This is a genomic window from Microbacterium sp. LjRoot205, from assembly GCF_056175745.1.
Map to the genome: position 1 here is coordinate 1 of NZ_JBGFFH010000007.1, position 115,025 is coordinate 115,025.

Sequence of the window (115,025 nt, forward strand, 5' to 3'; positions counted from 1 at the left end):
CGGCAGCGCCGACCGCATCCGACTGTTCGACGCCGTCGGCGCGCAGATCGACGACACTCTTCCGTGGGAGGGCCACGCGGCGATCGACGGCGACGCCGCTGCCGCGACTCTCGCACGCTGCCCTGACGGCGAGGGCGCCTTCGTGCTGGCCCACCCGACCATGGGCGGCGCGAACTCGTGCGTGATGCCCGATGTGGTCATCAACGAGATCGAGTCCAACGGCGACGCGACCGACTGGGTCGAGGTCGTGAACTCCGGCAGCACGGCGGTCGACCTCTCCGGCTGGACGCTCATGGACGGCGATCCGGTCGGCCACGCCGCGGAGACGACTCCGCTGCCCGTGGGAACCGTTCTCGAACCGGGCGCGTACTTCGTCTTCGACCAGCCCACGGACTTCGTCTTCGGCCTCGGCAACGGCGACGCGGTCACCGTGCGCGACGCGAACCTCAACGTCGTCGACGAGCACGTGTACGACGCGCACGCGGCAGGCGTCCTCGCCCGCTGCGCAGACGGCAGCGGCGACTTCGTCGACATCGCGGTCTCGACCAAGGGGCAGCGCAACGCGTGCGGCAACGCGGTGCGCATCAACGAGGTCGAGTCCGACGGCGGCTCGCCGGGTGACTGGGTCGAGCTCGTCAACCCGACGGCATCCGACCTCGATGTCTCCGGCATCGTCGTGAAGGACGACGACGACACGCACTCCTACGCGATCCCGGCCGGCACCACCATCAGCGCCGGCGGACACCTCGTCATCGAGGGTACCGACCTCGGCTTCGGTCTGGGCGACGGAGACACCGTGCGCCTGTTCGACGGCGGTCTTCTCGTCGACTCGACCACCTGGGGTGCGGGGCACGCCGCGACCACCTGGGGCCGCTGCCCCGATGCGACCGGCGCATTCGCCGTCACCGCGGAGAGCACCAAGGGCCAGGCCAACACCTGTGCAGGAGAGATCGAGGTCTCTCCCTGGCCCGGCTCTGCCGAGGTCCGGGTGCTCGACACCGCGCCGACCTTCCTCGAGGACAGCTCGGGGCTCGACGTGCAGGAGACCGCCGACGGATCGTTCCTCTGGGCCGTCGACAACGGCGACGGACGCATCTGGAAGCTCGAGGCCCATGCCGACGGCTCGTTCTCGCAGATCCCCGGCTGGGAATCTGGCAAGCGCGTGCGGTTCCAGAAGGATGCCTCGGACCCGGGCGCCGCAGGCCCCGACACCGAGGGCATCACCGTCGACGGCGACGGGGCGGTCTACGTCGCCTCGGAGCGCGACAACAGTGCCAAGGGCGTGAACCAGAACACCCTCCTCAAGGTCGATCCCGACGCCTCTGCCGGCGATCTCGTCGCCGAGCAGGAGTGGGATCTGACCGCGCTGCTTCCTGCCGTGGGAGCGAACCTCGGCATGGAGGCGGTGCAGTGGGTGCCTGACAGCGCGCTCGAGGGCGCGCTCTTCGATGCCCACAGCGGCTCGGCCTACGACCCGGCGGACTACGCCGGCCACGGTGACGGTCTGTTCTTCGTAGCGGTGGAGGACAACGGCCACGTCTACGCGTTCGCGCTCGGCGCTGACGGCCAGGCGACCCTCGTCTCGGAGATCGCACCGGGACTCGCCGGGGTCATGGCGCTCGACTACGACAGCGTGCTCGACGTGCTGTGGGCGGTCTGTGATGACGGCTGCCAGGGGCAGTCGGCGCAGATCACGCTGAACGGCACGGCCCAGCCCGGACTCGCGCACTTCGCCCGCCCCGCCGGCATGCCGGACATCAACAACGAGGGCTTCGCGACGGCTCCGGCCTCGCTGTCGGTCGACGGTCRGCGCCCGGTCTGGTGGTTCGCCGACGGCTTCGCCTCGGAGGCGCTGCGCGTCGGCACCCTCCCCGGGGTCACCGGTGAGAACCCTGGCGAGAACCCCGGCGAGAACCCGGGAGAGGACCCGGGAGCGAACCCCGGCGAGAACCCGGGAGAGGACCCAGGTGAGAACTCCGGTGACGACAACCACGTCACCGACCCGAGCGGGCTCGCCGCAACCGGCGTCGAAGTGCCCGTGGCGATGATCTCGCTGGCGCTGATGCTCGTCGTCGTCGGCGCGCTGGTCGCCCGCCGACGTCGTCGTTCGGCCTGATTCGACGCCTCCGCACGACGGACGGCCTGGTGCACGATGACTCGTGCGCCAGGCCGTCTTCGCGCGCACCGTCGGAGAGGGCGTTCCGCGCCTCGTCGTCCCTGCGGGACTTCCACCCGACGGCAGTGTCGGTGGCGCGGCCTAGACTCATAGAGCCATGACCGAAGCCCCCCTCATCGTTCCCGGATCCGTCGGCCCCCGCTCCACGGGAGCGCAGGGACAGGACGACCTCCTCGCCGGCCTCAACCCGCAGCAGCTCGAGGCGGTGACCTATCGCGGACCCGCGCTGCTGATCGTCGCGGGCGCCGGTTCGGGCAAGACCAGCGTTCTCACCCGCCGTATCGCCTCCCTGCTGAGGGCGCGAGAGGCCTGGCCCAGCCAGATCCTCGCGATCACCTTCACCAACAAGGCGGCCGGTGAAATGCGCGAGCGCGTCGAGGCGATCGTCGGCGACGCCGCTCGGGGCATGTGGATCTCGACCTTCCACTCCGCCTGTGTGCGCATCCTCCGCCGAGAGGCCCAGCAGTTCGGGTTCACCAAGTCGTTCACGATCTACGACTCGGGCGACTCGCGCGCCCTCATCAAGCGTCTGGTCAAGCAGCACGAGGCCGACGCATACGGGCTCACCCCCGGAGCCGTGCAGTCGCGCATCTCGAAGCTCAAGAACGAGCTGTCGGACGCCGACGCCTATGCGCGTCAGGCGAACATGAGCGACCCGGCCGAGCGGATCTTCGTCGAGCTGTTCGCCGATTACCAGCGGCAGCTGCAGAAGGCGAACGCGTTCGACTTCGACGACCTGATCGGGCAGACCGTCCACCTGTTCCGTGCGTTCCCGCAGGTCGCCGACACCTACCGCCGTCGTTTCCGTCACGTGCTCGTCGACGAGTATCAGGACACGAACCACGCCCAGTACGCGCTCATCCACGAGCTGACGCGGCCCGTGACGGGCGAGAGCCCAGACCCGTATGCCTCCAACGGCATGATGATCTTCGAGCCCGAGACCACTCCCGAGCTCGAGGGCGCCTCGCTCACCGTGGTGGGCGACTCCGACCAGTCGATCTACGCCTTCCGCGGTGCCGACATCCGCAACATCAGCGAGTTCGAGCGCGATTTCCCCGGCGCCCGTGTCGTGCTGCTCGAGCAGAACTACCGCTCCACGCAGAACATCCTCTCCGCGGCGAATGCCGTGATCGGCAACAACTTCGACCGCAAGGACAAGAAGCTCTGGAGCGACAAGGGCGACGGTGACATGATCGTCGGCTTCACCGGGTATTCGCAGCACGATGAGGCGCAGTTCGTGGCCGACGAGGTCGAGGTGCTGCACCGGGCCGGAATGCCGTACTCCGAGATGGCGGTCTTCTATCGCACGAACTCGCAGTCGCGCGCCCTGGAAGAGATCTTCATCCGCTCGGCCGTGCCCTACAAGATCATGGGCGGCACGAAGTTCTACGAGCGCGCCGAGATCAAGGACGCGCTCGCTTACCTGGTCGCCGTCGCGAACCCTGCCGACGAGATGGCGGTGCGACGCATCCTCAACAAGCCGCGCCGGGGCATCGGCGACGTCACCGAGACGGCGATCGCCCGCTTCGCCGAAGAGCATGACATCACCTTCCGCCAGGCGCTCTCGGTGCCGGATCAGCTGGGCTTCGGCCCGAAGATCCAGGCCGGCATCGCCCAGCTCGATGCCGTGCTGGCCGAAGCGACCGAGATCATGCTCCCCGCTTCCGGCGAGGTCCCCGCGCCCACCGCCGTCGCCGACGGGCTCAGCGTGCTGTTGTCGAAGAGCGGCTACCTCGACGCGCTGCGTGCGAGCCGCGACCCTCAGGACGAGGCGCGCGTCGAGAACCTCGACGAGTTCGTCGCCGTCGCACGAGACTTCGCCCGCAACAACCCCGACGGGACGATCGTCGACTTCCTCACGGAGGTCGCCCTCGTCTCCGACGCCGACGACCTCGACGACGAGTCGGGCTCGGTGTCCCTGATGACGATGCACACCGCGAAGGGGCTCGAGTACGACGCGGTGTTCGTGACCGGCGTCGAAGAGGACCTCATCCCACACCGCATCTCGGCCGGTGAGCCGGGCGGCCCGCAGGAGGAACGTCGACTCTTCTACGTCGGCATCACCCGCGCTCGCAAGCGTCTGCACCTGTCGCTGGCCATGACCAGGGCTCAGTTCGGAGAGGTCTCGGTCGCGATGCCCAGCCGATTCCTGCAGGAGATCCCCGCCGGGCTCATCGACTGGCGCCAGTCGCCGGGCGACGTCAACTCCCGCGGGGGCATGCAGTCCCGCGCGCTCAACGCACGCAGGGGAGGCGGATTCGGCGGCTCCGGTTCGGGCGACCGCTTCGGGGTGAAGCAGCTGCCAGGACGCGACTCGCTCAAGCCGCTGTCCACGGCGATGGACAAGTTCCCCAACCGGGTGACGGCGAAGATGCGCGACAACGGCGACCTCGAACTCGCCGCCGGTGACCGCATCCGCCACTCGGACTTCGGCGAGGGGCGAGTCGACGCGGTGACGGGCGAGGGGGCGAAGCGCATCGCTCACGTGCGTTTCGATTCCGCCGGCCAGAAGAAGCTGCTGATCAAGGTCGCGCCGATCGAGAAGATCTAGCCCTGTAGCGGGTTAGGCTGGCTGATATGGCCCTGTTCTCTCGCCGCAAGAAGTCCGCTGACGATGTCGTCGCCGACCACACCGAGACCGAGGAGTCTGTCGTCGACGCTCCGGAGGTCGCGGAGACACCGTCCGAAGCCGCCGAGGTCGCGCCCACCATCGGGATCTCCGTGCAGGCGTTCCGCGGTGTCGGCGCGCAGGCCGGACCCGAGGTCGAGCTGCCCGATCCCGACGCGGCTCCCGCGGCATCCGCACCGACTGCGGCGCCTGCTCCCGCGGCGCCCGCTCCTGCGCCCGTGGCCGAGCCCGAGCGCAAGCTCCCGCTGGCACCTGCGCTGCCGCCTGAGCAGACCGAGACCGTCGCGGGCATGAAGGACAACGTCCTGCTGCGCGAATCGCTCAAGGAGGTCGAGCAGGGCGCGACGAACGAGCAGCTTCTCGGAGTTCTCCGCCAGGCGCTGCAGGGCCACATGTACATCCGGGTGAACGGCGATGCTCGGGCACAGATCAGTGATGGCAAGCCCCTCGCGGTCGCCGTCGTACGCGATGGTGAGCGCCAGTTCATGCTGGCGTTCAGCTCGGCTGCCGCCGTGCGAGACTCCGTGCAGCTCGAGAAGGACCCGACGGCGACATCGGCCGTCGCACAGCCGGTCACCTCGGTACTGCAGCAGGTGGTGTCCGGAGATTTCGCCGGCCTCATCGTCGACAACGCCTCGGCACCGCACCGCGTGGTGTTCCCGACCGAGCTGTTGCAGAAGGCTCTCGAGCAGGCGGATGTCGACATGACCGTCAAGTCGCTCATCGCCGCACCGCGCGAGCAGGACTCTGCCTCCAAGGTCGGCGAGGCGCTCGCGACGAAGCGCATGTGGGTGGCCGTCAACGAGGGCAACCCCGGCGGGCAGGTCGGCATCGCCGAAGCGCAGACGCCTGACGGCAAGCGGTTCCTCCAGCTGTTCTCGCACCCGCTCGAGGTGCTCGCGCTCGGACGCGGCGATCGACCGCTGCCCTTCGAGCCGCTGCAGCTGGCGAAGATCCTGTCCAGCCACGTCGATATGGCCGGTGTCATCATCGACCCGGCCGGGCCCAGCATCGTGGTCGAGCGCGAGGCGCTCACCTCCGTGCTGATCCTGGCGATCGATATCGACGACTGACGGGCTTCCGCGCGTCGCACCTGCCCCCTAGGGTCGGAGCATGGCCTCAGAACGCGTGCCCCTGACCGTCATCGATCCTGATGGGGAGCGCGAGGTCGTGCTCTCCAGCCCGAACAGGGTGGTGTGGCCGAAGGACGGCATCACGAAGGCCGAGCTCGCGGAGTACTTCCAGCTCGTGAGTGCTCCGTTCCTCGAGGCGAACGGCAACCGTCCCGTCTCGCTCGAGCGCTTCCGCGACGGGCTCGGCAGCGACGGCTTCTTCTCGAAGAACCCGCCCAAGGGCACGCCCGACTATGTCGACGCTGTCACGGTGACCTACAACAGCGGGCGACGGCATCCGCAGATCGTGCTCAATCGACCGAGCGCCATCGTCTGGGCGGCGCAGATGAACACGATCGTGTTCCACCCGTGGGCGTCGCTCGCCTCCGACCCCGACAACCCGGTCGAGCTGCGGATCGACCTCGATCCGCAGCCGGGAACCGGGTTCGCCGATGCCGTTCCCGCCGCACACGCGCTGAGAGAGGTGCTCAGCGAGGTCGGTCTCGACGCGTTCGTGAAGACCAGCGGCAACCGCGGGCTGCATGTGTTCGCCCCGATCGAGCCGACGCACGAGTTCCTCGACGTGCGGCACGCCGTGATCGCGGCCGGGCGAGAGCTGGAGCGACGGATGCCCGAGCAGGTGACGATGAGCTGGTGGAAGGAGGAACGAGGGGAACGCGTCTTCATCGACTTCAACCAGGCCAACCGAGACCGCACGATGGCCGGTGCCTACAGCCCTCGCGCTCTTCCCGGAGCCACGGTCTCGACGCCGGTGCACTGGGATGAGCTCGACGGCCTCGACCCCGCCGCGTTCACCGTGCGCAGCATCCCGAAACGACTCGATGAGATCGGTGACCCGTGGGCGGGCAAGCAGAGCAGCCCGGGCCGCATCGACACCCTGCTGGAGTGGTGGGAGCGCGACCTGGAGGCGGGGCTGGGCGAGCTGTCGTTCCCGCCCGAGTTCCCGAAGATGCCGGGGGAGCCGCCGCGTGTGCAGCCCAGCAAGAAGGTCGAGGCGAACTGGGATGCGAACGGCGACCCGATCGACGAATGAGGCTCAGCCGATGACCTCGGCCAGGTCGTATCCCTCCACGGTCTCGAGCTGATCGTAGGTGCACGAACGGGCATCTCGATCGGGGCGCCAGCGCTCGAACTGCACGGTGTGCCGGAACCGCGAACCCTCGAGCTGGTCGTAGCGGACTTCGAGCACGAGCTCGGGTCGCAGTCGAACGAACGACACGTCCTTCGAGCCGCTGAAGCGCGAGCGCTCTCCTTCTCCGGTGACGGCATCGCCTGCATCGTCGCGCTCCACCAGCGGGGCGAGCTCCTCGACTAGTTCCCTCCGGCGCACATCGCTCCATGCCGCCACGCCGCCGACCTGGCGCAGCGTGCCGTCGGAATCGTAGAGGCCCACGAGCAGCGACCCGACCCCCGATCCGGATTTGTGCACACGATATCCGAGCGCGACCACGTCGGCCGTACGGGCGTGTTTGACCTTGACCAGGGTGCGCTTGCCCGGCGCGTACGGCTGATCGAGCGGCTTGGCGACCACTCCGTCGAGGCCTGCGCCTTCGAACTCCGCGAGCCAGCGCACGGCCGCATCACGATCGCGGGTGGTGCGGGTGATGTGCAACGGATGCTCGACCCCGGCCATCAGCGTCTCCAGGCGCTCGCGCCGCTCGGCGAACGGGGTGCTCGACAGGTCTTCATCGTCGACGGCCAGCAGGTCGAACGCGATGAACATCGCGGGCGTCTCTGCGGCCAGCCTGGCGACTCGCGAGGCCGCGGGATGGATGCGCTGGCTCAGCGCTTCCCAGTCGAGTCGCTGCGCGCCCTCAGTCCCCGTGGCGACGACGATCTCGCCGTCGAGCAGGCACGGGCCAGGGAGAAGCCGGGGGATCGCTTCGACGAGCTCGGGGAAGTACCTGGTCAGAGGCTTCGCTCCGCGGGAGCCGATCTCGACTGTCTCGCCGTCCCAGGCGATCAGCCCACGGAATCCGTCCCACTTGGGCTCGAACAGCAGTCCGCCGGTGGTCTTCGCGGGGTCCGGGACGGATGCCGCCGCCTTCGCCAGCATCGGAGAGGGGATCTCGTAGCGCATGGGTCCATCCTGGCGTCGCCGACGCTGTCGCAGAAGGGGGACTTCGGGGATGTCAGCCGAAGAGGTCGCCGAGCGAGACGCGGGCGCCCGCATCCTTCAGCGCCGTTCGGGCAGCGTGCCACCCGGCCATGCCGTTGACCCCTGGACCCGGCGGGGTCGATGCCGAAGCGAGATACACGCCGCGCATCGGTGTGCGCCAGGGCGCTGTGCCGAGCACGGGTCTGCGCAGCGCCTGCGGGATGGTGAAGGCGCCGCCCAGGATGTCTCCGCCGATCTCCGACGGGTTGATCGCCTCGCGCGACGACGCGGGCACCGAGTGGTGGGCGAGGATGAGGTCGCGGAAGCCGGGCGCGAACCGTTCGACCTGACGGGTGACGAGCTCGGTGGCGTCGAGGTCGGAGCCCTGCGGCACATGGATGTACGCCCACAGCACCGCCTTGCCCTCGGGCGCCCGACTCGGATCGAAGACCGACGGCTGCACGGACAGCACGTACGGGCGATCGCTGATGCGACCACGGGCGACGGCGTTCTCGCTCTCCCAGATCTCCGCGGCCGATCCTCCGATGTGCACGGTGGGCGACTGCCCGACCTCTGCGTTGGCCCACGGGATGGGCCCGTCGAGAGCGAAGTCGACCTTCGCCGCAGCCGGTCCGTAGCGATAGCTGCGGATCGCTCGCGCGTACGACGCGGGGATGTCCGGATGGGTGAGGGTGAGCCGGGGCGACGTGTTCAGCATCAGCAGATCGCCGCGGGCGGGCTCGCCCCAGTCGAGGGATGCCAGGTCGGTGATGTGGGCGCCTGTCTCGACGGATCCGCCATGGGCCTCGATGTCGGCGACCATGCTGTCGGCGATGTTCTGCGCACCGCCTCGCGGGTACATCCATCCCCCCGCGTGCGCCTGCGCGGCCAGCAGCAGTCCGGCGGCTGCGCCGGCGAGGGAGGGGAGGGGAGTGTTCGCATGCGCCAGGACGCCCGCCATCAGGCCGGCGGCCTCTTCGGTGCGGAAGGTGCGGCGGGCCAGGGGCGTGCCCTGATCGAGCATCCGCAGTGCGAACCGGAGAGCCGTGATCGGCTCGTGAGGAACTCGCAGCATCTGATTGCCGGTGAAGTCGACGACACCCTCGACATGTGTGCTGAGCGGGCGCAGAAGCGACAGCCAGGCGCGCTCGTCGGCACCGAGCGCCGCGGCGGTGCGCTCTATGTCGCGCCAGGCGATGCCGGCTCTGCCGCCGTCGAGCGGGTGCGCGTAGGAGATGTCGGGAAGAATCCATTCGACCCGTTCGGCGAGGCCGAACGCCTGGAAGAACGTCGACGACAGCGCGGCCGGATGAACCGCGGCGCAGACGTCGTGGCGGAAGCCGGAGAGGGTCGACTCGGCCGTGCGGACGCCGCCGCCGATGGTGTGCGCCGCCTCGAGGACGCGCACCTCGTACCCCGCGCGGGCGAGGGTCACGGCCGCCGCCAGGCCGTTCGGTCCGGAGCCGATGATCGTCGCTCGTGCCATTCGGCCAGTCTTCCATGCCCGGGCGTGAGATCCTTGAGGAAATGAATGAAGTTCAGGGCCCGACCCCCACAGGCAACTCCCGTCCGTACCGAACCCTCGCGGAGGCGCTCCGAGCGCACCGCATCGCCGAAGAGAACCACGAGTTCATCGCGGCGATCACGGATGCCGTCGGCATCTCGTCCTACATCGACCGAGGCCGCTACATCGAGGCGATCCGCCGCGGCGAGGGCGCCTCGCTGCACATCGGCAAGACCTACACCAATGGCTTCGCCGAAGACGAGGTCGTCGTCGTCGGCTCCACGCCCCTGCGTCTGCGGCCGAGCGAAGGCCGTGCTCCGTACTTCTTCGTGACGCACCCGAGCGAGTTCCGTCCCATCGCTCCGGTCAAGGCGAAGCGCAGCACGACTCCCCGAGTCGCGGCGGCGCCGAAGGCCGAGCGTGCGACGAAGACGAGCGAGCGCGACTACGGCGTGTGCGACGTCTGCTTCATGGTGAAGACGCCGGCCGGGGGTTGTGGCTGCGACTGACGCCCGCGATCACGGTGCCTCGAAGGGCACGCCGGTGAGCTTCTGCGACACGTCCCAGATCCTCCGGGCCGACTCATCGTCCCGCAGACGCGAATAGAGCTTCTGAGGTGCGGGCGGGCCGCCGAGGTGACCGATCCCCGACGGCCCGTAGAACCCTCCGCCGACGGCATCCGCTGAGGTCGCCGCGTAGACCGCAGGAAGTCCCGCGGACTCGGCCGTGCCGACGATCAGGCCTCGGCGCGAGAGCGCGTCGATGATGCGGCGCCCTGACGTCTGAGTCGCGCGGCCGAGATCCGGCTGCGCGGCCAGCAGGTTCGTCGGTGCGACCCCCGGATGCGAGAGCATGCTGGCGATGCCCCATCCCTCGGCCTCGCTGCGTCGCTGGAGCTCGAGCGCGAACATCCCGAACGCGATCTTGGACTGGCTGTACGCGCGCATCCCGTTGTACGAGCGCTCCCACTGCAGGTCGTCCCAGTTGATGCCTCCGCTGTCGGCCGCGATGCTGATCTGCGACACGACCCTGGCCGCGCCGGCCATGAGCAGGGGGAGCAGCCGTCCGACGAGCGCGAAGTGCCCCAGATGGTTGGCGCCGAACTGCAGCTCGAAGCCGTCCGCCGTGGTTCTGCGGTCAGGGGGCGTCATCACTCCGGCATTGTTGATGAGGATGCTGATCGGCTCTCCCTCATCTCGCAACGTGGCGGCGAGTGCGGCGACCGAGCCGAGCGACGAGAGATCGAGATCCCGCAGCGAGATGCGCGCATTCGGAGCCGTCTCGCGGATCCGTGCGATCGCCACGTCGCCCTTGGCCCGGTTGCGGACGGGCATCACGACCTCCGCGCCTGCGGTGGCGAGACGGGTGGCGATTCCCATCCCGATTCCGTCGCTTGCTCCGGTGATCACTGCGCGCGCGCCGTGCAACGGCGGGATGGTCGGCTCTGCGTTCTTGCGTGGCATGTTCTCTCTTCTTCTTCGTCGGCTCCGATGCTCTCCCGTGTCCGTCGTGCGAACCAGGGATCGTCGATCCGTGGATCGCAAAGGGGCCGGCTGGTAGAACGGAGTCGACGGCGGGAGAAGCGCATGGCGGTGGACCGGCGGGGGCTCGCGGAGTTCCTGAGAACGAGGCGCGAGGCGCTGCAACCCGAGGATGTCGGGCTCGCCCGCGGAGAGCGGCGACGCACCGGCGGCCTGCGACGGGAGGAAGCCGCTTCGCTGTGCCACATGTCGACCGATTACTACGCACGGCTCGAACAGGAACGCGGACCTCAGCCCTCCGACCAGATGGTGGCGGCGATCGCCCAGGGACTGCACCTCTCACTGGCAGAGCGAGACCATCTCTTCGCCCTCGCCGGTCACACGCCGCCGGCGCGAGGGGCCGAGAGCGACCATGTGAGCCCGGGGATGCTGCGGATCTTCGATCGACTGCACGACACTCCCGCCGAGGTGGTCACGGAACTCGGTGAGACTCTGCGTCAGAGCCCGTTGGGCAGCGCCCTGGTGGGGGATCTCGTCGGACTCCGCGGACCTTCGCGCAGCATCGGATATCGATGGTTCACCGACCCCTCCGCGCGGTCGATCTACGACCCGGAGGATCACCCGTTCCTCTCTCGGCTGTGGGTGTCGGGGCTGCGCGAGATCGCCGCTCGTCGGGGCCCGGGATCTCGAGCGGCGCGTTATGTGGACCTTCTGACCGATCGGAGCGAGGAGTTCCGACGAATCTGGAAGAAGCACGAGGTGGGTCTCCGCCCCGGCGCCACCAAGCGCTTCATGCACCCCGAGCTCGGGCGGCTGGAGCTCACCTGCCAGACGCTCGTCGATCCGGAGCAGTCGCACTCCCTGCTCGTCTACACCGCGGCGCCGGGCAGCGAGAGCCACGAGAAGCTGCGGCTCCTCTCGGTGATCGGTGGTCAGAGATTCGTCGGCGATCCTTCACCGACCACCTCAGGCGGGAAGTCCGAAGGCTGACTCCCGACAGGCGAGCACCGCGCCGGGTCAGGCGAAAGCGCTCATCCCGGTGATGTCACGGCCGAGCAGCAGCGCCTGAACGCTCTCGGTGCCCTCGTAGGTGTGGATCGCCTCGATGTCGGCCATGTGCTGCATCACGCCGTTCTCGAGCAGGATGCCGTTGCCGCCGAGCAGATCGCGGGCGATCGCGGCCACGCGCCGTGCTGCGCGCGTGTTGTGGAACTTCGCCAGTGACGCCTGCGTGGGCCGCAGCTCGCCGGCGGTCTCGAGGTCTGCGAGGCGACGGCAGTAGAGCTGCATCGCGGTGAGATCCTCGAGCATGTGGGTGAGGCGTTCCTGCACCATCTGGAACTTGGCCAGCGGCTTGCCGAACTGGATGCGCTGGGTCGAGTACGCGAGCGCGGCCTCGTAGCAGGCGGTCGCGTGACCGAGAGCCGACCAGGCGACGCCCGAACGGGTCGCGTAGAGCACGACCGACGCGTCTTTGAAGCTCTTCGTCCCCGGCAGCACGGAGTCGAGCGACACGCGCACGTCGTCGAGCTCTATGTGCGCCTGGTGGATGGCTCGGAGCGATGCCTTGCCGCGGATCGGCGTCCCGGTGTATCCGGGGGTGTCCTGTTCGACGAGGAAGCAACGGACGGCGCCGTGCTCGGCCGCCGTCTCGTCATCGACGCGGGCCCACACGAACGTGATGCCGCCCGAGGCGCCGTTGCCGATCCACTTCTTCGCACCGCGGATGACCCATTCGTCGCCATCGCGGCGTGCGACGGTCTCGAGCGAGACGGAGTCCGACCCATGGTCGGGCTCGGTGAGTGCGAAGGAGCCGAAGACCGAGCCGTCGGCGAGGGCCGTCAGCCACTTCTGCTGCTGATCGGGTGAGCCGAAGAGCGCGAGAGTGCGCAGCGCGAGCCCGCCCTGCACCGCGAGCACGGTGCCGAGCGACCCGTCGCCGCGGGAGATCTCCATGTTCACGAGCCCGGCGGCGAGCGGGGAGAGGCGGGTGAGCGAAGGATGCTCGATGCCGTCGACGACCAGGTCCATCTCGCCCATGCGGCGAGCGGCGTCGAGCGGATACTCGGCGCGGTCCCAGGCCTCCGCCATCTGCGGTCCGACCTCGTCGATGTACGCCTTGGCGCGATCCCAGGCCCGGCGATCGGCGTCGGGGATGTCGGCGAAGACGGCGTAGTAGTCGCTGTCCTGGCGTCCGGTGATGTCGTACGACGAGACGCGCTCGCCGGGGAGAGGGGAGGCTGCGGTGCTCATGGTGACTCCTTCGTGACACCAAGTATCGTACTCCTCGATACTCGGTTCCACGACTCCCTCGACGGGAGTCAGGCGGGGTCAGTCGAGCTGCGTGCGCAGGCGCCGGGTGACCTCGGCGATGGGCATCGAACGGGGGAACACGGCGACGACGACATCGTCCGGCGCTTCGGTGACCGCCTCCGATGGCACACCGTAACGGCGGCGGACGTCGGCGAGCGCCGTCTGCAACGTCGAGAGCGGCACCTTCTTCTTGCCGCGCAGCAGCTGCCGGAGCACATGGTTGTGCACCGCGGTGACGAGGGCGGAGAATCCGACGGCATCCAGAGGGTCGATGCCGGGAAGCGAGCTGCGCAGGTAGTCGTCGAACAGTCGCTCGTAGCGGAACACCGTGATGATCTCGCGTTCACGGAGCACCGGCACCTGACGCACGATCTGATAGCGCCGACGCGCGAGCTCCGGGTCGTGCGCGAAGTGGGCGAAGACCGATTCGGATGCTGCGCACACTGCGCCCCAGGGGTCGTCATGCCCCTCGGAGAGGAAGGTCCGCAGCTGATCGAGCAGAACCTCGTGGTCGGCGAAGACGACGTCCTCCTTGCCGCCGAACTGGCGGAAGAACGTCGACCGTGAGACCCCTGCGGCCTTCGCGATCTGCTCGACGGAGGTCTGATCGAACCCCTGTGTTGCGAACAGCTCGAGCGCAGCGGCCACGACGCCGGTGCGCAGTTCTGCGGATTCATGCATGGGACGAGCCTAGACCTCGGCTTCACGCGGTGCAGACGCCGGAATACACCGACCGCGGCGACGCGCTCTGTGCACTGTCGATAGCGTCGACTAACATGGGTCGCCGGAGGGTGGGGCGCGCTCGCGTCCCTGACGGAGGGGAAGATCATGGCAGCGCAGATCGGTGCTGACTTCGAGCAGATGCTCGAGAACATCCATACGCTCGTGAAGAGCATCGAAGCGGCCGGAGTGGGGTCGCGCGGAACGCAGATCGAAGGCCTGCGCACCAACACGACTGCGCCCTACATCGATTCCGCGTCCGACTATGCCGCCGGCCTCGAAGCGATGATCGCCGAGCTCAGCGTCAACACCGCCGCCTTCCGGGATGCGCTCAAAGCCGTCGTGGACCAGAAGCAGGAGTCAGAGCAGAACCTCTCCGCGTCTCTCGCTCAGATCGCGCAGGTCGTCGACGACCCGGCACTCACGCCGACCGCTCACCTGACCAGCACCGGTTCCGCTCCGGCGGAATCGGGTCCAGAGGCATCCTCGGGCACGACGGAGGACGACGGCACCGAGTCGGTCGCGTACTGATGAGTGTTCGTCGATGGGGTGCCGTCGCGATGGCACTCGCGATCGCAGCGGCAGCGGCGACAGCACCGAGCGCGGCTGCGGCGCAGGACTTCTCGGCCGACGGACCGCTCTGGTATCTGGACGCGATGAAGATCCAGGCGATCCACGACGCGGGGATCACCGGTGACGGCGTGACCGTCGCCGTTTTCGACGCCGCCCTCGACCCGGAGGTCTCCACACTCGAGGGTGCGGACATCGAGGTGAGGCAAGCCGAGGGCTGTCCCGACCCGCTCTCGGGGAATCGCGACGACTTCGAGGGGCTGAAGCATGGGACGTCGGTGACGTCGCTGATCGTCGGAAACGGCACATCGGACTCGGGTGCGGGTCCGGTCGGGATCGCTCCCGGCGTGCGGATCCTCTATTACGGCATCCTGCAGGACTCGTGCGAGGGAGACACGTTCCCTGCTGCCCTCGACGATGCCGTCGCCCAGGGCGCGGACATCGTCACCATGTCGGGTGGGTTGAATCGACTCGCAGATGAGCTTTCGCAGGATTCCGTCGACAGCGTCGCCGCCGCACTGCGCGAGGGCGTGCTCGTCGTAGCCGGACTGCCGAACCGCGACACCGTCTGGGAGTTCGTGACGACCACCATCAACGGCGTCGTGAACGTCGCGTCCGTCGATGCGTCGGCGCAGGCGGCGACGCAGCTCGACGGTTCCGCAATGGTCAACGAGGACGTGGACATCGTCGCGCCGGGTATCGACGTCGCAGGCCTCGGCTTCGATCAGACGTGGGGGATGTCGGCGTGGTCAGGCAACTCGGCAGCCACTCCGATCGTCGCGAGCCTTCTTGCACTGGCGAAGCAGAAGTGGCCGGATGCCAGCGGGTCGCAGCTGCTGCAGTCGATGATCCGCAACACAGGCTCGACCCCGCATGAGCTGCAGTGGTCGGACACCTTCGGGCACGGGATCATCAATGCGACCCGTCTCGTGCAGGAGGATCCCACGCAGTATCCCGATGAGAACCCTCTCTTCAAGGACGACCAGTCGCCCTCGTTCGAGGAGGTGTTCTCGGCGACCGGCACCGAGCCGACCGGAGAGCCGAGTGCCGAAGACGGCTCGGGTCCCGGTGCGCTTCCGTGGATGCTGGGCGGCGGAGCGGTCATCGTGATCGCCGTCGCGGCGACTGCAATACTGATCGGCCGCAAGAAGAGTGGAGGACGCGCAGATGTATGACCCCAATGTGTGCACACCGACGATGTTCGAGGATGAGCTCCGGGCGCTGTCATCGATGAGCTCGTTCACGGACCCTGAGATGGAGTCCCGCCTGCAGGCGGTGGCGGAGCTGCGGAGAGCGATCCAGGCCGTGCGGGAGATCCCCGGTTGGACCGGCGACTCGGTGGGCGAGGCGCAGGTTCTCCTGGAGCGTATGGAGAAGAACGCGACCRCCATCGAGACGGCGTTGACGGACATGCGCTCGGGCCTCCGCAGGGCCGCGGACAGTGCGGCGGGCGCCGCATCCGCTGCGCTGCGGCGCCTGCCGTCAGCATCTGCGGACGGATTCATCGCCGATGCCCAACGCAATCTCGCCGGGATCACCGACGGATGGGGCGCCTTCGACACCGGCGAGGCTGTGGCGCGTGAAGAGGCGCGGCTCGCCGCAGAGCGGGAGGCCGCGGCGATCGAGGAGCTCAAGGCCATCCGCGGCTCGCTCACCGGAGAGGCGCGACAGAACTTCCAGGACCCCGGCACAGTGACGGTCAACACCTCCTCTGTCCCCCTTCCCGTGATCGACGTGGACGGGATCGACTCCCGTGTTCCCCCGGTCGGCAGCAATGGGCCGTCGGCAGGTGGCGGCTCGCCGCAGGGCGGCACCGGCGGCGGCAGCTGGACGGCGCAGCCTGGCGGAGGGTGGGTGCCCGGAGGCGACGGCGGCTCGGGCGTCGGCAATGGCGGCTCAGGCGGTGGCAACGGCGGCTCAGGCGGTGGCAACGGCGGATCGGTGGGTGACACCGACTTCGGCAACGGTGACTCAGGCGGTGGCAACGGCGGGGGCGGCGTCGGCACCGGCGGCGACGACGGCTGGGGCACCGTCGACCCAGGCGGGTCCGGAAGCGGCGGCGCAGGTGACCCCAGCGTGGACTCGCCGATCGGCGGCACCCTGCCCGGGTACCCCGGCGGCGGCGGTGCCAGTGGCGGCGGCGGTGGCGGAGGTCTGCTCACCGGGGGATCCGGTGGTTCGGGCACGCTCGGCGCAGCGGTCGTGGGTGGTGCGGGAGCCGCGGCCCTCCTGGGCACGCGCTCGGCGTCTCTCGGCGGCACGGGCGGCGCGAGCCTCTTCGGCGGGGGTGGAAGCGGCGCTGGAGCCGGTGCTGGTGCGGCCACTGCCGGACGTGGACTGCTCGGCATGAGTGGCGCGACCGGCCCCGGAGGCATCGGGGCGGCAGGATCCGCATCCGGTTCGGCATCCGGCTCTGCCGGCGGTTCGGCCGCCGGCGCGGGTGGTCGTTCGATGGCTCCCGGCATGATGGGCGGAGCAGGCGACGACGAGAAGCGGCGCGAACGCTCTGGTCTCGGCGGCCCGATCGCCCCCAAGCTCGAAGACGATGAGGAGACAGGGCCCCGCTCGCGTTCGGCCCAGGCCGGCAGTCGCGACACGCTCCGCTGAACCCGATCTCCATACCGGTATGCGCTCCCGGCGGCCTCTTGGCCGCCGGGAGCGTTCAGTTCGAGGTAGTAGGCTGGGCGACTGGTCGATGTCTCGACATCGAGAGAATTACCAGACAGCAGCCCAGTGAAGGAACCACAGTGGATCTGTACGAGTACCAGGCACGAGACGTTTTCGAAAAGTACGGAGTGCCGGTTCTCGCCGGCATCGTCGCCGACACCCCTGAGGAGGTGAAGGCAGCCGCTGAGAAGATCGGCGGAGTCGTCGTCGTCAAGGCCCAGGTGAAGACCGGTGGTCGCGGCAAGGCCGGCGGCGTTAAGGTCGCGAAGACCCCCGAAGAGGCATACGAGGCGGCCAAGGCCATCCTCGGACTCGACATCAAGGGCCACGTCGTCAAGCGCGTCATGGTCGCGCAGGGTGCGCGTATCGCCGAGGAGTTCTACTTCTCCGTGCTGCTCGACCGTGCCAACCGCTCCTACCTGAGCCTCTGCTCGGTCGAGGGCGGCATGGAGATCGAGGAGCTCGCGGTCGAGCGCCCCGAGGCGCTCGCACGCGTCGAGGTCAACCCGCTGACCGGCATCGACAAGGCGAAGGCCGTCGAGATCGCCCGTGCAGCCAACTTCCCCGAAGACCTCATCGAGAAGGTCTCCGATGTCTTCGTCAAGCTCTTCGACGTCTACAAGGGCGAAGACGCGACTCTCGTCGAGGTCAACCCGCTGGTCCGCACCGAAGAGGGCGACATCATCGCTCTCGACGGCAAGGTCACACTCGATGACAACGCCTCCGAGATCCGTCACCCCGAGCACGAAGCGCTCGAAGACAAGGACGCAGCCGACCCGCTCGAGGCCAAGGCCAAGAAGAGCGGTCTGAACTACGTGAAGCTCGACGGCGAGGTCGGAATCATCGGCAACGGTGCAGGACTCGTCATGTCGACGCTCGACGTCGTCGCCTACGCCGGTGAGAACCACAACGGCGTCAAGCCCGCCAACTTCCTCGACATCGGCGGTGGCGCCTCGGCTGAGGTCATGGCCGCAGGCCTCGACGTCATCCTCGGCGACCCGCAGGTCAAGAGCGTGTTCGTGAACGTCTTCGGCGGCATCACGGCGTGCGACGCCGTCGCCAACGGCATCAAGGGCGCTCTCGAGACCCTCGGCAGCGCAGCCTCCAAGCCGCTCGTCGTGCGCCTCGACGGCAACCGCGTCGACGAGGGTCGCGCGATCCTCGCCGAGTACGCGCACCCGCTCGTCACGCTCGCCAGCACCATGGACGAGGGCGCCGACAAGGCCGCCGAACTCGCCAACGCCTGATCGCAGAGAGACACAAGGACTAAAGAAATGTCGATCTACCTCAACAAGGATTCCAAGGTCATCGTCCAGGGCATCACCGGAGGCGAGGGCACCAAGCACACGGCGCTCATGCTGAAGGCCGGCACCCAGGTCGTCGGTGGCGTGAACGCGCGCAAGGCCGGCACCACGGTCTCGCACACCGACAAGGACGGCAACGCCGTCGAGCTCCCCGTCTTCGCCTCCGTGGCCGAGGCCATGAAGGAGACCGGCGCCGACGTGTCGATCGCCTTCGTCCCCGGTGCCTTCACCAAGGACGCGATGATCGAGGCCATCGACGCCGAGATCCCGCTGCTCGTCGTGATCACCGAGGGCGTCCCCGTCGGGGACTCGGCCGAGGCCTGGGCCTACGCGCAGAGCAAGGGCAACACGACCCGCATCATCGGACCGAACTGCCCCGGCATCATCACCCCCGGTGAGGCGCTCGTCGGCATCACGCCCGCGAACATCACCGGCAAGGGCCCGATCGGCCTCGTGTCGAAGTCGGGCACCCTGACCTACCAGATGATGTTCGAGCTGCGCGACCTGGGCTTCTCGACCGCCATCGGCATCGGCGGCGACCCGGTCATCGGCACGACGCACATCGACGCGCTGGCCGCGTTCGAAGCAGACCCCGAGACCAAGGCGATCGTGATGATCGGCGAGATCGGCGGCGACGCTGAAGAGCGTGCGGCCGAGTACATCAAGGCGCACGTCACCAAGCCCGTCGTCGGCTACGTCGCGGGCTTCACGGCCCCCGAGGGCAAGACCATGGGCCACGCAGGCGCCATCGTCTCGGGCTCGGCAGGCACCGCTCAGGCGAAGAAGGAGGCCCTCGAGGCCGCCGGGGTCAAGGTCGGCAAGACGCCGTCCGAGACCGCCGCTCTCATGCGTGAGATCGTCGAGTCGCTCTAAGAGCTATAATCGAGGAGAAGGCCCTGGACTCCACTCCGGGGCCTTCTTCTATGCCCGGGGGCCGTTCGGCCGCGGATGCGCGTGTCGCCCCCCCACGCCCTGCTCTGCACGACGCATCCGGCGCGAGCCCGGCCTCAGCAGCCTGCGATCGCCCGCTGATAAGCGAAGAGGGGCGGATGCCGCAGCATCCGCCCCTCGTTGTTCCTGAGTCGCTCAGGCGACGCCGAACAGTGCCTCGATGGGTCCGCGGGCGAAGAACACGACGAAACCGGCGGCGACCACCCAGAGCAGTGGGCTGATCTTCCTGGCCTTTCCGGAGAACGCCTGCACGAGGACCCAGCTGACGAAGCCGGCGCCGATGCCGTTGGCGATCGAGTAGGTCAGCGGCATCACCGTGACCGTCAGGAACACCGGGAGCAGCACGCTGAACTCGGTCAGATCGATGTACTTGATCTGGGCCATCATCATGGCTCCGACGATCACCAGCGCTGCCGCGGCGATCTCGGTCGGCACGATCGACGTGAGCGGTGTGAGGAACATCGCCAGCAGGAACATGCCACCGGTGATCAGGTTCGCGAAGCCGGTGCGCGCACCCTCTCCGATGCCCGCTCCGGACTCGATGAACACGGTGCTCGACGACGACGACGTGCCACCACCGACGATCGCGCCGACACCTTCGACGACCAGCGCCGACTTGATGCGGGGGAAGTCGCCGTTCTCGTTCGCGAGACCGGCTTCCTTGGCGAGACCGGTCATGGTGCCCATGGCATCGAAGAAGTTCGAGAAGACCAGGGTGAAGACGATCATCACGATCGCGACGAGGCTGACCTTGCTGAAGTCGAAGCCAAAGTCGACCGCGCCGACCAGGCTCAGGTCGGGCAGGCCGAACGGCGAGCCGCTGAGCGTGGGGACCGTGAGGCCCCAGCCTCCGGCGTTGCCGTCTGCCGCGGCGCCGAGGTGCCAGATCGCCTCGACGATCACCGCGAGCACCGTGCCCGAGACGAGGCCGATGAGCAGCCCGCCCTTGACCTTGCGGGCGACCAGGATGCCGGTGAGGATGAGCGTGACGATGAAGAGGACGGTCGGGACGGTCGCGACGGAGCCGCCGACGCCCAGACCGACCGGCGGGGACGCGCTGCCGGTGGCGGTCACGAAGCCCGAGTTGACGAGGCCGATGAAGGCGATGAACAGACCGATTCCGACCGTGATCGCGATCTTGAGCTGGAACGGCACAGCGTCGAAGATCATCTTCCGAAGGCCCGTGGCAGCGAGGAGCACGATCACGAGACCGTTGATCATGACGAGCGCCATGGCCTCGGGCCAGGTGACCTGGCCGACGACCGAGAATGCGACGAAGGCGTTGATGCCGAGGCCGGCAGCGAAGCCGAAGGGCAGGCGGGTGATGAGACCGAACAGGATCGTCATCACGCCGGCGGTCAGCGCGGTCGCGGCGCCGACGGCGCTGAAGTCGAGGGTGTTGCCTGCGACATCGGCCGAGCCGGACAGGATGATCGGGTTGAGGATCACGATGTAGGCCATCGTGACGAAGGTCACCAGACCCCCTCGGATCTCGGTGCCGATCGTGGATCCGCGCTTGCTGATCTCGAAGAAGCGGTCCAGGGCGTTCGTGGGTTCGGCGGTTGAGCGGGTGGGGGACGGGGCAGTTGTCATCGGGAAACCTCCGCAGGAGACGATATCGTGTCGCGCGAGTCGCGCGCGCCCCCAGGCGACGACAGGGTTCTCGTCGTAGTCTCGATTCGATATGCAACGCCTCCTCGTCGCGCTCCTCGCCGCCTTCGATGCCGCTATCGCTGCGGCGGTCGGTCTCGTGGTTCTGCTGGCGCCGCTCACCCTGCTCTGGACGCTCTCGTTCGGGGTGACAGCCGACTGGGGAGCCCTCTGGCCCCTCACCGGCTCACTGTGGCAGTTCGGCCACGGCGTGCCGCTGAGCATCGACGTCTCGACCGAGGTGCTGCGCACCACGGGCATCGCGCCCGACGCTGCCGCTTTCACGCTCTCGGTGACTCCGCTCGCGTTTCTCGTCTTCACTCTGCTGTTCGCGGCTCGCTCCGGCGCCCGTGCCGCCCGCGCGGGTGCGTGGCTGCTCGGCACGCTCTCCGGGTCCCTCGCGTTCGCGGCGATCGCGACCGGAGTCGCGCTGACTTCGCATCTCGCCGCGGTCGAGACGCCCGTCGCAGCGGGCATCCTGCTTCCGACCGCGGTCTATCTCGTGGGCGCCGCGTGCGGGGCCGTGCGCATCGCCTGGGAAGACGGCGACGGCGGCGTCCTCGACCRCATTCACGACGTCGTCGACTCGTGGGGCGATTGGGGACCGGTGCCGAGCGCAGCGGTCCGCGGGGCGGCCTTCGCCGTGGTGGGGGTCACCGCTGTCTCGGCGGTCGCCGTCGCCGTTCTCGTCGCGGCACGGGGCGGGGAGATGGTCGCGTTGTTCCAGGCAGCTCGCGTCGACGCGCTCGGCGCCGGAGTCATCACGCTCGGGCACCTCGCCTATCTGCCGACGATCATCGTCTGGGCGGCCTCCTGGCTCGCCGGCCCCGGATTCGCGGTGGGCGTCGGCACTGCGGTGTCTCCCGCGGGCACCCAGCTCGGGGTGGTCCCGGGGATCCCCGTGCTCGGTCTTCTTCCCGAGAGCACGTCGATCTGGATGCTCATCGTGATCATCCTCCCGATCGGAGCGGGAGCCTTCGCAGGATGGGCCGTCCGCTCGCGACTCGTGTGGGAGGGAACCCCTCTCGGAATGGCTCCTCGTGCGGTGATCGCCGCGGGCATCGGTGTGCTGACCGCCGCGGTCGCCGGGGTCGCCGCCCTGCTCGCAGGAGGATCGATGGGACCGGGGCGGCTCGCCGAAGCCGGACCGGCGGCGCTGCCCTTCGCCCTCGCTCTGGGCGGCGAGGTCCTGCTCGGTGCGGCGATCCTGCTCCTGTCGCCTCGGAACCGGGACGAGCTCGCGGAGGAGCGCACCGACCGGTGGGTCGCCGAGATGACGGCATCCGATTCCGCCTCGAGTGAGCCCGGCGACGGGATGGTTCGCTGGCCCGATGCAGCGTCCGGCTACGACACCGCGCCGCTGGATGGCGCGGGGGGATTCCGGCTGCCCCAGCGCGACCCCGGGGATCCCGTCGGCTGACACGCGGGGTCAGGCCCCGGCGCCGGCCCCGATAGACTGGGCGCGTGCTCACGGTCGCCGTTCTCATCTCGGGCACCGGCTCGAACCTTCGCGCCCTCCTCGAGGCTGCTCGCCACCCCGATTTTCCTGCGCGGGTGGTGGTCGTCGGCGCCGACCGCGAAGCCGATGGCCTCGCCCACGCCGAGGAGTTCGGCATCCCGAGCTTCACGGTTCCCTGGYACGAGCACGAGTCTCGTGAGGCGTGGGGTGAAGAACTCGGCCGACAGCTCGCGGTCTGGAATGCAGACCTCGTCGTGCTCAGCGGCCTGATGCGCCTGCTTCCCGCTGCGCTCGTCGCGGACCTCGCGCCGCGGCTCATCAACACGCATCCCGCCTACCTGCCTGAGTTCCCCGGTGCACACGGAGTGCGCGATGCGCTCGCCGCGGGCGTCTCGGAGACCGGCGCGAGCGTGATCGTGGTCGACGACGGCGTCGACACCGGGCCGATCCTCGCCCAGGAGAGGGTGCCGGTCGTCGCAGGCGACACCGAGCACAGCCTGCACGAGCGCATCAAGCCCGTCGAACGCCGACTGCTCATCGACGTGGTGCGCCGCATCGCGACCGGCGAGCTCTCGCTAACCTCCGCATCCTGACCCGATCCACGCACGCCCCCCTCGCACGAAGGAGCCCCTCATGGCCGGACCCCGCCACGATCATTCGCTGTACCGCGACCGCGACACCGTTGCGGTGCGCCGGGCGCTCGTCTCGGTGAGCGACAAGACCGATCTGCTCGTGCTCGCGGCGGCGCTCGCCGATGCGGGTGTGCAGATCGTCTCGACCGGCTCGACCGCCTCCACCATCCGCGAGGCCGGATTCGAGGTGACCGATGTCGCCGCCGTCACCGGCGTCGCCGAGATGCTCGACGGGCGCGTGAAGACGCTGCATCCCAAGATCCACGGCGGCCTGCTCGCCGACCTCCGCCTCGAGGATCACGAGCGTCAGCTCGCCGACCTCGACATCGCGCCGTTCGAGCTCGTCGTCGTGAACCTCTACCCCTTCGTCGAGACTGTCGCCTCGGGCGCCGAGGGCGACGACGTCGTCGAGCAGATCGACATCGGCGGGCCTGCCATGGTCCGCGCCGCGGCCAAGAACCACGCGAACGTCGCGATCGTCGTCTCGCCGCAGTCGTACCCCGGCATCATCAGCGCCATCGAGAACGGCGGCACCACGCTGACGCAGCGCCGCGAGCTCGCGGCCCGCGCCTTCGCGCACACCGCCGCGTACGACACGGCGGTCGCCTCCTGGTTCGCCGAGGGCACGCTCGGTGAGGGCGAGGACCTGCCCACCCACCTCACGATCCAGGCCGAGCTTCTCAACACCCTGCGCTACGGCGAGAACTCGCACCAGCGCGGCGCGATCTACACGCGCGTCGGCGGCCACGGCATCGCGCAGGCGACGCAGCTGCAGGGCAAGGAGATGTCGTACAACAACTACGTCGATGCCGATGCCGCGCTGCGCGCCGCGTACGACATGGTGAAGCCGGCCGTCGCGATCATCAAGCACGCGAACCCGTGCGGCATCGCGACCACCGCGCCCAACGCCCTCGACCCGATCGCGAGCGCGCACATCCGTGCGCATGAGTGCGACCCCGTGTCGGCGTACGGCGGTGTGATCGCCGCGAACGGCACCGTGACGCTCAAGATGGCCGAGAACCTCAAGGACATCTTCACCGAGGTCATCGTCGCTCCGTCGTTCGAGCCCGCAGCGCTCGAGGTGTTCAAGGCGAAGAAGAACCTGCGTCTGCTGCAGCTTCCGCAGGACTGGCAGCAGGAGCGCATGGACGTGCGCCTGGTCTCGGGAGGGCTTCTGCTGCAGGACGCCGACCGCTTCCCCGACGACATCGTGTCGGTCGCGAAGAACTGGGAGCTCGTCTCGGGCGAGCGCCCCAGCGACGAGGAGATGGAGAACCTGATCTTCGCGTGGAAGGCGTGCCGCGCCGTGAAGTCGAACGCCATCGTCCTCGCGAAGGACAACGCCACGGTCGGCGTCGGCATGGGCCAGGTCAATCGTGTCGACTCGTGCCGGCTCGCCGTCGAGCGTGCCGGTGACCGGGCAGCGGGCTCGGTCGCCGCATCCGATGCGTTCTTCCCCTTCGCCGATGGCGCGCAGGTGCTCATCGACGCGGGCGTCACGGCGATCGTCCAGCCCGGCGGCTCGGTGCGAGACGAAGAGGTCGTCGACGCCGCACGCAAGGCCGGAGTCACGATGTTCTTCACCGGAGAGCGTCACTTCTTCCACTGAGGAGTCCGGCCCCAGGGTCGCAGCACCTCCGAGACCCCTCGCGTCGACGTCGGCGCGAGGGGTCTCGCGCTGTCTGCAGGGGGGTGAGACCGATGTCCACAGTGATGTCCGATTTCCGCCAGTCAGTGTCGGAGGAGCATGACAGAGTGGAGCCATGAGCTTCCCCGTGACCGACTTCGACGAGCGATATCGCGCGATCAGCGCACGTGACACGCGCTTCGACGGTCAGTTCGTGACCGCCGTGAGCTCCACCGGCATCTACTGCCGGCCGAGCTGCCCCGCGCGCACACCCAAGCCGCAGAACGTCACCTTCTACCCGACCAGCGCGGCGGCTCACGAGGCGGGCTTCCGGGCGTGCAAACGATGCCTCCCCGAGGCGGCCCCCGGCTCACCCGCGTGGGATCTGCGCAGCGACGTCGCTGCTCGGGCGATGCGTCTCATCGCCTCGGGCGTGGTCGAGCGCGAGGGGGTCTCCGGGCTCGCCGTGCGTCTCGGATACTCGACCCGGCACCTCACCCGGCTGCTCTCGACCGAGCTCGGTGCGGGTCCTCTCGCCCTCGCGCGGGCGCATCGGGCGCACACGGCGCGGATGCTGCTCGTCGGCACGGACATGCAGATCTCCGACGTCGCGTTCTCCGCGGGCTTCGCGAGCATCCGGCAGTGCAACGACACGATCCGCGAGGTGTTCGGCCTGACGCCGGGCGAGCTCAGGTCCCGTCGGAAGGCGCCGGCGTCGGCTGCTCCCGGCGCGATCGACCTCGTCCTCCCGTATCGCGGTCCTCTCGATGCGGCCGGCGTCTTCCACTGGATGGCGGCCCGTGCGGTGTCGGGGGTCGAAGAGGCCACGGCCACGTCGTTCTCGCGTCATCTGCGCGTGGCGGGCGGGCCCGCATGGTTCGAGGTGAGGCAGGATGCGACGGAGCGACTGCACCTGCGTGCCCGTGTCGCGCAGCTCGGCGACCTCGCTCCGCTGGTGTCGACCGTGCGACGGATCTTCGATCTCGACGCCGACCCTCTTGCCGTCGACGAGGCGCTGAGCGCGCATCCGCAGCTCGCTCCGCTCGTCGCGCGCACTCCCGGCATCCGTGTGCCCGGTTCGGCGGATCCGCATGAGATGCTGATCCGCGCGATGATCGGTCAGCAGATCACGGTCGTCGCCGCTCGCACTGCCCTGACGGCCCTGACCGAGGCGCTGGGGGAGCATACGGAGCAGGGGCTTCTGTTCCCCACGATGTCGGCGATCGCCGAGCGAGGGGCCGAGGTGCTGCGCGGGCCGGGGGCTCGTATCAGGGCGATCGTCGGTGCTGCGGCAGCTCTCGCCGACGGCTCGCTCCCGCTCACGGTCGGAGACGACGGCGTCGAGCAGCGAGCCGCCCTGCTCGCGATGCCGGGCATCGGTCCCTGGACCGCCGACTACGTGCGGATGCGCGTGCTCGGCGACCCCGACGTGCTCCTCCCCGGCGATGTCGCACTGCGCGCAGGGGCCGCCGCGTCCGGGCTCCCGGGCGATCCGCGGCCGCTCGTCGCGTGGGCGGAGCGCACTGCCCCGTGGCGCAGCTATCTCAGCGCACATCTCTGGCGCGCAGCACCGGCCCGCCCTGTGCGACGGACGCGCGCGTCCCAGACCACCACCCTTGTGAAGGAGACCCCATGAACGCCATCATCCAGACCATCGAGACCACGGACGGGCCGTTCACCATCCTCGCCGACGAGCATCAGCGGGTGCTTTCCTCGGGATGGACTGCCGATCAGGCGACGATCGTCGCCCGCCTCTCGGCCCAGGGTCGACCGACTCAGGTGCGCGAGCGCGACACGGATGCGGCAGCCGCGGCGCTCGCGTTCTACGACGGAGACCTCTCGGCGATCGACGCGGTCGCGGTGAAGCAGACGGGCACGACGCTGCAGCTGGCCGGATGGTCGGCGCTGCGTGAGATCGAGCCGGGGGAGCCGCTGACCTACACCTCGTTCGCGGCGCGGCTCGGCAACCCTCGGGCGGTGCGGGCCGCTGCCTCGATCTGCGCGCGCAACGCTCCGGCGCTGTTCGTCCCGTGCCATCGCGTGCTGCGCTCCGACGGCACGCTCGGCGGGTTCGCGTGGGGACTCGACGTCAAGGCGAGTCTGTTGGAGAGGGAAGCCTCGCGGGGATGAGTCGCAGAATCGTCGGCCGGCGCTGAGCGCTATCGCCCGACACCGAGACGGGCATCCCGGCATGCGATGTCGCCAGAGGAAGACGACGTCGAGGAATCGGGAATCTCTCTTGCGCTCAGCTTGTTCACAGGAATAGGCTGGTGGGCTGTCGCACCGACCGGGACGACATCGCCGAGCCTGAGGAGGACACCATGACATCGATCGCCGCTGTGCAGATCGCCGCTCTCGGCTCGACCCCGGTGCGCCCGCTCCGCTAGAGCCACTTTCCGACACGCACGACCTCACCGGATGCCGGACTCCGAGAGTCCGTTGCTGCGTCCGCCCCCTTCAGCAACCGCTTCCCCATACGAAACTCGTCTGAGAGACATGTCTTCCTCGCCTTCATCGCAGAACGCTTCTTCCTCCTCGTCCCTCTCCACGCCGGCAGCCCTGTGGCGCCTGAAGCCCTTCGTGAAGCCCGTCATCTGGCGGCTCGCCGGAGGTGCCGCCAGCGCCCTCGTGGCCGCGATCATCGCGCTGATGATTCCGATCGTGCTGGAGCAGATCATGCGCGGACCGGTGCAGACCGGCGCGCTCGACGCCATCGCCTGGGGTGCGCTCGCGGTCTTCGGTCTCGCCCTCGGTGAGGCGCTGATGGTGTGGCTGCGCCGCCAGTTCGTGCTCAACCCCGCGACGCAGGTCGAGTACAAGATGCGCACCGAGCTCTACTCGCGACTCCAGACGCTGCCGGTGTCGTTCCACGACCGCTGGCAGTCGGGGCAGCTGCTGAGCCGCATGATGCAGGACATCGGCCTGATCCGCCGGTGGCTGGCGTTCGGTCTCGTGCTGCTCGTGGTCAACGTGCTGACGATCATCATCGGCTCGGTGCTGCTGTTCCGCTGGCACTGGCTGCTGGGCGTCATCTTCATCGTCACCGCCATTCCGCTGTGGATCCGCGGCTATCTCTTCGAGAAGCGCTACGGCGCGCTCACGCGCCGCAGCCAGGACCAGGCCGGCGACCTCGCGACCAGCGTCGAGGAGAGCGTGCACGGCATCCGCGTGCTCAAGGCCTTCGGTCGCGGCAAGCACGCCCTCGGTCGCTTCAGTCGTCAGGCCGAGACGCTTCGCGAGACCGAGATGAGCAAGGCCGGCGCGATCGCGTCGATCTGGTTCTGGCTCGACCTCATGCCGCAGATCGCCTTCGGCCTCAGCCTGATGTCGGGCATCTGGCTCATCTCGCAGGGCGAGATCGATCAGGCGCAGCTGTTCGCGTTCTTCGCCATGGCCGTGGTGCTCCGCTGGCCCATCGAGTCGATCGGCTTCCTGTTCTCGTTCATGCTCGATGCGCGCACGGCGACCGACCGCGTGTTCGACATCTACTCCGAGACGAACTCCATCACCGACCCCGAGAACCCGGTGCACATCGCGGAACCCCGCGGCGAGCTGGCTTTCGAGGCGGCGCACTTCCGGTACCAGGACGCAGGAGAGCACGAACGCGACCTGCTCGACGGCATCGATCTCGTGCTGCGGCCGGGCGAGACCATGGCGCTCGTCGGACTGACCGGCAGCGGCAAGACCACGCTGACCACGCTGCCGACGCGTCTCTATGACGTCACCGGCGGGCGGGTCACGCTCGACGGCGTCGACGTGCGGGATCTGCCGCTCGCCGAGCTGCGCCAGCACATCGCGATGGCCTTCGAAGACGCCACGCTGTTCTCGGCGACCGTTCGTGAGAACGTGCTGCTGGGGCGCGCCGACCTCGACGTGCACAGCGAGGAGGGCGAGCGTGTGCTGCGCGAGGCTCTCGAGGTCGCCCAGGCGGCCTTCGTGGACTCGTTGCCCGAGGGCGTCGAGACCGTCATCGGCGAGGAGGGGCTGAGCCTCTCCGGTGGGCAGCGTCAGCGTCTGGCACTCGCCAGGGCCGTCGCCGCGAACCCGAAGGTGCTCGTGCTCGACGACCCGCTGTCCGCGCTCGACGTCGACACCGAGGCTCTCGTCGAAGAGGCGCTGCGGCACGTGCTGGCAGACACCACGGCGATGATCGTGGCGCACCGCCCCTCGACCGTGGCCCTCGCCGACCGCGTGGCGCTGCTCGAGGCCGGCCGCGTCACCGCCGTCGGAACCCACAGCGAACTGCTGAGGACGAGCCGTCACTACCGGCACGTCATCTCGAGCCTCGAGGCCGAGGAAGCGGCGCGTACGGGCGCCATCCCGATCATCCGCGACGAGCAGGCTGAGATCGACGCCACAGTTCAGGCCGGGATCCGCGAGCATGCCGCCGACCAAGACATCATCACCGAGAAGGAGGTGCAGCGATGAGCACCGCGATCACCGGAACCCAGGACGAAGACCGCTCCAGCTACACCAAGGAGGAGAGCCGGGCCATCCGGCGTCGCTCGCTCCGACTGCTGGGCTCGCTCGTGCGTCCCCTCAAGGCGCAGATCGCGCTCGCGGCGATCGTGCTCGTGATCTCGACGGCGCTCCAGGTCGCCGGCCCGATCCTGATCAGCATCGGGCTCGACCGGGCCCTGCCCGCCGTGCTCGAGCGCGCGGACTGGATGCCGACCTTCATGATCGGCGGGGTCTATCTCCTCGCCGGGGCGGTCGCGGCGGCGATGATCGCCTGGTACGTCATCATCGCGGCCAAGCTCACGCAGGCGGTGCTGCTGGACCTCCGCAAGCGGATCTTCCTGCACACTCAGCGCCTCAGCCTGGAGTTCCACGAGTCGTACACGTCCGGTCGCATCATCTCGCGCCAGACGAGCGATCTCGACTCGATCAAGGAGCTTCTCGACGGCGGACTGAACGAGCTCGTCTCCGGCGTGCTGTTCGGCCTGTTCACGTTCATCGCGCTGTGCGTGTGGGACTGGCAGTCCGGGCTCATCCTCGCGATCGGCGGCGTGCCGCTGTTCTTCCTGATGCGCTGGTTCTACTCGCGCTCTCAGCTCGTCTACCGCGAGTCGCGCGTGATCAGCGCGAAGGTGATCGTGCAGTTCGTCGAGACGATGACGGGCATCCGAGCGGTGAAGGCGTTCCGCAAGGAACCCCGCAACGATGTGGCGTTCCAGAAGATCGCGGGCGACTATCGGGACGTCAACCGACGCTCGATGCTGCTGTTCGGCACGTTCGAGCCCGGTCTGATGGGCGTCGCGGCTCTGGTGCTCGGCATCGTCGTGCTCTGGGGTGGCATCCGAGTGTCCGAGGGGGCACTCACCGTCGGCGTGCTGCTGTCGGCTGTGCTGTACGTGCGCAACTTCTTCGCTCCGATGCAGGAGATCGCGATGTTCCTCAACTCCTACCAGTCCGCCACGGCGGCGCTGGAGAAGGTGTCCGGCGTGCTCGAGGAGGTGCCGACCGTTCCGGATCCCGAGAAGCCGGTCGACCTCTGGGAGTCGCGAGGACACATCGAGTTCGATGAGGTGACGTTCGGCTACAACGGTGAGAAGACGATCCTGCCGAACTTCTCGCTCGACATCCCCGCTGGGCAGACCATCGCTCTGGTGGGCACCACCGGAGCGGGGAAGTCCACGCTCGCGAAGCTGATCTCCCGGTTCTACGATCCGTCGATCGGAAAGGTGACGCTCGACGGAGTCGACCTGCGCAACCTGCACCCGAAGGATCTCCGCCGGGCCATCGTCATGGTGACGCAGGAGGCTTATCTCTTCAGCGGAACGGTCGCCGACAACATCGCTCTCGGAAAGCCCGACGCCTCGCTCGACGAGGTCCGCGCGGCTGCCCGCGCGGTCGGGGCGGACGAGTTCATCTCGTCGCTGCCCGACGGGTACCGCACCGACGTCAACAAGCGCGGTGGTCGTGTGTCGGCAGGTCAGCGTCAGCTGATCTCGTTCGCCCGAGCGTTCCTCGCCGACCCCGCGGTGCTGATCCTCGACGAGGCCACCGCGTCGCTCGACATCCCCTCGGAGCGTCTGATTCAGGACGCGCTGCAGACGCTGCTCAAGGACCGCACGGCGATCATCATCGCGCACCGTCTCTCGACGGTCGCGATCGCCGACCGGGTGCTGGTGATGGAGCACGGGAAGATCATCGAGGATGACACGCCCGAGGCACTCATCAGCGGCACGGGCAAGTTCGCGCAGCTGCACGCCGCCTGGCAGGAGACCCTGGTGTGAACGAGCCCGATTCCTGAACACCGAGGCCACGACCGATCATCGGTCGTGGCCTCGGTCGTACGCCGGGGAGACGGCGGAGCGGTGAGGCGTCGGCCTGGGTAGCATCGAAGTATGGATCCGTTGCTTCTCGCCGTCGAGTTGTGGTGGATCGCGCCCGTCGCGGCCGGCGGAGTCGCGGCCGGGGCAGTCGGGTTGCGTCGTCGCAGCACGAAGAGCGGCCGCCGGCTCGAGTACGACGCGGCCCGGCACGATCTCAAGGCCGCGCAGCAGACGGCGGTCGAACGACGGATGGCCGTGAAGTTGGCCAGGGCCGACGTCGCGCGCATCTCGGCCGAGCGCAGCGCGCGCCGAGCGACTCCCGAGCAGGTGGCCGGTGCCAAGCGGATGCTGCGCGCCAAGGAGAACGATGCCAAGGCTGYCGCCGCAGACGTGCGCGCCAAGCAGGTTCGGCTCAACGCCGCGCGCGCGGCGATCCCCGCAGCATCCGCCCCTCGCCCCCTGGAGCGTCTCCAGGCGCAGCATGAGGCGATCGTCGTGCGATGGATGAACTATGAGACCGATGCGGGCCTGCAGATCGCGTACCCGGCGATGACCGACGTCAAGCAGCCCGCGACAGCGGCGTATCTCCGGGCGGCAGCGCATGCGGTCGAGATGCGCCGCGCCGCCACCGGACGGGTCAGCGCTGAGGACTTCGCCGCCTACCGTGACGCCGTCGCCGACCTCGAGCGCGCCTTCGAGGCCGCGGAGCATTCGGCGAGGGTTCAGGCGGGCGAGGCACCCCAGCCGTCGTCGGCCTGGCAGGACGCCGCGCAGGACATGATCAGCCGCTCCGCCGACGCGATCGATCGCGCAGCCGGCGCCGCGGCATCGGCACTCGCGGCCTGGAACGAGCGCAAGCGGCCAGGCAAGCAGTGACCGCCGCCTCCGATGAGGAAAGGCGGCGGTCGGTGGTGCTCATCCGAAGGGTCAGGCCCCGATCGTGCGTGAGGCGATGAGCTCGCGATACCAGCGCCCCGAATCTTTGACGGTGCGTTCGAGCGAGTCGAAGTCCACGCGCACGATGCCGAACCTCTTGGCGTAGCCGTACCCCCACTCGAAGTTGTCGAGCAGCGACCACACGAAGTAGCCCCGCAGGTCGACACCCCGCTCGATCGCGCGGTGAGCGGCGGTGAAGTGACGTCGCAGGTAGTCCGTGCGCTCGGGATCGGGCACTGAGCCGTCGGCAGCGACCTCGTCGTCGAACGCGGCGCCGTTCTCGGTGACCATCAGCGGCTGGGTGGGGAACTGCTCCGACAGGGAGACGAGCAGCTCTTCGAGTCCCTCCGGCGCGATGTTCCACCCCATCGCCGTGTAGGGCCCCGGCTGCTCGACGAACTCGACCAGCTGATCGCTGCCCGGCCACGCGGTGCCTCCGGCCGTGCCCTTGTGTCCGTCGTTCTGCTGCTTCTCCGAGACGCCGTCCCAGAGCCGCACCGTCGCGGTGGAGTAGTAGTTCACTCCGAGCACATCGATCGGCTGGTTGACGGTGGCGAGGTCGCCGTCGTGCACGAACGACCAGTCCGTGACCGAGGCCGTGTCCTCGAGGAGATCCGGGGGATACTCGCCGCGCAGCATCGGATGCGTGAACGCGCGGTTCGCCAGAGCGTCGATCCGGCGCATAGCCTCGTCTGCGCCGTCGCCCACGCCGCGCAGCACATGGAAGTTCAGTGTCACCGAGTAGTCGGGGTCGCCGGTCGACGTGGCGCGGAGCGCCTGGACCGCGCGCCCGTGCGCGAGGTTCAGGTGGTGCACGGAGGCCAGGGCGGAGGCAGGCTCGTGGCGGCCCGGCGCGTGACCACCCTGCCCGTATCCCAGATAGGCCGAGCACCAGGGCTCGTTGAGCGTCGTCCAGGTGTGCACCCGGTCGCCGAGCGCCGCCCCCATGATCGACGCGTATCGCTCGAAGGCGTCGGTCGTCGACCGGGAGGTCCACCCGCCTGCATCCTCCAGATACTGCGGCAGGTCCCAGTGATAGAGGGTCGCCACCGGCTTGATGCCCCGCTCAAGCAGTCCGTCGACAAGACGAGAGTAGAAATCGATCCCCGCCTGGTTCACGGCGCCGTCCGCCGCGGGAACGATCCGCGGCCAGGCGATCGAGAATCGGTACGCCTGCAGTCCGAGATCCGACATCAGATCGAGGTCCTCATCGACGCGGTGGTAGTGGTCGCAGGCCACATCGCCGGTGTCGCCGTTCCACACCTTCCCCGGCGTCTTGCTGAACGTGTCCCAGATCGACGGCGTGCGCCCGTCTTCGGCGGCCGCCCCCTCGATCTGGTAGGAGGCGGTAGCCGATCCGAACGTGAAGCCCTCGGGCAGCACGAGTCCGGATCCGCGGTAGTCATCGGCAGGAGAGAGAGTCACCGGGTCACCTCAGTCAGGTCGGTTTCGTAGATCTTCTCACGGCCGTCCGGGCTCGTGACGGTCACGGACGCCGAGCCCGATCCGCCAGGGAACACCCGCAGTCGCAGGCCGTCGTGATAGTCGTAGTCGGGTCTGTCGGTGCGGGCACCCCAGGGGAGTGCCGTGCCTGGTCGCACGTACAGCGGAAGCGAGTCGAAGGAGTGGGTCTCTCGGCGCCAGCCCCCGCCCGAGACGGTCTCGCCGCTCAGCAGCGAGGTCCACTCGCCCTCCGGCAGATAGAACTCGACCGATCCGTCCCCGGAGAAGACGGGCGCCACGAGCAGGTCGGTGCCGAGCATGTACTGCCGGTCGAGGTAGCCGACGGCCGGGTCATCGGGGAACTCCAGCTGCATCGGCCGCATCACGGGCAGGCCCGTCCTCGATGCGATGATGCCCTGCTGATACAGGTAGGGCATCAGCTGCATCTTGAGGTGCGTGAATCGCCTCGTCACGACGACGGCCTCTTCGTCGAATGCCCACGGCACCCGGTAGGAGCTCGATCCATGGAAGCGCGAGTGCGAGCCGAGCAGACCGAAGGCCGTCCAGCGTTTGAACACACCGGCATCCGGAGTGCCCTCGAATCCGCCGATGTCGTGGCTCCAGAAGGCGAAGCCGCTCAGTGCGAGCGAGAGCCCGCCGCGCAGGGTCTCGGCCATCGATGCGTAGGTCGACGTCGAGTCGCCGCCCCAGTGCACCGGCATGCTCTGCCCGCCGGCGGTCGCCGAACGCGCGAACAGCACGGCGTCGTCTGCGCCTCGCGCTTCGACGAGCACATCGTGCACGGCCCGGTTGTAGAGATCGGTGTACAGGTTGTGCATGCGCTCGGGGTCGGAGCCGTCGGCCCAGACCACCTCGGTGGGGATGCGTTCGCCGAAGTCGGTCTTGAAGCAGTCCACGCCCTGTGCGATGAGCTCGCGGAGCTTCGCCTGGTACCAGGCGGTCGCATCCGGATTGGTGAAGTCGACGAGCCCCATTCCCGCCTGCCAGAGATCCCACTGCCAGACCGACCCGTCGGGGCGCATCACGAGGTAGCCCTGATCAGCCGCCTCACGGAAGAGGGGGGAGCGCTGCGCGATGTACGGGTTGATCCAGACGCAGACGCGCAGGTCCTTGTCGTGCAGTCGCGACAGCATGCCCTCGGGGTCGGGGAACACCCGGGAATCCCAGACGAAGTCGGTCCAGTTGAACTCGCGCATCCAGAAGCAGTCGAAGTGGAACACCGACACCGGCAGCTCACGCGCCGCCATCTCGTCTATGAAGGAGTTGACGGTCTTCTCGTCGTAGTCGGTCGTGAAGCTCGTCGACAGCCAGAGCCCGTACGACCAGGCCGGCACCACGGGTGGTCGTCCGGTGAGAGCGGTGTAGCGTCCCAGGACATCCTTCGGCGTCGGACCAGCGATGACGAAGTACTCGAGCACCTCGCCGGAGACGGAGAACTGCACGCGCTCGACCGACTCCGATCCGATCTCGTACGACACGTGGCCCGGGTCGTTCACGAGCACGCCGTAGCCGCGATTCGAGAGATGGAACGGGATGCTCTTGTAGGCCTGCTCGCTGGAGGTGCCGCCGTCGGCGTTCCAGATGTCGACCGACTGGCCGTTCTTCACCAGCGGACCGAAGCGCTCGCCGAGGCCGTAGATCAACTCGCCGACTCCGAGGTCGAGCTGCTCGTGCACGAAGACGGATCCGTTCGGGGTCGAACCGCCCTGTCGTGCATTGTCGACGATGCCGGCGTCGACCTGCGCGTCCGGGGCGAGTCGCACGTATCCCTGGGCCTTGTGCGCGCTTCCGGTCACGCGTCTCCCGTCGACCTCGAATGCGAGGTCCCAGGGCGCGCCCTTCGTGATCCGTGCGACGAGCGAACCGGCATCGAGAGCGCCACCCCCCTCGGCGAGGGACACGGATGCCGCTCCGGATCCTGCCCCGGGAAGACCGAAGCCGCCGTGCCAGCGGCCTCCTTCGTGGTGCGCGATGCGGACGCGCACCACCCCCTCGGCGGGCGATGAGAGCGTGGTCGTCAGCACCGGCCGGTTCAGGGTGTCGCCGCGCTTGGCGATCACCATGGTGGGTGCTGTGATGACGATGCCGGGTCCGTCGGGGGTGTCGTCGGTCTCGGCGATGTCATAGGCCTCCTGCGCGTACAGCGCGGTGACCCCAGGACGCAGTTGCCAGAACCCGTCGGTGAACTTCATTACTTGACTGCTCCTGCCGTGATGCCGCGTGTGAGGGTGCGCTGGAAGATGAGGAAGAAGATGAGCGTGGGGATGATGCCGAGGAGGGCGGAGGCGCTCGTGGTCGTGACGTCCATGAGCCGGTCGCCCTGCAGCACGCTGATCGCCACGGGGACCGTCTGATTCGCATTCGATGCGAGGAAGGTCAGCGGGATCAGGAACTCGTTCCACGTCCAGATGAAGAAGAAGATGAGCAGCACCGACAGGGTCGGGCGGCTGATCGGGAAGACGATCCGCCAGAGGATCTGCCAGCGATTCGCACCGTCGATGGATGCCGCTTCGAGGATCTCCTTGGGGAACGTGCCGTAGACGGACGACAGCAGGTATGTGCCGAAAGCCGCCTGGATGACCGTGAAGACGATGATCACCGACCACACGTTGTCGTACAGGCCGACGGACTTGAACATGTAGTACAGCGGGTAGAGCAGCGCCTCCTGCGGCAGCAGGTTGGCGAGCAGGAAGAGCAGCACGATCCAGCTGCGCCCGCGGACGCGGCCGATGCCGATCGCGAAGGCGTTGAGCATCGAGATCACGACGGCGAGCACCGAGACGATGCCCGCGATGAAGATCGAGTTCCACACCTTCTCGGGGAAGTTCACCCGCTCCCAGAATTTGATGATCCCGCCGAAGTCCAACGTCTCGGGGAAGGCGAGCGGACCCGATGTGGCGTAGTCGACAGGGGACTTGAACGAGTTGACCAGCACGAGGTAGAACGGCGCGATGATGAGCAGTGCGCCGATCACGACGAGCGCGAGCATGAGCCAGTCGACGGGGCGCTTCCTGGTCATCCCGCCGCGAGGGCGTTTCTGGGAGGGCTTGCCGGTGACGATGGCGGTGGTGGCGTGCATCAGAGACCCGCCCTTTCCTTGCGCTCGAGCGAGTTCTGCACGCGGATGAAGATGATCGACACGATCACCACGACGATGGTCAGCACGGTGGCGATGGTCGCGCCGTAGCCGACGTTCCGCTTGGTGAAGAACTCCTGATAGGCGTAGTAGGCGGGCACCAGGGTGGCACCGGCGGGGCCGCCGCGCGTGATGATGTACACGGGGCCGAAGACTTTGAGGGCGGCGATCGTGCAGGTGAGCGTGACGACGAAGATCTCCGGGCGGATGATGCTCATCGTGATCGCGGTGAATCGCTGGAACCAGTTCGCGCCGTCGAGTTCGGCGGCTTCGTACAGCTCGGGATCGACGCGCTGGAGCGCCGCCATGAAGACGACGACGGGGTAGCCGAGCTGCACCCACACCATGACGACCATCAGCACGATGAGGGCTGACGGCATCTGGCCGAGCCAGTCGTAGGCGGGGATGCCGAACCAACCGAGGATCTGGTTGAGCGCGCCGTCGCCACCCGGCCGGACGATCCAGCCGATCACGATGCCGGCGACGGCGATGGGGAGGATCTGGGGGAGATAGTAGGTCGCGCGCAGGAAGCTGCCGACCTTGCCGCCGAACTTGCGTCCGACCACGTCGAAGAGCAGGGCTGCGACGATCAGGCCGACGATCGTCGGCACCACGACCATGGCGAGGATCATCCACACGGAGTTCGTGAACGAGGTCCAGAAGTCGCTGTCGGTGAGGATCTTCTGCCAGTTCTCGAGACCGATGAACTCGGGGGCGCGCACTCCCTTCCACTTGGTGAAGGTCAGGTAGACGTTCCAGATCAGCGGGACGATGACGACGACGAGCAGAAGCACGAAGCCGGGGAGCAGGTACAACCAGTAGGCCCCGGTCCCGCCGCTGCGCTGCGGGATCGACGGCTCTTCGGGCGGCAGCTTCGTGCGGCCCTCGCGTCGGGTGACGAGTGACATGTTCATCTCCAGGAGGATGCGGGGGCGACGCCGTGCGGTCGTCGCCCCCGCGGGCGGATCAACGGAATTCGGACGTGCCCTCGTCGTACTGCTCGCCGAGGTTCGTGTTGGTGGTCTCCGCATCCTGCGTGCCCGTGATCAGACCCTGGAGCTCCTGCACGATCACGTCGTAGAAGCCGGGAGCGGGCCAGTCCGGGTAGAACGAGAGCCCGTCGGCGTCGAGCACGCCGTTGAAGGTCTCGATGAGCGCCGCGCTCTTCTCGTCGGTGATGTCGGCGGTGTCGGCGGCGACCGGGAGGCCGCCGTTGTTGCCGATGATCGCCTGGATCTCGGGGCGCATCGTGATGTCGATGAACTCGTAGGCGAGCTCCTTGTTCGCAGCGTTCTCGGGGACGACCCAGAGGTTGCCGGACGAGCCGAGCGACAGGTCGGCGCCGGGGAACGCGGTCATCGTCCAGTCGAAGCCGGTCGCCTCCGACACGAAGCGACCGAACCACCAGGATCCCGACACGAAGATCGGCGAGGTGCCGTTGATGAACGAGACGCCGGCGTCCTCGGCCTTGACCGAGGAGACGTCCGAGGCGATGTAGCCCTTGTCGACGTAGTCCTTGAGCGTCTCGGACGCCGCCGTGACCTCCGGGCCCTGCCAGTCGACCTCGCCGTCGTACAGCTGGTAGGAGTCGACGAAGCCGCGATCGCCCTCGAGCAGCGCGAGCTGGTACCAGAGCTGTCCGAGGGGGTACTCGGCGCCGGCCTCGGCGAGCGGGGTGACGCCCTGCGCGACGAACGCGTCGAGGACGTCGACGAACTCCTCGTAGGTGGTGGGGATCTCGAGACCCGCCGCGGCGAAGGCATCCTGGTTGTAGTAGACGCCGACGAACTCGCCGTAGTTCGGGACGCCGAACCAGGTGTCGCCGCCCATGACGCCGTCTTCGGAGTACTTCGCGGTGGTCTGCAGCGAGGGAGCGAGCTTCTCATCCCATCCGTACTCCTCGACGGCGTCGGAGATGTCCGTGATCAGTCCGGTGGAGGCCAGGAATCCCGCCGTCGCATTGCCCTTGTTGAATTCCATGAGGTCGGGTGCCGCGTCGGTGTCGAGCACCTGGCTGGCCGTCTTCTGGATCTGCTCGAAGGACTTCTCCTCGAACTCGACGGTCGCTCCGGTCTCTTCTTCGAAGATCGCGATCGCCTCGGCCCAGGCCTTTCCCATGGCGCTGTCCGCACCCTCGTAATGCCAGAGCTTGAGGGTGTCTCCGTCGCCGCCCTCGTCTGCCGAACCGGCAGTGCAGCCGCTCAGTGCGATGCCTGTCGCGGTGAGCGCGGCGAGAGCCGCCAGCGTCTTCGTCCTGCGTGTGGTGCGTGCCATCGTCGGCACTCCTTTCTCAGTGGCCCTGGGGCCGGACACTTCAGTGGGTCGGGTGTTCAGTTGTGATGAGGCAGTCGTCGAAGCGTTTCGACAACAGCGATGCKGCTGCGTTCTCCGCGGGCGGTCACTCCCGGGCAGGGGCGACCGAGCCGGCGACGTGGTACTCGGGGGGGATGAGATGGATCTGGGCGGGCGTGCCCGGCTCTTCCAGGTGCCGCACGGCGAGATCGACGGCGAGCTCGCACGACTTCTGCGGCACGAGCGGGATCGTGTCGACGGGAACCGCGAGCGAGGACGTGTCGAACGATGCGGCGGCCGAGATCACCGACACGTCCTCGCCGACCGTCAGCCCGTGGGCTGCGATCGTCTCGAGGAGGATCTCGTGCACATCGCCGACGGCGTGCACGATGAACGCACGGACGCCGCGGCTCAATGCCATCTCGGCGGCGGCGCGCACAGCGGACGCGTCGGTCGTCGTGTCTCCGGTCGTCGCCCAGTCGAGGTCGACTCCCCGCTGGGCCGCTCGGTCCTGCACGCCGAGGAGCAGTCGTCGGGGGAAGTTCGACTTGCGGTACGAGACCTCGGTCTGTCCGAGCAGGGTGACGGAGGTGTGCCCGGCATCGGCCAGTCGGTCGACGGCGAGATGCCCTGTGCCTTCGAAGTCGAGGTCGACGCAGGTCAGACCGTCCGCGTCGTCCGGGATGCCGATGAAGACGGTCGGGGAACGCAGGGATCGGGCGATCTCCGCTCTCTCGTCGTCCGGCGCCACGTCGAGCACGAGGATGGCGTCGACGAGGTTGCTCGCGGCGACGCGGTTCATCCCCTCGGATGCCTGCTCGTCGGTCAGCAGCAGGATGTCGTAGCCACGGCGGCGGGCGGCGACTGCTGCAGCGAGCACGAAGGCCATGTGCGTGGGGGCGTGGGTGTCGGCACGGAGAGGCTCGGTGAGTCCGAAGATCTGCGTGCGGCGGCCAGCCAGCATCCGTGCTCCGGCATCGGGCTCGTAGCCGAGCGTCTGGACCGCGTCCTCGATGCGCCGACGCGTCTTCTCCGAGACCGGGCGCTTGCCGCTGAGCGCGTAGGAGACCGTGCTGATCGACACTCCGGCGGCCTGGGCCACCTCGTGAATCGTCGTCATCAGGACTCCATCGTCGCTATCGGTTCATCGTCGAAGCGTTTCGCTTGCGCTTCCGAAAGTGATGATAGGCAGAGTTCGACGCCGCGCGCAACACTTTTGTGGTCATCCGCAACAAATTCGTGCTCGAGGCTGCGGGAGCGGTCCCATCACGTCACCTGACAGGGCGACGGGGCCTCGATGGGGGAGGGGATTCGAGACCCCGCCGCCGGTCTACGAAGTGACGCGGATCTGGGCGATGACCTCTGAGTACTCGGTCTCGCCGACCGGAGTGAACCCGACACGCAGGAAGAACGCCTCCGGGCCGTCTTCTCCGGCCTCGTAGATGACGTTGACGTGGTCGAAGCCGCGGTTGCGGGCCTCCTCGAGCAGGCTCTCGACCGCGAAGCGGCCGACGCCCTTGCCCTGGCCTTCAGCGTCGACGTTGATGCGCCACAGCACCGAACGGAAATGCTCCTCGGGAGCATCGGCGTCGAAGTTGGCGCTGACGAACCCGACGACCTGATCGTCTTCGAGGACGACCCGCTGCCAGGAGGTCTGCGGGTTGATGACCGTCGCCGCGATGCCGTAGGACACCGGAGCGAGGAACTGCTCCTGTCCGGGCTTCAGCGACAGGTTGTTCACGGCGACGATCGTCGCAGCTGAGAGTTCGACCATGCGCAGTTCGGACATAGTCACAGGCTAGCCCCTCGCGGGGGTGCCCGCGCAGAAACCTCGACTTTCGTCAGGGGTGCGCACGCGCAGAATGCCGGAAGTCGATGTCGGCGCCTCCTCGCGGCGAACGTGCGCCGGGAGCGCCTCAGGTATCTTGGTATCGAGACAAATATGCCCTCGCGAACGGAGAACCTCCTGGTGACCGACGACGCCATCATCTACACCTACACGGACGAGGCACCGGCTCTCGCCACAGCCTCCTTCCTGCCGATCATCAAGGCCTTCACGGGGCAGGCGGGCATCGAGGTCGAGACCCGCGACATCTCGCTCGGCGGACGCATCCTCGCCGCATTCCCGCAGAAGCTCGCTCCCGAGCAGCAGGTGGGCGACTCGCTCGCCGAGCTCGGCGGACTCGCGACGCTCCCCGAGGCGAACATCATCAAGCTCCCGAACATCTCGGCCTCGATCCCGCAGCTCAAGGGCGCGATCGCCGAGCTGCAGTCGCAGGGATACGACATCCCTGACTTCCCGGACGAGCCGACCTCCCTCGAGGAGAAGGACGTCCGCGCTCGCTACGACCGCATCAAGGGCTCCGCGGTCAACCCCGTGCTGCGCGAGGGCAACAGCGACCGCCGAGCGCCTCTGGCAGTCAAGAACTACGCCAAGAAGCACCCGCACCGCAACAAGCCGTTCGCGGAGGGCTCGAAGACCCGCGTCGCGACGCTCGGTCACGACGACTTCAAGCACAACGAACGCTCCTGGGTCGCCGCACACGACGACGTCCTGAGCTTCCGCCACACCGCCGCTGACGGCACCGTGACGATTCTGAAGGAGGGGCTGAAGGTCCTTCCGCGCGAGATCATCGACGCCACGTTCCTCTCGGCCGCGCACCTCGACGCCTTCCTCGCCGAGACGATGGAGACGGCGAAGAACGACGACATCCTCTACTCGGTGCACCTCAAGGCCACGATGATGAAGGTCAGCGACCCGATCATCTTCGGGCATGTCGTGAGGGTGTTCTTCAAGGACGTGTTCGCTCAGTACGGTGACAAGCTCGCTGAGGCGGGCCTCAACCCGAACGACGGTCTCGGGTCGATCCTCTCGGGTCTCGGCGGCATCGCCGGCGGCGAGGAGATCGCCGCAGCCTTCGACCGCGCGCTCGCCGAGGGCCCGCGCGTCTCGTACGTGAACTCCGACAAGGGCATCACGAACCTGCACGTGCCCAGCGACGTGATCGTCGACGCCTCCATGCCCGCGCTCGTCCGCAACGGCGGGAAGCTGTGGGGCGAGGATGGCGGCGAGGCCGACACCCTCGCGGTCATCCCGGACTCCTCGTACGCGAGCGTCTACCAGGCCGTCATCGACGATGTGATCGCGAACGGCCCGCTCGACCCCGCCACGATCGGCACCGTGCCGAACGTGGGGCTCATGGCCCAGGCGGCCGAGGAGTACGGCAGCCACGACAAGACCTTCGAGATCGCCGCTCCCGGCACCGTCCAGGTCCTCGACAGCGAGGGCACCGTGCTGATCGAGCACGAGGTCGGCGCCGGCGACATCTGGCGCGCGACGCAGACCAAGCACATTCCGGTCATGGACTGGGTCAAGCTCGCCGTCACGCGCGCTCGCGCCTCGGGAGCGCCCGCGGTGTTCTGGCTGGACGCCAACCGCTCGCACGACGCGCAGATCATCGCCAAGGTGCACCAGGGTCTCGCGACGCTCGACACCAAGGGGCTCACGATCACGATCCTCGCCCCCGAAGAGGCCACCCGCTACACGCTCGCGCGCATGCGTCACGGCCTCGACACCATCTCGGTGACGGGTAACGTGCTGCGTGACTACCTCACCGACCTGTTCCCGATCCTCGAGGTCGGCACCAGCGCCAAGATGCTGTCGATCGTCCCGCTGCTCGCGGGCGGCGGACTGTTCGAGACCGGTGCCGGTGGCTCTGCGCCCAAGCACGTGCAGCAGCTCGTCGAGGAGAACTACCTGCGCTGGGATTCCCTGGGCGAGTTCTTCGCGCTGGCCGCTTCGCTCGAGCACTTCGCAGACCGCACGGGCAACGAGAAGGCCCGCGTCCTCGCGGAGACGCTGGACGCTGCGACGGGAACCTTCCTCGAAGAGGACCGCTCTCCTGGTCGCGCTCTCGGCACGATCGACAACCGCGGAAGCCACTTCTACCTGGGGCTCTACTGGGCGCAGGAGCTCGCGGCGCAGACGAAGGACCCCGAGCTCGCGGCGTCRTTCGCGCCGATCGCCGCCACGCTCGCGGAGAACGAGGAGAAGATCGTCTCCGAGCTCAACGCCGTGCAGGGCAAGCCCGTCGAGATCGGCGGCTACTACCGCCCCGACGACGCACTGGTCGAGGCCGTCATGCGCCCGTCCACGACGCTCAACGGCATCGTCGACGCACTGAGCTGACACGGACAGACGAAGGAGGGGCCGGATGCACGCGCATCCTGCCCCTCCTTCGTCGTTCTTCCACCACACGCAAGGCTGCGGCCTTCAGAGCCGGGCGATACGCAGGGCCGCGGCCTTCAGGGCCGACTGGTCGCCAGCTCTGTCGCGAGCGAGGCTCAGTAGTGGACCGACACCTCGAGGCCGACCGGCGACCACTCGTAGACGTACTTGGCGACGTCGATCGGCATGTTCACGCAGCCRTGGCTGCGCGGGTTGCCGAAGTCGTTGTGCCAGTAGGTGCCGTGGAAGCCCTCGTCGCCGTTGAAGTACGTGACCCAGGGGACGTTCGGCGTCTCGGTGATCGACCCGTCCGGCTCGCGGCTCTTCATCGTCTGCTCGCGCACATGCGCGTAGACCCGGAAGTTGCCGGTGTCGGTGGGCGTCGCGCTCTTGCCCGACGAGATCGCCCACGAACGGACGACGGCGCCGTTCTCGATGAGAGTCGCCGTCTGAGAGCTCAGGTCCACATCGATCTTGCGGACCAGGTTGACCGATTCGAACGGGGTTTCGGTCACCTCGATGGGGAAGACGCCCTCGCCGGCCTCCAGCTTCGCCGCGACGTCGGATGCGAGGCTCGAGGTGTCGCCGATCGTGCGGCCGTTGGCGCCTTCGGCGACGGTGCGGAGGATCTCGCCCCCGGAGTCGACGATGTTCGTCGCGTTGACGGGTTCCCGGTTGACGGCTGCGGGGAGGGCGTCGATCGTCGCTTGGATCGCGGCTTCATCCGCGACGACGCTCAGCTCACCCTCGTCCTCGACGACCGAGATCCAGGTCGAGGCGGTCGCCGGGTCGACGGGGACTGTGCGCTCTTCGCCGATGTAGAAGCCGATCGAACCCAGCATCGTGTTCAGTGAGGTGGCAACGGTCGTGGCGTCCTCGTCGGTGACGGCGGGGGCAGCTTCGGCCGGATCGCCGGAGAACTCGAGGCTCTTCCCGCCGTCCGCGATCGTCGCGACGATCGCGGCGGTGAGGCCGTCGACGTCGACGCCCGTGCCCGGTGCCGAAGGCGTGATCGCATAGCCTCCGCCCGCGGCGTCGAAGACGACGCCGGCATCGACCGGGTCTTCGAAGCTGGACGGCACTGCCTCGCGCAGCGCGGATTCCGCGGTGGCGGGGTCGAGAGTGATGTCCCCGGCGACGGGATCGCCCATCCATGCGGTGACGTTCCAGAGCGGACGCTCCGCGAAGGCCGCGTCGGCGAGCGCGGTCGCATCGATCGCGGCACCGAGGTCGGCTCCTGTCAGGACGATGTCGTCACCGGCTCCGGTGAGAGTGACCTCGGTCTCGGCGACGTGAGCCTGGATGGTCTCTGCGGCGGCTCCGGGAGTGAGCCAGCCGACGGGGATTCCGGCGACAGTCGTGCCCGGGGCGATCAGGATCATCGATGCGGCGCCTGCGCCGAGGGCCAGGGCTCCCACGCCGAGGCCGATCCACAGGCCGAGACGCTTCTTCTTGGGAGCGGGCTCGTTCGGTGCCCAGGCGAGCTCCCGGTCGCCGCTGCTCGGCGGCTGGGAGTCGGTGGGAGCATTGCCGGAGTCGCCGGGCGCGCCGTTCTGCAGCTGGTCACCGGAGGCGGTCGCCTCGGTCAGCTTCTCGGTCTTCGCATCCTGCGCTGAGATCAGATCGGTCACGAACATCACCCCCCGGTTTCTCGCGTGTCTTTAGCAATATGCTACGCGATCGCGTATAACGGGGAGGCAACGGTCCGTGGACCTGTGGAGATCCCTCTCGCGTCAGTCGGTGACGACCGCGAGGCCGTCGATCTCGACGAGCATCTCCTCGCGCGGGAGACCGGTGAAGACGGTGGTGCGCGACGGCAGGACGCCGCTGGTCGTGTGCGCGGTCACGAAGGCGCCGTACGCGTCGTTCATGATCGCGAAGTCCTCGCGCTTGGTCAGGTAGACGCGCAGCATCACGACATCGTCGAACGTCGCGCCCGAGGCCTCGACGATCGCCTTGACGTTCTCGAGGGTGCGCGTGGTCTGAGCTGCGACATCGCCCGGGAAGAGATACTCGTTCGTCTGGGGATCGACGGGACCCTGACCCGAGACCTGCACGATCGGGCCCTTGCGGATGCCCTGCGAGAAGGTGTGGGCGGGGGCGGGGGCGGCGTCGGTCGACACTCGGATCTTCGCGGTCATGAGGCCAGCCTAGTAGCCTTGTTAGATGCCTCTACAAATCCCGGATCCTGTTCTCGGCACCTGGGCGAAGGGTTTCCCTTCGCGATCCGCGGGGCTCCGACTCTCGGAGGTCGCCGGGGCGGGTCTGCACCTCTCCGACCTCGTCACTCCGGTCCTGACGGTGCATGAGGCCGCGCTCGCGCACAACGAGTCGACCGTCTTCGCGTGGGCGGAGCGACAGGGTGTGCTCCTCGCGCCGCATGGCAAGACGACGATGGCACCGGCGCTGTGGCAGCGACTTCTCGACGCGGGGGCGTGGGGTATCTCGGTCGCGACGCCGTGGCAGGCGGAGGTCGCCGTCGAGGCAGGGGTCTCCACCGTGCTCATCGCGAACTCGGTCACCGATGGCACGGCCGCACGCCATCTCGGCGAACTGCTCGCTGCGGATCGCGATCTGCGGATCCTGTGCTGGGCGGACTCCGTCGGCACCGTCGGCATCCTCGCAGACGCGCTCGAGGGCGCTGATCGCCCGCTCGACGTGCTCGTCGAACTCGGCGGCAGGGGTGGCCGCACCGGTGCCCGCAGTGTGGAGGAGGGCGAGCGCATCGCCCAGGCGATCCTCGAGGCACCCGGTCTGCGGCTCGCCGGCGTCACGGGATACGAAGGTCCGTTCGGCCCCGACCGGGAAGACGCCTCGGTCGCGGCGGTCGACGCCTATCTGTCGACGCTGGTCGAGCTGCATCGACGTCTCGCCTACCCGCCCGACGTCCGCCCCGTGCTCAGCGCAGGCGGCAGCGCTTTTCCTGACCGAGCCGCGGCCGTATTCGCCCCGCAGCGCGGGGATGCCGACATCGTGCTGCGTTCGGGGGCATTCCAGATCCACGACGACGGCTTCTACTCGCGCATGTCGCCGTTCGGCCCGCTGACATCGACAGAACCGCTGCGATCGGCGATGCATGCCTGGTCGCGCGTCGTCTCTCAGCCAGAGCACGGACTCGCACTCCTGGATGCGGGGCGTCGCGACGTGCCGTTCGACCTCGATCTGCCCGTGCCGCAGTCGGTCGAAGGACGGATCACCGCTCTCAATGATCAGCACGCGTTCCTCGACCTCGCAGACGGCGCGGGTGTCGCCGTCGGCGACGTCGTGCGCCTCGGGTTGTCGCACCCGTGCACGGCCTTCGACAAGTGGCGAGTGGTGGCGATGATCGACGACCCGGACGCAGCGGATCCGCGTGTGATCGGAGCGGTGGCGACATGCTTCTGAGCGCCGAGAAGCCGGTGCGGGTCTACCGCGGTGCCACGGTGGTCGACGGTACCGGCGCCGAGCGGTACGTCGCCGATGTCGCGGTCGAGGGATCGCGCATCGTGGCGGTGATCCGCGAGGGCGACGAGAGGCGGCTGGAGCTGCCGGCGGATGCGGTCGAGATCGTCGCCACGGGGTTGGTCCTCGCGCCCGGTTTCATCGACATGCACGCGCACAGCGAGCTGGCCGTGCTGCGCGGAGCCGCGCACGACGCCAAGATCCTGCAGGGCGTCACGACGGAGGTGCTCGGCCAGGACGGACTCGGCTACGCGCCGCTCGACGATGCGGCAGCAGCAGTGATCCCCGCTCAGATCGCGGGCTGGAACGGCATGCCGTCCGCTGCCCCCTGGCGCTCGATGGGTGATCTGCTCACCGCGATCGACGAGGTGTCGGTGGCCAACGCCGCCGTCCTGGTGCCTCAGGGCAACCTGCGGATGATGGTGGTGGGTCACGAGAACCGCGCGGCGACCCGCGAGGAGATCGCGGAGATGTCCGGCATCCTCGGCGAGGCACTCGACGCGGGAGCGTTCGGGATGTCGAGCGGGCTGACGTACACCCCCGGCATGTACGCCGACACCGCCGAGCTGGAGGCGCTCTGCCGCGTCGTCGCCGAGCGTGGCGGATACTGGGCGCCGCACACCCGAAGCTATGGCGGGGGAGCCCTCGACGCCTACCGTGAGGCGCTCGACATCGGTCGCCGCACGGGGTGCCCGATCCATCTGACGCACGCGACGATGAACTTCGCGCCGAATCGCGGACGCGCGGCGGAGCTGCTGGCACTCGTCGACGAGGCGCTCGACGACGGCGTCGACGTCACTCTCGACACGTACCCCTACCTTCCCGGCGCCACGACGCTGTCGGCGTTGCTTCCGAGCAGGCTCGCCGAGATAGGTGACCTGCTGGCGACCATCGCCGCCCTCGACGAGGCGGGTCGCGAGGCCGTGCGCGTCGAGCTCGAGGAGATCGGCTGCGACGGATTCCATGGAGAACGCGCCGACTGGTCGGCGATCCAGATCTCCGGCACCTCCTCGCCTGACCTCGCAGACCTCGTCGGGCGCACCGTCGACGAGATCGCCGCATCGTCCGGCAGACGCGCCGTGGACGTCGTGCTGGACACGATCCTCGAAGACGGCGGTGCGACCGGCATCCTGATGCACATCGGAGACGAGGACAACGTCCGCGCGATCATGCGGCACCCGCGCCATTGCGGCGGCAGCGACGGGATCCTGATCGGGGCGCGACCGCACCCGCGGGGCCGGGGAACCTTCCCCCGCTATCTCGGGCACTATGTGCGCGAGCTCGGTGTCCTCTCCCTCGAACAGGCCGTTCGGCATCTGTCCGGCACGCCGGCGATGCGACTGGGCCTCGATCGGGGCGACGCACCACGAGGCCTGATCCGCGAAGGAGCGACGGCCGATCTGGTGCTGTTCGATCCCGAGACCATCTCGGCGGGGGCGACGTTCGATGAACCGCACCGCGCACCGGTGGGGATCGACGAGGTGCTCGTCGGCGGTGTGCCCGTGGTGGTGGCGGGTCGCGCGTCCGGTGCGACGCCGGGTCGTGCTCTGACCATGACTCCCGCGCCCCATCGTGCGCCTGTCCCGAACATCCGCTCGGTGATCGATCCGGCCGCTGCCCCTTTCGACTGGACTGCTCGCACACCGGTCACGGCTCCCGACGCGCTCGCCATCAGCGCGACCCGTCTCGGCGGCCTTCGCGCGGCTCCGGACTCGCCCGCCGTGATCACCCTCCGCATCGACGAGTCGCTCTCCGACGAGCCGTTCGCCCGAGAGCGCGTGGGCGCAGAAGCCTTCCGGGTGACCGTCGCCGCCCACGGGATCCAGGTCTCGGGTGCCAGCCCCGCAGGAGTGTTCCGAGGTGTCACCCTGCTGCGGCAGCTGCGCGAACCGGGCGCTGATCGTGCACGGGTCCCCGCGGGGGTCTGGGAGTCCGCGCCCGCCTACGCCTGGCGGGGAGTGATGCTCGACGTCGCGCGGCACTTCCGCCCCGCCGAGGATCTCGAGCGACTGGTCGATCTGATGGCCGACCACCACCTCACGCACCTGCATCTGCACCTCACCGACGACCAGGGATGGCGCTTCGAGGTGCCGGGGTTCCCGCGTCTGACCGAAGTGGGCGGTCGCCGCGAGGAGACGCAGCGGGGCCACGGTCCTCACGCGACGGTCGAGGCCGGTGTGCACGAGGGGCACTACACGGATGCCGAGCTGCGCCGCCTTGTCGCCTACGCCGCCCAGAGATTCGTGACGGTCGTGCCCGAGGTCGAGCTGCCGGGGCATATCCAGGCGGGTCTCGCCGCCTATCCCGAGCTGGGCAACACCGACGTCGGCGAGCCTGTCGTCGTGCCGTGGTCGCGCTTCGGCGTGAATCCTCGGACGCTCGCCCCGACGGACGAGGCTCTCGCCTTCGGGCGGGCGGCGATCGACGCGCTGTGCGATCTCTTCGATTCTCCGTGGATCGGCATCGGCGGTGACGAGGTTCCGGTGACCGAGTGGACGCAGAGCGCCGCTGCGCGCGAACGGATGCGCGAGCTCGGTCTCGCGACTCCGCACGATGTGCAGCCGTGGTTCACGGATCAGTTCGTGGCGCACGTCCGCAGCCGCGGACGCACCGCCCTCGCCTGGGACGAGGTGCTCGAGGGCGACGTCCCCGAAGGAGTGCAGGTCCTTGCGTGGCGTGGCCCCGTCGCCATGCGGGAGGCGCTGCGGCGCGGCATCCCTGTGATCGCGTGCCCCGACCTCGAGGTGTATCTCGACTACCCGCAGTCGGAGTCGGGGGAGGAGCCGATCAGGGTCGGGCCCCCTCTGCCGATCGAGCGCGCGTACGCGCTGCGCGTCGAGGACGGCGCGTCCGGAGGGCAGGCCAACGTGTGGACCGAGCACCTCCCGACGAGAGACCGTGTCGACTTCGCGATGTTCCCCCGTCTCGCGGCGATCGCCGAGCGGCTGTGGGACGGCGGCGAACCTCCCCCGTACGAGGGGTTCGCCCGCAGGCTTCCGACCCACCTCAGACGCCTCGCGGAGTCAGGGGTGCGGTATCGTCCTCTCGACGGTCCGACACCGACGCAGAGGCGTCCTGGAGTACCGGGGAAGCCCCTCACCCGTGAGGCTCGGCAGGAGATCGTGGCCGGGCTCGTGGAGCGCCTGTCCGGGTCCCACGGCACCGCCGACGGGGTACTCTCGGCATAATGTAACGTTTCCGTAACCCTCCCTGTGCTACATGAGGCAGGGGTTGCGAAATTTTTGTTCGTAAGGTCTACTAACAAACATGTCCGTATCGGATGGATCGCGTCCTTCGACGTCGCCAGATTACGTCGCCGCGAGCGCACACGCCTTCGGCCCCGGGCGCCACCTGCGCTCTCGATCGAAGGTGCTCCCGGAGCACGCTCGCGGCCACAACCGCGCTCTCGTTCTGCAGACTCTCTACCACTCGGGCGCGATGAGTCGTGCGGACCTCTCACGAGAGACCGGCCTGACGCGAGTCACCATCTCAGACCTCGTCGCCGAGTTCATCGCCGACGGCATCGTCGTCGAGATGGGAGTGCGCGAGACGGTCGGACCGGGCAAGCCTCCGATCCTCATCGACATCGACCGCGTCGGTCACCAGATCATCGGACTCGATCTCTCGGGCCCCCATGCGTTCGTGGGCGCTCTGCTCAGTCTCGACGGCGACGTGCTCGAGCGCCGCGAAGTGCCACGGCCCGAGAGCGCAGACGGCGACGCCGCCTACGCCGCCACCCTCGAGCTGGCGCGCGCGCTCGCCGAGACGGCGACACAGCCCATCCTCGGCGTCGGAATCGGCAGCCCGGGTGTCGTGCGCCCAGACGGCGTCGTGCTCAGCTCGCCGAACCTGGGGTGGAGCAACCTGCCTCTCGAGGCGAAGCTCGGCATCGATCTCGACCTGCCGGTGCTCGTGCGCAATGACGCCAACGCCGCCGTGCTCGCCGAATACACGTTCGGCGAGGCGAAGGCCGACTTCATGCTCATCAAGATCGGTCGAGGAGTCGGAGCAGGGGTCATCACCGGCAGCCAGCCGCTTCTCGGCAGCCGCTTCGCCGCAGGCGAGATCGGGCACGTCGTCGTCGGCACAGACGGCGGTCCCCGCTGTGCGTGCGGCAAGGACGGCTGTCTCGAAGCCTGGTTGAGCGAGACGCGACTGCGCCCGGCCATCGCGGCCGCTCCCGAGTCACGTGACGAGATCCTCCGCGACGCCGGAACACGCATGGGCATCGCGATAGCCCCGATCGTGGCGGCCCTGGATCTGTCCGAAGTCGTGCTCTCAGGCCCGGAGGATCTGCTCGACGGCGTGCTGATCGACGCCGCGGTCGAGACCCTGCACGCACGGACGCTCGAGGGCGTCTTCGAGGATGCGCTCATCCGACGCACGCATCAGGAGGACATCGTTCTGCGCGGCGCTGCCGTGATGGTGCTCTCCAGCCAGCTGGGCGTCTCGTGACCTGCATCTGCGGACGTGACCGCAGCCTCGACACGAAGACGAGCAGGAGCGCCATCCGATGACGGGTGCGATCCCCGTCGGCCTGTCCGGTCGACCCGTTCGAGTGGGCCTGGACGTCGGCGGAACCAAGATCGATGCCGTGGCCGTGTCGCCCGACGGAGACATCCTGGCGCGCCTGCGCCGTCCGACCGGATGGGGCGAGGAGGCGGTCGTGGTCAGCATCATCGACGCCGTCGACGCGCTCGCCGTCGACGGAGGGTTCGCCCGTTCCGCCGTCGAATCGGTGGGCGTCGGCATCCCCGGGCTCGTCGACGCGGACACCGGCAGAGTCCTGCATGCCGTGAACCTCGGTGTCGAGTCGCTGGATCTCGCCGGTCTCGCCGGGCGACAGCTGGGGATCCCGGTGCGGGTCGAGAACGACGTGAAGGCGGCCGCGCTCGGTGCTGCGGTGCTGCGCGGCGTCGACGGCTCGATGGCCTATCTCAACCTCGGCACGGGTGTCGCTGCCGGCATCGTCATCGACGGCACGATCTGGCGTGGCGCGCGGGGGACCGCCGGCGAGGTCGGACACCTCTCGGTCGACCCGAACGGACGGCTCTGCGGCTGCGGGCAGCGCGGATGCATCGAGACCTTCTGCGGCGGTGGCGCGCTCGCCCGTGCCTGGGATCGACCGGGGGCGTTGCCGGTGCGCGACATCCTCGACGCGGCCGAGGCGGGCGATGAGCGCGCCGCCGGTCTGCGCGCCGACCTGTTCCACGGCGCAGCGGCGGCGGTCAGGGCCCTCGTGCTCTCCGCAGACGTCGAACGTGTGATCATCGGCGGCGGCCTCACCTCGCTCGGAGAGAGACTCTTCGCGGGCGTCCGCAGAGCCCTCCAGACCGGCGCCGAGGCTTCGCCCTTCATGCGCTCGCTGCACCTGGATGACAGGATCGAGCTGCTCCCTGCCGGCTCTCCCGCCGCGGCCTTCGGGGCAGCGGTCGTCGGCGCAACCACCCCCTCCAAGGAGATCGTTTCCCATGGCTGAAGTCGTCATCGTCGAGAACGCAGAAGCAGCGGGCGCACTGGTCGCCGCCGAGATCGTCGAGTTGATCGACGGGCGTCCGGATGCCGTGCTCGGCCTCGCCACCGGCTCGACGCCTCTTCCCGTCTACAAGGCGCTGCGCGAGAAGCTCGCGGGTCGCGATGTCTCGCAGGTGCGCGGTTTCGCGCTGGACGAGTACGTGGGACTCGACCCGGCTCATCCCGAGAGCTACCGCTCGGTCATCACCCGCGAGGTCGTGGAGCCCCTCGGGCTCGACCCGCGCCGGATCCACGTGCCCAACGGCGCACAGGAGACGATCCAGCACGCGGGCGACGACTACGAGACCGCCATCGAGGCAGCCGGAGGAGTCGACCTGCAGATCCTCGGCATCGGCACCGACGGACACATCGGATTCAACGAGCCGGGGTCGTCGTTCGCTTCGCGGACACGCGTCAAGACACTCACCGTGCAGACGCGCGAAGACAACGCGCGCTTCTTCGACTCGATCGACGACGTGCCGAAGCACTGCATCACGCAGGGTCTGGGAACGATCCTTCGTGCGCGTCACCTCGTGCTGCTCGCCTTCGGCGAGGGCAAGGCTTGGGCGGTCGCGGACGCCGTCGAGGGGCCGCTGTCGGCCATCCTCCCCGGTTCGGCCATCCAACTGCATCCGCACGCCACCGTCGTGGTCGACGAAGCCGCCGCGTCTCGCCTCAAGCTCTCCGACTACTACCGCTACACCTACGCCAACAAGCCGACCTGGCAGGGCATCTGATCCGATCGGCCCTCAGGCCCGTGTCGCGGGCCACGCGAGCGGCAGCAGGTGCTCGACGCTGAGCGGCGCGAGCGGCAGCGTCTCGGCGTCGGCGGGGGTGATCCACCGCAGCTCGGCGAGCTCGGCCTGCACGACCACCTCGGCGGCGGCGATGGACACCGAGAACGCCTCGGCCACGACCCGGTGACCCGGCTCGTTCGCCGCCTCGGAGACGAACGTGCCGAGGGGCTCGAGGTCGGCCTCGTCGAGGCGCAGGCCGAGTTCTTCGTGCAACTCGCGGATCAGCGTCTGCGACGGCGTCTCGCCGGGCTCCGGTTTGCCGCCGGGCTGCATGAAGCGCGTCGTGCCCTGCTTGCGGACCACCAGCACCCGGCCGGTGTCGTCGACGATGACCGCCGCGCTGACGTGGATGTCAGGCATCGGGTGCGAACACCTTGCCGGGGTTGAGGATGCCGAGCGGGTCGAACACCCGGGTGATCTGACGCTGCAGCTCCCACTGGTCGTCTCCGAGCTCGTCGGCCAGCCAGCGGCTCTTCAGGGTTCCGATCCCGTGCTCGCCGGTCAGCGTGCCACCGAGGGCGATCGCGGCCCGGAACAGCTCGTCTGCGGCGGCCCAGACCTCAGCAGGGGGCTCGGCGCCCTCGAAGATGAAGTTCGGGTGCAGGTTTCCGTCTCCCGCGTGCGCCACCGTGGGAATGGTCATCGAGTAGGCCTTCTCGATGCGGGCGATCTCGTCGAACATCGCGGGCATCGCACTGCGCGGCACCGACACGTCCTCGATGAGGGTCGTCCCGAGAGCCGACATCGCAGGGTGCATGGCGCGACGTATCGCCAGCAGGCGCTCGCCTTCGTCGCGGTCGTGCGAGACCTGAGTCACACCGCGGTGAGAAGTCAGGATCTCGGCGATCGTCGTCGCCTCGGCGACGGCGGCCGGGCCATCCGTCTGGATCGTCAGCTGCGCGCTTCCGGCGGCGGGGGAGGGCAGATCCAGCAGGGCGGCGACAGCCGCGAGGCTGGCCGAGTCCATCAGCTCCATGATCGCCGGCTGCACACCGGAGGCGGTGACCGCGGCGGATGCGGATGCCGCTGTGCGCACGTCGGGGAAGATCGCCGTCACCGTGCAGGTGGTTCCCTCGACGAGTCGGCGCAGCTTCAGCGTGGCGCCGACGACCACGCCGAGAGTGCCTTCCGAGCCGATCACGAGCGAGGTGAGGTCGAGCCCGGTCACGCCCTTGACGCTGCGGTGGCCGAGGCGCATCAGGCGGCCGTCCGCGAGCACCAGGTCGACCCCGAGGACGGCGTCCTTCACGACGCCGTACTTCGCGCAGAGCAGCCCGCCTGCTCCAGTGGCGATGTTGCCGCCGACGGTCGAGATCGCCCGGCTGGCGGGGTCGGGTGCCCACCAGAGTCCGTGCTCTGCGAGGACGTCGTTGAGGTCGGAGTTGAGGATGCCGGGTTCGACCACGGCGAGCAGGTCATCGGCGCGGATCTCGCGGATCGCGGTCATACGGCGGGTGGAGAGCACGATCTCTCCCTCGCCGCCGTTCGCCGCACCGGCGAGACCGGTGCCGGCCCCGCGCACCACGACGGGCGTGGCCGTGCGGGTGGCTATGCGCATCACGGTCTGGACGTCTTCGACGGTCTCGGCATGCACGACCGCGAGGGGCTGACCTGGCGCTGCGTGCCCTGACCGGTCGGCGCGGGCTTCTTCGAGGATCGCGGCATCGGTGTCGACGACGTCGCCGAGTGCGGCGACGAGCTGGTCGAGAGCGCTCATCGGATGCGACGCCGCCCGCTCACCACTCCGGCGCCGACTGCGACCACGGCGAATGCGGTGCCGATGATCGGCTGATCCATCAGCCACCACGCGATCGTGACCCCGACGTAGATCAGCAGCTCGACGACGACCCGCAGGAACGGGTGCAGGCGCAGCACAGGACGCGGGGAGAGGAAGAGAGCCCAGACCAGGATCACGACGAGGGGAGCACCGATGCCGATGACGACGTTCCACGGGAACGGCCACAGGGCGAATCCCCACAGCGCGAGCGTGCCCACGGCGACGATCAGGACCACCGATCGGACGATGTCGAGGGCGGTGATGTTCGGGCGGTCGACGCCGGGGACGGAGGCGGGATCCTGGGACATGGATCCAGTCTATTCGCCGCAGATGGCGGGTCAGAGCGCGGGGACGGCCTCGTCTGCGGCGGGGACGGCCTCATCGACTGCGGGTGCAGTCTCGTCGACGGGAGCGGTCTCTTCTTCGACCGCCGGCTCGGCCGGAGGAGCCGTCTCCACCGGAGCGGAGGGCTCGACGGGCGCGGCCGGTTCGGGAGCCGGAGTCTCGGGAGCGAGCTCCGCGTCGGGAGCCTCGACGGGAGCTGCGGGGGCGGCCTCGTCGGGTGCAGCGGGGGCGGCCTCGTCCGTCGGCTCCGGTGCAGGCACGACCGTGTCGTCCGGGGTCGGGACCGCCGGCGCGTCCTCGACGGGATCTTCGGCCGGCGCACCGCAGGCAGGCGCGAGCAGGACGGATTCGAGGGTCACCCCGAGCGCCGAGAGGCTGGTGGTGACCGGCAGGACCGGACCGGCCTCTGTCGCATAGTGGATCTCGACGGTCGCGCCGAGGAGGATCTGCACGAGGCCGGGTCGCAGCTCGATCGTGCCGGTTCCGGCGTCACTCAGCGACGTGCTGTCGGCACCACCGTGACTGCCACCGAGCAGGGCCTCGATGTCGGCGCCCGCTTCACCGGACACGTTCAGGGTCACATAGGTGATGGCTCGAGCGTCCAGACACAGGTCGGCGAGGCTGACCACGATCGGGGTCGTCGGGACCGCCGGTTCGCCAGGGTTCTCTTCTCCGGGGGTTTCGCCGCCGGGGTTTTCTTCTCCGGGGGTTTCGCCGCCGGGGTTCTCTTCTCCGGGGGTTTCGCCGCCGGGGTTCTCTTCTCCGGGGGTTTCGCCGCCGGGGTTCTCTTCTCCGGGAGTCTCTTCACCGGGAGTCTCTTCTCCGGGGACATCCTCTTCCGGAGCCGGCTCCGATGTCTCGACCGGAGCCGACGGCGCGACGATAGCGGGCGCGATGTCCTCGGCTGGCTCAGGGGTGACGGGCGCCTCGACCGGCGGCGTGACCGGTTCGGGTTCGGTCTCCGCATCGTCGACGATCGGCGTCTTCTGGTCGGACATCGATTCGTCGGGTCCGACATCGGCACTGATCGACGAGGAGTCGCTGTCGCCGGCACTGGGCAGCGATGCCGCTGGTGACGCGCCGGTGAGGCTCGGGATGATGGTGGCAGCCGCTACGACACCCGCGACCACGAGAGCGGCTGAGCCAGCGCCCACGAGCGCGCCGACACCGCTGAAGATGCCGCCGCTGGTCGCACCACCGGCTCCGCCGCCTGCTGCACCGCCGCCTGCTGCCCCGCCACCGCCCGTCGTGCCGCTGCCTGCTGCACCGCTCGAGGACGCCGCTGTCGCGCCTCCGGCGACGACGACCGCGCCCTCGGTGATTCCCGAAGGCATGGCCGCGAGCGCGACGATCGGGGTGCCGCCGCCCTGAAGCGTGGCGAGATAACCTGCGGAACCCGTGATGCCGAGGACGAGCGGGAGCAGCACGAGCGCCAGCCGCTTCGACACGTCCTTGGCCTCAGCGGCGACGATCATGCAGCGTGCGCACTCTTCGAGGTGCTGCTCGAGACGGTTGTGGTCTCGATTGCTGAGGTTGCCGCGCGAGTAGGCGCCCAGATGCTCGATGGTCCACTGGCAGTCGGAGCCCGCGGCTGCGCTGCGGAGATGGGCCTGGATCCAGGCTTCGCGAAGCCCTTCGCGCGCGCGGAACGCGAGCTGCGAGACGGCGCCCGCCTTCATGCCGAGCAGGGTCGCCGCCTCCTGCGGCTTCATCTGCTCGATCTCGGTGTACCAGAGCACCTCCTGCCAACGGGAGGGAAGGCTGCGGAATGCCTGCGCGGTCAGGCTGCGATCGAGGGCCTCGTTGGCCGCTTGGTCGGTGCTGTCGGGGTCGGCCACGCTGTCGAGCTCGTCGATGGCCGACTCGCGGCGAGAGCGGCCCCAGGCCGCGGCGGTGTTGCGGATGCTCGTGAACAGATACGCGCGGAACGAGCCGTTGGGCCCGCCGCCCTTGACGATCGCCTGATAGATGCGGGTGTAGGACTCCTGCACGAGATCGTCCGGGTCGATCGACGACGTGATCGACCGGGCGACGGACATGCCGGAGGGGTAGTGCCGCCTCCAGAGTTCGCCGAAGGCCGCTGCGTCACCCGAGCGGGTGCGCAGGACGAGATCGGCGTCGGCGATCGTTTCCTCGTGCGAAGTGCTGTCCTGATCCATGTCATCCATCTGTCGTGGAGCGCGAGTGCGCGTCCACATGAAGAGACGCGTGAACCCCATTTTCATCACGCGCCGTCTCCCATTCTCTCTCCAATCTCCCAGGCTTGCCACCCCTTCCGAGAAACTGGCCGCGAACTGCCCGCCCCGATAAAGCCCTGGTCACGCCCAGATCGATCGATTCTGGAGAACAACCTCAAAAAAAGATCCGGGGAACCGCGTAATGAATCGGCATCGCCTTCGTCTCATCAGGTGAGACAGCCATGGGGCTCCACCGGGGGGCGGAGCTCAGGCGCTGGTGCAAGGGGTAAGTGCACCGGCATGGCGGGTCGGGCACCTCGGGGGAGGAGCGCTCGGCCCGCCAGCTCTCGCGCAGGGGAGGGAAATGTGACAGGGCCGCCGATCTGGGGAACGGCGGCCCTTCACCCACTTCGGCGGCGTGGCGGCAGAGCACCACTGCACTTCGCTTCGCTCGCGGCGTCGGACCGCGCGACACCGGGTCGCTCGACATCACGCTCGCGACATCCGACTACGGGCGATCGCCCACCCACACGCGCACGACCTGCAGCTGCGCATCCATGAGCACGGCGTCACCGAGGTACCCGACCGCGAGGCGGCCGAGTCGGTCACCGTATCCGATGGCGGCCGCCGGAGTCTCCGTGAGTGCGCGCACGGCCTCCGTGAGCGGTGCCCCCGCAGCGACCGCCCGGCGCAGCGCGTCGTCCTGGGTGAGGGTCGATCCGGCGATCGAGCCGGTGTCGTCCGCGCGCGCTATGCCGTCTTCGACCGTCACGCTCACGGCGCCCAGGTCGTAGTGGCCGTCGGCACTGCCCGCGGCAGCCATGGCGTCGGTGACGAGCGCCACGCGGCCGGGTGCCGAGTCGAACACGAGCTTGATCACGTGCGGATCGAGGTGAACGCCGTCGGCGATCACCTCGAGCACCACGCGGCGGTCGCCGGCCGCTGCCAGCACCGGCCCTGGCGCGCGATGGTGGATGCCGGGCATGGCGTTGAATGCGTGTGTCAGCACGGTCGCGCCTGAGTCGAACGCGGCGACCGCTGTCTCGGCATCCGCGCTCGTGTGCCCCACCGCAGCGACAGCGCCGGCATCGACGATCAGCCGGATCGCGTCGAGGCCACCGGGCAGCTCGGGCGCGATCGTCACCTGCCGGATCGTGCCGCGGCCGGCATCGAGCAGTCGAGCGACATCGTCGCGCGCCGGAGCCAGCAGCAACGTCGGCTCATGTGCTCCGTGGTGCGCAGGGTCGAGGAACGGTCCCTCCAGATGCGAGCCGAGGATGTCGGCATCCGTCTCCATCAGGTCGGCGATCTCCGCGACGCGCTGCGCGAGAGCGTCGACCGGCGCCGTGACGAGCGAGATCACCGATCTCGTGGTGCCGTGCGAACGGTGCAGAGCACGAGCCTTGCGGATCGCCTCCGCGCCGTCGTCGAATGAGGCGCCCGCGCCGCCGTGGCAGTGGATGTCGATGAAGCCGGGCGTGAGCACGGCATCCGGTCCGGCGACGACGGTCGCATCGACGACCTCGTCTGCCCTGCTCCACGACTGTCCGGTTCCGACGGCGACGACTCGGCCGTCTTCGATCCGCACCCAGGAGTCTGCGACCTCGGCGCCGTGGTCGATCAGTCGGGCGGAGTGGATGACGAGCGATCCTGTCGCTGCGGAATCGGTGGTCATCGTTCGCTCCAGGGAATCTCGGCTGCGGGGTGGAAATCGACGCCTTCAGCCTTCCACAGCGGGGCCAGCCCGCCGAGCCGTTCGCGGAACGACTCCCAGTCGCGGCCGGACGCGCGCTGTGGCGACCAGGCGACCTCGGCGTGGGCGGCGGCCCGCGGGAACACGAGCCGCTCGACATCGCTGAGGCTGCGGGTCGTCTCGCTCCACAACGGAGCCTCGATGCCGAGGATCGCCGCCTCAAGCACGTCGAGGGCCGCGGTCGGTTCCCATTCGTATGCCGTGCGGACGTCGATGATCGCGGCCCAGGTCAACCCGAGCGGGAAGTCCGCGGAGTACTTCATGTCGAGGTAGGCGACGTCGGCGGTCGACATGATGAGCGCGCCGCCGCGCTCGACGAAGTGCGCGGCCTCCGCGGCATGCGATCCCTCGGGCGTGGTCTTGCCCCAGTACTGGCCGATCGTGCCCTCGGCGATGTCCTTCGCCGCGCCGACCTCGTGCCACGCCAGGGGGATCTTGCCCTCCTCGAAGACGATCGCGGTCGCGCGCTCGACGAAGTGATCGAAATCGGCCTGAGGGGTGCCGAGCGACTCGTCTCCGCCGATGTGGATGAACGGACCGGGTGTCATCTCGGCGAGCTCCCGCACGACGTCGCGCACGAACTCGTACGTGCGCTCCTCGTGGATGCGGACGCTCGAGTGTCCGACGCCCCACCCGAGGTAGGGCTCGCCGGCCACGGGGAGCGGCTGACCGAGGCGCGCCGATTCGGCGATCAGGCTGTCGTTCATGACCGGGTCCTCGACGAGCTCGGGATACGCGACGCCGATGGCGTGCGTGTGGCCGGGAAGGTCGATCTCGGGGATGACGAGCATGTGCCGCTCGGCCGCGTAGGCCACGATCTCGCGATAGTCGTCCTTCGTGTAGAAACCTCCGGGATCGCCGAGCGATGCGGTCGATGACGCGAGTTCGGTGAGCTTGGGCCATGAGTCGATCTGGATGCGCCAGCCCTGGTCGTCGCTGAGGTGCAGGTGCAGATGGTTGAACTTCAGAGCGCTGGTGCTGTCGATGAACTTCCTGACCTCGGCGACGTCGAAGAAGTGCCGTGTCACGTCGAGCATCACGCCGCGCCGCTCGAATCGCGGCGCGTCCGTGATCTCGGCGCGCAGCAGCGCCCACCCCTCGTCGCCGTCTCGGAGCAGCTGCAGCAGAGTCTGCACCCCGTAGAAGAGTCCTGCCTCGTCGCCGCCGACGACCTCGACGGAGTCGGCGACCCTGAGCGTGTAGCCCTCGGGGGCGACGGCGGGGTCGACGCGAAGCACGATCGCCGAGGTCGGGTCTGTCGTGTCCGTGGAGTGGGAGAAGCGGATGCCGCTGCGCCGCTCTGCGGCATCGATCAGCTGCCGCGCGGCCGGCGAGTCGCCGATGACTCGCGTGTTCTCGGAGACGGGCCACCGACCGTCGCCGGCGACGGCGGAGGAGGGGAGGGGAACAAGGGGCATGGAATGGGGAAGGACCATGAACAAAACCTACCCTGCGCCGAGTCGGCAGCACAGGGAAATCCGCTATGCTTTCTCACGTCGCGACTGGCGTCTGGGTGGACTACCACCGGGGAGCGACTGACCACGGAATTCGACCGCGCGCCTGGGCCGATAGGTATACCCCTTCGAATCCGTCGTCAGAGGAGCAAGTCATGACCGATCGTTACTTCAACGCCCCGCTCGCCGAGGTCGACCCCGAGATCGCACAGGTTCTCGACCGCGAGCTGAAGCGTCAGCAGACGTTCCTCGAGATGATCGCATCCGAGAACTTCGTCCCCGTCTCTGTGCTTCAGGCGCAGGGTTCGGTGCTCACCAACAAGTACGCCGAGGGGTACCCCGGACGCCGCTACTACGGCGGCTGCGAAGAGGTCGACGTCGCCGAGTCGCTGGCGATCCAGCGTGCCAAGGACCTCTTCGGCTCGGAGTTCGCCAACGTCCAGCCGCACTCGGGAGCATCGGCCAACGCCGCCGTGCTGCACGCGATCGCCCGCCCCGGCGACACACTGCTCGGCCTCGCTCTCGACCAGGGCGGTCATCTGACGCACGGCATGAAGATCAACTTCTCGGGCCGCCTCTACGACATCGTCGCCTACGGAGTGGACCCCGAGACCTCGACGATCGACATGGACGAGGTGCGTCGCCTCGCGGTCGAGCACAAGCCCAAGGTCATCATCGCCGGCTGGTCGGCCTACCCCCGCACTCTCGACTTCGCCGCCTTCCGTGCGATCGCCGACGAGGTCGGCGCCCTGCTCTGGGTCGACATGGCGCACTTCGCCGGCCTCGTCGCCGCAGGCCTGCACCCGAACCCGGTGCCGCACGCACACGTCGTCTCCTCGACCGTGCACAAGACCATCGGCGGACCCCGTTCGGGCTTCATCCTGACGAACGACCCCGAGATCGCGAAGAAGATCAACACGGCAGTCTTCCCCGGACAGCAGGGCGGCCCGCTCATGCACGTGATCGCCGCCAAGGCGACCGCGTTCAAGCTCGCAGGCACCCCCGAGTTCAAGGAACGCCAGGAGCGCACGCTGCGCGGAGCAGCGATCCTCGCCGAGCGTCTGTCGCAGCAGGATGTGAAGGATGCCGGCATCGGAGTGCGCTCCGGCGGCACCGACGTGCACCTGGTGCTGGTCGACCTTCGTGAGGCGGAGATCGACGGTAAGCAGGCCGAAGACCTGCTGCACGACATCCACATCACGGTGAACCGCAACGCGGTGCCCAACGACCCTCGTCCGCCGATGGTCACCTCGGGCCTGCGCATCGGAACTCCGGCACTCGCGACCCGCGGTTTCGGCGACGCCGAGTTCACCGAGGTCGCCGATGTGATCGCTCTCGCGCTGCTGCCCGGGGCCGACGTCGAGGCGCTCCGTGCTCGTGTCGACGCGCTCGCCGCCGTCTTCCCGCTCTACCCGGACCTGCAGCAGTGACCGCGAAGATCCTCGACGGCAAGGCGGCGTCGGCCGCGATCAAGGCCGAGCTGACCGAGCGGGTCGCCGTGCTGAAGGCGAAGGGCATCGTCCCGGGCATCGCGACAGTGCTCGTCGGCGCCGACCCGGCATCCCAGCTCTACGTCGGCATGAAGCACCGTCAGTCCGAGGCGATCGGAATGAACTCGATCCAGCGCGAGCTGCCGGCCGACGCCACCCAGGCCGACGTCGAAGCGCTGATCGACGAGCTCAATGCCGACCCGGAGTGCCACGGGTACATCGTGCAGCTGCCGCTGCCGAAGCACATCGACACGGATGCGATCCTCGAGCGGATCGACCCCGCGAAGGATGCCGACGGTCTCCACCCGACCAACCTCGGCAGGCTCGTGCTCAACGTCAACAACCCGATCCACACCCCGCTGCCGTGCACGCCGCGCGGTGTGATCGAGCTGCTGCTGCGCAACGACTACGACCTCACGGGCAAGCACGTCGTGGTCGTCGGACGCGGGGTGACCATCGGTCGTTCGATCGGGTTGCTGCTGACGAGGCGTGACCTGAACGCGACGGTCACGCTCACGCACACCGGCACGGTCGACATGCCGCGCTACCTGCGGGAGGCCGATGTCATCGTCGCCGCAGCCGGCGTGAAGCACCTCATCCGCGCCGAGGACGTCAAGCCGGGAGCCGCCGTGCTCGACGTGGGGGTGACGCGCGAGGTCGACCCCGAGACGGGCAAGAACCTGGTCTTCGGAGACGTGCATCCCGATGTCGCGGAGGTCGCGGGCTGGGTCTCGCCCAACCCCGGCGGCGTCGGCCCGATGACGGTCGCGCTTCTCATGACCAACGTCGTGGAGGCGGCCGAGCGGCTCGTCTGAGTCGCTGGGCGGTCTCGGAGCTCCAGAAGATCGGAGCAGCCTCAGGACACCAGAGAGGTCGCAGGGAATCCACGGATCCCTGCGACCTCTCTGCATACCTGCGAGGCGACGCGGATGCCGAGGATCCGATAGGGCGGTCAACCCAGTTCGTCGAGCATCCGACGCTGTTCGGGGGTCAGTCCGTCGGAGAGTTCCGCGCGCGCGTCGGCGGTGGCGGGTGACTCCGCGGAGGGTGCCGTGGAAGCGGGCGCGGCGGTGGAGGCGGGCGCGGACCTCTTTCCGGAACCCGAGACCTTCGCCTGCACGACGTCGTACAGTTCATTCGCCTTCGCGCGGAGCCTGTCGTCGACCTGGTCGTAGATCATCCAGCCGAACAGCAGGAAGAGCGGGGGAAGCGCGTAGCTCCAGAATCCGGAGGCTCGGACGCCGCTCAGCCACACGACGGCCACCCAGATGATGAGCTCGACGAGGTAGACGAGGACGTACTGCACGACCTTCTCTCCGGTCTTCGTGCGGTCGGCGGCGGACTTGGCCGCGGCCTTGCGGAACGCGCCGGTGAGCAGCGGCTTCACGAAGAGCGCCGCAAGGGTGAGGACGACCGCGGCCCAGAGCGCGTTGAATCCTACCGAGACCCCGGCGGACAGCAGGCCGATGAGCAGCAGGACCGCCACGTTGAACACGTAGAACGCGGCGAATCGGACGATTCCGTTCTTCATTTGACCAGAATTCCACACTCTCGGGTGCCGCGGCATCTCCGATGGTGCAGACGGATCAGCGTGCAGGAAAGGCGCGTTCGACCGCATCCACCACCGCGCCGTAGACCGAGTCCCACGGAACCAGCGGGGGAGTCACACCGGCGAGCTCGAGGCTCACAGCGCCGTGCACCTGTGCCCAGACGGTGAGGGCGGCGGTCGCTACGTCCGGCTCATCGACGCGTGCCGCGAGTGCGCGCATCAGCGGAGCCATCGCCGTGCTCATGGTCGCCTCGTCGGGTCGGCAGTCCTCGGTCGCCACGCCCCCGCCGAACATCAGGCGGTAGAGCGCAGGGTTGGCCATCGCCCAGGACCGATAGGCGAGTCCGAGCGCGCGCAGCCCCTCGGACTCGGCCGTAGCCTGCGCCTCACCGAACGAGGCGAAGCCGTGCTCGATGACGGAGACGAGCAGCTCGGCCTTGCCACCGAACAGAGCGTAGACGGCCGAGGTCGACGTGCCGGCGTTCTGTGCGATATCGCGCAGGCTGATTCGCTCGGGCCCCTTGTCGTCGACCATCTCGGCTGTCGCGGCGAGCAGACGATCGCGCAGAGCGTCGTCGTACAGAGGAGGTCTTGCCATGCGATCGATCCTATCGTAACGTTGTTGTATAACGCAGTTACATAACGACGTTCCAAGGAGTGGCTCATGGCTCAGCAGGTCTTCCCCGGTCGATTCACCGCGGCCCCCGACCGATCGGATGTCACGGTCTTCCTGATCGGGATGCGTGCCAACCGCTGGTGGCAGCTCGGCAAGGTGTGGTGGACCGCCAGCAAGATGCCGCCGATGCTGCAGCACCTCGCGACACATCCGGACGCGGGGATGCTCGGTGCGCACAGCTGGTTCGGGCGCACGACGATCCTGCTGTCGTACTGGGAGAGTCCGGAGCACCTGCAGCGATTCGCGGCCGACCGCGATGCGCCGCATCTGCAGCCCTGGCGGGACTTCATGCGGACGCTGCAAGGCACGGGAAGCGTGGGCGTCTGGCATGAGACCTACCAGGTGCCCGTCGCCGACCTCGAGGCGGTGTACGTCGACATGCCGGCATTCGGGCTGGCGGCGGCCACGGCGCATGCGCCGGTCGGCTCCGGGACGAAGACAGCGCGCCAGCGACTGGGTCGCTGACGCGCTGTTCTCGTGAGGGGTCAGGCCTGCGGGTGCAGGCTGCTCTCGATGTTCGTGATGCGCGCCTGCTCGTCGAAGCGGAACGTCGCGGTTCCTGTCGCATCGGCGACCGTGGCGCCCGAGAAGGCCTCGTCGGCCCAGGTGAGGTTCCACCCGGCGAGGCGCGCGGCATCCCACACGGCCGTGCGGGCGTCGGGCAGAGCCACGGTCGAGAGGATGCGAGGGAGGACGATCGCGGCGGAGGCGACCGTGAGTGGCGGGAGCGGTGCATCGAGCAGGAACACCGCGTAGGTGCCACCGCCCACCGGAGCCAGGTAGTAGGGGGCGCGGCCGGTGAGCTCGACGGCCACCGTGCCGACGGTGTGAGCGGCGGCGGCGATCCACTCGGCGTCGCCCGCGGCGTCGGCGGGGAAGGGGAGCTCGGTCTCGCTCAGCTCGACGATGCCGTGCTGGACGCCGTAGTCGCGGAGCTGGGCTGCGACGCCGGCAGGGTCGCCCTGCGGGTGCGCCCACGCCCAGAGCAGCGATCGCGGCCCCGGAGCGATCGTCGCGACGAGGTGGGCGCGGGCGACGAGCTGGCGCGCGGAGTCGGCGTTCGACGTGAAGGTCAGCGTTCCGGCGGCCATGTCGGCATCCCAGCGGTTGTCGCCGAGGTCCTCGAGGGCGGTGGCCAGGGAATCCTGACGGAGGGCGGAGAACAGTGCAGCACGGTCTGCGAGCGGCTGGAGCGCGGCGAAGGTCATGCCCACAGTCTCGCCCGGATTGCTATGAATCCGCCAACTTCTCCTGTGCGGAGAGGGCACCTGCCGGCCGACCCATGCGCCACACGCTGGGCACGATCAGCGTTGCGACGGCGATCGACGCATAGAGGATCGCCGAGGTGACGAGCACCGTCTCGACGTCGCTGTGGGTGATCAGCCAGCCGTACACGAGAGTGCCGATCGGCATCACGACGTAGCTGCCGAGCATGTCGTAGCTCGAGACGCGCGAGAGCTTGTCTCCGGGGATGTTCTCCATCATCGCGAGATTCCAGCCGGTGCTGAAGAGCTCGACGCCGGCACCCGCGATGAACGCGGCGATCGCCAGGAGGACCACGGCCGGGTGCACCCCGAGAACGGTCAGGGGAATCGCGAACGCGGCCATGCCGATCATCCCGTAGCGCAGCGGTCGCTTCAGGGGCAGCCACATCAGGATGAGGGTCATCAGCAGGATGCCGACGCCTTCGGCGCTGACGACCCACCCCCAGCCCGCGATGCCGAGTCGCTCGTCGTTCTTCGCGATGTACGGGCCGACGACACCCCACGCCCCGATGTGGATCGCGTTCATCACCATGAACGCGATCACGATGCCCCAGAGCCACGTGCGGCTCCAGAACTCCTGCCAGCCGACGCGGAGGTCGTGGAACATCGTGGTCCCGCCACCGTGATCGGGTGGCGGCAGCCGCACCATCGCGAGAACGGGGATCGCGATGACCCATCCGATCGCCTGCACGACCATCGCCCAGGCGGGCCCTGCGGTGGCGACCACGATGCCCGCGATGATCGGCCCGCCGATCGTCGTCGCCGAGCGCACGAACGAGAGCATGGCGTTGGCCTGCTGCAGGTGCTCAGCAGAGGTCAGCTGCGGGATGATGCCCTGCATCGCCGGCAGCACGAACGCGGTCGATGCGCCGTTGACGACGGAGAGCAGCGCCAGCAGCGGAACCGTGGCCGTGCCGGTGAACAGCAGCGCGGCCATGACCCCGACCGTGATGATGTCGATGACGTAGCAGGACTGGATGATCAGCGCGCGCGGGAGCCGGTCGGCTATCACCCCGCCGAACAGCAGGAACACGATGTTGCTGACCGTGAAGGCAGCCAGCACGAGCGACAGCGATCGCGCATCGTTGTCGATCTCCAGCACCGCGAAGGCGAGAGCGATCGACGACATCGAGCCGGCGATCAGGGTGATGGCTCGGGCGAGGAAGAACCAGCGGAATCCGCGGTCCTGCATCGCGGCGAGGGCGCGGATCATGACGGCGCCTCGCTTCTCTGCATCCGTCAATCCTGCCACGCCCCTGGCCGGGCGGTCGGCGTCAGTAGCTGGCGCGGGCGGCGTCGTCGGAGGCCGGGATGAAGCGCGCGGCGAGAGCCTCGGATGCTCGTGCGAGCATCGCCACGTCGGCGCCGACGGCCACGAAATCGGCGCCGGCTGCGATGTACGAATCGGCGGTGGCGGGGTCGAAGGCGTTCACGCCCACGGGAGTGCCCGCGCCCTTGACTGCAGCGAAGACCCGCTCGACCGCGCCGACGACATCAGGGTGCGTCTGCTGGCCGAGGAGACCCATCGATGCCGAGAGGTCGGACGGGCCGACGAACACCGCATCCACGCCGTCGACCGACGCGATCTCGGCGGCGGCGTCGACTCCGGCCCTCGTCTCGATCTGCACGGTCAGCGAGGTGTGCCGTGCCGAATCCTGCAGGTAGCCGTCGACGCGGTTCCAGCGGGCGCTGCGGGCGAGCGCGCTGCCGACTCCGCGCACACCGTGCGGCGGGTAGCGCGTCGCGGCGACCGCGGCGCGCGCTTCATCGGCAGACGACACCATCGGGACGATGATGTTCTGCGCACCGAGGTCGAGGACCTGCTTGATCGCGACGGCATCGTTGAACGGGACGCGCACGACGGGGACGATGGGGTAGGCGGCCGCGACCTGCAGCTGCAGCAGAGTGGACTCGAGCGTGTTGGCCGAGTGCTCCATGTCGATGAGCAGCCAGTCGAGACCGGATCCGGCGGCGACCTCGGTGACGAGCGGGCTGCCCGAGCACGCCCACATCCCGACGAGCGATCGGTCGGAGGCGGCGAGCTGCTCGCGGAAGGAGGGGCTCAGATGAAGCGGCATGCGATCGTTCCCATCGGTCCGTAGTCGCACAGCACCTCGTCGCCGCGCGACACCCACATCGGGCGTGTGAACGATCCTGCCAGGATGATCTCCCCGGCCTCGAGCCGCGCGCCGTGCTGGTGGAACTTGTTCGCGAGCCACGCCACACCTGTCGCCGGATGACCGAGCACACCGGCCGCGACGCCGGTCTCCTCGATCTCGCCGTTGCGTGACAGCACTCCGGGCACCCATCGCAGGTCGATCTCGTCCGGACGCTTGCGCACCGTGCCGAGCACCATCGCGCCGTACGCGGCGTTGTCGCTGATCGTGTCGACGATCGTCCGGCCCTCGAGCTCGATGTGCGAGTTCAGCACCTCGAGCGCCGGAACCGCGTAGTCGATCGCCGCGAGTGCGTCGTCGAGCGTGCAGTCAGGGCCCTCGAGCGGATGCTTGAGCACGAACGCGAGCTCGACCTCGATGCGCACGTTCGAGAAGTGGTCGACCGGGATCTCGGCGCCGGACTCGTAGACGGTGTCGTCGAACATCACGCCGTAGTCGGGCTCGGTGATGCCCGTGGCCTGCTGCATCGCCTTCGACGTCAGCCCGATCTTGCGACCGACGAGACGACGCCCTGCGGCGATCTGCGAATCGCGCCACACGCCCTGGATCGCATACGAGTCCTCGACGGTGGCCTCGGGGTAGCGCGCCGTGATGCGCGGGATCACCGCGTGGTTCCGGTCGGCCTCGGCCAGTTCCGCGGCGATCTGCGCGACGGTGTCTGCTGACAGCATCCGTTCCTGCTTCCTGTGGGTGCGTTTCGTCTCGGTGCTTCGTGCCCCGCTCGATGAGCCGGGCACGAAGCGTCTCAGAGCTGGTGACCGAGCTTGTACTCGCCCTGCTTGTACTCGGGCATGTCCTTGTCGTCGTCCGGGCGGGTGTACGAGAACCCGTCCGCCCCGATCGTCACGGCCATCTCGGAGTCGTCGGTGCGAGCCACGACGGGCTGGGGGTTGCCGTCGAGGTCGAGCACGAGCGAGGCCTCGGTGTACCAGGAGGGCACGACCGGGTTGCCCCACCAGTCCCGACGCTGGTTGTCATGGACGTCCCAGGTGATGACGGGGTTGTCGGGGTCGCCGGTGTAGTAGTCCTGCGTGTACACCTCGACGCGGTGGCCGTCGGGGTCGCGCAGGTACAGGTAGAACGCGTTCGAGACGCCGTGGCGGCCGGGGCCGCGCTCGATGGCGTCGGAGCGGCGCAGGGCTCCGAGCTTGTCGCAGATCGCGAGGATGTTGTGCTTCTCGTGGGTCGCGAAGCACACGTGGTGCATGCGCGGTCCGTCGCCGCCGGTCATCGCCGTGTCGTGCACGGTCGGCTTGCGGCGCATCCACGCCGCGTAGACGGTGCCCTCGTCGTCCTGGATGTCCTCCGTGACGCGGAAGCCCAGATCCTGCATGAACTTGACCGCACGGGGGACGTCGGGGGTGACCTGGTTGAAGTGGTCGAGACGCACGAGCTCGCCCGGGATGTGCAGGTCGTAGCGCCACGACATGCGCTCGACGTGGTCGGACTGGTGGAAGAACTCGATCGGGAAGCCGAGCGGGTCGACCACGCGCACCGAGTCGCCGACGCCCTTGACGAAGCCGTCGGGGTTGCGGCGCACGTCACAGCCGAGCTCGGTGTAGAACGCGACGGCCCGGTCGAGGTCGGAGGCGTCGCGGACGCGGTACGAGAACGCGGCGACTGCGGCGATCGGGCCCTTGCGCAGCACGAGATTGTGGTGGATGAACTCCTCCGTCGAGCGGAGGTAGATCGCCTCGTCGTCCTCCTCGGTGACGTACAGGCCCAGGACGTCGACATAGAACACCCGCGAGGCGGCGAGGTCGGTCACGACCAGTTCCATGTAGGCGCAACGGAGCACATCCGGAGGCGTGCTCTCGGGCGTCGCGATGGGGTTGTCGGTCTGGATCGGAGCCTCCTGGCTCACGTAGTAGCCCGATGAGGTCAGCGTCTTCGCAGTCTTGTCGGTCATGTCAGGGTCCTTGATCAGTTCTTGCCGAAGGTCGGGTTGTGAGCGCCGCCGAGCGTGATGTGCACGCTCTGCTGGTCGGTGTAGAAGTCGATCGACCGGTAGCCGCCCTCGTGGCCGAGGCCCGAGGCCTTGACGCCGCCGAACGGGGTGCGCAGGTCGCGCACGTTGTTGCTGTTCAGCCACACCATGCCGGCCTCGACGGACTGCGCGAAGTTGTGCGCGCGCTTCAGATCGTTCGTCCAGATGTAGGCGGCGAGGCCGTACTTCGTGTTGTTCGCGAGGGCGAGCGCCTCGTCGTCGGAGTCGAACGGGGTGATCGCGACGACCGGACCGAAGATCTCCTCCTGGAAGATGCGGGCGTCGAGGGAGACGTCCGCGAACACCGTGGGGGCGACGAAGTTGCCCTCGTCGAATCCTTCGGGGCGTCCTCCACCGGCGACGAGCCGACCCTCGGTCTTGCCGATCTCGACGTAGCTCATCACCTTGTCGTAGTGCTCGGGGTGCACGAGGGCGCCGACCTCGGTCGCGGGGTCGTGCGGGTAGCCGACCTTGACGCGCTTCGCCTGCGCGGCGTACTTCTCGACGAACTCCTCGTAGATCGAGCGCTCGACGAGGATGCGGGATCCTGCGGTGCAGCGCTCGCCGTTGAGCGAGAAGACACCGAAGATCGTGGCGTCGACCGCCGCTTCGAGGTCGGCGTCGGCGAAGACGACGGCGGGCGACTTGCCGCCGAGCTCCATCGAGAGTCCCTTGAGGAACGGGGCGGCGTTGCCGAAGATCAGCTGTCCGGTCGAGCTCTCGCCCGTGAACGAGATGAGCGGCACGTCCGGATGCTTCACGAGCGCGTCTCCGGCATCCTCGCCGAGGCCGTTCACGAGGTTGAAGACCCCCTTCGGCAGACCGGCCTCCTCGAAGATCCCGGCCCAGAGCGAGGCGGAGAGAGGTGTGAACTCGGCGGGCTTGAGCACCACGGTGTTGCCGGTCGCGAGTGCGGGGCCGAGCTTCCATGACTCGAGCATGAAGGGCGTGTTCCACGGCGTGATGAGCCCCGCGACGCCGATCGGCTTGCGGTTGACGTAGTTCATCTGCTTGCCGGGCACCTTGAAGGCGTCATCGGACTGCGCGACGATCAGATCGGCGAAGAAGCGGAAGTTCTCGGCGGCGCGGCGGGCCTGGCCGAGGGCCTGGGTGATCGGGAGGCCCGAGTCGTAGGACTCGAGCTCTGCCAGACGGGCATCGCGCGACTCGACGAGGTCGGCGATCCTGTGCAGCACGCGCGAGCGCTCACGGGGGAGCATCCGCGGCCACGGGCCCTCGTCGAACGCGCGCTTCGCTGCGGCGACGGCGAGCTCGATGTCGGCCTTCTTGCCGGCGGCGGCCGTCGTGTAGGTCTTGTTGGTCACGGGGTCGAGCACATCGAACGTGTCGCCGTCGACCGAGTCGACGAACGCGCCGTCGATGTAGTGCTGGATGTGGTCGGGCAGATCGGCGGGGATGCGGGAATCGGTCATGACTCGTCTCCTGAGTTGTGGTGAGAACGGGCGTGCAGCGCGTCGAGGAACGCGTCCCTCGTGCGCAGCCTGTGGTTGCGGGCGGCGAGTTCGATCTCGAGCGGGTCGGCACCCGCTCGGATGAGCTCGAGGATCTGGGTGTGCTCTTCGACCGAGTGCTGCGCGCGGCCCGGCACATAGGCGAACGTCGAGTCGCGGATGCCGGACAGTCGCGCCCAGCCGCGGTGGACGAGGTCGAGCAGATGCGGGTTCGGGCACGGCTCGAAGAGCAGCGAATGGAACTGCCGGTTGAGCTCGGTGAACGCGTGCGCATCGAGGTGACCGAGCATCTGCGTCATCCGCTCGTTGACCGCCTCGGCCGCATCGAGCGTCTCGGAGTCGAGCAGCGGTGCCGAGAGGGCGGTGGCCGCGCCTTCGACGAGCCCGAGCGTCTGCATGGTGTGCGCGTACTCGCTCTCGTCGACGAGGGTGACGCGGGCGCCGACGTTGCGCTCGAAGGTCACGAGGCCTTCGGCTTCGAGGCGGCGGATGGCTTCGCGCACCGGCACGACGCTCATGCCGAGCTCTTCGGCCAGCGACCCCAGAACGAGGCGGTAGCCGGGGCCGAACGTGTGGCCGGAGATGCGTGAACGGATCCAGACGTACGCCTGCTCCGATTTGCTCGAGTTCGCGACCGTGGTCATGAGCGGGACCCGGTGTCGGACCCTGCGCCCGTCGCGGCTTCGTATCTGGCGCGCCATTCCGCATTGAGCGGGAACAGCCCGTCGACGGGGTGCCCGGCCGCGACCTGCTCGGCGATCCAGGCGTCCTCGATCTCCTGCGCGAGAGTGTCGTCGGCGATCTGCTCGGCGAGAGCGGGCGGGATGACGATGACGCCGTCGCTGTCGCCGACGATGATGTCGCCGGGCTGCACGGTCGCGCCGCCGCAGGAGATGGTGATGTCGGAGTCCCACGGCACGTGCTTGCGGCCGAGGACCGAGGGGTGCGCGCCCTGCGAGAACACCGGGAGCCCGATCTCGGCGACCGCGTCGAAGTCGCGCACACCGCCGTCGGTGACGACGCCGGCTGCGCCGCGGGCACGAGCGCGCAGCGCGAGGATGTCACCGAGCGTGCCTGTGGTCGCATCGCCGCGGGCCTCGATCACGATGATCTCGCCCTCGTCGACGGCGTCGAACGCGCGCTTCTGGGCGTTGTAGCCGCCTCCGTGGGTCCTGAAGAGGTCTTCACGGAACGGGACGAAGCGCAGCGTCTTGGCCGTGCCGACGATCTTGCTGCCCGGGATGTTCGCGGCCACCCCGTCGATGAAGCACGAGTGGTGTCCTCGTTTGCGCAGCTGCGCCGAGAGGCCTGCGGTGGGGGCCTCGAGCAGCTTGACGCGCAGCTCGGGGGAGAGGGCCGGCGCTGTCGTCTCGGCGGGCAGGCCGGCCTCTTCGCGCGACCCCCAGGCCTCGGTGCGCTGCAGGTCGTCGACGGCCGGAAGCGATCCGAGATCGGCGTCGAAGGGCACGTCGCCCTGTGTCACCGTCGTGACGAGCCGACCGGAGGACGGCGCGCCCGGGGCATTCGGAGCATCGACCTCGATCTCGACCACGTCACCCGGGACGATCACGGAGGACCCAGCGGGGGTGCCGGTGAGGATGACGTCGCCCGGTTCGAGCGTGAAGTGCTGAGAGAGATCCGCGACGAGCTGAGCCAGAGGGAAGATGAGTCCGGCCGTGGTGTCGTCCTGACGCAGGTCGCCGTTGACCCAGGCCCGCACGCGCAGTGCGGCGGGATCGACGGTGCGGGCGTCGATGAGCTCCGGGCCGAGAGGCGTGTAGCCGTCGCCGCCTTTGGAGCGCACGTTCGAGCCCTTGTCGTTGGCGCGCAGGTCGTAGAGCCCCAGGTCGTTCGAGGCGGTGACCCAGCCGACGTGGCTCCAGGCGTCGTCGAGCGAGACGCGACGCGCGGGGGTCCCGATCACGAGCGCGATCTCCCCCTCGAAGGCGAGGAGCTCCGTGCCGGCCGGGCGTTCGACCGTGCCGCCCGAGGCGGCGACCGAACTGGCCGGCTTGAAGAAGTAGGAGGGGGCTGCGGGGCGACGGCCGCGCTGATCGGCACGGGAGGCGTAGCTCAGGTGGATCGCGATGATCTTGCCGGGGCGGGTCATGGATGCCGTCACGGGGCGCCTCCTCGCGCTTTGTTCGACGCCTTGTGCGTCGTATTCGAAATCATATATCATCGTGTCACCCCTCGGCAAGCAACTCGAACACCTCGTGCGCGAGCCGTGACAATGCGGTCACAATCAAAGGAGACACCCCATGAGCGGGCAGTCACAGGCTGGGTTCACGCCCACCGGAACCATCGCGACACCGGCGGATCGGCGCCGCGTCGTCTTCGCCACCGTCGTCGGCACCACCGTCGAGTGGTACGACTTCTTCATCTACGCCACGGCCGTCGGCCTGGTCTTCGGGCAGCTGTTCTTCGAGCCGCTCGGAGCGAACAGCGCCATCGTCGCGTTCGCGACCGTCGGCGTGAGCTTCCTCTTCCGTCCTCTCGGGGCGTTCCTCGCCGGCCACTACGGTGACAAGTTCGGCCGCAAGGCCGTGCTCATGTGGACCCTGATCCTGATGGGGGCCGCAACCGCCCTCATCGGTGTGCTGCCGACATACGACGCGATCGGTGTCGCTGCGCCGATCCTGTTGGTGCTGCTGCGCATCCTGCAGGGCATCTCGGCCGGTGGCGAGTGGGGCGGCGCGGTGCTGATGGCCGTCGAGCACGCTCCCAAGGCCAAGCGCGGGATCTTCGGCGCATCGCCGCAGATCGGCGTGCCGCTCGGCCTGCTGCTCGCGTCGGGAGTGATGGCGCTGATGACGGCGATCGCACCGGGAGATCAGTTCCTGCAGTGGGGCTGGCGCATCCCGTTCCTTCTGAGCGTCGTCCTGATCCTCGTCGGCTACTACGTGCGCCGGAAGGTCGAGGAGAGCCCGGTCTTCATCGAGCTCGCGGAGCGCAAGGAGAAGGCGAGCATGCCGATCGTGCAGCTGTTCCGCAAGCACCTCCTGCTCGTGATCGTCGCTGCACTCGTCTTCGCCGGCAACAACGCGGTCGGCTACATGACGACCGGTGGATACATCCAGGGATACGCCACCAACCCCGAGGGCCCGATCGGCCTCGAGCGCGGACCCGTGCTGTGGGCGGTCACCGGGTCGGCCGTCACGTGGCTCATCACGACTCTCATCGCAGGGTGGCTGTCGGACCGCATCGGCCGACGCACCACCTACATCATCGGCTGGGTGATGCAGCTCGTCGGTGTGTTCGCGCTGTTCCCGCTCGTCAACACCGGCGACGTCGGGCTGCTCTTCGCAGGGCTCGCGATCCTGACGATCGGTCTCGGCTTCACGTACGGACCTCAGGCGGCTCTCTACACCGAGCTCTTCCCTGCGAGCATCCGCTTCTCGGGCGTCTCGATCTCGTACGCCATCGGCGCGATCGCCGGCGGGGCGTTCGCGCCGACCATCGCAACCGCGATCGTGCAGGCCACCGGTTCGACGCAGGCCGTCACCTGGTACCTCGCCGGCATGACGCTGCTCGGCCTCATCGCGACGCTGCTGCTGCGTGATCGCTCCGGCATCCCCCTGGGTCCGGATCACGAGGAGGAGCAGTCGGTGAGCCCGATCCGTGGGCTCGCCAAGGTCTGACGCACGCCCTCACGCCGAACGCACGTCCGCCTCGCGGGCGTGCGTTCGGCGCATCTGCGACTCAGCCGTCGAGGGCTTCGCGGATCGATGCTGCAGAGCGCCGCAGACGCGCCGCGATCTCCGCGTCGTCGAGGTCGGTGGCGACATGCACGACCGCGATCGCCGCAGGGCGCTGACCGCGAAGCGCGAGCGGCACGGCGACCGACTGCACGGTGGGGATGACCTCGTCGTGACTCGTCGCGTATCCGCGCACGCGCGCCTCGTCGACCTCTGCGTGCAGGGCCGCGCGGGCATCACCCGGCCATTGCGGGATCGGGAGCTGCGTGAGGATCGCCTTGCCAGGTGCCCCCACCGTGACCGGATGCCGGGCGCCCGGCCGCTGTGCGACGCTCGCGATCGCGTGACGAGGCTCGATGCTCGCGAGTGTGATGCAGTCGTCTCCGTCGAGCACGCCGAGGAAGCAGGTCATGCCGAGTTCGTTCGCGATCGCGGTCAGCTCGGGGATCGCCTCGGCCTGCAGATCGTGGGCGACGCCGGCGGCCAGCGCTGCCATGCGCGGGCCCAGCGTCACAGCGCCTGACGCGTCTCTCCCGATCAGTCGGTGGTTTTCCAGCGTGCGCAGCAGCCGGTATGCGACCGAGCGATGGACGTCGAGTCTCACGGCGATCTCGTCGATCGTGAGCGGGATCCGCGCATCGGCGAGCACCTCGAGGATCCGGATGCCGCGGCTGAGGGTCTGCGAGGCCGGGGTGCCTTCGGGCATGCGTGCGCTCCCTTGCGTTTCGGGACAGGCGTCCCTAAGCTGTGTTCAATAGTAGAACGTCGTGTTCGAATATAGAACACGATCGATTCGATCGCAACACCCGACAGTGACGTCCGGAAGGAATCGACGACGATGCAGTTCCACCACCACGGCTATGTCTCGGGAGACCCGCGTGTGAAGGATGCCGCAGGCATCGGCACCGAGCGGCCCGCAGACATCCCCGACGAGATCGATGTGCTGATCGTCGGCTCCGGCCCCGCCGGCATGCTGCTCGCCGCCCAGATGTCGCAATACCCCGATGTCTCGACGCGCATCATCGAGAAGCGCGAGGGTCGTCTGGTGCTCGGCCAGGCGGACGGCATCCAGCCGCGGAGCGTCGAGACGTTCCAGGCGTTCGGCTTCGCCGAGCGCATCATCGCGGAGGCCTACAACATCGGCTGGATGAACTTCTGGGGCCCGAACCCCGAGCGGCCGAACGAGATCGTCCGCACCTCGCGGACCGCCGACTACGCCTACGACATCTGCGAGTTCCCGCACCTGATCGTCAACCAGGCGCGCGTGCTCGACTACTTCGCCGAGGCCGCGGTGAACGGCCCTGGCCGCATCGCCCCCGACTACGGCATCGAGTTCGCAGGACTCACCGTGCACGACGAGGGCGAGTACCCGGTCGAGGTCTCGCTGCGCTACGTCGCGGGTGAGCGGGCGGGGGAGGAGCGCACGATCCGTGCCAAGTACGTCGCCGGGTGCGACGGCGCGCGCAGCGGCGTACGCCAGGCGATCGGACGCACGCACGTCGGCGGCAGCGCCGCGCACGCCTGGGGTGTCATGGACGTGCTCGTCAACACGGACTTCCCCGACTGGCGCACCAAGTGCGCGATCAACTCGGAGGCGGGCAACATCCTGCACATCCCTCGCGAGGGCGGCTACCTCAGCCGCATGTACATCGACCTCGGCGAGGTCGCCGAGGACGACGACCACCGCGTGCGCCAGACGCCGATCGACGAGATCATCGCCAAGGCGAACGCGATCCTCAGCCCCTACACGCTCGATGTGAAGGAGGTCGCCTGGCACAGCGTCTACGAGGTCGGGCACCGGGTCACCGACGGGTTCGACGACGTGATCGACGGGTCGGGCCGCACGCCGCGAGTGTTCCTCACGGGCGATGCCTGCCACACGCACAGCGCCAAGGCGGGCCAGGGCATGAACGTGTCGATGCAGGACGGTTTCAACCTCGGGTGGAAGCTCGGGTCGGTGCTCACCGGGCGCGCGCCCGAGGCGCTGCTCGCGACATACGGTGCCGAGCGTCGGCCCGTCGCCCAGCAGCTCATCGACTTCGACCGGGAGTGGTCGACGCTCATGGCGCGCAAGCCCTCGGAGATCACCGACCCGACCGACCTCGCGACGTACTATCTCGCCACGGCCGAGTTCCCCTCCGGGTTCATGACCCAGTACACGTCGTCGATGATCACTGGCTCGGACGCGCATCAGAGTCTCGCGGTCGGCTACCCGCTCGGCAAGCGCTTCAAGTCCGCCGAGGTCGTGAGGGTCGGCGACGGCAACGCGATCCACCTCGGCCACCACGCGAAGGCCGACGGTCGCTGGCGCGTGTACGCCTTCGCGGGCCGCGATGCCGCGACGCTCGACGCGTGGGCGGCCGCGGCTGCGCCCGTCTTCGAACGGTTCACGCCCGCAGATGCCGACACCGATGCGGTGTTCGATGTGAAGGCGATCTACCAGCAGCCGTATGAAGAGATCGAGGTGACCTCGACTCCGGCTCTGTTCCAGCCGAAGACCGGTCCGCTCGGGCTCACCGACTGGGAGAAGGTCTATGCGGCGGGGCCGTCGAAGTGGACGGAGACCGACATCTTCGACGCGCGGGAGCTGTCGCGCGACGGCGTCGTGATCGTGGTGCGTCCCGACCAGTACGTCGCCGCGATCCTGCCCTTGGATGCGACGGACCAGTTGGGGGACTTCTTCGGCGGGGCACTGCTGCCGGCATCCTGACTCTGCCGCGGGGGCGCTGCGTCCTTCGGGAGGAGATATCCCCTCGGGAGGAGGATCTCCAGCGGGATCTCCTCCCGAGGCGCAGTTCTCCTCCCGAGGGCGTACGGGTGCGGCGACGCACTGGTCGGGGAGACGGCTCGCGAGGGCCGGATGCCTCGCACGGGTCGGATGCCTCGCACGAGCGAGTCATCTCCGGCGAGTGAGGCACCTCTGGCGAGCGTCGGAGCCCGCGCGTACTCTGAGGGCCGATGGGCGAAGTCGCCCCGACAGGAGGAGCGTGTGATGGACTGGAAGATCGAGCTGATCTTCGTCCCGGTCTCGGATGTCGACCGGTCGAAGGAGTTCTACGAGAAGATCGGTTTCCATGCCGATCACGATCAGGTTCCCTACGAGGGCCTGCGGTTCGTGCAGATGACCCCGCCCGGCTCAGCCTGCTCGATCGCCTTCGGCACCAATCTGGGCGAGGGGCTGCTGCCCGGGCAGCAGAACACGATCCAGGTCGTCGTTCCGGATGCCGATGAGGCGCTCGCCCATCTTCAGGGGCTCGGGGTCGCAGCGCAGGGTGTCGATGAGCAGGCGTGGGGCCGGTTCGTGACCTTCGACGACCCCGACGGCAACACGTGGACGCTACAGGAGCTGCCGGACTACAGCGCTCAGGCCTGAGTTCCGCGGGCGTCGAGTTCAGCGTCCGGCGATTGAGAACAGTGCCTCGGGTGCGCCCGAGGGGAACAGCACTCGTGCGCCGGAGCGGATGTCGTCGATGGGCACCCAGCGCACAGGGCTGCCCTCGTCGAGGATGCGGAGCTCGGCGTCCAGGGGCACCGCGTCCAGCTCCGAACAGGTCACGGCGAAGACGTGGGCGATCTCGTGTCCGGGTTCGCCCTCGTACGTGAAGATGTTCTCGAAGACGCCGAGTGGCTCGGCATCCTCGAGTGTGACGCCGAGCTCTTCCATGAATTCACGGCGCAGCGCGTCGCCCGCCGTCTCGCCGAACTCGATGCCTCCGCCGATCGCGCGCAGGAAATCGAGCCGGCGCGAGCTGTCGTGTCCCTCGAGGGCGAGCAGGTGCCCGTCCTTCACAGGCAGGCCGACAGCGATGTTCCGGATGGCAGGCATCCCGGAACACTAACGCACCGCCGGGCTCGGAGGTTCAGACGATCTGCGTCGCGCCTCCGGACACGACGATCCCGCCGCGGGGAGGGATGGTCACGGTGAGCAGGCTCGGTCGGCGCACATGGGCTCCCTGATGGATTCGCACGGTCGTCTCCGGGTGGCCGAGCGCGCGCAGGTAGGCCCCGGTGGATGCCGCGGCCGAGCCGGTCGCCGGGTCTTCGGTGATGCGACCGACCGGGAAGAGGTTCCGGGCGTCGAAGTCGGCGGGGCCGACGGAATGCAGCACGGTGATGGTGCCGAGCCAGCCGTTCTCTCGCATGAGCGCGGCCACCTCGTCGGGGGAGAAGCGGAACTGGTCGAACAGCTCGCGGTCGTCGACGACCAGGATCGGATGCCAGTTCCCGGCGAACGCCTCCCTCGCAGGGAAGCGGTCGTCGAGGTCTGACCCGGTGAGGCCGAGCATTCCGAGCAGGCGCTCGAGCACGTCGGGGTCGAGGTCGCGCACCTGGGGTTCGACGCTGGTGAACGACACGGTCACACCGCTGTGCGCGTCCACGACCGACCGCAGCGTCACGGCACCCGCGTTCGTGTCGAACACCACCTCGCCCGGTCCGTCACGCTCCGCGAGGGCGACAGCCGTCGCCACCGTCGCGTGTCCGCAGAACGGCACCTCCGCCGCGGGCGAGAAGTAGCGTGCCCGATATCGCGGCACACCGGACTCGTCCGTGCGACCGACGAGGAACGCGGTCTCTGAGAATCCGACGTCCGCGGCGATCTGCTGCATCCGCTCTTCCGTCATGCCGCCGGCATCGAGCACGACTCCCGCGGGGTTGCCGCCCTCCGGAGTCGCGGCGAAGGCGCTGTATCGCAGGACACTCAGATCATCGGTCATGACGAGGAGCCTAGCGATGCCTCGGGGTCACGAGTTCACGCGGATGATCTCCTGCTGGTAGGGCGCGATGACCTCGCCCGAGATCCGGAGGTCGAGCAGCAGGAAGCGCCGTGTCGCGGCATCCTCCTGCGCCCACGTGCCGAGCCGCTCGAGGTCGGCGAGGGACGTGACGACGACGCCCTCTGCGCCGACCGCAGCACCGAACGCCGCGAAGTCGACCTCGGGGATCAGCATCGGACCTTCGGCGAGTCCCTTCAGCCCGTAGAGGTTGACCTCGGCGCCGTAGGCGGCGTCGTTCCAGATCACGGCGATGCCGCGTCCCGCTGCCGCGCGGACGGCGGACTCGAGGTCGGCGATCGCCATGAGCCCGCCTCCGTCGCCCGAGGTGAGGACGACCGTCGAATCCCGGCGGGCGAGAGCCGCACCGACGACGCTCGGCCAGCCCTGGCCGATCGACTGGAAGGCGGTGCCGACCATCATCATCCGATCGGGTGCCTCGACCGGCCAGTACATGTTCGCCCAGCCGATGAAGTGACCGCCGTCCGAGACGACGACCCGGTCTGCGGGCAGCAGCTCGGCGATGCGGCGCGCGGCCGAGCGGGGGTCGAGACGGCCGTCGGGGGCGAGTTCGTCTCCCTCGTCGTAGGCTCGGGCGGCCGCGACATCGACGGTCTCGCGCCACGGCTGCCCGGGCACGGCGTCGGATGCCGGCGTCGACGCGCCGCGCATGATCGCCGTCGTCTCGGCGGGGCGGGCCGCTGCTCCCCAGTCGTGCTCGGCTGCGGGGCTGAGAGCGGAGCCGAGCGAGCCGACCCTGGCGACCAGCGCCTCCGCGGCGAGACGCGCGTCGGCACGAACGAAGCCGCCGACGTGCGGGTGCGTGGCCGCCGGCGCGATGTCGACCTGGAAGACCCTGGTGCCGGGCGCGAAGAGTTCACCGAACCGCATCGTGAACTGGTTCAGTGACGCGCCGAAGACGACGGCGACGTCTGCCGTGCGCACGAGCTCCATCGCGCCGTCCGCGCCGAATCCACCCGTGACTCCGAGGTCGTACTGCGTCTCGGGAAAGACGCCGCGACCGAGAGCGGACGAGGCGGTCAGTGCGCCGGTCAGCGCCGCCAGTTCGCCGAGCGCCGAGCCGGCTCCGGCCAACCAGGCGCCGCGGCCGGCGAGCAGGAACGGGCGCGATGCGCCGCGCAGCGCCTCGGCGATATCGTCGAGCGTGCCCTCGGCGAACTCCCCGCGCGGAGCGAGCGGCGCCGGGATGCCGGGCGCGGGCGCCTCCGGCACAGGGCCGGCCTCGAGCGATGCGACGTCGTAGGGGATGGCGAGGACGACGGGCACGCGGTAGGTCAGGGCGTGCTCGATCGCGATGACGGTGGTCGCTGCGGCATCGGCACGCCCGACCGTATAGGTGCGGGCACCGACGGCGGATGCCAGGGCGATCTGGTCGACATCCCACGGGCGAGGGCCGGAGGTCGGCTCGTCGCCCACCACGAGCACGAGCGGCACGTGGGCCTGCACGGCCTCGGCGAGGGCCGTGAGGGTGTTGGTGAAGCCTGCGCCGTAGGTCGAGGTGCCGGCGGCGATGCGCCCGGAGGCGCGGAAGTGCGCGTCGGCGGCGACCACGGCGCCCTGCTCGTGCCGGACGGCCGTGAAGACCGCGTCCGTCCGGGTCTCGATCGCGTCGAGGAAGTAGGCGTTGCCGTTGCCCATCACGCCGAAGACGGCGTCGATGTGCTGAGCGAGAGTGAGTGCGACGTGCGCGGAGACAGAGGGCATGCGAAAGCCTTTCGAGACAGGGACGGAGAACATTCGTATTCCGTATGTGTCTCGCCCCCGCGTCTTCGTGGGGAGCTTCGTGCCTCTTTTTCAGGCACCGGCGTCAGAGAGCGCCGGACAGGTAGATCCTATCGCTCCCGGGCCGACGCGGCGCCGACTTGCGCGCGTAACACCGCCGAAACCGCGACGCGGAAACATGCGGTCATGGAGTCACTGTTCGACGGATACACCTCGCGTCGGTCGCCGCGCCGAGCAGGCGCCGCACCGTGGGACGAGATGTTCCCCTCAGACGCGCCATCCGGCGGCGAGGGCGTGCGCCTGCCCTACCAGGACATGTATCCGGCGCTCGCGGCCATGGACGACGCAGAGCTGAGGGCTCGCACCGACGCCCTCGCCAGTTCGTATCTCGCACAGGGAGTCACGTTCGATTTCGCCGGGGAGGAGCGTCCGTTCCCGCTCGATGTGGTTCCGCGCGTGGTCGCCGCCGATGACTGGCGCTATGTCGAGTCGGGGGTGAAGCAGCGCGTGCGGGCTCTCGAGGCATTCCTCGCCGATGTCTACGGTCCGCAACTCGCGGTGCAGGACGGTGTGATCCCCGCGTCGCTGATCAGCTCGTCCGCTCACTTCCACCGTCAGGCGGCCGGCATCGTCGGGGCGAACGGGGTGCGCATCCACGTCGCCGGCATCGATGTCATCCGTGACGAGCTCGGAGCCTGGCGTGTGCTCGAAGACAACGTGCGCGTGCCGAGCGGTGTGAGCTATGTGCTGGCGAATCGCCGCGTGATGGCGCAGACGCTCCCGGAGCTGTTCACCAGTCTCAGAGTCCGCCCGGTCGTCGACTACCCGAGCCGCCTCCTGCAGGCGCTGCGTGCCGCCGCGCCTGACGGCGTCGATGATCCGACCGTCGTGGTGCTGACCCCCGGCGTGCACAATTCCGCGTACTACGAGCACACCCTGCTCGCGCGGATGATGGGCATCGAGCTCGTCGAGGGGCGCGACCTGTTCTGCTCGGGCGGGCGGGTGTGGATGCACACGACCTCCGGCCCCACGCGGGTGGACGTGATCTACCGGCGGGTCGACGACGAGTTCCTCGACCCGCAGAGCTTCCGCCCCGATTCCGTGCTGGGCGCCCCCGGGCTGATGCTCGCTGCTCGCCTCGGCAATGTCACGCTCGCCAACGCCGTGGGCAACGGCGTGGCCGACGACAAGCTGGTCTACACGTACGTCCCCGACCTGATCCGCTACTACCTGGGCGAGGAGCCGGTGATCCCGAACGTCGACACCTGGCGGCTCGAGGATCCGAGTGCGCTCGAGGAGGTGCTCGACAGGCTCGACGAGCTGGTGGTGAAGCCGGTCGACGGCTCGGGAGGAAAAGGGCTGGTCGTCGGGCCCGATGCGTCGCGCGAGACGTTGGAGGCTCTGCGCAAGTCGTTGCGGGCCGACCCTCGGGGCTGGATCGCCCAGCCGGTCGTGCAGCTGTCGACCATTCCGACACTCGTGGAAGACGGATTCCGCCCGCGGCACGTCGATCTGCGTCCCTTCGCCGTCAACGACGGGCACGACATCTGGGTGCTGCCCGGCGGTCTCACCAGGGTCGCTCTGCCCGAGGGACAGCTCGTCGTGAACTCCAGCCAGGGTGGCGGCTCGAAGGACACCTGGGTGCTGGACCCTTCGCTGTTCACCGGGCCGACGACGACCGTGGAGGGCGACCCCGATGCGGCGGCGGACGAGGTGTCGCTCGCCACCGGGGCGATCGCCGTCGTGGCGCCGGCGCGCGAAGAACCGCACCCGCCGTTCCTGTCGTCGCCGCAGGACGAGGACCTCGAGCTGCGCCATCACCAGCAGCAGCAACAGCAGCAACAGCAGCGGGGAGGAACAGGATGCTGAGCCGCATCGCCGAGGCGCTGTTCTGGATCGGCCGCTACGTCGAGCGGGCCGATGGCACCGCGCGCATCCTCGACGTGCACCTGCAGCTGCTGCTCGAAGACCCGTGGGTCGAGGAGGACACGGCCTGCCGTGCGCTGCTCTCGGTGATGGGAACCACAGCGGATGCCGACACCGTGCTGAGTCGTGACGACGTGGTGCGGCTTCTCGCGCTCGACCGCGAGCACTCGGCGTCGATCGCCCACTCGATCGCATCCGCCAGGGAGAACGCCCGGCGCGCCAGGGAGATCATCTCGACCGACCTCTGGGAGACGCTCAACGAGTCGAATGCGCGCATGCCCCGTCGTATCGCCTCGGACAAGACGCATCCGTTCTTCCGCTGGGTGCGCGACCGCTCGGCGCTGGCCTTCGGCGTCGTCGACTCCTCGACGAGCCGTGACGAGGCATGGCACTTCTTCGTTCTCGGCCGGTCGATCGAGCGCGCCGACATGACCGCGCGTCTGCTGGCGACGCGCTCGCTGACCGAGGCCGGTGGGCCGAGCTGGACGACGCTGCTGCGCAGCTGCGGCGCATACGAAGCCCACCTGCGCAGCCACCGAGCGGTGCCGACAGGCGCGTCGGCAGTGGAGTTCCTGCTGATCGACCGCCTGTTCCCCCGATCGGTGCTCTCGAGCATCCTGCAGGCCGAGGAATGCCTGCGCGGCATCGATCCGGCCGGCGCATTCGGCGTGCCCGACCGGGCTCATCGCGTGCTCGGTCGCATGCGGTCGGAGCTGGAGTACCGACCGATCGGCGACACCGTGCATCGTCTGTCGGAGAGCATGGAGGAGGTCCAGGTGGGGATGTCAGTGGCGAGTGACGCGATCAGGGAGCGGTACTTCCCGTCGATCGCGATGCCGGTGTGGATCGGAGAGGCGCTGTGAGCCGCCTCAAGATCGTGCATCGCACCGGCTTCCGCTACGAGCAGCCGGCGACGGCGTCGTACAACGAGGCGCGCATGCTGCCGCACTCCCGAGAGGGGCAGTTCGTGCTGCAGGCGACGCTCGACATCTCGCCGACGGCCACCCAGCACTCGTACTCCGACTACTGGGACACGCGGGTCTCGACTTTCGAGCTGCTGACCCCTCATCAGGTGCTCTCGGTCACCGCGACGAGCGTGGTCGACGTCAGGCCGCTCCCGACGGCGACCGCCGGAATCGACTGGGATGAGCTCGAATCCCGGATCCCGCAGTCGCTCGCTCTGGCCGAGTGCGTCGCGCAGACTCCCGCCACCGCCCCGGATGACGAGATGCGCGATCTCGCCCTGCACTTCGAAGCGGAGGGCGGCGGAGTGGACGAGACCGCCCTCGACATCTGCCGCGCGGTCGGGGAGGCGATGGAGTACCGCAGCGGCGTCACCGGCGTGAGCTCGACGGCTCGTGACGCCTGGCCCGCGCGATCAGGGGTCTGCCAGGACATCGCTCACGTGGCTCTCGGGGTGCTGCGCGCTGCGGGCATTCCGGCACGCTATGTGTCGGGGTACCTGCACCCCGACCCGACGGCCGCGATCGGGCAGGCCGTGACGGGGGAATCGCACGCCTGGCTGGAGTGGTACTCCGGGGAGTGGCGCGGATACGACCCCACCAACCTCGTCGACATCGGCGAATCCCATGTCTATGTCGGCCACGGCCGCGACTATGCCGATGTGGCTCCGCTCCGCGGGGTGTATGCCGGACCCAGCGCGTCGGAGCTGTTCGTCTCGGTGGAGATCACGCGCCTCGGCTGAGGCGACTGCATGGCCTGACGACGCACGGCAGTGGGGAAGAATGAGACGATGACGGATGCATCGATCGAGCGCGAGACGCTCACCTGGGACGGCTTCGGATCCGCGACGCGAGATCTCGCGCGCAGCATCCTCGAGAGCGGCTTCGTGCCCGAGGTCGTGGTGGCCATCGCCCGCGGTGGTCTGCTTCCCGCCGGTGCCATCGCGTACGGCCTGGGTGTCAAGAACTGCGGCGCGATCAACGTCGAGTTCTACACCGGCATCGGCACCGTGCTCGATGCCCCGGAGGTGCTGCCGCCCGAACTCGACATGGCCTATCTCGACGGTCGTCGCGTGCTCCTCGTCGACGACGTCGCCGACTCGGGCCGGACGCTCGCGCTCGCGGTGCAGCTGCTGAAGGACAAGGGCGCCGACGTGCGCTCGGTGACGATCTACACGAAGCCGTCGACCATCATCCAGCCCGACTACGCGTGGAAGGACACCGATCTGTGGATCAACTTCCCCTGGTCGTTCCAGGGCACGGTGCGTGAAGAGGATCTCGGGCTCGCGCCGTCGGCCTGACCTCGTCTCAGCCGCGCTGCAGTGAGCGAAGAGTCTGGATCGTGTCGGCGTCTGCGACGCTCTTGTCGGGGCGGTAGGCCTTGACGCGTGCGAAGCGCAGCGCGATGCCACCGGGGTAGCGCGGAGAGCGCTGCACCCCGTCGATCGCGATCTCGACCACGAACTCGGGGCGCAGGAACACGGTCGACTGCGTGCGTCGTGTCTCGAACGACGGGAACTGCTCGGTCTGCCAGCGCAGCAGCTCGTCGGTCAGACCTTTGAACGTCTTTCCGACCATCACGAGTCCGCCCGGCTCGCCGAACTCTCCGCTCGGATCGAGAGCGCCGAGATGGAGATTCGACAGCCACCCCTGTCGTCGACCCGAGCCCCACTCGGCTGCGAGCACGACGAGGTCATAGGTGAGCACGGGCTTGACCTTGAGCCAGGACTTGCCGCGCCTGCCCGCCGCATAGGGCGCATCGACGCCCTTGACGACGACGCCCTCGTGCCCGGCCGCCAGCGCCTCTCGTGCCAGCTGCTCGGCAGCAGCCGGGTCGTCGGTGACGACCCCCGGCATGCGCCACTCGCCGACGGTCTTCTCGAGTTCGGCCAGGCGGATCGAGAGCGGTTCGTCGAGCAGATCGCGGCCGTCGATGTGCAGGATGTCGAAGAACCAGGGGCGCAGCACGAGCTCGCGCGACACGTCGGCCCCGAACCGTGACATCGTCTCCTGGAACGGCCGCGGACCGCCGTCCTCATCGAGCGACAGCGTTTCGCCATCGAGGATCAGGTCGTGGGCGGGAAGGCCTCGCACGATCTCGACGATCTCGGGCACGCGGTGGGTGATGTCGGCCAGGCTGCGGGTGTACACGCTCACGTCGTCTCCGCGGCGATGCACCTGGATGCGCGCTCCGTCGAGCTTGTATTCGACGGATGCCCTGCCCGTGACCTCGAGAGCCGCAGTCGGAGTCGCCGCGGTCGAGGCCAGCATCGGCAGCACGGCACGGCCGACCACGAGGCCGACCTCGTCGAGCTCGGCCGCGGTGCCTGTGAGGGCGATGACCGCCGTGTCACCCAGGTCGCCGGACAGCATCGCTGCTCGTCGCACGGATGCCGCAGGGCGATCCGAGGCGCGAGCGATCGCATCGAGCAGCACGCCGCCGAGCGCACCGGTGCGCAGCTCGCCGAGCATCGCGCGCGATAGGAAGTCCCATTCGGTGGCCGTGGCGCGGCCGGCGAGAGCGGAGAGCAGATCTGTTCGGGCGGCCGCAGACCCCGAGCCCGAAGCGCCGGCCAGCGCTTCGAACGCCGCGTCGACGTCACCGATCGACAGGGACGGCTCGTCGGCGTGCATCACCTCGAGGGCGGAGATCCCGAGCCAGCCCACACCCAGGCGTCCCTGACGCGGCGTCGCGAGGAGCAGCCCGACGAGGGCGGGGACGTCGTCCGCGTCCGCGCGCGCGAGCAAGCGCGAGAGTGCATCGACCTTGGCGAGACGCGATGCGGTGGCGGTGACCTCTTCAGCGGTGGAGACGAGCTCCGAGAGCAACATGGATGCAGTCTGTCACCGGCATCCGACATCGGCGAAGCCCTTGCCTTCGCCCTCTCCGTCGCAGTAGAGCAGCGAGAGCTCAGCGCCCGTGGAACTCAGGCTTCCGCTTCTCCTGGAAGGCGGCGAAGCCCTCGCGGTAGTCGTCGGTGTCGCACAGCGCCGCCTGAGCGGTGTTCTCGACCTCGATCGATTCCCACAGCGCCAGCCTCTCGTCGCGGATGCGCGAGACGAGCTGCTTGCTCGCGAGGAACGCGGCGGTGGCACCGCGGGCGGCGGTCGCGGCGGCTTCCGTCGTCGTCTGCAGGACCTCGTCGTCGGGGAGCACACGTGAGAAGAGACCCGAGGTCACGGCCTCGGTGCCGGTCATCAGGCGCCCCGTGTAGATGAGGTCGAGCGTCTTGTGCGCGCCGAGGCGGTCGACGAACAGGGCGTGTCCGCCCGAGTCGAGCGTGGCGCCCAGCGCTGCGAACGGCGAGCCGATCTTCGCCGACTCCGCGACGTAGACGACGTCCGTGGCGATCAGCAGTCCCAGCCCGACGCCCAGGCATGCACCGTGGGCGGTCGCGAACGTCGGCGCGGGAAAGCGCGCCATCCGCTGCAGCAGCGGAGTCACGAGCCCGCCGAGGTAGCCCATCACGTCGTCGTCGCGCGGGTCGACCGCCGAGATGTCGCGTCCGGCGCAGAACGCGCGCCCCTCGCCCCGTAGCACGAGCGCGCGCACTCCCGCCGCGTCGGCCTCGTCGTATGCACGGCCGAGATCGCGCAGCGCCTGCTCGTCGAGGGAGTTCAGCGCGGACGGTGCGTTCAGCACGACCGTCGCGACGTCGTCGGAGATGGTGAGATCGATCATCGGATGCTCCTCAGACGTCGTAGTCGACCACGACGCGGTCGCTCGTCGGGTGGGACTGGCAGGTCAGCACATAGCCGCGGTCCAGCTCGTCGGGCTCGAGCGCGTAGTTCTCCGTCATCGTCACGCTGCCCTCGATGACCCTGGCGCGGCACGTGCCGCACACGCCGCCGGCGCACGCGAACGGGGCGTCCGGCCGCACCCGCAGAGCCGCGTTCAGCACCGACTCGTGCGCGTCGACGGGGCTCTCGACGGTCGACGAGACGCCGTCGAGGTTCACCTCGATGCGTATCGTCTTCGCGCCCGCCCGCACCTCGACCGGGCGCGCGGCGCGCACAGGTTCGTCGCCGGTGGTGAAGAGCTCGAACCGGATGTGCTCCCGGGGCACGCCGACGTCGGCGAGCACCTCGCGGCACAGGTCGACGAGCGAGAGAGGACCGCAGAGGAACCACTCGTCGACGTCGCTCGGGTCGATGAGCATCCTCAGGATGGTGCGCAGCTTCTCCTCGTCGATCCGCCCCGACAGCACGGGAGCCGTGCGCTGCTCACGGGACAGCACATGGTGCAGCGTCACTCGCGTCGGATACCGGTCCTTGAGGTCGGCGAGGTCCTCGAGGAACATCACGTCGAGTGTCGATCGGTTCGTGTAGAGCAGTGTGAAGCGCGACGAGTCCGAGCGCGTCAGCACGGTGTGCGCGAGCGCCATCAGCGGGGTGATGCCCGAGCCCGCGGCGATGCCGACGACGTGGCGATGATCGAGATCGTCGAGCCCCGAGGTGAATGTGCCCTGCGGACTCATCACGTCGATCTCGAACCCGGCGTGCAACCCGGTCTGGGCCCACGTGGAGAAGAGGCCGCCCTCGTCGCGCTTCACCGCGACACTCAGCCGGGTGGGCGTGCCCACCGCGATCTGCTCGGCCGTGCGATGCTCGGGCGCGCGGCACAGCGAATACGATCGGCGCACCTCGGTGCCGTCGAGGGTGGTGCGCAGCGCCACGTACTGGCCCGGCAGGTGGTCGTAGTCGTCGGCGAGCTCGGCGGGAACCGTGAAGGACACCTCGACCGAGTCCTCGGTGAGCGGCCTCACCTCTTCGACCACGAGAGTGTGGAACCGCGCGCGCTTCTTCGCCGTCGATGCGGAGGGCGAATGAACGGATGTCGGTGCGACGGCACCGGACGGGGCGAACAGCGACATCAGTGCACCTTGAAGTGGTCGAAGGGTTCGAGGCATGCGCGGCACTCGAACAGCGCCTTGCATGAGGTGGAACCGAAGCGCGAGACCTCGCGGGTGTCGAGCGAGCCGCACCGCGGGCAGCGCACGCTGATCGCGAGGCGGATCGGGCCGGACGACAGCGCGGAGCGCCCCGAAGGAGGCGCGATGCCGTACTGCGAGAGCTTCTGCTTGCCGGCATCCGACATCCAGTCCGTCGTCCACGCGGGGGAGAGCACGAGACGCACCTCGACCTGCGAGTGACCGGCAGCGGTGAGGGCCAGGATGACATCGTCGCGGATCGTGTCCATCGCCGGGCACCCGCTGTAGGTGGGCGTGATGTCGACACGCACGACGTCGCCGTCGACCGTGACGGCTCGGAGCACTCCGAGGTCTTCGATCGTGAGCACGGGGACTTCGGGGTCCGCCACGGCAGCGGCGATCCGCCAGGCGTCGGTCTGCAGCGTGTCGGTCACCATGACGCCCCCGGATGACGTCGCGCGAGAACCTGCATCTCGGCGAGCAGATGGCCCATCGGGGTCGCGTGCGCACCTCGGCGCCCTCCCGCTGACGATGCCGCCACTGAGGGCGCGGTCAACTCCGCCTCTGTGAAGACGGTGTCGACGACCGCGTCGAAACCGGCGCGAAGGGTGGACGGGCGCACGGCGGCATCGCCGAGACGATCGATCAGTGGCTCATCGCGGAAGAGCTCATCGACGTACGGCCAGACGTCGCCGAGCGCGCGCACGATCCGCTGCCGTGACTCGTCGGTGCCTCCGGCGAGGCGCAGCACCCACTGCACCGAGTGGTCGCGGTGGTAGTCGACCTCTTTGAGCGACTTCTCGGCGATCGCCGCGAACGTCTCGTCTGTGCTGGCCCTCAGCCCGGAGTACAGCTCGAACATGTAGGTCGACACGACGAACTGACGTGCGATCGTCTGCGCGAAGTCGCCGTTGGGCTGTTCGACGATCCAGGCGCTGCGGAACTCCGGCTCGTCGCGGAAGTACGCGAGGTCGTCTTCGGAGCGTCCGTCGTAGGAACCGGCGAAGTGCAGGAACGAGCGGGCATGACCGAGCAGATCGAGGGCGATGTTGCCGAGCGCGACATCCTCTTCGAGTTCGGGCGCGCGGGAGATCCACTCGCCGAGCTGCTGCGAGAGGATCAGGGCGTCGTCGCCGAGCCAGAGGGCGTACTCCGCGATGTCGGCGGATGCCGCCGCGGAGCCGGTTCCCGTGAGCTCCTCGCTCAGTCGCAGCTCGTCGACCGAGACATCCCCGTGCGTGTCTCCATGGACGTCCGTGCGGATGTCGTTCACAGGTGCGGCACCCCCTCGGAGGCCGTGTAGTAGACGGCGTGCCGGTAGTTCTTGCCGGCGGGGCTCTCGAAGTAGGCGCCCTTGGCGTCGGGGTCGCTCGTGGTGATCGCGTCGGCGGGCACGGCCCAGATCGACACGCCCTCGCCACGGCGCGTGTAGAGGTCTCGGGCATTGCGGATCGCCATGTCGGCATCCGGGGCGTGCAGCGATCCGACGTGCACGTGGCTCAGGCCGCGATTCGCACGGACGAAGATCTCCCAGAGGGGCCAGGGTTCGCGTTCGTCGGCACCGGGCGTCGCCATCACGCCGCCGCCTTCGTCTTCAGCGCCTGCTTGCGGGCGTACTCGGCTGCGGCCTCGCGCACCCACGCGCCCTCCTCGTGCGCCGTGCGGCGACGTTCGAGACGCTCGGCGTTGCAGGGGCCGTTGCCGCGCAGCACCTCGAAGAACTCGTCCCAGTCGATCTCGCCGATCACGTACTGGCCCGTCTCGTCGTCGAAGCGCAGATCGGGGTCGGGCAGGGTGACGCCCAGGATCTCGGCCTGCGGCACCAGCATCCCGACGAAGCGCTGGCGCAGCTCGTCGTTGGTGAAGCGCTTGATCTTCCACTTCATCGACTGGGCCGAGTTCGGCGACTGGTCGTCGGGCGGGCCGAACATCGCCAGGCTCGGCCAGTACCAGCGGTTCACGGCGTCCTGCGCCATCTGCTTCTGCTCGTCGGTTCCCTGCATCAGCGAGAGCAGGATCTCGAAACCCTGACGCTGGTGGAACGACTCCTCCTTGCACACGCGCACCATGGCGCGGCCGTAGGGGCCGTAGGAGGCGCGACACAGCGGCACCTGATTGCAGATCGCGGCGCCGTCGACGAGCCACCCGATAGCGCCCATATCGGCCCAGGTGGGGGTGGGGTAGTTGAAGATCGAGGAGTACTTGGCCTTGCCGCTGATGAGCTGGTCCATCATCTCGTCGCGGGTGATGCCGAGGGTCTGCGCCGCCGAGTAGAGGTACAGGCCGTGGCCCGCCTCGTCCTGCACCTTGGCCATCAGGATCGCCTTGCGCTTGAGGCTCGGCGCCCGGGTGATCCAGTTGCCCTCGGGCTGCATGCCGATGATCTCGGAGTGCGCGTGCTGCGAGATCTGACGGATCAGCGTCTTGCGGTAGGCGTCGGGCATCCAGTCGCGCGGCTCGATGCGCTGCTCGTTCGCGATGAGCTCGTCGAACAGGCGCTCGTCGTCTGAGAGCTCGCCATCGACGAGGGAGAGATCTGCGGGGCTTGTCATCATCGACTCCTCGGTATCCGATCCGCTTTACTGACCGGTCGTTAGGTAATTCTGACATGCCGGTCCGCCGTGCGCAAGAAGCGGCGCTCAGCGCGAGCGGGAGACCAGGTCGAGAAGCGCGAGCCCGTAGGCCTCCGAGGGGTCCGGATGCTCGAAACGCAGCGTCTCGCCGGCGATCTCGACATCGACGACGAAGGCGTCGGGAAGGCGGGTGAGTGCCCGGAACGTGCCTCGCAGCAGTTCGCGCAGCTGATCCTCGCGGGGCAGCCACACCGCGTCCGCGAGGGTGACCGCGTCGAGCGCCCACTCTGTGGTGCCGTTGAAGGCGAGGTCGGTGCCGCTCGGAGTCTGCCTCGCCTCGATCGTCATCGCGCTGACCGTGAAGACGTCGGCCTCGGCTTCGAGCTCGACATCGTTCGGGAGGTCGAGCTGAAAGCGATCGCCCTCGGAGGGATGCCACACGAGCCCGGCATCGCGCAGGGATACGGCCAGTTCTCGGGTGATCATCGTTCCACGCTAGACGACGGGGTGGGGCGGTGGCGCGGATCTCACCAGTGGATGACGATGCCCCGGGTGTCGGCGGCCTCGGGCCCGACGTCGGTGACATGAGGCACAGTGGAGACATGACTTCCCCCTCTGCTGTCGACACCCGCACTGCTGCGCTCGCCGCCTTGCGCGAACTGGTCGGCCGCCCCGACGCCGATTTCCACGACGGCCAGTACGAGGCGATCGAGGCGCTGGTCGAGGGGCGCCGCCGCGCGCTCGTCGTGCAGCGCACCGGCTGGGGCAAATCGGCGGTGTACTTCGTCGCGACGCTGCTGCTGCGTCGGCAGGGGGCGGGACCGACCGTGCTCGTCTCGCCGCTGCTGGCTCTCATGCGCGACCAGATCGCCGCCGCCGAGCGCGCAGGCGTCCGAGCCGTGGCGATCAATTCCACCAACGCGCACGAATGGTCGGAGGTGATGCAGCAGCTCGACCGAGACGAGGTCGACGTGCTGCTCGTCTCTCCCGAGCGACTCAACAACCCGGCGTTCCGCGAGCAGCAGCTGCCGGCGCTCGTGCGACGGATCGGCATGCTGGTGGTCGACGAGGCGCACTGCATCAGCGACTGGGGGCACGACTTCCGCCCCGACTATCGTCGGTTGCGCGATCTCATCGAGCAGATGCCGCCAGAGGTTCCGGTGCTCGCGACCACGGCGACCGCCAACAGCAGGGTCGTGGCCGACGTCGCCGAGCAGCTCGGCACGGGAGGCTCATCGGGCGACGGGGCCTCCGAGGTGCTCACGATCCGTGGCCCGCTCGCCCGCACCTCGCTGCGGCTCGGGGTGCTGCGTCTGCCGACCTCGGCGAGCCGGCTCGCCTGGCTGCTGAGCCACATCGACGACCTGCCCGGCTCGGGCATCATCTACACGCTCACCGTCGCTGCAGCGGTCGACACCGCTCGGCTGCTGCGCGACCACGGCCACGACGTGCGTGCGTACACAGGGCAGACGGACACCGACGAGCGCACGGAGTCAGAAGGGATGCTGAAGCGCAACGAGGTCAAGGCCCTCGTCGCGACGAGCGCACTCGGCATGGGCTTCGACAAACCCGACCTCGGATTCGTGCTGCACCTCGGTGCGCCGTCGTCGCCGGTCGCGTACTACCAGCAGGTCGGTCGCGCCGGGCGCGCGAGCGAGAGCGCAGACGTGCTCCTGCTGCCGGGCGTCGAAGACCGCGATATCTGGCACTACTTCGCCACCGCGTCGATGCCCGACCGTGAGCGCGCCGAGAGGGTGATCGATGCGCTCGGCGATCAGCCGATCTCGACGCCGGCGCTCGAGGCGATGGTCGACATCCGCCGCACACCTCTCGAGCTGCTGCTCAAGGTGCTCGATGTCGACGGCGCGGTGCGACGTGTGCAGGGCGGGTGGGTCGCCACGGGCGAGCCCTGGAGCTACGACGCCGAGCGTTACGAGCGGATCGCGGGCGAGCGCCGAGCCGAGCAGCAGCACATGATCGACTACGAGCAGACCGACGGATGCCGCATGGAGTTCCTCCAGCGCTCGCTCGACGACGACACGGCAGCGCCCTGCGGCAGATGCGACAACTGCGCCGGCATCTGGTTCCCGAGCGAGATCGGCGAATCGGCGACGACTCAGGCTGCGGAGTCGCTCGACCGAGTGGGCGTTCCCGTCGAGCCGCGCCGGGCCTGGCCGACCGGCGCCGACAAGCTCGATGTGCCCGTCAAGGGGCGCATCGCGCCGGGTGAGCAGGCGGGAGAGGGGAGGGCGCTCGCCCGGCTCACCGACCTCGGCTGGGGCGGCACCCTGCGGGAGCTGTTCGCCGCCGGAGCGCCCGATGCCGCAGTGACGCCCCAGGTGCTCGGCGGCTGCGTGCGAGTGCTCGCCGACTGGGGCTGGACCGAGCGCCCTGTCGCGGTGGTCGCGATGCCTTCACGGTCGCATCCGCTGCTCGTCGACTCCCTTGCCCGAGGGATCGCCGACATCGGTCGGCTGCCGTACCTCGGTGCGCTCGACCCAGTCGATGGCGGCCCGAGCGGTCAACCCGGAGGCAACAGCGTGTTCCGTCTCGCAGGTCTGTGGGACAGGTTCAGCGCGCAGGGCCTCGACATCCCCGAGGGGCCGGTTCTCCTCGTCGACGACCTGGCCGACAGCCGGTGGACTCTGACGGTCGCCGCCCGCACACTGCGCCAGGCCGGCGCCACAGAGGTGCTTCCGTTCGTGCTCGCGCTTCGCGGCTGAGGTCGGCGATCGTCGTCGCTGTCGATGCGCTGCTGGTGACGAGCGACCGCCTCTGCCACGGCGGGTGTGAGCAGGTCGAACACACCCACACCCGGCGCGACGTCAACGGCCAGATCGATGTCGCTGACGAAGCGATATCGCGTATGAGCTGTTTCGCTCAGCGCAGGTCGTACACGCGCTTGTACTTGCCTTCGCTGCGCGGCAGAGCGCCGGGCTCCTCGACCTTGACGTCGACGCTGGTGCCGATGTGCACCTTGATGCGATGCGTGAGCACTGCAGCGGCGGCGTCGCACTCCTCGATGCTCAACGACGGGTGCCGCTCGATGCGCACCGTCATGGTGTCGAGCTGGCCCGCACGGTGCAGCTCCAGCACGAAGTGCGGCGTCAGGGTCTCGATGCCCATCACGAGCTCTTCGATCTGTGTGGGGAAGAGGTTCACTCCGCGCAGGATGATCATGTCGTCGTTGCGCCCGGTGATCTTCTCGATCCGCCGCAGGGCGGGATACGTCGTTCCGGGCAGCAGGCGGGTCAGATCCCGTGTGCGGTAGCGGATCACCGGGAAGGCCTCTTTGGTGAGCGAGGTGAAGACCAGTTCGCCCAGTTCGCCGTCCGGCAGGCGGTCGCCGGTGTCGCCATCGATGATCTCCGGAAGGAAGTGGTCTTCCCAGATGTGCGGGCCGTCTTTGGTGAGCACGCTCTCGCTGGCGACGCCCGGCCCCATGACCTCGCTGAGCCCGTAGATGTCGACGGCGTCGATGTTCAGTCGCTTCTCGATCTCGCGGCGCATCTCGTTGGTCCACGGCTCGGCTCCGAGCACGGCCACCCGCAACGAGGTCCGCGTCGGGTCGACGCCTGCCGCCTCCATCGCATCGGCGATCGTGAGCAGGTAGCTCGGCGTGCAGAGGATGGCGTCCGGCTCGAAGTCGGCGATCAACTGCACCTGGCGCGCGGTCTGACCACCGGAGACGGGTATCACCGTGGCGCCGAGTCGTTCGATGCCGGCATGCGCCCCGAGTCCACCCGTGAACAGCCCGTATCCGTAGGCGTTGTGCACCTTCATGCCGGCGCGGATCCCCGCGGCGTGCAGCGACCTCGCGATCAGGTCGCCCCACCTGTCGAGGTCGCCCTCGGTGTAGCCGACGACGGTCGGCCGCCCGGTCGTGCCCGACGACGCGTGGATGCGGCGCACGTCGGCCATGGGCACGGCGAACATCCCGAACGGGTAGCTCTCTCGCAGATCGGCTTTGGTGGTGAACGGCAGCCTCTGCACATCGTCGAGGGTGCGGATCTCGTCGGGGTGGACACCGTGCTCGTCGAACTTGCGACGGTACGTCGGCACGTTCTCGTAGGCGTGGCGCACAGTCCACTGCAGGCGCTGCAGCTGCAGCCGGGCCAGTGCACTGGCGGAGTGCAGCTCGATCTCGGTGCCGATCTCGGCACGGGTGTGGGTCATCGTCGACTCCTTCGTCGCGGGCAGGGCCATGTCAGGTGTGCCGGTCAGCCGGGGTGCGATCGGTTCGTGGTGAGCGAGCGGCCGCGCACCTCGGCGACGACGTCGCCGGACTCATCGGTCACCGTGACGTCGTAGATGCCGTTGCGACCGCTGACGACGCGGCGACTCGCACGTGCCGTGAGCCGCTGCCCGGAGGTCGTCGACTTCAGGAAGGTGATGTCCGCGCCGCCCGCGACCGTGACGCGCTCGTCCTCGTTGCAGGCGATCGCGAAAGCCGTGTCGGCGAGAGTGAACACCAGGCCGCCGTGCGTGATCGCGAAGCCGTTCAGCATGTCGTCGCGCACCGTCATCGACACCACGGCCTCGCCGGGCTCGTCGAGCTCGACGGTCATGCCGAGCATCGCCGACGCGGCATCGCGCTGCATCATGGCCCTCATGCTGCCGCGACCTCGGAGGTGGGCTCCTTACTGACCAGCGTGAGCACGTCGTAGGTCGCGACGAGCTCGTCGGCCTGGTTGCGGATCACCGCATCCCAGCGCACCTCGCCGTAGTCATCGGTCTCGCGGGGGGTGATCTGCTTGGCGGTGAGCTCGACGCGGATCGTGTCACCGGGGGAGACCGGCGTGATGAACCGCAGATTCTCGAGACCGTAGTTCGCGAGCACGGGGCCCGGTTCGGGGTCGACGAACAGACCGGCCGCCCACGAGACCAGCAGGTACCCGTGTGCCACACGGCCGGGGAAGAACGGGTTCGCTGCGGCCGCCTCGTCGTCCATGTGGGCGTAGAACGTGTCACCGGTGAAGTGCGCGAAGGTCTCGATGTCGTCGAGGGTGACCTCGCGTGATGCCGAGACGATCTGATCTCCGATCAGGAGCTCCGCGAGCGACTTGCGGAACGGATGCCGACCGCCGCTGCGCGCTGCGGCTCCCGCGTGCCAGACACCGGTCAACGCCGTGAGCATCTCGGGCGATCCCTGCACCGCAGAGCGCTGCATGTGGTGCAGCACCGCGCGGATGCCGCCGAGTTCCTCGCCGCCCCCTGCCCGACCGGGCCCGCCGTGCACGAGGTTCGGCAGGGGAGACCCGTGACCGGTCGAGGAGCGCGCGTCGTCGCGGTCGAGCAGCAGCATCCGACCGTTGAACGGCGCGATGCGCGTGGCCAGCTCGACCGCCTGCACCGGATCGTGCGTCGCGATGCTGGTGACGAGCGAGCCGCCGCCGCGGGCGACGAGTGCGGCGGCGTCGGCGATGGTGTCGTAGGTGAGCAGGGACGACACCGGACCGAACGCCTCGACCGAGTGCGCGGCGTCGGACTGCGGATCGTCGAAGCGCAGCAGCAGCGGCGAGACGAACGCGCCGTCGGGCGAGAGCCCGGTGGTTCCGTCTGCGAGCCGCACCTCGGGAGCATCCGTCGACCCCACCACGATCTGTCCGCCGGCGTCCTGCAGCTTCGCGACCTGACGCAGCACCTCATCGCGCTGCGCGGTCGAGGCGAGGGGGCCCATCGTCGCACCTTCGGCGCGGGGATCGCCCAGCACCGTCTTCTCGGTGATGCGCGCCTGCACGGCGGCGATCACGGCATCCGCCGACCCGGTCGGCACGATCGCCCGACGGATCGCCGTGCACTTCTGCCCGGCCTTGGTCGTCATCTCGGTGACGAGCTGGCGGACGTAGGCGTCGAACTCCGGCGTGCCCTCGATGGCGTCGGTGCCGAGCACCGAGGCGTTGATCGAGTCGGTCTCCGCGGTGAACCGCACTCCGCCGGTCTGCACGGCGGGGTGGGCCTTCAGGCTCTCGGCTGTCGAGGCGCTGCCGGTGAAGCCGACGATGTCGCCGAGGCGCAGGTGCTCGAAGAGGTCGGGGACGCTGCCGCTCACCAGCTGCAGCGATCCGTCCGGCAGCAGCCCCGACTCGACGAGGATGCGCACCATCGCCTCGGCGAGATATCCGGTCGGCGTCGCGGGTTTCACGAGCGTCGGCATGCCGGCGAGGAAAGCCGGTGCGAACTTCTCCAGCGACCCCCACACGGGGAAGTTGAAGGCGTTGATCTGCACGGCGACTCCCGGCAGCGTCGTGTAGACATGGCGCCCGAGGAACGAGCCGTCCTTCGAGAGCGGCTCGACGGGGCCGTCGACGTGCACGCGGCTGTTCGGCAGTTCGCGCCGCCCTTTGCCGGAATACGAGAACAGCACGCCGATGCCGCCGTCGATGTCGACCCAGGAGTCGCTCTTCGTCGCGCCCGTGCGCGCTGACAGCGCGTAGAGCTCGTCCTTGCGCTCGGTGAGCGCCAGGGCGAACTGCTTGAGCAGCACCGCGCGCTGATGGAAGGTGAGCGCACCGAGGCTCTTCTGCCCCACGGATCGGGCATGGGCAAGCGCCCCCGCGAGGTCGAGGCCGTCGGTGGAGACCAGCGTGACCACATCGCCGGTGGACGCGTCACGGACCTCGGTGAATCGTGCGGGCGAAGTCGGCGTCCACCACTCGCCCTGGATGTAGCTCGGCAGATACTCGGTCATCTCTCCTCGTTCCATGCGTAGAACCCTTCGCCGCTCTTGCGGCCGAGCTTTCCTTCGGCGACCATCCGCCGCAGCAGATCCGGCGGAGCGAACCGCTCGCCGAGAGTGCGTTCCAACTCCTCGGCGATGCCGAGCCGCACATCGAGTCCGACGACGTCGGTCGTGCGCAGCGGCCCCATCGGATGCCGGTATCCGAGCGTCATCGCCGCGTCGATGTCGACGGCCGACGCGACGCCCTCCTCGAGCATCCGGATCGCCTCGAGGCCGAGCATGACGCCGAGTCGAGACGAGGCGAACCCGGGGGAGTCGGTGACGACGATCGGGGTCTTGTCGAGGGAGCTCACCCATCCGGCCGCGTTCTCGACGACCGCGGCGTCGGTCGCTGCGCCTCGCACGATCTCGACGAGCGCAGACGCGGGCACAGGGTTGAAGAAGTGCAGGCCGAGGAAGCGCTCCGGACGACGGCGGCTCGCGGCGAGATCGTCGATCGAGATCGACGACGTGTTGCTCGCCAGGGTGGCGTCGGCGGGCATCGCCGCCTCTGCACGGGCGAGCGCCTGTTCCTTGAGTTCGCGGTCTTCGGGAACGGCTTCGATCACGAGGTCGACCACGGCGAAGGCGGCGATGTCGCGACCAGTCGTCAGGCGGCCGGTGATCTCGACCTCGTTCAGAGCGGGATCGCGGGCGACGGATCGGCGGATGCTCTCGCGGATCCGCTGCAGTGCGGCATCCGCGCTCGCCGCGTCGCGTTCGACGACCGCGACACGGGACCCCGCGAGCAGGAAGGCATGCGCGATGCCGGCGCCCATTCGTCCTCCGCCGAGCACGCCGACGGCCGCGGGCACGTGGTCCGGGCGTCTCGTCCCGCTCCGTTCGCTCGAGGTCCCGGGGTGGGCGTCGCTCGAGGGCGGGGGCTGCTCGCTCATCGGTTCTTCCTCTCGAGGAACGCGGTCATGCGACGGTGCTTCTCCGGCGACTCGAAGAGCTCGGCCTGCAGCTCGAGCTCGATCGCAGGATGTCCCGAGCGCGGAGTGCGCAGAGCGTGTTTCGTGTGCTGCGTGGCCAGCGGGTCGTTCTTCGCGATGCGATCGGCGATCGCGTGCGCGGTCGCGATCAGCTCGTCGGACGGATGCAGCGACGAGACGAGTCCCCATCGCAGTGCCTCCTCGCCATCGAGCGCTCGACCGGTGAGAAGCATCTCGCTCGCTCGCGCCGCGCCGATGATCTCGGGAAGCCGCCACGTCGCACCGGCCGCGGCGATGATGCCGAGTCCGGTCTCGGGGTTGCCGATTCGGAGGGACGGCGTCGCGATGCGGATGTCGGCGGCGTAGGCCAGCTCGGCTCCGCCCCCGAGCGCGTAGCCGTCGATCGCCGCGATCACCGGCATCGGCAGCTCGTTGATGCGGATGAACACGGTCGCGTTGATGCCGCGCCTGGCGTCATCTGCGGTGCGATCGCGCAGCTGCGCGATGTCGGCACCCGCCGCGAAGACACCGCCGGAGCCGGTGAGGATGAGGGTGCGGGGGGTCTGTTCGAGCATCGCGCACAGCTCGTGCAGCGCGTCGACCGTCTCCTGGTCGATCGCGTTGCGCTTCTCGGGGCGATCGAGCGTCGCGATGACCCTGTCGCGCTGCTCCTCGATCTGCAGGCTCACGTCAGACGCTCCACGATCATGGCCGTGCCCTGTCCGACTCCGACGCACATCGTGGCGAGGCCGTAGCGAGCGCCCTCGCGTTCGAGCCGACCGAGCAGGGTCACGATCAGGCGAGATCCGCTGGAGCCGAGCGGATGCCCGAGCGCGATCGCACCGCCGTCGGCGTTGACGATCGCCGGGTCGAGGCCGAGGCGACGGATGCAGGCGAGCGATTGCGACGCGAAGGCCTCGTTCAGCTCGACGGCGCCGAGATCGGCGATCTGCAGCCCTGCCTTCGCGAGAGCCTTCTGCGTCGCGGGCACGGGGCCGAGTCCCATGATCTCGGGGGCGAGTGCGGCGGTCGCCGACGCGACGATGCGTGCACGCGGTCGCAGTCCGTGTCGCTCGACGGCCTCGGCGCTCGCCACGACGATCGCGGAGGCTCCGTCGTTCAGCGAGCTGGAGTTGCCGGCCGTGACGACCTCGCCCCCTGCGACCACGGCGCGCAGCTTCGCGAGAGCGTCGAGGGTGGTGTCGCGTCGCGGTCCTTCGTCGGTGTCGACGATTCCGCGGTCGGTCTCGACCCCGACGATCTCAGGGGCGAAGCGCCCCGCGTCGATCGCGGCGACGGCGCRCAGATGGCTCTGCAGGGCGAAGGCATCGGCATCCGCCCGACTGATGCCGTCGACGCGTGCGACCTCCTCCGCCGTCTCGGGCATCGAGAAGGTGGCCTTCTCGCGCGCGGCGAGCCGTGGATTGGTGAAGCGCCATCCGATCGACGTGTCGAAGGCCGCGCCGGGCTTGGCCCATGCGCGCTCGGGCTTCGCCTGCACCCAGGGGGCTCGTGTCATGGACTCGACGCCGCCGGCGACGATGAGGTCGGCATCCCCCGCGCGCACGGCGTTCGCGGCGAGAGCGATGGCCGACATCCCCGAGGCGCACAGCCGGTTCACGGTGAGCCCGGGGATCGAATCGGGCAGGCCGGCGAGGAGCACGGCCATGCGGGCGACGTTGCGGTTGTCCTCGCCCGCTTGGTTCGCTGCACCGAGGATGACCTCGTCGATCGCCTCGGCGGGGATCCTCGACCGGGTGACGGTCTCGCCGACCACGAGGGCTGCCAGATCATCGGGGCGGATGCCGGCGAGTGCGCCGCCGTGACGACCGACGGCGGTGCGGACCCCGTCGACGAGATAGGCCTCGGACATCGTCATCCTCTCGAACGCCCACGCTGGCGATAATTTCAGACCGATCGGTCAGGAATACGATCTCAGATCCTCGGACGGATGGCAACTCATCGGGACTGACAGACTGGGGCCATKGCGCAGCTCGGATTCGACGCGCCGGCCCCCAAGCGCGGCCGGCCAGGCTATGACCGTGAGCAGGTGCTCGCGGTCGCGGTCAAGGTGTTCAACGAACAGGGCTACGACGCGACCAGCGTCGCCGATCTCAGTGCCACTCTCGGCCTCACCAAGTCGGCGCTGTACCACCACTTCGAGTCGAAGTCGGCGATCCTCGAGCTCGCGCTGAACGATGCCCTCGACGCTCTCGAGGCCGTCGTGGACGACGCCACGGCGCGGCATCCGCTCGCCTCCGATCGCCTGCGATCTATCATCCGCGGGGCCGTGCGTGTGCTCACCGAGAAGTTGCCCTCGGTGACGCTGTTGCTGCGTGTGCGCGGCAACGGCGACGTCGAGACCTCCGCGCTCGTGCGCCGGCGCGCGTTCGATCAGCGGGTGACGGCGATCGTGGCCGAGGCTCAGGCCGAGGGGCTGATCCGCGACGACGTGGATGCCGCGGTCGCGACCAGGCTCATCTTCGGCATGATCAACTCGGTCGTGGAGTGGTATCGCCCCGGCGGGCCCGTCGACCCCGATGAGCTGGGCGAGGACATCCTGCGGGTGAGCCTAGACGGACTGCAGTCGCGCTGAGCCGACTAGTCGTCGGCCGGAGCCACCCGGGGCGGCCAGCTGGTCGCTCCGAGCTCGCGTGAGATGTTGCGGGCCGTCTCTCGGAGCGCGTTCAGCACGGCGTCGGAGGCGGGCGCGTGCGAGGTGGGCATCACGACCGCGACCGCGGCGACGATGTCGTTCGAGGCGTCGGAGACCGGTGCGGCGACGGACGATTCTCCGAGCACCGCCTCGTCCGTCTCGGACGCACTGCCGCGTTCGGCGATCGCGGGGAGCTCGAGCATCAGCCTGGCGATGTCGGTGATCGTGTCTCCGGTGAGGCTGGGCAGCGGTCGTTCGAAGACGGTGCGCTGGAAGCCGAGGTCATGTGCGAGCAGCACCTTTCCCATCGCCGAGGCGTGAGCGGGGATCGCGACGCCGGTCTCGAGCATCTGCTGGCTGTCGTCCGGGCGCAGATCGTGGTGGATGACGAGCACCTCGTGGAAATGCGGAGCACCGAGGCGCACAGGCAGATTGGTGCGCCGCGCGAGCTCCTGCGTCCACCGCATCGCCCGTGCCCTGACGTCGAGCGTGTCGAGGTACACGTTGCTGAGGCGCAGCAGCGTCGGTCCGAGCATGTAGCGCTGTCCGCCGCGCTCTTTCGCGACCAGCCCGTGCTCTCGCAGCGACTTGACGATCCCGTGCACGGTCGACGGCGGCAGGCTCAGTGCGAGAGCGAGATCGGTGATGCCGAGGTGGCGCGCACCCTGCAGCAGCTCGAGCACCTTGGCGGCGCGATCGATGGCCTGGATCACGGTGCGTCCTCCCTCCGGTTCGTCGTCGAGCCGGGCCGTCATGTCGTGTGTCCGAGTCGATCTTGACAACTCGACTGCGCCCGAGCATATTCGACATTGACGAATGACTTTCCAATATTGCGAAAGATCGCCACCGCAGAGATCAAGGGAGATCGAACGATGAAAAAGCTCATCAACAACCCCGCCGATGTGCTGGTCGAGTCGCTGCGAGGCGTCGCCCTCGCGCATCCCGAGCTGTCGGTCGACCTCGAGACGCACGTGATCACGCGCGCGACGCCGAAGGCGCAGGGCAAGGTCGCGGTGGTCTCCGGTGGTGGGTCAGGCCATGAACCGCTGCACGGCGGATACGTGGGGGTGGGCATGCTCGATGCCGCGGTCGCCGGCGAGGTGTTCACCTCACCGACGCCCGACCGCGTGCAAGCGGCGACCAAGGCCGTCGACCGCGGCGCCGGCGTGCTGCACATCGTCAAGAACTACACCGGTGACGTGCTGAACTTCGAGATGGCCGCCGAGCTCGCATCGATGGAGGGCATCGAGGTCGGCACCGTGATCGTCGACGACGACGTCGCCGTGCAGGACTCTCTCTACACAGCCGGGCGTCGTGGTGTCGGACTGACCGTGCTGCTCGAGAAGCTGGTCGGCGCGGCGGCCGAAGAAGGACAGGATCTCGCCGCGGTCGTCGAACTCGCCCAGCGCATCAACGGCCAGGGTCGCTCGATGGGGATGGCGCTCACGAGCTGCACGGTTCCCGCAGCGGGCAAACCCACGTTCGACCTGCCGGAGGACCAGATGGAGATCGGCATCGGCATCCACGGCGAACCCGGTCGGCATCGCGAGCCGCTGGCTCCCGCATCCGAGATCGCCCGCCAGCTCGTCGAGCCGATCCTCGCCGACCTCGATGCTGCCGGACCCGCGATCGTGATGCTCAACGGCATGGGCGGATCGCCGCTGATCGAGCTGTATCTGATGTACGGCGAGGTCGCGTCGTTGCTCGAGAAGGCGGGGGTGCAGATCGCCCGCAACCTGGTCGGCGACTACATCACGTCGCTCGACATGGCCGGGTGCTCGCTCACGGTGCTGAAGGCCGACGATGAGCTGCTGCGGCTGTGGGATGCCCCGGTGAACACGCCAGGACTGCGATGGGGAGCATGATGGCGGCGATCGACACCGCGGCCCTCGTCGACTGGATCCGGCGGTTCCGCGACGTGATCGGCGAGACGCGCGAATGGCTCACCGAGCTCGACTCGGCGATCGGCGATGCGGACCACGGCGCGAACATGGCCCGTGGCATGGACGCCGTCGTGGCGAAGCTCGACTCGGCGGTGCCGCCCACCGTCGACGAACTGCTCAAGACCGTCGGCATGACGCTCGTGAGCTCGGTCGGAGGTGCCAGCGGGCCGCTCTACGGCACGCTGTTCCTGCGGATGGGGATGGCGGCCGGCCCGGTGGACGAACTCGATGCCGCCGGGCTCGCAGCCTCGCTGCGAGCGGGTCTCGACGGGATCGTCGCCCGGGGCAAGGCCGAAGCCGGCGACAAGACCATGTTCGATGCGATGGCGCCCGCCGTGGATGCACTCGATGCGGCGATCGCAGGCGGGGCGGATCTCGCAGCGGCGACGGCTGCGGCTGCCGATGCTGCGGCTGCGGGGCGTGACGCCACGGAGCCCCTGGTGGCACGCAAGGGACGCGCGAGCTACCTCGGTGAGCGCAGCGCAGGTCACATCGATCCGGGTGCGGCGTCCACGACGCTGCTGTTCGAGGCGCTCGCCCGGGCCACCGCGGAATCGTCCTGATGATCGGCATCGTCGCCGTCTCCCACAGCGCTCGACTCGGGGAGGCGGCCCTGGAGCTTGCCCTGCAGATGGTGCGAGGCGGGGGAGCGCGCGTCCTGGTGGCGGCCGGCGCGGGGATGGATGCCGACGGCGCAGCCGTTCTCGGAACGGATGCCGTAGCGGTCGCCGCGGCCATCGACGAACTGGCCGCGGATTGCGACGGAGTCCTGGTGCTGATGGACCTCGGCTCGGCGGTGCTGAGCGCGGAGCTCGCGCTCGAGCTGCGCATGAGCGACGTGCCCGTCCGCCTCACGCCCGCGCCGTTCGTGGAAGGGCTGCTCGCCGCAGTCGTGTCCGCGGCGGCGGGCGCATCGCTCGAGGTCGTGGCTGAGGAGGCGTCCGCTGCGCTCGGCGCGAAGACCGGCCAGCTCGGCGACCCGGACGAGCCCGTCGCGCCCGCCCCCTCGGCGCTCGCACCGACGCACGGGCCGAGCGACGCGGTCACTCGCGTGGTCACCGTGCGCAACCCGCTCGGCATCCATGCTCGTCCGGCTGCGCTGATCGCCGAGGCCTCGGCAGGGGCGGATGTGCGGCTCACGCGGCTGCCGGATGGGCCGGAGGCCGCGGGCTCCAGCCTGTCGAGACTGCTGATGCTCGGCGCCAGGCAGGGCGACGAGGTGCGGCTGTCCGCGACCGGGGCGGACGCCGAGCTCGCCATCCATCGACTGGTCGCGCTGTTCGACGAGGGGTTCGGTGAAGGAACCGCGGTCGCCGTGCCCCCGAGAGAGGTCGTGCGCACGCGGTCGACCGAGTCGGCGGTGAGTGCGGCGCCCGTGGTGTCCGGGACGGTGCTGAGCGGGCGAGGCGTGAGCGCCGGGCGGGCAGCGGCGCAGGCCGTGCTGCTGGCTGCGCCACTCGACGAGCCCGACCCTGGCCTGACGGTCGATGCGGCTGAGCGTGAGAGCGAGGTGTCGGCGATCGAGTGGGCAGCCGTCGCGGTGGCCGATCAGCTCCGCCGCCGCACATCGGCGGCGACCGGAGAGGCTCGGGCGATCCTCGATGCTTCGCGTCTGCTCGCCTCAGACCCCGAGCTCGTCGCAGATGCGACGGCGCTCGTCCGATCGAAGGGGCGCACCGCCGCCCGCGCCGTCTGGGACACTGCTCTCGCGCACGAGAAGGCGCTCAGAGCCTTGGGTGGTCGCATGGCCGAGCGTGCCGCCGACATCCGTGACGTCCGAGACCGGATCATCGCCGAGATCCTCGAGGTCGAGATGCCCGGTGTTCCGGAGCGGGATGAGCCTTTCGTGCTCGTGGCCACCGACCTCGCACCCGCCGACACGGCCGCCCTGGACGGCGGCAACTGCGTCGCTCTGGTGACCGAGCAGGGCGGGCCCACATCGCACACCGCGATCATCGCCCGCTCACTCGGAATCCCCGCGGTCGTCGGGGTCGTCGGGGCCACGGGCATCGCATCCGGCGCCGATCTGCTCGTCGACGGCGACCGGGGCACGGTCGAGGTCGACCCGAGCCGTTCCAGGATCGCCGAGGCGCAGGCCGCGTCGATCGTCGTGCCCTTCGACGGAGAGGGCGTGCTCGCGGACGGGCGCCGGATCGCACTGCTCGCCAACGTCGGCGGCGCGGCCGAAGCGGTGGCGGCTGCGGCATCGAAGGCAGAGGGAGTGGGTCTCTTCCGCACCGAGTTCTGCTTCCTCGACCGCACCGATGCGCCGTCGGTCGACGAGCAGGTCGACGCCTACCGAGGCGTCCTCGCGGCTTTCCCGGGGCGGAAGGTCGTCGTGCGCACGCTCGACGCGGGCAGCGACAAGCCGCTGCCGTTCGCCAACGCCGACACGGAGGAGAACCCCGCTCTCGGAGTCCGCGGTCTGCGGATCGCACGGCGATCACCCGCGCTGCTCGATGATCAGCTGCGGGCCCTCGCGCTCGCGGCAGCGGCGGAGTCGGCGCTCGTCGAGGTGATGGCTCCGATGGTGGCCACCGTCGATGAGGCGCGCGACTTCGCGGACCGTGCGCGGGCGGCCGGACTCGAGAAGGTGGGAGTGATGGTCGAGACACCCTCCGCCGCGCTCCTCGCCTCAGAGATGCTCGAGGTCGTCGATTTCGTCAGCATCGGAACCAACGATCTCGCCCAGTACACGCTCGCCGCGGACCGACTGCTGGGCGAGCTGGGCGACCTGAACGATCCGTGGCAGCCGGCCGTGCTGCGATTGATCGGCCAGGCGGGTGCTGCCGGACGCCGGTGGAACCTGCCGGTGGGCGTGTGCGGCGAGGCCGGCGCCGATCCCACACTGGCCGCGGTGCTGGTCGGCCTCGGGGTCACCTCCCTGTCGATGACGCCCCGCGCGCTGGGCCGCGTCGCGGCCGCGCTGGCAGATGTCACGGGTGATCAGTGCGACGCAGCCGCGGAAGCGGTGCTGAGAGCGGCGACGGCGGCCGATGCGCGTGCCGCTGCGGCCGCTGTGCTCAGTGACGGCTGAAGAGTTCACGTCGTCCGATCAGGCGGATATATGCGATCTTCGGCATGCTCTTCCTCTCGTTCTGATCTCGACATGCGCGCGCCCCTGGTCGAGGGTGCCGCAGCGCCATATGCTCCGAGGAGGGGGCGCCCGCAGCGGCGCATGACGAGTCGGAGGATGCACATGACTGTCTTCACCACGTGGCGAGCGCGAATGATGCTCGCATCGATCGGGATCGGCGCGCTGGTCGCCCTGAGCGCCTGCGCCCCGACTCCTCAGGCCTCGTCGTCGCCCTCGCCCTCGCCGTCGCCGTCGACCGCGTCCCCCGAGCCCTACGCCGGACCGATCGTGTTCGTCGGAGACGAACTCGACGCGTTCTCGCTCACCCCTGAGGAGATCGTGGGGATCGTGCCGGAGGCCACCGACGTCGGTGATCCTTCGCCGGTGCTCGAGCAGGTGTCGGATGGCGGAAGTCTCCCTGCGGATCCGCCGATCTGCGATGCCCTCTACGCCGAGCAGTCGCTCGGCAGCGTGGGGGCGAGAACGGTCGAATGGCAGGTGCCGACGGATCCCGCCAACGGGTTCGGCCGGATGACGATCATGCAGTTCGCTGATGAGGCGCAGGCCGAGGGGCGAATGGATCAGCTGCTCCAGGCTGCCGAGCAGTGCGCCGAGTTCGCCAAGGAGGGAACCATCACGTTCGATGCCGCGATTCCGGAACCCTCCGAGGACGTCCGAGCCTTCGCGGGGTCGCTGGTCGATGCGGGGCTCGACTGGCGGTCTTTCGACGCATTCGCGTCGACCGGCAACGTGATCGTGCAGCTCTGGCAGCCCTTCAGCGGTGACCGCGACTTCGACGCCGAAGCCGCCGCCCTGCTGCTGCAGACCCGCGCCGGTGAGGCGAGGTCGGGACTGATCGACGAGCTCACCGAGAACCCGCCTGTCGCCGAGACCGATCCGTCGGGAGACCCCGGAGCCGTGTGGAGCGAGTGGCAGATCGGTGTCGGCGGGGTGGGTCCGCTCCGCCTCGGCGACTCGGTCGATGCCGCTCTCGCCAAGGCGGGCGAGGACGCGCAGGTCATGGAGCCGGAGTACGACGGCGGACCGTGGAGGCTCGTCGCACCCGGGGGCGCGGGGTCCATCCTGGTGCAGCCCGTCGAGGCCGGTGACGCGGTGTGGTCGATCACCGTCGGAAGCGATCGTAGCCTCGATGAGTCGGTCGACGACGGAGCGGCGCTGCCGCACCGGGGAGACATCCGCCTCGGCGCTCCGGTGGCGGATGCGATGGCCGCCTACCCCGGGGGCACCGTCGTCGATGTCGTGGCGGCAGGCGATGACTTCTACGCCGTCACGACGCGCGACGGCCAGGTCTTCCGGTTCCAGGCCGACCGCGATGTCGCCGAGGAGGGGGCGATGATCGTCGGCATCACGGTCGAGGACGCCACAGCCCGCACGCCGCTCGTCTTCGGCTGACGGCGGGCCGGTCGTTCCACCGACCGACCCGCCGCCCGGCCTTGTCAGCGGCTCCGTCAGGCGTGCAGGTCGACGCCCTTCGTCTCCTTCACCATCGTGACTGCGATGAGGGAGATCAGCGCCGCGGCGGCGATGTAGACGCCGATCGTCCACGCCGCGTGGAACTGGTTCATCAGCGTCTCTGCGATCATCGGAGCGAACGCCCCGCCGAGAATGGCACCCAGTGCATATCCGATGGAGACGCCCGAGTAGCGGACGTTGGCCGGGAACATCTCGGCGTAGAGGGCCGCCTGCGGGCCGTAGGAGAGCCCGAGTGCGAACGTCATCACGAACAATGCCACGAAGTACCAGAGGATGTTCGCCGTATCGATCAGGAACCACATCGGCACAGCCCAGAGCGCGAGTGCGATGTAGCCGATCTGGAAGGTGCGGACCCGCCCGAGACGATCGGAGAGGTGACCGCCCCAGAGCGTGAAGATGAGCCATCCGAACGAGGCCAGCGTCGTCGCCAGCAGCACGGGAGGACGCTCCATGCCGAGAGCGGTGACAGCGTAGGTGGCGAAGAACGCGATGAGCAGGTAGCCGGCGGCGTTGTTTCCGATGAAGATCAGTGCGGTGAGGACGACCTGCTTGGTGTTCTTGCGGAACAGGCGGCCCAGCGGTGCCGAGGCCTCCTGACGGCGGCGCCGGAGATCTTCGAAGACCGGGCTCTCATCGACTGCGCGCCTGATCACGTAGCCGACGGCGATCAGCACGATCGACATGAGGAACGGGATCCGCCAGCCCCACTCGAGGAACGCCTCGGGTGACATCGAGCTCGTCAGCACCCAGAGTGTCGCTGTCGCGAGGATCATGCCGATCGGAACACCGATCTGCGGGAAGGCGCCGAAGAGTCCGCGTCGGTTCGTGGGCGCGTGCTCGACGGCCATCAGCGCCGCACCGCCCCATTCACCGCCGGCCGAGAACCCCTGCAGGATGCGGAGCACGATGAGCAGGATCGGCGCCGCGACACCGATCGCCGCGTAGGTCGGCAGCAGGCCGATCAGGGAGGTGGAGAGCCCCATCATCACGAGCGTGAAGACGAGCATCCTCTTGCGGCCCAGCTTGTCGCCGAGGTGCCCGGCGACGATGGCTCCGAGGGGGCGGAAGAGGAAGGAGATCCCGATCGTGGCGAAGGACAGGATCTGCGCGAACCCCTTGTTCTCCTCGGCGATCGGAGCGAGGAAGAGCGGAGCGAGCACGAGGCCCGCGGCTTGCGCGTAGATGAAGAAGTCGTACCACTCGATCGAGGTGCCGACCAGGGTGCTGGCGAGCACCCGCCGTTCCTCGGCGGGCATCCTCGTTTTCGTGCTGTCTGCGGAGACTGCTGACGTCATGCGAACTCCATTGTTCTGCGGGTGGGGGAGAGAGCGACGACGTGCCGCTCCGAATCACTTACCGAATGATCGGTCAGTAATTGACGAGAGTAGCGCACGCCGACCCGCGGCCCAAGCACTGCGTCCATGGCGGCGCAGGAGTGCGACGTGCGTGGCCCTCACACCCGCCCGAATGCACGCAGCGGATGCTCGATGAGCTCGGTGACTCGACGCAGGAAGCCGGCGGCGTATCCGCCGTCGCACACCCGGTGGTCGAACACCAGCGAGATCTGCACGATGCGGCGGGGGACGATCTGCCCGTCGATCACCCACGGCCGCTCGATGATGCGACCGATTCCGAGGATCGCGACGTCGGGGTGGTTGATGATCGCGGCTGAGCCGTCGACCCCGAGTCCGCCGTAGTTGTTCAGGGTGAACGTCGATCCGCGCAGGCGCTCGGGCGGCATCGACCCGGAGCGGGCTGCAGTCGTCAGGTCGCGCAGCGCCGCGTCGAGCTGCGCGACGGAGAGCTCGTGGGCGCGGGGGATGACCGGAACGACGAGCCCGCGTGCGGTGTCGGCGGCGACGCCGAGATTGACGCCCTCGAACGAGATGAGCTCTGAGGCGTCGTCGCTCAGTCGAGATGCCAGCACCGGATGATCCTCCAGGGCGAGCAGCACGAAGCGCGCGATGAGGGCTGTGAGCGAGGGGGCTCTGCCGCCCTCGGGAGCCATGCCGGCGCGCAGCGTCCACAGCTCGGTGGCGTCGACGTCGACCCACACGGTCGCCTCGGGGATCTCGGAGCGGCTGCGGCTGAGTTTCGCGCTCACGGCGCGGCGCAGAGCCGACAGACGCTCGCGCGAGACCACGGCGAGGCCGTCGAGGCTCTGCCCGCTCGCGCTGCGATGCTGTGCGGCTGCGCCGTCGACGGCATCGTCGACGGCCGCGGCCAGGACGTCGGCGCGGGTGATCGAGCCGTCGTGTCCGGTCGGGGTGATCTCGTGCACGTCGAGCCCGAGATCTCGCGCCAGGCGTCGGACGAGCGGTGAGCGCACGGCCACCGTGCGCCGCGAGGCGGTCGTCGGCGGGGCGGGAACGCCAGGCTCCGTCGGCATCGGCTCGGGCAGCGTCGCTTCTGCCGAGGGAGCGGCATCACGGACGCCCGACGTCGGGACCACGGTCGCCCGCGCACGACGACGACCGGTCGTCACGCGGTCGGAGGTGCCGTAGCCGATCAGGACGTTGCCCGAGCCCGCCCGCTCCTCTTCTCGGTAGGCCGCGTGCTCTGCGGCATCCGACCCGTTCGGTGCGCCCGAGTCGGTCGTGCTCGCCGGCTGCGTCGCATCGGAGACCTCGAGAACCGGGGCGCCGACGTCGATCGTCTCGCCAGGCTCTCCGTGCAGGGCGGTCACGACTCCCGCGAAGGGGGAGGGCAGCTCGACGATGCTCTTGGCCGTCTCGACCTCGGCGATCGCCTGGTCGGTGACGATGGTGTCGCCGACCGCGACCAGCCACTGCACGAGGCCCGCCTCGGTCAGGCCCTCGCCGAGATCGGGGAGCCGGAAGACGCGGGTGGTGAGTGCGGTCATGACGCGTCCTCCCAGTGCAGCGAGTCGATCGCGTCGAGGACGCGGTCGACATCGGGCAGATACCAGTGCTCGAGCTTCGGCGGTGCATACGGGGTGTCGAAACCGGTGACACGTCGCACCGGCGCCTCCAGATATTCGAAGCAGCGCTCGAACACCCGTGCCTGGATCTCGGAGGCGACGCTGGCGAAACCAGGGGCCTCGGCGATCACGACTGCTCGTCCGGTCGCACGCACGGCGGCCGTCACCGTCTCGTCATCGAAGGGAGACAGCGAGCGGATGTCGATGACCTGCACGCTGCGCCCCTCGGATGCCGCGACGTCTGCCGCCTCGAGAGCGAGCGGCACCGAGGCGCCATAGGCGATCAGGGTGACATCCGTGCCCTCGCGGGCGACCCTGGCGGTGCCGATCTCGGCGACCACCGAGGTGTCGACCTCGCCCTTCGTCCAGTACAGCTTCTTCGGTTCGAGGAAGATCACCGGGTCGGGCGACGCGATCGCCGCTCGCAGCATCGAGTACGCGTCCTGCGGCGTCGACGGACTCACGACCGTGAGCCCGGGGGTATGGGCGTAATACGCCTCGGACGAGTCGCAGTGGTGCTCGACTCCGCCGATGCCGCCGCCGAACGGGATGCGGATCACGAGCGGCATCCGCACGGCGCCGCGCGTGCGGTTGCCGAGCTTCGCGACGTGGCTGACGATCTGCTCGAACGCGGGAAGCGCGAAGGCGTCGAACTGCAGCTCGACGACGGGCCTCATGCCGTTCATCGCCATGCCGACGGCTGTGCCGACGATGCCGGATTCGGCGAGTGGGGTGTCGAAGCAGCGATCCTCGCCGAACCGCGCGGTGAGCCCGTCGGTGATCCGGAAGACGCCTCCGAGCGCGCCGACGTCTTCGCCGAACACCACGACCTCCGGATCGCTCTCGATCGCGTCCGCGAGGGCGAGATTCAGAGCGGCGGCCATGCTCATGGTCGATACGGCCGCGACACGCATGTCGACGCGGACGTCGTCGTGGGCGATGGTCATCGTGCACCTCCTGCGGGTTCGTGCGTGCGCTCGATCTCGCCCCTCAGCAGGTGCCACTGTTCTTCTCGCTGCGGCGAGCGAGACTCGGTGACGAAGCGGAAGAGGTCTTCGGGGTCGATGTCGGCATCCGTGTTGAGCGCCTCCCGCATCGCCGCAGCCGTCTGCTCGGCTCCGTCGGCGTACTCCGCCTCGAGCTCTTCCGTGAGCGCGCCCGTGCCAGTGAGGTACGTGCGCAGACGTGTCAGCGGATCACGCGCGACCCACGCCTGGACCTCCGCGCGCTCGCGATAGCGGGTGTCATCGTCGGCATTCGTGTGCGCCTGCATCCGGTAGGTGTGCGCTTCGATGAGCGTCGGTCCGCCGCCGGCGCGCGCCCGATCGACCGCATCGCCGAGCACTGCCAGCACTGCGGCGACGTCGTTGCCGTCCAGGCGCTGCCCCGGCATCCCGTAGCCGATCGCCTTGTGGGCGAGGGAGGGCGCCGCGGTCTGACGACTGAGCGGTACGGAGATCGCGAACTCGTTGTTCTGCACGAAGAAGACGACGGGCACGTGGAAGACCGCGGCGAAGTTCATGGCCTCATGGAAGTCGCCTTCGCTGGTCGCGCCGTCACCGCACAGGGCCACGACCACGGTGCTCTCGCCGCGCCTCTTCGCGGCATACGCGAAGCCCACCGCGTGCAGGAGCTGCGTGGCGAGGGGAGTCGCCTGAGGAGCGACGTGGTGCGCCCGCACGTCGTAGCCCGAATGCCAGTCGCCCTTGAGGAGCACCATCGCGTCGGCCGGGGCGACGCCCCGCGCGACGACCGCCACCGAGTCGCGGTACGTGGGGAAGAGCCAGTCGTCATCGGCGAGAGCGAGAGCGACGCCGATCTGGCACGCCTCCTGACCGTGCGACGACGGGTAGACGGCCAGGCGACCCTGCCGCACGAGAGCGCTGGCCTGGTCGTTGATGCGTCGACCCTCGACGAGACCCCGATAGGCGGCGAGCAGGGCGTCGGCGTCCGGGAGCGCGTAGCGCTCGTCCTCGATGACCCTGCCGTCTGCATCGATGAGCTGGACCGCTGTGTCGCACGGCAGCAGATCTGCATGTTCCATCCGTTCGCCCTCCTTGCCGAACCCGATGAGGACAGCATGCGCCTCGGGAGACAGTCGTCCAAGAAAAATCGACGGATCGTGGACGATTGCCGTCGGGTTGCCCATCCGTACGACGAAATGTCAGAATTCAGGCACGGACGAAGGGGTTCCATGATCACGCTCGACGAGACCGACCACGCGATCCTCGCGGAGCTGAGGGCCGATGCGCGTGCGTCCATGACCGCCATCGCCGAAGCGGTGCACATCTCGAGGGCGGGCGCGCATGCGCGGATCAAGCGCCTCACCGATGCGGGCATCATCACCGGATACTCGGTGCGCACGGATCCGGTGCTGCTCGGCCACCACGCCAGCGCATACGTGACGCTCGCGATCGAGCAGGCGACGTGGCAGGAGGTCAGCGCCCGGCTCCGCGCCATCCCCGAGATCGAGCACATGGCACTCGTCGGCGGAGACTTCGACGTGATCCTGCTCGTCCGAGCGAGCGACGCGCGCGACCTCCGTCGGATCGTGCTGGAGGACATCCAGGCGATCCCGTCGATCAGGTCCACCCGCACCACCCTCATCTTCGAGGACTTCACCCTCGTCTGATCCGGTGTCCGAGCGGGGGACGCCGAGGTCATCCCTTCGCACTCGGACATCTGCGGCGCACTCCTCGACAAGTGGGCCGCCCGACGGCGTCCGACAATGAGACGACCGCCAGTTCCTTGGCACGCGTCCCGCTCGAAGGAGAGTCCCGATGTCCGAATCCGCCGCATCCGCAGCCACCGCGCTGCTCGACCGCATCCAGGCGCCGGAGGGCGCCGGACGAGACATCCCGGATGCCGCCACACGTGACGTCATCGGTCGTGCCCCCGAGCATTCGGTCGGTGACCTCGACGAGGCGATCGCGCGGGCGCGGGCCGCGCAGCCCGGCTGGGAGTCCCTCGGGCACGCGAAGCGCAGCGAGCTGCTGATCGCCGCCGCCGATGCGATCGACGCGAACGCCGAAGCGCTCGCGCACCTCCTCTCGCGCGAACAGGGCAAGCCGCTGAACGGCCCCAACGCGCGCTTCGAGCTGGGTGCGTGCTCGGCGTGGCTGCGCACCAACGCGACGATCCCGATCGAGTCGCAGGTGCTCGTCGATGACGAGACCCTGCATGCCGAGCTCGTCTACAAGGCCGCCGGGGTCGTGGGCGCGATCGGTCCGTGGAACTGGCCGCTGATGATCACCGTCTGGCAGATCGGTCCGTCGCTGCGGATGGGCAACACCGTCGTCGCGAAGCCCAGCGAGTACACACCCCTGAGCGTGCTCGCGATGCTGGCGGTGATGAACGACGTGCTGCCGGCCGACGTGCTCATCGGCGTCTCCGGCGACCGCGAGGTCGGCGCCCGCCTCGCCTCGCACCCCGACATCGACAAGATCATGTTCACCGGATCGACAGCCACCGGGCGCCGCATCATCGAGAGCTCGGCCGGCAACCTCGCCCGCCTCACCCTCGAGCTCGGGGG

At 68.8% G+C, this 115,025-nt stretch carries 97 protein-coding genes and 1 riboswitch (1 of these 98 running past the window's edge); of the genes, 43 read left to right on the forward strand and 54 right to left on the reverse strand.

What is annotated here, in order from left to right:
• The 4 genes from AC04ME_RS13505 to ligD form a co-directional block, all read left to right on the forward strand.
• Window positions 1–2,116 (forward strand): lamin tail domain-containing protein (locus AC04ME_RS13505; protein WP_475435445.1); only part of this gene is annotated, 2,116 nt, incomplete at its 5' end.
• Between the two features lie 157 nt (window positions 2,117–2,273).
• Window positions 2,274–4,727 (forward strand): ATP-dependent helicase, encoded by a 2,454-nt coding sequence (locus AC04ME_RS13510; RefSeq protein WP_042539251.1) that lies wholly within the window; start codon window positions 2,274–2,276, stop codon window positions 4,725–4,727.
• Window positions 4,728–4,753: 26 nt separating this feature from the next.
• Complete coding sequence (locus AC04ME_RS13515) at window positions 4,754–5,878, forward strand: SseB family protein (protein WP_475435448.1); 1,125 nt, start codon at window positions 4,754–4,756, stop codon at window positions 5,876–5,878.
• 40 nt (window positions 5,879–5,918) lie between these two features.
• Window positions 5,919–6,971, forward strand: a complete 1,053-nt coding sequence (ligD, locus tag AC04ME_RS13520) for a non-homologous end-joining DNA ligase (protein WP_475435450.1) — start codon at window positions 5,919–5,921, stop codon at window positions 6,969–6,971.
• A 3-nt stretch (window positions 6,972–6,974) separates the two neighbouring features.
• Here ligD and AC04ME_RS13525 read toward each other — a convergent pair whose 3' ends face one another.
• Entirely contained in the window at window positions 6,975–8,018 is a 1,044-nt protein-coding gene (locus AC04ME_RS13525; protein ID WP_475435452.1) for an ATP-dependent DNA ligase, read from the reverse strand.
• A 52-nt stretch (window positions 8,019–8,070) separates the two neighbouring features.
• Entirely contained in the window at window positions 8,071–9,522 is a 1,452-nt protein-coding gene (locus AC04ME_RS13530) for a phytoene desaturase family protein (RefSeq protein WP_475435454.1), read from the reverse strand.
• A 41-nt stretch (window positions 9,523–9,563) separates the two neighbouring features.
• Between AC04ME_RS13530 and AC04ME_RS13535 the strand changes: the two genes are divergently transcribed.
• Window positions 9,564–10,049 carry a hypothetical protein gene (locus tag AC04ME_RS13535; protein WP_056375837.1) on the forward strand — a complete coding sequence of 162 codons (486 nt, stop codon included), beginning with the start codon at window positions 9,564–9,566 and terminating at the stop codon, window positions 10,047–10,049.
• A 9-nt stretch (window positions 10,050–10,058) separates the two neighbouring features.
• Here the strand turns inward: AC04ME_RS13535 and AC04ME_RS13540 are convergent, their stop codons facing one another.
• Entirely contained in the window at window positions 10,059–11,003 is a 945-nt protein-coding gene (locus tag AC04ME_RS13540; RefSeq protein WP_079112390.1) for an SDR family oxidoreductase, read from the reverse strand.
• Window positions 11,004–11,126: 123 nt separating this feature from the next.
• Between AC04ME_RS13540 and AC04ME_RS13545 the strand changes: the two genes are divergently transcribed.
• Window positions 11,127–12,011, forward strand: coding sequence for a helix-turn-helix transcriptional regulator (locus tag AC04ME_RS13545; protein WP_079112391.1), 885 nt, complete (start codon window positions 11,127–11,129; stop codon window positions 12,009–12,011).
• Between the two features lie 27 nt (window positions 12,012–12,038).
• On the opposite strand, the gene AC04ME_RS13550 is transcribed toward AC04ME_RS13545, so the two are convergent.
• Both AC04ME_RS13550 and AC04ME_RS13555 read right to left on the reverse strand, forming a co-directional pair.
• Window positions 12,039–13,274 (reverse strand): acyl-CoA dehydrogenase family protein, encoded by a 1,236-nt coding sequence (locus AC04ME_RS13550; RefSeq protein ID WP_311879639.1) that lies wholly within the window; start codon window positions 13,272–13,274, stop codon window positions 12,039–12,041.
• 78 nt (window positions 13,275–13,352) lie between these two features.
• Entirely contained in the window at window positions 13,353–14,015 is a 663-nt protein-coding gene (locus tag AC04ME_RS13555) for a TetR/AcrR family transcriptional regulator (protein WP_311879638.1), read from the reverse strand.
• Window positions 14,016–14,162: 147 nt separating this feature from the next.
• On the opposite strand from AC04ME_RS13555, the gene AC04ME_RS13560 reads away from it, so the two are divergent.
• The 5 genes from AC04ME_RS13560 to sucD all read left to right on the forward strand — a co-directional run bounded on the left by AC04ME_RS13560 (window position 14,163) and on the right by sucD (window position 19,468).
• A complete protein-coding gene (locus AC04ME_RS13560; protein WP_475435457.1) occupies window positions 14,163–14,585 on the forward strand; it encodes a hypothetical protein in 423 nt (140 codons plus the stop codon).
• Window positions 14,585–15,799 (forward strand): S8 family peptidase, encoded by a 1,215-nt coding sequence (locus AC04ME_RS13565; protein ID WP_311879637.1) that lies wholly within the window; start codon window positions 14,585–14,587, stop codon window positions 15,797–15,799. Before AC04ME_RS13560 ends, AC04ME_RS13565 begins: the two co-directional genes overlap by 1 nt.
• A complete protein-coding gene (locus AC04ME_RS13570) occupies window positions 15,792–17,231 on the forward strand; it encodes a hypothetical protein (protein WP_475435459.1) in 1,440 nt (479 codons plus the stop codon). The genes AC04ME_RS13565 and AC04ME_RS13570 overlap by 8 nt, the downstream gene beginning before the upstream one ends.
• 140 nt (window positions 17,232–17,371) lie before the next feature.
• A complete protein-coding gene (sucC, locus tag AC04ME_RS13575; protein WP_042539275.1) occupies window positions 17,372–18,538 on the forward strand; it encodes an ADP-forming succinate--CoA ligase subunit beta in 1,167 nt (388 codons plus the stop codon).
• Between the two features lie 27 nt (window positions 18,539–18,565).
• Window positions 18,566–19,468: a succinate--CoA ligase subunit alpha gene (gene sucD, locus AC04ME_RS13580; RefSeq protein WP_042539277.1), complete on the forward strand. Its 903-nt coding sequence runs from the start codon at window positions 18,566–18,568 to the stop codon at window positions 19,466–19,468.
• Window positions 19,469–19,681: 213 nt separating this feature from the next.
• Here sucD and AC04ME_RS13585 read toward each other — a convergent pair whose 3' ends face one another.
• A complete protein-coding gene (locus tag AC04ME_RS13585) occupies window positions 19,682–21,139 on the reverse strand; it encodes an NCS2 family permease (protein ID WP_475435461.1) in 1,458 nt (485 codons plus the stop codon).
• A 91-nt stretch (window positions 21,140–21,230) separates the two neighbouring features.
• Here AC04ME_RS13585 and AC04ME_RS13590 point away from each other — a divergent pair, with 91 nt between their 5' ends.
• From AC04ME_RS13590 to AC04ME_RS13625, 8 genes are all read left to right on the forward strand, one after another.
• A complete protein-coding gene (locus tag AC04ME_RS13590) occupies window positions 21,231–22,616 on the forward strand; it encodes a cell division protein PerM (protein WP_475435463.1) in 1,386 nt (461 codons plus the stop codon).
• A 44-nt stretch (window positions 22,617–22,660) separates the two neighbouring features.
• The gene (gene purN, locus AC04ME_RS13595; RefSeq protein WP_475435465.1) at window positions 22,661–23,248 is read left to right on the forward strand and encodes a phosphoribosylglycinamide formyltransferase; all 588 of its coding nucleotides are present in this window, start codon (window positions 22,661–22,663) and stop codon (window positions 23,246–23,248) included.
• Window positions 23,249–23,288: 40 nt separating this feature from the next.
• A complete protein-coding gene (gene purH, locus AC04ME_RS13600) occupies window positions 23,289–24,896 on the forward strand; it encodes a bifunctional phosphoribosylaminoimidazolecarboxamide formyltransferase/IMP cyclohydrolase (RefSeq protein WP_079112400.1) in 1,608 nt (535 codons plus the stop codon).
• 154 nt (window positions 24,897–25,050) lie between these two features.
• Entirely contained in the window at window positions 25,051–26,550 is a 1,500-nt protein-coding gene (locus tag AC04ME_RS13605; protein ID WP_455904406.1) for a DNA-3-methyladenine glycosylase 2 family protein, read from the forward strand.
• Complete coding sequence (locus AC04ME_RS13610) at window positions 26,547–27,044, forward strand: methylated-DNA--[protein]-cysteine S-methyltransferase (RefSeq protein ID WP_455904407.1); 498 nt, start codon at window positions 26,547–26,549, stop codon at window positions 27,042–27,044. The genes AC04ME_RS13605 and AC04ME_RS13610 overlap by 4 nt, the downstream gene beginning before the upstream one ends.
• A 366-nt stretch (window positions 27,045–27,410) precedes the next feature.
• Window positions 27,411–29,342 carry an ABC transporter ATP-binding protein gene (locus AC04ME_RS13615; RefSeq protein ID WP_056375851.1) on the forward strand — a complete coding sequence of 644 codons (1,932 nt, stop codon included), beginning with the start codon at window positions 27,411–27,413 and terminating at the stop codon, window positions 29,340–29,342.
• The gene (locus AC04ME_RS13620; RefSeq protein WP_042539295.1) at window positions 29,339–31,153 is read left to right on the forward strand and encodes an ABC transporter ATP-binding protein; all 1,815 of its coding nucleotides are present in this window, start codon (window positions 29,339–29,341) and stop codon (window positions 31,151–31,153) included. Before AC04ME_RS13615 ends, AC04ME_RS13620 begins: the two co-directional genes overlap by 4 nt.
• A gap of 111 nt (window positions 31,154–31,264) precedes the next feature.
• A complete protein-coding gene (locus AC04ME_RS13625) occupies window positions 31,265–32,068 on the forward strand; it encodes a hypothetical protein (protein WP_475435469.1) in 804 nt (267 codons plus the stop codon).
• Between the two features lie 51 nt (window positions 32,069–32,119).
• Here AC04ME_RS13625 and AC04ME_RS13630 read toward each other — a convergent pair whose 3' ends face one another.
• The 7 genes from AC04ME_RS13630 to AC04ME_RS13660 all read right to left on the reverse strand — a co-directional run bounded on the left by AC04ME_RS13630 (window position 32,120) and on the right by AC04ME_RS13660 (window position 40,809).
• Window positions 32,120–33,553: a GH1 family beta-glucosidase gene (locus AC04ME_RS13630; protein ID WP_475435471.1), complete on the reverse strand. Its 1,434-nt coding sequence runs from the start codon at window positions 33,551–33,553 to the stop codon at window positions 32,120–32,122.
• Window positions 33,550–35,784 (reverse strand): alpha-xylosidase, encoded by a 2,235-nt coding sequence (gene yicI / locus AC04ME_RS13635; RefSeq protein ID WP_475435473.1) that lies wholly within the window; start codon window positions 35,782–35,784, stop codon window positions 33,550–33,552. The genes AC04ME_RS13630 and yicI overlap by 4 nt, the downstream gene beginning before the upstream one ends.
• Window positions 35,784–36,671, reverse strand: a complete 888-nt coding sequence (locus tag AC04ME_RS13640; RefSeq protein WP_079112406.1) for a carbohydrate ABC transporter permease — start codon at window positions 36,669–36,671, stop codon at window positions 35,784–35,786. The genes yicI and AC04ME_RS13640 overlap by 1 nt, the downstream gene beginning before the upstream one ends.
• Complete coding sequence (locus tag AC04ME_RS13645) at window positions 36,671–37,636, reverse strand: carbohydrate ABC transporter permease (protein WP_153302285.1); 966 nt, start codon at window positions 37,634–37,636, stop codon at window positions 36,671–36,673. Before AC04ME_RS13645 ends, AC04ME_RS13640 begins: the two co-directional genes overlap by 1 nt.
• A gap of 58 nt (window positions 37,637–37,694) precedes the next feature.
• The gene (locus AC04ME_RS13650; protein ID WP_309686637.1) at window positions 37,695–39,002 is read right to left on the reverse strand and encodes an ABC transporter substrate-binding protein; all 1,308 of its coding nucleotides are present in this window, start codon (window positions 39,000–39,002) and stop codon (window positions 37,695–37,697) included.
• A gap of 124 nt (window positions 39,003–39,126) precedes the next feature.
• Window positions 39,127–40,140 carry a LacI family DNA-binding transcriptional regulator gene (locus AC04ME_RS13655; protein ID WP_079112408.1) on the reverse strand — a complete coding sequence of 338 codons (1,014 nt, stop codon included), beginning with the start codon at window positions 40,138–40,140 and terminating at the stop codon, window positions 39,127–39,129.
• 210 nt (window positions 40,141–40,350) lie between these two features.
• Window positions 40,351–40,809 carry a GNAT family N-acetyltransferase gene (locus AC04ME_RS13660; RefSeq protein WP_042539308.1) on the reverse strand — a complete coding sequence of 153 codons (459 nt, stop codon included), beginning with the start codon at window positions 40,807–40,809 and terminating at the stop codon, window positions 40,351–40,353.
• Window positions 40,810–40,989: 180 nt separating this feature from the next.
• Here AC04ME_RS13660 and AC04ME_RS13665 point away from each other — a divergent pair, with 180 nt between their 5' ends.
• Window positions 40,990–43,209 carry an NADP-dependent isocitrate dehydrogenase gene (locus AC04ME_RS13665; protein ID WP_042539464.1) on the forward strand — a complete coding sequence of 740 codons (2,220 nt, stop codon included), beginning with the start codon at window positions 40,990–40,992 and terminating at the stop codon, window positions 43,207–43,209.
• Window positions 43,210–43,364: 155 nt separating this feature from the next.
• On the opposite strand, the gene AC04ME_RS13670 is transcribed toward AC04ME_RS13665, so the two are convergent.
• Together AC04ME_RS13670 and AC04ME_RS13675 are read right to left on the reverse strand one after the other, a co-directional pair.
• Window positions 43,365–44,885, reverse strand: a complete 1,521-nt coding sequence (locus AC04ME_RS13670) for a L,D-transpeptidase family protein (RefSeq protein ID WP_475435614.1) — start codon at window positions 44,883–44,885, stop codon at window positions 43,365–43,367.
• Between the two features lie 96 nt (window positions 44,886–44,981).
• Window positions 44,982–45,389: a RidA family protein gene (locus tag AC04ME_RS13675; RefSeq protein WP_042539310.1), complete on the reverse strand. Its 408-nt coding sequence runs from the start codon at window positions 45,387–45,389 to the stop codon at window positions 44,982–44,984.
• A 25-nt stretch (window positions 45,390–45,414) separates the two neighbouring features.
• Between AC04ME_RS13675 and AC04ME_RS13680 the strand changes: the two genes are divergently transcribed.
• The 5 genes from AC04ME_RS13680 (at window position 45,415) to nagB (ending at window position 52,940) form a co-directional block, all read left to right on the forward strand.
• Entirely contained in the window at window positions 45,415–46,632 is a 1,218-nt protein-coding gene (locus AC04ME_RS13680; RefSeq protein ID WP_475435477.1) for an alanine racemase, read from the forward strand.
• Window positions 46,623–49,877: a family 20 glycosylhydrolase gene (locus tag AC04ME_RS13685; protein ID WP_475435479.1), complete on the forward strand. Its 3,255-nt coding sequence runs from the start codon at window positions 46,623–46,625 to the stop codon at window positions 49,875–49,877. Before AC04ME_RS13680 ends, AC04ME_RS13685 begins: the two co-directional genes overlap by 10 nt.
• A 79-nt stretch (window positions 49,878–49,956) precedes the next feature.
• The gene (locus AC04ME_RS13690; protein WP_042539314.1) at window positions 49,957–51,144 is read left to right on the forward strand and encodes an ROK family transcriptional regulator; all 1,188 of its coding nucleotides are present in this window, start codon (window positions 49,957–49,959) and stop codon (window positions 51,142–51,144) included.
• A 58-nt stretch (window positions 51,145–51,202) separates the two neighbouring features.
• The gene (locus AC04ME_RS13695; protein ID WP_079112412.1) at window positions 51,203–52,168 is read left to right on the forward strand and encodes an ROK family protein; all 966 of its coding nucleotides are present in this window, start codon (window positions 51,203–51,205) and stop codon (window positions 52,166–52,168) included.
• The gene (gene nagB / locus AC04ME_RS13700) at window positions 52,161–52,940 is read left to right on the forward strand and encodes a glucosamine-6-phosphate deaminase (protein ID WP_475435482.1); all 780 of its coding nucleotides are present in this window, start codon (window positions 52,161–52,163) and stop codon (window positions 52,938–52,940) included. Before AC04ME_RS13695 ends, nagB begins: the two co-directional genes overlap by 8 nt.
• Before the next feature lie 12 nt (window positions 52,941–52,952).
• Here the strand turns inward: nagB and AC04ME_RS13705 are convergent, their stop codons facing one another.
• The 6 genes from AC04ME_RS13705 to AC04ME_RS13730 all read right to left on the reverse strand — a co-directional run bounded on the left by AC04ME_RS13705 (window position 52,953) and on the right by AC04ME_RS13730 (window position 60,488).
• Complete coding sequence (locus AC04ME_RS13705; protein ID WP_042539321.1) at window positions 52,953–53,360, reverse strand: NUDIX hydrolase; 408 nt, start codon at window positions 53,358–53,360, stop codon at window positions 52,953–52,955.
• On the reverse strand, window positions 53,353–54,717 hold the full coding sequence (locus tag AC04ME_RS13710; protein ID WP_475435484.1) for an FAD-binding oxidoreductase: 1,365 nt from the start codon (window positions 54,715–54,717) through the stop codon (window positions 53,353–53,355). Before AC04ME_RS13710 ends, AC04ME_RS13705 begins: the two co-directional genes overlap by 8 nt.
• Entirely contained in the window at window positions 54,714–55,085 is a 372-nt protein-coding gene (locus AC04ME_RS13715; protein WP_309686663.1) for a YrdB family protein, read from the reverse strand. Before AC04ME_RS13715 ends, AC04ME_RS13710 begins: the two co-directional genes overlap by 4 nt.
• Window positions 55,086–55,115: 30 nt before the next feature.
• Complete coding sequence (locus AC04ME_RS13720; RefSeq protein WP_475435486.1) at window positions 55,116–57,281, reverse strand: sigma-70 family RNA polymerase sigma factor; 2,166 nt, start codon at window positions 57,279–57,281, stop codon at window positions 55,116–55,118.
• 526 nt (window positions 57,282–57,807) lie between these two features.
• Window positions 57,808–58,974 (reverse strand): N-acetylglucosamine-6-phosphate deacetylase, encoded by a 1,167-nt coding sequence (gene nagA, locus AC04ME_RS13725; RefSeq protein ID WP_475435488.1) that lies wholly within the window; start codon window positions 58,972–58,974, stop codon window positions 57,808–57,810.
• Window positions 58,971–60,488 carry a family 20 glycosylhydrolase gene (locus AC04ME_RS13730; RefSeq protein ID WP_475435490.1) on the reverse strand — a complete coding sequence of 506 codons (1,518 nt, stop codon included), beginning with the start codon at window positions 60,486–60,488 and terminating at the stop codon, window positions 58,971–58,973. Before AC04ME_RS13730 ends, nagA begins: the two co-directional genes overlap by 4 nt.
• A 52-nt stretch (window positions 60,489–60,540) precedes the next feature.
• Window positions 60,541–60,625: riboswitch (ZMP/ZTP riboswitch) on the forward strand.
• A 36-nt stretch (window positions 60,626–60,661) separates the two neighbouring features.
• On the opposite strand from AC04ME_RS13730, the gene glyA reads away from it, so the two are divergent.
• A complete protein-coding gene (glyA, locus tag AC04ME_RS13735; RefSeq protein WP_042539331.1) occupies window positions 60,662–61,936 on the forward strand; it encodes a serine hydroxymethyltransferase in 1,275 nt (424 codons plus the stop codon).
• The gene (locus AC04ME_RS13740; protein ID WP_475435493.1) at window positions 61,933–62,811 is read left to right on the forward strand and encodes a bifunctional methylenetetrahydrofolate dehydrogenase/methenyltetrahydrofolate cyclohydrolase; all 879 of its coding nucleotides are present in this window, start codon (window positions 61,933–61,935) and stop codon (window positions 62,809–62,811) included. Before glyA ends, AC04ME_RS13740 begins: the two co-directional genes overlap by 4 nt.
• Window positions 62,812–62,948: 137 nt before the next feature.
• Here AC04ME_RS13740 and AC04ME_RS13745 read toward each other — a convergent pair whose 3' ends face one another.
• Complete coding sequence (locus AC04ME_RS13745; protein WP_042539335.1) at window positions 62,949–63,527, reverse strand: hypothetical protein; 579 nt, start codon at window positions 63,525–63,527, stop codon at window positions 62,949–62,951.
• Window positions 63,528–63,582: 55 nt separating this feature from the next.
• The gene (locus AC04ME_RS13750) at window positions 63,583–64,143 is read right to left on the reverse strand and encodes a TetR/AcrR family transcriptional regulator (protein ID WP_042539337.1); all 561 of its coding nucleotides are present in this window, start codon (window positions 64,141–64,143) and stop codon (window positions 63,583–63,585) included.
• 66 nt (window positions 64,144–64,209) lie between these two features.
• On the opposite strand from AC04ME_RS13750, the gene AC04ME_RS13755 reads away from it, so the two are divergent.
• Complete coding sequence (locus AC04ME_RS13755; RefSeq protein WP_042539338.1) at window positions 64,210–64,686, forward strand: DUF4188 domain-containing protein; 477 nt, start codon at window positions 64,210–64,212, stop codon at window positions 64,684–64,686.
• Window positions 64,687–64,706: 20 nt separating this feature from the next.
• Here AC04ME_RS13755 and AC04ME_RS13760 read toward each other — a convergent pair whose 3' ends face one another.
• From AC04ME_RS13760 to AC04ME_RS13795, 8 genes are all read right to left on the reverse strand, one after another.
• Complete coding sequence (locus tag AC04ME_RS13760; protein ID WP_475435496.1) at window positions 64,707–65,429, reverse strand: DUF6882 domain-containing protein; 723 nt, start codon at window positions 65,427–65,429, stop codon at window positions 64,707–64,709.
• 22 nt (window positions 65,430–65,451) lie between these two features.
• Complete coding sequence (locus AC04ME_RS13765; protein WP_475435498.1) at window positions 65,452–66,699, reverse strand: MFS transporter; 1,248 nt, start codon at window positions 66,697–66,699, stop codon at window positions 65,452–65,454.
• 61 nt (window positions 66,700–66,760) lie between these two features.
• On the reverse strand, window positions 66,761–67,564 hold the full coding sequence (locus AC04ME_RS13770) for an HpcH/HpaI aldolase family protein (protein ID WP_042539342.1): 804 nt from the start codon (window positions 67,562–67,564) through the stop codon (window positions 66,761–66,763).
• Window positions 67,549–68,334: a fumarylacetoacetate hydrolase family protein gene (locus AC04ME_RS13775; protein ID WP_367823015.1), complete on the reverse strand. Its 786-nt coding sequence runs from the start codon at window positions 68,332–68,334 to the stop codon at window positions 67,549–67,551. The genes AC04ME_RS13770 and AC04ME_RS13775 overlap by 16 nt, the downstream gene beginning before the upstream one ends.
• Before the next feature lie 74 nt (window positions 68,335–68,408).
• Window positions 68,409–69,572 carry a 3,4-dihydroxyphenylacetate 2,3-dioxygenase gene (hpaD, locus tag AC04ME_RS13780; protein WP_042539346.1) on the reverse strand — a complete coding sequence of 388 codons (1,164 nt, stop codon included), beginning with the start codon at window positions 69,570–69,572 and terminating at the stop codon, window positions 68,409–68,411.
• A 14-nt stretch (window positions 69,573–69,586) separates the two neighbouring features.
• Window positions 69,587–71,083 carry a 5-carboxymethyl-2-hydroxymuconate semialdehyde dehydrogenase gene (gene hpaE, locus AC04ME_RS13785; protein WP_475435501.1) on the reverse strand — a complete coding sequence of 499 codons (1,497 nt, stop codon included), beginning with the start codon at window positions 71,081–71,083 and terminating at the stop codon, window positions 69,587–69,589.
• On the reverse strand, window positions 71,080–71,766 hold the full coding sequence (locus AC04ME_RS13790) for a GntR family transcriptional regulator (RefSeq protein ID WP_042539350.1): 687 nt from the start codon (window positions 71,764–71,766) through the stop codon (window positions 71,080–71,082). The genes hpaE and AC04ME_RS13790 overlap by 4 nt, the downstream gene beginning before the upstream one ends.
• Window positions 71,763–73,304 carry a fumarylacetoacetate hydrolase family protein gene (locus AC04ME_RS13795; RefSeq protein ID WP_475435504.1) on the reverse strand — a complete coding sequence of 514 codons (1,542 nt, stop codon included), beginning with the start codon at window positions 73,302–73,304 and terminating at the stop codon, window positions 71,763–71,765. Before AC04ME_RS13795 ends, AC04ME_RS13790 begins: the two co-directional genes overlap by 4 nt.
• Before the next feature lie 79 nt (window positions 73,305–73,383).
• On the opposite strand from AC04ME_RS13795, the gene AC04ME_RS13800 reads away from it, so the two are divergent.
• Complete coding sequence (locus AC04ME_RS13800; protein ID WP_042539354.1) at window positions 73,384–74,763, forward strand: MFS transporter; 1,380 nt, start codon at window positions 73,384–73,386, stop codon at window positions 74,761–74,763.
• A 61-nt stretch (window positions 74,764–74,824) separates the two neighbouring features.
• Here AC04ME_RS13800 and AC04ME_RS13805 read toward each other — a convergent pair whose 3' ends face one another.
• A complete protein-coding gene (locus AC04ME_RS13805; protein ID WP_475435506.1) occupies window positions 74,825–75,526 on the reverse strand; it encodes an IclR family transcriptional regulator in 702 nt (233 codons plus the stop codon).
• 132 nt (window positions 75,527–75,658) lie between these two features.
• Here AC04ME_RS13805 and AC04ME_RS13810 point away from each other — a divergent pair, with 132 nt between their 5' ends.
• The gene (locus AC04ME_RS13810) at window positions 75,659–77,530 is read left to right on the forward strand and encodes an FAD-dependent monooxygenase (protein WP_475435508.1); all 1,872 of its coding nucleotides are present in this window, start codon (window positions 75,659–75,661) and stop codon (window positions 77,528–77,530) included.
• 282 nt (window positions 77,531–77,812) lie between these two features.
• A complete protein-coding gene (locus AC04ME_RS13815; protein ID WP_042539360.1) occupies window positions 77,813–78,193 on the forward strand; it encodes a VOC family protein in 381 nt (126 codons plus the stop codon).
• A gap of 18 nt (window positions 78,194–78,211) precedes the next feature.
• Here AC04ME_RS13815 and AC04ME_RS13820 read toward each other — a convergent pair whose 3' ends face one another.
• The 3 genes from AC04ME_RS13820 to AC04ME_RS13830 are packed head-to-tail and all read right to left on the reverse strand — an operon-like array spanning window position 78,212 to window position 81,317.
• Entirely contained in the window at window positions 78,212–78,646 is a 435-nt protein-coding gene (locus tag AC04ME_RS13820) for an NUDIX hydrolase (protein ID WP_042539362.1), read from the reverse strand.
• Window positions 78,647–78,680: 34 nt separating this feature from the next.
• Complete coding sequence (locus AC04ME_RS13825; RefSeq protein ID WP_042539364.1) at window positions 78,681–79,535, reverse strand: PhzF family phenazine biosynthesis protein; 855 nt, start codon at window positions 79,533–79,535, stop codon at window positions 78,681–78,683.
• 27 nt (window positions 79,536–79,562) lie between these two features.
• Window positions 79,563–81,317, reverse strand: coding sequence for a thiamine pyrophosphate-binding protein (locus tag AC04ME_RS13830; RefSeq protein WP_475435511.1), 1,755 nt, complete (start codon window positions 81,315–81,317; stop codon window positions 79,563–79,565).
• Between the two features lie 204 nt (window positions 81,318–81,521).
• On the opposite strand from AC04ME_RS13830, the gene AC04ME_RS13835 reads away from it, so the two are divergent.
• From AC04ME_RS13835 to AC04ME_RS13850, 4 genes are read left to right on the forward strand one after another with little or no spacing between them, the layout of a single operon-like run.
• Window positions 81,522–83,204 carry a circularly permuted type 2 ATP-grasp protein gene (locus AC04ME_RS13835; RefSeq protein ID WP_475435512.1) on the forward strand — a complete coding sequence of 561 codons (1,683 nt, stop codon included), beginning with the start codon at window positions 81,522–81,524 and terminating at the stop codon, window positions 83,202–83,204.
• A complete protein-coding gene (locus AC04ME_RS13840) occupies window positions 83,198–84,124 on the forward strand; it encodes an alpha-E domain-containing protein (RefSeq protein WP_042539371.1) in 927 nt (308 codons plus the stop codon). The genes AC04ME_RS13835 and AC04ME_RS13840 overlap by 7 nt, the downstream gene beginning before the upstream one ends.
• Window positions 84,121–84,966, forward strand: a complete 846-nt coding sequence (locus AC04ME_RS13845) for a transglutaminase family protein (RefSeq protein ID WP_475435514.1) — start codon at window positions 84,121–84,123, stop codon at window positions 84,964–84,966. The genes AC04ME_RS13840 and AC04ME_RS13845 overlap by 4 nt, the downstream gene beginning before the upstream one ends.
• Before the next feature lie 48 nt (window positions 84,967–85,014).
• Window positions 85,015–85,524 carry a phosphoribosyltransferase gene (locus AC04ME_RS13850; protein ID WP_042539374.1) on the forward strand — a complete coding sequence of 170 codons (510 nt, stop codon included), beginning with the start codon at window positions 85,015–85,017 and terminating at the stop codon, window positions 85,522–85,524.
• 7 nt (window positions 85,525–85,531) lie between these two features.
• Here AC04ME_RS13850 and AC04ME_RS13855 read toward each other — a convergent pair whose 3' ends face one another.
• The 8 genes from AC04ME_RS13855 to AC04ME_RS13890 all read right to left on the reverse strand — a co-directional run bounded on the left by AC04ME_RS13855 (window position 85,532) and on the right by AC04ME_RS13890 (window position 92,213).
• Window positions 85,532–87,055: an ATP-dependent DNA ligase gene (locus AC04ME_RS13855; protein WP_475435516.1), complete on the reverse strand. Its 1,524-nt coding sequence runs from the start codon at window positions 87,053–87,055 to the stop codon at window positions 85,532–85,534.
• 79 nt (window positions 87,056–87,134) lie between these two features.
• Window positions 87,135–87,905 carry an enoyl-CoA hydratase/isomerase family protein gene (locus AC04ME_RS13860; protein ID WP_475435518.1) on the reverse strand — a complete coding sequence of 257 codons (771 nt, stop codon included), beginning with the start codon at window positions 87,903–87,905 and terminating at the stop codon, window positions 87,135–87,137.
• A gap of 10 nt (window positions 87,906–87,915) precedes the next feature.
• Window positions 87,916–89,097, reverse strand: coding sequence for a 1,2-phenylacetyl-CoA epoxidase subunit PaaE (paaE, locus tag AC04ME_RS13865; RefSeq protein WP_475435520.1), 1,182 nt, complete (start codon window positions 89,095–89,097; stop codon window positions 87,916–87,918).
• Window positions 89,097–89,591 carry a 1,2-phenylacetyl-CoA epoxidase subunit PaaD gene (gene paaD / locus AC04ME_RS13870; protein WP_079112434.1) on the reverse strand — a complete coding sequence of 165 codons (495 nt, stop codon included), beginning with the start codon at window positions 89,589–89,591 and terminating at the stop codon, window positions 89,097–89,099. Before paaD ends, paaE begins: the two co-directional genes overlap by 1 nt.
• A complete protein-coding gene (gene paaC / locus AC04ME_RS13875; RefSeq protein WP_475435522.1) occupies window positions 89,585–90,427 on the reverse strand; it encodes a 1,2-phenylacetyl-CoA epoxidase subunit PaaC in 843 nt (280 codons plus the stop codon). The genes paaD and paaC overlap by 7 nt, the downstream gene beginning before the upstream one ends.
• Window positions 90,424–90,729 (reverse strand): 1,2-phenylacetyl-CoA epoxidase subunit PaaB, encoded by a 306-nt coding sequence (gene paaB, locus AC04ME_RS13880; protein ID WP_042539384.1) that lies wholly within the window; start codon window positions 90,727–90,729, stop codon window positions 90,424–90,426. Before paaB ends, paaC begins: the two co-directional genes overlap by 4 nt.
• Window positions 90,729–91,706, reverse strand: a complete 978-nt coding sequence (gene paaA / locus AC04ME_RS13885; RefSeq protein ID WP_079112435.1) for a 1,2-phenylacetyl-CoA epoxidase subunit PaaA — start codon at window positions 91,704–91,706, stop codon at window positions 90,729–90,731. Before paaA ends, paaB begins: the two co-directional genes overlap by 1 nt.
• An 87-nt stretch (window positions 91,707–91,793) precedes the next feature.
• Window positions 91,794–92,213 carry a hypothetical protein gene (locus tag AC04ME_RS13890; protein ID WP_042539388.1) on the reverse strand — a complete coding sequence of 140 codons (420 nt, stop codon included), beginning with the start codon at window positions 92,211–92,213 and terminating at the stop codon, window positions 91,794–91,796.
• Window positions 92,214–92,329: 116 nt separating this feature from the next.
• On the opposite strand from AC04ME_RS13890, the gene AC04ME_RS13895 reads away from it, so the two are divergent.
• Entirely contained in the window at window positions 92,330–94,450 is a 2,121-nt protein-coding gene (locus AC04ME_RS13895; protein ID WP_475435525.1) for a RecQ family ATP-dependent DNA helicase, read from the forward strand.
• Window positions 94,451–94,607: 157 nt separating this feature from the next.
• On the opposite strand, the gene paaK is transcribed toward AC04ME_RS13895, so the two are convergent.
• The 6 genes from paaK to AC04ME_RS13925 are packed head-to-tail and all read right to left on the reverse strand — an operon-like array spanning window position 94,608 to window position 101,256.
• On the reverse strand, window positions 94,608–95,903 hold the full coding sequence (gene paaK / locus AC04ME_RS13900) for a phenylacetate--CoA ligase PaaK (RefSeq protein WP_475435527.1): 1,296 nt from the start codon (window positions 95,901–95,903) through the stop codon (window positions 94,608–94,610).
• A 44-nt stretch (window positions 95,904–95,947) separates the two neighbouring features.
• Window positions 95,948–96,331, reverse strand: a complete 384-nt coding sequence (gene paaI / locus AC04ME_RS13905) for a hydroxyphenylacetyl-CoA thioesterase PaaI (RefSeq protein WP_052492903.1) — start codon at window positions 96,329–96,331, stop codon at window positions 95,948–95,950.
• Window positions 96,332–96,336: 5 nt separating this feature from the next.
• Window positions 96,337–98,418, reverse strand: coding sequence for a phenylacetic acid degradation bifunctional protein PaaZ (gene paaZ / locus AC04ME_RS13910; RefSeq protein ID WP_475435529.1), 2,082 nt, complete (start codon window positions 98,416–98,418; stop codon window positions 96,337–96,339).
• Window positions 98,415–99,344, reverse strand: a complete 930-nt coding sequence (locus tag AC04ME_RS13915) for a 3-hydroxyacyl-CoA dehydrogenase family protein (RefSeq protein WP_475435531.1) — start codon at window positions 99,342–99,344, stop codon at window positions 98,415–98,417. The genes paaZ and AC04ME_RS13915 overlap by 4 nt, the downstream gene beginning before the upstream one ends.
• Window positions 99,341–100,072, reverse strand: a complete 732-nt coding sequence (locus tag AC04ME_RS13920) for an enoyl-CoA hydratase/isomerase family protein (RefSeq protein ID WP_311879566.1) — start codon at window positions 100,070–100,072, stop codon at window positions 99,341–99,343. Before AC04ME_RS13920 ends, AC04ME_RS13915 begins: the two co-directional genes overlap by 4 nt.
• Window positions 100,069–101,256, reverse strand: coding sequence for a thiolase family protein (locus tag AC04ME_RS13925; protein WP_475435533.1), 1,188 nt, complete (start codon window positions 101,254–101,256; stop codon window positions 100,069–100,071). Before AC04ME_RS13925 ends, AC04ME_RS13920 begins: the two co-directional genes overlap by 4 nt.
• A gap of 177 nt (window positions 101,257–101,433) precedes the next feature.
• Here AC04ME_RS13925 and AC04ME_RS13930 point away from each other — a divergent pair, with 177 nt between their 5' ends.
• Window positions 101,434–101,979: a TetR/AcrR family transcriptional regulator gene (locus AC04ME_RS13930; protein ID WP_475435535.1), complete on the forward strand. Its 546-nt coding sequence runs from the start codon at window positions 101,434–101,436 to the stop codon at window positions 101,977–101,979.
• A 5-nt stretch (window positions 101,980–101,984) separates the two neighbouring features.
• Here AC04ME_RS13930 and AC04ME_RS13935 read toward each other — a convergent pair whose 3' ends face one another.
• Window positions 101,985–102,794: an IclR family transcriptional regulator gene (locus tag AC04ME_RS13935; protein ID WP_231567491.1), complete on the reverse strand. Its 810-nt coding sequence runs from the start codon at window positions 102,792–102,794 to the stop codon at window positions 101,985–101,987.
• Window positions 102,795–102,911: 117 nt separating this feature from the next.
• Between AC04ME_RS13935 and dhaK the strand changes: the two genes are divergently transcribed.
• The 4 genes from dhaK to AC04ME_RS13955 all read left to right on the forward strand — a co-directional run bounded on the left by dhaK (window position 102,912) and on the right by AC04ME_RS13955 (window position 108,471).
• On the forward strand, window positions 102,912–103,904 hold the full coding sequence (gene dhaK, locus AC04ME_RS13940) for a dihydroxyacetone kinase subunit DhaK (protein ID WP_079113926.1): 993 nt from the start codon (window positions 102,912–102,914) through the stop codon (window positions 103,902–103,904).
• Window positions 103,904–104,545, forward strand: coding sequence for a dihydroxyacetone kinase subunit DhaL (gene dhaL, locus AC04ME_RS13945; RefSeq protein ID WP_475435616.1), 642 nt, complete (start codon window positions 103,904–103,906; stop codon window positions 104,543–104,545). Before dhaK ends, dhaL begins: the two co-directional genes overlap by 1 nt.
• Window positions 104,545–107,019 carry a phosphoenolpyruvate--protein phosphotransferase gene (ptsP, locus tag AC04ME_RS13950; RefSeq protein WP_475435538.1) on the forward strand — a complete coding sequence of 825 codons (2,475 nt, stop codon included), beginning with the start codon at window positions 104,545–104,547 and terminating at the stop codon, window positions 107,017–107,019. Before dhaL ends, ptsP begins: the two co-directional genes overlap by 1 nt.
• A gap of 162 nt (window positions 107,020–107,181) precedes the next feature.
• A complete protein-coding gene (locus tag AC04ME_RS13955) occupies window positions 107,182–108,471 on the forward strand; it encodes a hypothetical protein (protein ID WP_475435540.1) in 1,290 nt (429 codons plus the stop codon).
• A gap of 56 nt (window positions 108,472–108,527) precedes the next feature.
• Here AC04ME_RS13955 and AC04ME_RS13960 read toward each other — a convergent pair whose 3' ends face one another.
• The 4 genes from AC04ME_RS13960 to pdhA all read right to left on the reverse strand — a co-directional run bounded on the left by AC04ME_RS13960 (window position 108,528) and on the right by pdhA (window position 113,537).
• Window positions 108,528–109,847 (reverse strand): MFS transporter, encoded by a 1,320-nt coding sequence (locus AC04ME_RS13960; RefSeq protein ID WP_475435542.1) that lies wholly within the window; start codon window positions 109,845–109,847, stop codon window positions 108,528–108,530.
• A gap of 158 nt (window positions 109,848–110,005) precedes the next feature.
• Window positions 110,006–111,415 carry a dihydrolipoamide acetyltransferase family protein gene (locus AC04ME_RS13965; protein ID WP_475435544.1) on the reverse strand — a complete coding sequence of 470 codons (1,410 nt, stop codon included), beginning with the start codon at window positions 111,413–111,415 and terminating at the stop codon, window positions 110,006–110,008.
• Entirely contained in the window at window positions 111,412–112,440 is a 1,029-nt protein-coding gene (locus AC04ME_RS13970; RefSeq protein ID WP_475435546.1) for an alpha-ketoacid dehydrogenase subunit beta, read from the reverse strand. Before AC04ME_RS13970 ends, AC04ME_RS13965 begins: the two co-directional genes overlap by 4 nt.
• On the reverse strand, window positions 112,437–113,537 hold the full coding sequence (gene pdhA, locus AC04ME_RS13975; RefSeq protein ID WP_475435548.1) for a pyruvate dehydrogenase (acetyl-transferring) E1 component subunit alpha: 1,101 nt from the start codon (window positions 113,535–113,537) through the stop codon (window positions 112,437–112,439). Before pdhA ends, AC04ME_RS13970 begins: the two co-directional genes overlap by 4 nt.
• Before the next feature lie 150 nt (window positions 113,538–113,687).
• On the opposite strand from pdhA, the gene AC04ME_RS13980 reads away from it, so the two are divergent.
• Together AC04ME_RS13980 and AC04ME_RS13985 are read left to right on the forward strand one after the other, a co-directional pair.
• A complete protein-coding gene (locus tag AC04ME_RS13980; RefSeq protein WP_042541627.1) occupies window positions 113,688–114,125 on the forward strand; it encodes an Lrp/AsnC family transcriptional regulator in 438 nt (145 codons plus the stop codon).
• A 148-nt stretch (window positions 114,126–114,273) separates the two neighbouring features.
• Window positions 114,274–115,025 carry the 5' portion of an aldehyde dehydrogenase family protein gene (locus tag AC04ME_RS13985; RefSeq protein ID WP_475435550.1) on the forward strand. It continues 694 nt past the right edge of the window, so the window shows 752 of its 1,446 coding nt (coding positions 1–752); its start codon is at window positions 114,274–114,276; the stop codon falls past the right edge of the window.

Coding starts and splice junctions, on each gene's coding strand:
- AC04ME_RS13770 (WP_042539342.1), bottom strand. CDS start 67,564: ATGCCGCTTCATCTGAGCCCCTCCTTCCGCGAGCAGCTCGCCGCCTCC.
- AC04ME_RS13615 (WP_056375851.1), top strand. CDS start 27,411: ATGTCTTCCTCGCCTTCATCGCAGAACGCTTCTTCCTCCTCGTCCCTC.
- AC04ME_RS13895 (WP_475435525.1), top strand. CDS start 92,330: ATGACTTCCCCCTCTGCTGTCGACACCCGCACTGCTGCGCTCGCCGCC.
- AC04ME_RS13660 (WP_042539308.1), bottom strand. CDS start 40,809: ATGTCCGAACTGCGCATGGTCGAACTCTCAGCTGCGACGATCGTCGCC.
- AC04ME_RS13515 (WP_475435448.1), top strand. CDS start 4,754: ATGGCCCTGTTCTCTCGCCGCAAGAAGTCCGCTGACGATGTCGTCGCC.
- AC04ME_RS13775 (WP_367823015.1), bottom strand. CDS start 68,334: ATGCTGTCAGCAGACACCGTCGCGCAGATCGCCGCGGAACTGGCCGAG.
- paaE (WP_475435520.1), bottom strand. CDS start 89,097: ATGTCGCTGTTCGCCCCGTCCGGTGCCGTCGCACCGACATCCGTTCAT.
- AC04ME_RS13820 (WP_042539362.1), bottom strand. CDS start 78,646: ATGCCTGCCATCCGGAACATCGCTGTCGGCCTGCCTGTGAAGGACGGG.
- AC04ME_RS13510 (WP_042539251.1), top strand. CDS start 2,274: ATGACCGAAGCCCCCCTCATCGTTCCCGGATCCGTCGGCCCCCGCTCC.
- nagB (WP_475435482.1), top strand. CDS start 52,161: ATGGCTGAAGTCGTCATCGTCGAGAACGCAGAAGCAGCGGGCGCACTG.
- pdhA (WP_475435548.1), bottom strand. CDS start 113,537: ATGGAACATGCAGATCTGCTGCCGTGCGACACAGCGGTCCAGCTCATC.
- AC04ME_RS13800 (WP_042539354.1), top strand. CDS start 73,384: ATGAGCGGGCAGTCACAGGCTGGGTTCACGCCCACCGGAACCATCGCG.
- sucD (WP_042539277.1), top strand. CDS start 18,566: ATGTCGATCTACCTCAACAAGGATTCCAAGGTCATCGTCCAGGGCATC.
- AC04ME_RS13970 (WP_475435546.1), bottom strand. CDS start 112,440: ATGACCATCGCCCACGACGACGTCCGCGTCGACATGCGTGTCGCGGCC.
- paaB (WP_042539384.1), bottom strand. CDS start 90,729: ATGGCGACGCCCGGTGCCGACGAACGCGAACCCTGGCCCCTCTGGGAG.
- AC04ME_RS13795 (WP_475435504.1), bottom strand. CDS start 73,304: ATGATATATGATTTCGAATACGACGCACAAGGCGTCGAACAAAGCGCG.
- paaK (WP_475435527.1), bottom strand. CDS start 95,903: ATGACCCACACCCGTGCCGAGATCGGCACCGAGATCGAGCTGCACTCC.
- nagA (WP_475435488.1), bottom strand. CDS start 58,974: ATGACCACCGATTCCGCAGCGACAGGATCGCTCGTCATCCACTCCGCC.
- AC04ME_RS13750 (WP_042539337.1), bottom strand. CDS start 64,143: ATGGCAAGACCTCCTCTGTACGACGACGCTCTGCGCGATCGTCTGCTC.
- AC04ME_RS13535 (WP_056375837.1), top strand. CDS start 9,564: ATGAATGAAGTTCAGGGCCCGACCCCCACAGGCAACTCCCGTCCGTAC.
- AC04ME_RS13585 (WP_475435461.1), bottom strand. CDS start 21,139: ATGACAACTGCCCCGTCCCCCACCCGCTCAACCGCCGAACCCACGAAC.
- AC04ME_RS13555 (WP_311879638.1), bottom strand. CDS start 14,015: ATGCATGAATCCGCAGAACTGCGCACCGGCGTCGTGGCCGCTGCGCTC.
- AC04ME_RS13645 (WP_153302285.1), bottom strand. CDS start 37,636: ATGTCACTCGTCACCCGACGCGAGGGCCGCACGAAGCTGCCGCCCGAA.
- AC04ME_RS13830 (WP_475435511.1), bottom strand. CDS start 81,317: ATGCCCTCTGTCTCCGCGCACGTCGCACTCACTCTCGCTCAGCACATC.
- AC04ME_RS13705 (WP_042539321.1), bottom strand. CDS start 53,360: ATGCCTGACATCCACGTCAGCGCGGCGGTCATCGTCGACGACACCGGC.
- dhaL (WP_475435616.1), top strand. CDS start 103,904: ATGGCGGCGATCGACACCGCGGCCCTCGTCGACTGGATCCGGCGGTTC.
- AC04ME_RS13675 (WP_042539310.1), bottom strand. CDS start 45,389: ATGACCGCGAAGATCCGAGTGTCGACCGACGCCGCCCCCGCCCCCGCC.
- AC04ME_RS13730 (WP_475435490.1), bottom strand. CDS start 60,488: ATGGTCCTTCCCCATTCCATGCCCCTTGTTCCCCTCCCCTCCTCCGCC.
- AC04ME_RS13755 (WP_042539338.1), top strand. CDS start 64,210: ATGGCTCAGCAGGTCTTCCCCGGTCGATTCACCGCGGCCCCCGACCGA.
- AC04ME_RS13540 (WP_079112390.1), bottom strand. CDS start 11,003: ATGCCACGCAAGAACGCAGAGCCGACCATCCCGCCGTTGCACGGCGCG.
- AC04ME_RS13965 (WP_475435544.1), bottom strand. CDS start 111,415: ATGACCGCACTCACCACCCGCGTCTTCCGGCTCCCCGATCTCGGCGAG.
- AC04ME_RS13695 (WP_079112412.1), top strand. CDS start 51,203: ATGACGGGTGCGATCCCCGTCGGCCTGTCCGGTCGACCCGTTCGAGTG.
- AC04ME_RS13840 (WP_042539371.1), top strand. CDS start 83,198: ATGCTGAGCCGCATCGCCGAGGCGCTGTTCTGGATCGGCCGCTACGTC.
- AC04ME_RS13560 (WP_475435457.1), top strand. CDS start 14,163: ATGGCAGCGCAGATCGGTGCTGACTTCGAGCAGATGCTCGAGAACATC.
- AC04ME_RS13760 (WP_475435496.1), bottom strand. CDS start 65,429: ATGACCTTCGCCGCGCTCCAGCCGCTCGCAGACCGTGCTGCACTGTTC.
- hpaD (WP_042539346.1), bottom strand. CDS start 69,572: ATGACCGACAAGACTGCGAAGACGCTGACCTCATCGGGCTACTACGTG.
- AC04ME_RS13835 (WP_475435512.1), top strand. CDS start 81,522: ATGGAGTCACTGTTCGACGGATACACCTCGCGTCGGTCGCCGCGCCGA.
- ptsP (WP_475435538.1), top strand. CDS start 104,545: ATGATCGGCATCGTCGCCGTCTCCCACAGCGCTCGACTCGGGGAGGCG.
- AC04ME_RS13825 (WP_042539364.1), bottom strand. CDS start 79,535: ATGACCGATGATCTGAGTGTCCTGCGATACAGCGCCTTCGCCGCGACT.
- AC04ME_RS13525 (WP_475435452.1), bottom strand. CDS start 8,018: ATGCGCTACGAGATCCCCTCTCCGATGCTGGCGAAGGCGGCGGCATCC.
- AC04ME_RS13715 (WP_309686663.1), bottom strand. CDS start 55,085: ATGTCCCAGGATCCCGCCTCCGTCCCCGGCGTCGACCGCCCGAACATC.
- AC04ME_RS13680 (WP_475435477.1), top strand. CDS start 45,415: ATGCCTCTACAAATCCCGGATCCTGTTCTCGGCACCTGGGCGAAGGGT.
- dhaK (WP_079113926.1), top strand. CDS start 102,912: ATGAAAAAGCTCATCAACAACCCCGCCGATGTGCTGGTCGAGTCGCTG.
- AC04ME_RS13710 (WP_475435484.1), bottom strand. CDS start 54,717: ATGAGCGCTCTCGACCAGCTCGTCGCCGCACTCGGCGACGTCGTCGAC.
- AC04ME_RS13720 (WP_475435486.1), bottom strand. CDS start 57,281: ATGGATCAGGACAGCACTTCGCACGAGGAAACGATCGCCGACGCCGAT.
- AC04ME_RS13650 (WP_309686637.1), bottom strand. CDS start 39,002: ATGGCACGCACCACACGCAGGACGAAGACGCTGGCGGCTCTCGCCGCG.
- AC04ME_RS13550 (WP_311879639.1), bottom strand. CDS start 13,274: ATGAGCACCGCAGCCTCCCCTCTCCCCGGCGAGCGCGTCTCGTCGTAC.
- AC04ME_RS13530 (WP_475435454.1), bottom strand. CDS start 9,522: ATGGCACGAGCGACGATCATCGGCTCCGGACCGAACGGCCTGGCGGCG.
- glyA (WP_042539331.1), top strand. CDS start 60,662: ATGACCGATCGTTACTTCAACGCCCCGCTCGCCGAGGTCGACCCCGAG.
- AC04ME_RS13805 (WP_475435506.1), bottom strand. CDS start 75,526: ATGCCCGAAGGCACCCCGGCCTCGCAGACCCTCAGCCGCGGCATCCGG.
- paaZ (WP_475435529.1), bottom strand. CDS start 98,418: ATGACCGAGTATCTGCCGAGCTACATCCAGGGCGAGTGGTGGACGCCG.
- paaD (WP_079112434.1), bottom strand. CDS start 89,591: ATGGTGACCGACACGCTGCAGACCGACGCCTGGCGGATCGCCGCTGCC.
- AC04ME_RS13545 (WP_079112391.1), top strand. CDS start 11,127: ATGGCGGTGGACCGGCGGGGGCTCGCGGAGTTCCTGAGAACGAGGCGC.
- AC04ME_RS13850 (WP_042539374.1), top strand. CDS start 85,015: ATGACGGATGCATCGATCGAGCGCGAGACGCTCACCTGGGACGGCTTC.
- AC04ME_RS13690 (WP_042539314.1), top strand. CDS start 49,957: ATGTCCGTATCGGATGGATCGCGTCCTTCGACGTCGCCAGATTACGTC.
- paaI (WP_052492903.1), bottom strand. CDS start 96,331: ATGATGCAGCGCGATGCCGCGTCGGCGATGCTCGGCATGACCGTCGAG.
- hpaE (WP_475435501.1), bottom strand. CDS start 71,083: ATGACCGATTCCCGCATCCCCGCCGATCTGCCCGACCACATCCAGCAC.
- AC04ME_RS13960 (WP_475435542.1), bottom strand. CDS start 109,847: ATGACGTCAGCAGTCTCCGCAGACAGCACGAAAACGAGGATGCCCGCC.
- AC04ME_RS13810 (WP_475435508.1), top strand. CDS start 75,659: ATGCAGTTCCACCACCACGGCTATGTCTCGGGAGACCCGCGTGTGAAG.
- paaA (WP_079112435.1), bottom strand. CDS start 91,706: ATGACAAGCCCCGCAGATCTCTCCCTCGTCGATGGCGAGCTCTCAGAC.
- purH (WP_079112400.1), top strand. CDS start 23,289: ATGGCCGGACCCCGCCACGATCATTCGCTGTACCGCGACCGCGACACC.
- AC04ME_RS13640 (WP_079112406.1), bottom strand. CDS start 36,671: ATGCACGCCACCACCGCCATCGTCACCGGCAAGCCCTCCCAGAAACGC.
- AC04ME_RS13935 (WP_231567491.1), bottom strand. CDS start 102,794: ATGACGGCCCGGCTCGACGACGAACCGGAGGGAGGACGCACCGTGATC.
- AC04ME_RS13855 (WP_475435516.1), bottom strand. CDS start 87,055: ATGTTGCTCTCGGAGCTCGTCTCCACCGCTGAAGAGGTCACCGCCACC.
- AC04ME_RS13605 (WP_455904406.1), top strand. CDS start 25,051: ATGAGCTTCCCCGTGACCGACTTCGACGAGCGATATCGCGCGATCAGC.
- AC04ME_RS13655 (WP_079112408.1), bottom strand. CDS start 40,140: ATGACGACGATTCACGAGGTGGCCCAGGCCGCCGGAGTGTCGATCAGC.
- AC04ME_RS13790 (WP_042539350.1), bottom strand. CDS start 71,766: ATGACCACGGTCGCGAACTCGAGCAAATCGGAGCAGGCGTACGTCTGG.
- AC04ME_RS13890 (WP_042539388.1), bottom strand. CDS start 92,213: ATGATCACCCGAGAACTGGCCGTATCCCTGCGCGATGCCGGGCTCGTG.
- AC04ME_RS13915 (WP_475435531.1), bottom strand. CDS start 99,344: ATGAGCGAGCAGCCCCCGCCCTCGAGCGACGCCCACCCCGGGACCTCG.
- yicI (WP_475435473.1), bottom strand. CDS start 35,784: ATGAAGTTCACCGACGGGTTCTGGCAACTGCGTCCTGGGGTCACCGCG.
- AC04ME_RS13765 (WP_475435498.1), bottom strand. CDS start 66,699: ATGATCCGCGCCCTCGCCGCGATGCAGGACCGCGGATTCCGCTGGTTC.
- AC04ME_RS13610 (WP_455904407.1), top strand. CDS start 26,547: ATGAACGCCATCATCCAGACCATCGAGACCACGGACGGGCCGTTCACC.
- ligD (WP_475435450.1), top strand. CDS start 5,919: ATGGCCTCAGAACGCGTGCCCCTGACCGTCATCGATCCTGATGGGGAG.
- AC04ME_RS13745 (WP_042539335.1), bottom strand. CDS start 63,527: ATGAAGAACGGAATCGTCCGATTCGCCGCGTTCTACGTGTTCAACGTG.
- AC04ME_RS13565 (WP_311879637.1), top strand. CDS start 14,585: ATGAGTGTTCGTCGATGGGGTGCCGTCGCGATGGCACTCGCGATCGCA.
- AC04ME_RS13620 (WP_042539295.1), top strand. CDS start 29,339: ATGAGCACCGCGATCACCGGAACCCAGGACGAAGACCGCTCCAGCTAC.
- AC04ME_RS13860 (WP_475435518.1), bottom strand. CDS start 87,905: ATGATCGATCTCACCATCTCCGACGACGTCGCGACGGTCGTGCTGAAC.
- AC04ME_RS13955 (WP_475435540.1), top strand. CDS start 107,182: ATGACTGTCTTCACCACGTGGCGAGCGCGAATGATGCTCGCATCGATC.
- AC04ME_RS13685 (WP_475435479.1), top strand. CDS start 46,623: ATGCTTCTGAGCGCCGAGAAGCCGGTGCGGGTCTACCGCGGTGCCACG.
- AC04ME_RS13980 (WP_042541627.1), top strand. CDS start 113,688: ATGATCACGCTCGACGAGACCGACCACGCGATCCTCGCGGAGCTGAGG.
- AC04ME_RS13815 (WP_042539360.1), top strand. CDS start 77,813: ATGGACTGGAAGATCGAGCTGATCTTCGTCCCGGTCTCGGATGTCGAC.